The following is a 105,575-nucleotide window of genomic DNA, read 5'->3' on the forward strand; positions in this document are numbered from 1 at the left end:
CATATGGGTTTGCACAGGAGAGGCCGAGGATCGGCGTTCTGAGATTTACGAATCATACCCGTGCAGGTTGGTGGACCGGGAGCGTGGGTCAGGAACTTCAGGACATGCTCGCGGCGGAACTTGCGGCCACAAAGTCCTTTCAGGTTCTTGAGAGGCGGGAGATTGATGCGGTGCTCGGGGAACAGGATCTCGGAGCCTCTGGCAGGATAGACACACGGACGAGGGCGAAAATAGGGGCAATCAAGGGGGCGAAGTATCTCGTGGCTGCCACAGTGACCTCCTATGAGGAAGATGTGAGCGGAACAGGCGGCGGTTTCGGAGCTTTCGGGGTTCGCATCGGCGGAGAGACGAGAAAGGCTTACATCGCCATAGATTTGAAGGTAATCAATACCACCACTTCAGAGATCGTGGATGCGCGGTCCGTGGAGGCGTCTTCATCGTCAAGCGCCGTGGGGCTTAGCGGGTACCACCATGGTTTTTCCGGAAGTCTGAGTAGCCAGAACAAGACTCCCACGGGAAAAGCCATCAGAGGATGTATTATTGAGGCGGCCGAATATCTCCAATGCTCATTGACAATGCCGAGAGATGATTCTTGCTGGCAGGAGTATGCCGCAAAAGATTCGAGGAGAAAGGAACGGACCAAGGGGTCCATTGACCTGGAGTAGAAGGGCCATTGTAGGGACGGACAAATAAAAATGCCCGGCCACCGTTCATGGTTGAGCCGGGCATTTTTATTTGATATGGACTATTTCGCGCACTCCTCGTTTAAGGAGTCCCTGCATCAATTACCATATCACCTTATAATATTTCCCTCTTTGTCCTTGCTGAAGGTGCCGACTAAGATCAGTACCCCTTCTATGAATCCCCACAGGGCTCCAAACCCTAATGTGCAGATGGTGACGATGATCTGCACAATTCCAATCACTGTGTAGCCGAGATAGAACCGATGGATGCCTAAACCCCCGACCAATACCCCCAGCAATCCGGCTACAATCTTAGTCCTCTCTCCCGGCGCTCCGAGGCTTGAGGCGCTGGCAAGCCTTGCCCCGCATTTTATGCAGATCTCCTGCTTCGCGTCCGTTGCGACCCCGCAGTTATGACAGAACTCGTTTCCGTTTTTAGGCCTTACTCCGCAAGACATACAAAATTCCGCACCGACAGGCACTTCCTTTCCGCAATTTCTACAATGCATTAGTAAGCCTCATGTTCTTATCAAAGGTTGGCTAAAAATTGAGCTTCTCGGCAAAGTCGCCCAGGATAGGAATCTTCCACTCTTTCCCCTGAATGGCCTGAACAATGCCGATAATTCCGATCACAAAACAGCCTAAGACTACCAAGCTCAGGACTACACTCATAATCGGTCCTATATAAGGGATAAACGAGACAAAGATCTTTAAAATCCACGCAATCATCCACGTAATAAAGAGCACCAGCCCCTGTTTGGCATGAAATATTATAAAACGGTTCTGTTTCTGGGTCAGGAGAGGAATAAAACAGAGTATCCCCAGGTACGCAAGGATGCACCAGAGTTTTCCTTCGTCCACCGAGGTCCCGCTGTGTGCAAGGCGGACGCCGCATCTTATGCATACCTCCTGGTTGGGATTTGTCTCTACCCCGCAATTGTTGCAGAACTTGTTGCCGTTTGATGGCCTGAACCCACATGAAAGACATACGTCTGCATTTTGTGCCATTTCCTTTCCACAGTTCCTGCAAAACATGCTTTCACCTCTTTAAAATTGGAATTTACAAATTTACCCTATCACTGACCAGAAATTGAAGTCAACATAAAATGTGAAGTGTTTTTGCTAACTACTCACGGCTGCTATACTTAGCGCGTCGAACACATCTCCCTCCACGGCCCGGCCTTCAAGCTCTATGACGAATGTGCCTTGTGTGATCTCCCTTGTCTCCCACTCGATGGAAAACCCCTCCTTCCCGTATTCGGCCATATTCTTCCGCTTGTAGCCCAGAAGGTGAGGGATATCGCGATGATTGAGGAGGATTTTTGTCGGGCCGCCACTAACTGATAAGCTTCGCAGTTTCGCCACCAGGGCGAGGCGGAAGGCCCACGATTTGACTATGTATCCGAAAGATGGGTGAAAATGACCGGCGATTATCCTGTCACTTATCACTTCGTTATCCGTAAGACCCATCTTTACCACTTTTATGCCTTTTTTCAAAAGATGGAGATAGATATAAAGCGTCCTTTCGACCGCTTTCTCAAAAGGAATCGGGACAAATGTACCCTCCCGGTACATGGTCTCCAAGGGAGTCCCCTTGAGGACTGCCAGGGGATAAATTCTCACGTAATCCGGTGCAAGGGTAGCCAAATGCTCGGTCGTCTCCGCGATGTCCGTCATAGTCTCGCCGGGAAGGCCGACCATGGTCTGAAGCGCCATGGTGAAACCTTCTTCCCTGAGCCTCAGGAAGCTTCTCCTTAAGTCTTCCGCCGTATGCCGCCGGTTGATCACGCGGAGAATCCCATCGTTAAAGGACGGTATACCGAGCTCTATAACTCTCACTCCATTTTCTTTCAAGATACGGATGATTTCATTGCCGAGAGGAACGGGTTTTGTCGAGATCCTAAAACCGACGATCCTGTCTCTATGAGGCTCAAAAAAAGCGAAAAGCCGCCTCAGATTGTCCGCCTTAAGCCCAAATATGTTTCCGCCGAAAAGACCGACCTCAATAGGTTGCCGGACGGACCCGAGATGGGCCGCAACTGTGGCCTCCATATTGTTGGTCCGTAAATCAGTAATGCTCATTTGATCACAGTAGATGCACCTGTCTCCGCATCCGAGGTGGGGCAGGAATACAGGAACGATCATTCGCCTTGCCTGATCTCGTTCAAGAGCAGCCTCGCCGCCTGCCGTTCCGCTTCCTTCTTGCTCTTGCCCGTACCCTTTGCCTTTAAGGCGTCGCCGACACAGACGATGACGGTGAAGCCTTCTTTCGTTTTTCGTGCCAATTTGTACTGGGGTAGTATACCCCATCTCTTCTGGGAGTACTCCTGGAGTATGTTCTTAGGATTCTTCTCGTTCAGTTTTTGTTCGTCGAAATAAGGAGAAAAGAGCGCCTTGATCATCTTGGTTAATTTTCTGATGCCCCCGTCAAGGTAGACCGCGCCGATAAGCGCTTCAAGCGTGTTGGAAAGCACCTTCGATTCTTCGGGAACATCCCTGTCTCCGCTGCCGTAACGCATGTGAGTATTGAGCGATATGCTTTTTGCCACTTCCGTGAGAGTCCCTTTCTTGACCAGGTATGACCTGGCGTTGCTCAGAAACCCTTCATGCCTGTCTTTGTATTTTTTGTAAAGGAGTATGCTGATGACTGTATTCAGAAGCGCATCGCCAAGATACTCAAGCTTCTCGTTTTTCGATCGCCGTGACGCCTTTTTTTCGTTGAAGCATGAGGTGTGCGTGATGGCCTGGTCGAAAAGTTCCCTATCCTTGAACGTGTACTTTATGATCTCTTCTAAAGGAGTAGGATAATCCACTATATGCTGCGCCTAAAATGGGGCAGGGGGGGAACCCTGCCCCATTGCGTTCTATATCTTGAATGCTTCTTCCATTCCCGAGTAGTGTTTTCTAAGTTTCGGCTTTTCAATTTTGCCGGTCGGATTTCTCGGGACTTCGCCGAAGAATACCTTGCGGGGTCTCTTGTACTTGGGAAGAGCCTCCGAGAACTTCATTACCTCTTCCGTGGTGAGTGTCTTGCCCGGCACCAGCTCAATGATCACTGCCACGATCTCGCCCAGGCGCTCATCTGGCAGGCCAATGGCCGCCGCATCTTTCACGTTCGGATTTGTATGGAAGAAATCTTCCACCTCCACCGGGAAGACGTTCTCGCCGCCCGTAATGATTATGTCTTTCTTGCGGTCCACGAGCCATATAAAACCGTCCTCGTCCATTCTCGCCATATCGCCCGTATATAGCCAGCCGTCCACGAGGGACTTCGCAGTTGCCTCGGGGTTATTGTAGTACTCTCTCATTACGCCGTTACCTCGCACCAGAAGTTCTCCCGGCGTTCCTGCGGGCACTGTCTTTCCGTCTTCGTCAATGATCTTCACTTCCCAATTGAAGCCTGGGATACCGATCGCGCCTATCTTGTGCTCATTGCCCATGCCGAGGTGTACACAACCCGGCCCCGTGGATTCACTGAGACCGAAATTCGTGTCATAATCCATTTTCGGAAAATAAGTCTTCCAATGCTTGATGAGCGCCGGCGGAACAGGCTGGGCGCCTATATGCATGAGCCGCCACTGTCCGAGCTTGTAATTCGAAGATTTCAGCTCCCCGCTGTCGAGTTTTAAGAGGATATCCTGGGCCCATGGAACGAGGAGCCATACGATGGTTCCCCCTTCCTCGCTCACTGCCTCAAGAGTATATTCTGGAGAGACGCCTTTGAGGATTACGGCCTTCCCTCCCACAATAAAGCTGCCGAACCAGTGCATTTTCGCTCCGGTATGATAAAGGGGCGGAATAAGAATGAACACATCGTCTTTTGTCTGGCGATGGTGCACATTCTCCGTGATGCAGGCGCAGGCCATGTTGTTGTGAGTAAGGAGTATGGGTTTTGGTTGTCCTGTGGTGCCTGAGGTAAAGTACAATCCGCAAGGATCGTCGAAACGGATCTCCGTGTCGAGGGGTGACGCATCCGCCCCCGTCATGAGCGCATCGTATGATTCAGCAAAGGCCGGCGTGTTTTTGCCCACGCATATGTATCCCTTTACTGTGGGAAGTTTGTCTTTTATCGAGTCGATTCTGCCCGCGAACTCCTCGTCAAAAACCACGTAAACAGGCAGGGCTACATCGGCGCAGTACTTCACATCGTCTGCGGTAAAGCGGAAATTGAGCGGCACAACCCATGCTCCCGTCCTTACCACGCCGAAATAGGCGACAAGCCAGTCTATCGAGTTCTGCATAAAATGGAGGACTTTATCACCTTTTTTGACGCCTTTCTTTTTTAGCAGATTGGCAAACTTGTTTGCTCTGTCGTCAAACTCCTTCCACGTGATTTCAACCCTTTTCTTTTCCGCCGGGATACGCTCCACAAGCGCCACGTCTTGTGGGTACATCCTGGCATTTCGCGCAAGAATTTCTCCAATGTGTACTTGCAAATCTTTCATCTCGGCCACCCCGAATCGTTTTTTGATATTGACAAAACCCTCAGCTAAATCTATCATGGGATATACACATGAAGCAACACAAAATAAAGAGGGAGGGTTATATGAATTTTGCGAGTTTTTCCGGGCTAAATGCATCGAAATTTCCAAAGAGGGAGTTTATCATTGAATCCTACCCTTCGAAGGGCTTGAGGAGGAGCCTGACGTGGGAGCAGTTTGATGACCAGGCGAACAAGTTGGCGAACTACCTGACCAAAGAGTGCGGCGTAAAAAAGGGCGACATTGTACTCCATCTCATGATGAACTCCATGGAGTGGTACGCCAGCTACATTGCCGTGCTGAAGACGGGCGCCACAGTGACACCGCTCAATTTCCGGTTCGCGAGCGCCGACATCAAGTATGCGGCGGACGTGACGAAGTGTAAGGCCTTTCTTTTTGGCGAACAGTTCATCGGCAGGGTCGAGCCGATTATGAAGGAGATGGATTACTGCAAAAATTTCATCTGCTTAGGCGAGAATGTACCGTCTCAATTCAAGTCCTATAAAGAGATAATGGAAAAGGGCGATCCTGCCCCCGTTCTTGCGGACATGAAGGGCGATGACATGGCGGAACTTATGTTCACATCTGGCACCACGGGAGCGCCGAAACCGGTCTCCCATACCCACGAGACGCTCTTTTTCATCGGCATCGGAAACGCCCTCACGTATAACGAGGGCTATAGCAGCATCTATCTCTCACCCCACCCCTTCTATCACAGCGGCACCCTTTTCCTCTCTTTCCCCTGTTACATTGCCGCAGGCAAGATACTCATGCCCATGGAGACACAGCCCGAACTCTACCTGAAAGCGATAGCCGACGAGAAATGTACGGGCGGCTGGAACACGGTCCCCACATGGTCTGACGTAATAGATGCCATCAAAACGGGGAAGGTCGACCTTTCGAAGTATGATCTGACGGCGCTTCGTCACATCGAGATCGGCGCCCAGCCGGTCCCTTACGTGCTGCTTGAGGACTCAAAGAAGATATTCCCCGATCTCCCCGTCTCCAACATCTATGGCATCACGGAGGGCGGCGGCGGCGGCACTCTTAACTGCTATGGCGAAGATATTATGAGAAAACCGGGTTCCATCGGCAAAGCCACTGCTTTTATGGAAGCAAAGGTTGTGGACAGCGCGGGCAACAAGCTGACAGGCGGCAAAGTGGGCGAGTTGCTACTTAAAGGACCGCGCCTCATGAAAGAATACGCCTTTAATCCCGAGATGACCGCCAAGACGATAAAGGACGGCTGGCTCTATACCGGCGACCTCGCCTATGAGGATGAAGAAGGCTTCATCTTCTTCGCCGACAGGTCCAAAGATCTTATCATCAGGGGTGGCGAGAATATCTTCCCGGCTGAGATTGAGGACGCTCTAAGGAAACACCCCAAGATCGCCGACGTGGCCGTTTTCGGATATCCTCATCCGAGACTCGTCGAGATCGTCATGGCTGTCATACAGCCGAAAGACAACCAGACCATTACCGATCAGGAAGTCTTGGACTTCGTGAAAGAAATAGGCTTCGCAAAATACAAATGGCCTGAGAAGATAGTATACACCACCATTCCTCGCAACCCTGCAGGCAAGATTGAAAAGCCGAAGCTCCGGGAAATTTACGTGAACCCTGCAAAAGAAGCGATGGAAAAAGAGTTCAAGAAACAGTAAGGACAAACGGAGAAGAATAGACAAAATCCCCGCCCCCTCTTGGGGGCCGGGGATTTCTATTGATCATTGACGTTGCCCGCAATACTCCTCACCTTCCTCGTGAATATCAATGGCCGTATCGAAAAAGATGGCCCTCTGGAAAAAATTTCCTTCCAAAGAGATTGAGGTAATCCGTGGTGATGGGTATCGGACAGGGAAATAAGTTTTTTGACTTGACTCCTCATGCGGAACGTAATATCTTGACTCTGACACGGCTTGAGCGCCGACAAATAGATATAAAGAGTTATAAAAGATGGAAGACAAGATCCGTCAGATAGCGGAATTGATTGTGAATTCCAAGACTGTAGTCGTCTTCGTGGGAGCGGGCCTCAGCACGGAATCGGGAATCCCCGACTTCAGGAGTCCGGGAGGCGTCTGGGATAAGTACGACCCTGAAGATTTCGATTTCCAGAACTTTATCTCAAAGCAGACATCAAGGGAAAAATACTGGCAGATGGCTACCGAGATGTACGAGGCCATGAAGGACGCCAAACCAAACACAGGCCACCTTGCCATCGCCGAGATGGAACGGCTCGGTAAACTCGACTGCCTCATTACCCAAAACATAGACGGCCTTCACTGCAAGGCGGGCAATTCCAGCGAAAAAGTGCTGGAGCTCCACGGCACTGCCATGCACGTCTCTTGCCTGAAGTGTTATAAGAGATACAAAAGGGATGAGGTTCAGACCCGGATTGAGAAAGGTGACAAAGCCCCCTGCTGTGATTCCTGCGGAGGATTTTTGAAACCTGCAACCATCTCCTTCGGCCAATCCATGCCCGAGTGGGAGACAGCGGAAGCGTCCAGACGCTCCGAGAATTGTGACCTCTTTATCGTAATCGGATCCTCTCTTTTGGTGCATCCCGCAGCGTACATGCCGGTCATTGCAAAGCGTGGAGGAGCCAGACTTGTGATCATAAACCGCGACGGAACGCCGCACGACGCCATGGCCGACATCGTGGTGAACGGACCGGCAGGCGCCACCATGGCCGGTATTCTGGAACATGTAAAAAGGATCATGGGGCAAAGCAAGCTCTCATAGAGATCGAATAATCACCGTTGCATCGTTTAATCCTGATATGAGAATCATTGGACATATTGATATGGACGCATTTTTTGCCGCCGTTGAAGAACGGGGCAATCCGCAGTGGGCGGACAAACCTATTGTGGTGGGCGCCGACCCCATGAGAGGGAAGGGCAGGGGGGTTGTTTCCACAGCCAATTACAAAGCCCGCAGATATGGGATTCATTCCGCCTTGCCCATCGCACAGGCTTGGCGGTTTTCCGAGGAAGCCAATATAAAAGGTCTTCCGCCTGTCATTTTCCTGCCCCCTGATTTTAAGCATTACAATGCAGCGTCCCAAAAAATCATGACTGTTCTTAGAGATCATGCCGGCTTGATCGAACAGGCAAGCATTGATGAGGCATATTTCGACCTGTCCTTTGCCGGATCATATGACAAGGCAGTGGAAATCTGTCGCCTCATAAAGAAGGATATCAGGGATAAGGAGCGTCTGACCGCTTCCGTCGGCATTGGCCCCAATAGACTGATTGCTAAAATTGCATCGGACCGGCAAAAACCGGACGGCCTGACCGTGGTGACTGCGGAAGAAGCAGAACAATTCCTTGAGCCGTTGCCCATCAGGAAGATACCGGGAATCGGCCCTAAAAGCGAGCGGAAGTTTGCCGGCCTTGGAGTGAAGACCGTGCGCGACCTGAAAAACCTTACCGCTCGGCAACTGGAAGACCTGTTTGGCAAGTGGGGCGCGGATATTTACCGGCGGGTAAGAGCTCTCGACGATACGCCCGTTCAAGAATACTATGAAACGAAATCGATAGGGGTACAGGATACCTTCCTCCACGATACCCTGGATGTGACCTTCATTTTTGACCGGCTGAAATCCTTGTGCGACAAGGTACTCTCAAATCACGACAAAAGTGGTTTTCATGGGTTCCGTACCGTGGTCGCCACCGTTCGTTTTTCGGACTTTGAAACAAAGACTAGGTCCCGCACCCTTCATAGGCGCCTAAGCCGACTTAACCAACTCGAATTTGAAGCCATGAAGCTTCTCATGCCATTCGTGGACGGAAGGCTCAACCCCAAACGCAAACTCATCCGGCTTATCGGCGTGAGGGTAGAAAAACTCGTTGAAGAGCAGTGAAAGGCCGTGAGTTAATAGTCCAAAAGTCCAATTATTAAGCCGCTTGCCTCATTCCCTAATACGCGCTGTCCCGTCTGCCTTGCGCGGGTAAAACCCAATCGTCATCCCTTGGCCGACTCACATAACGCCATTATCGGCCAAAGGCATGTCCCATTCTGGCCGGATCAGAGCCGCCCCTTTACCTCACTTTTCATGGCTAACCTGTCGTCAATGTCAACTTTGTAATATACCGCATCACCGCAGAACCAAAAACCCTCTTCGCCCAGCACATGTATGGGGATAAGACTTCTTTATTGGTCCCGTCGTCTAACTGCCAGATTGACCCTCGTGGATTTCCGTCGAAAGGGATGTCCTCCTGAAGAGCCTGGTGAAATAGTAGGTTGAAATGAGCAGTACATAATAAGTAAGCATAGACAATGCGGCGATGGTGAAGAGCTGAAGGAAATAGGACTTTGGGGCGGGCACTATGAGCCAGCAAAGGAAAAGCGCCAGCACGGTGCCCGCATATCCGACGAAATAAGATATAAAGACCTCTTTGATCCCCCGGAGGATTCTCTCAAATTCCAAGGCCTTTCTGAAATCCATCTGTTCCGAAAAGGTTATGAACGCGAAGGGCAGAAAAAAAGAGGATATAAGCAGGGCCACATATGAAAGCTTGATCATGATGGTGCCGAATAAGCCTGTAACGCTGGAGAGGGCCGTGAGAAAGAACCCGCAAGAGAACATGAAAAAGGGGATGGAACCGTAAAGAATGAAAACGAGCAGCATCTTGGCGCCTTCAAGCCATATCTCGGCTCTTTGCTCCCACGTGGGGAGTCCGATGCTTCCGATCATAAGAAGCCGGGAAGCCTTGGACAGGTACCCGAGCGAAAAGAAGTTAAGGACAGGAATGTAGAGCAGCAATCCCCCGTATATCCATCGCGTAATATAATGGCTGTTCAAACTGAACCGGACAAAAGGGATTACCTCCATGATTATTTGCCTTTTACCGCCCGGGCCATGAAATCAAGGAGCGATTCAGGGGTGTACCCCGTCATTCCTCCGTCCATAGTAATCGTCTCGCCATTGATGTATGCCGCTTCTTTGGAAGCCAGAAACAGTATGAGCGACACGTATTCCTCCACATTTGCCATTCTGCCGATGGGCGTCCGGGAGGAGAGGTAATCCACGAATGCCTGTTTTCTTATAAGTCCTTCATTCATCCCTCCACCAATGAAGCCGGGAGCCACCACGCATGTGGTCACCCCGAATTGAGACCATTCGTAAGCGAGGGTTCTTGCCATCACCATCAAGCCCGACTTGCTTACCGCATAGGGAAGAAATCCCTTTTCTCCGAACATCGCCACTTGGGACGCGATATTTATGATCCGTCCGTATTTCATTTGAATCATCCGTTTTCCGAATATTTGACTCGCGTAGAACGCACCTTTCAGATTGATGTCGATTGACTTGTCGAATTCTTCCTTCTTCATTTTTTCCGCGGGCATAAGGGCGTTTACCACACCTGCGTTATTTATGAGGACATCGACCTTGCCCCATTTTTCGACGGTCTTTACCGCTGCATTTTCCATCTCTTCGTAATTGGTGACATCGGCATTGAACGCAAGGACAGGCTCCTCCTTAAACTCCTCCTCAAACAGGGTTACAGCTTCCCCTGGAATCCCGTTTACCCCGACAAAAGCCCCTTCCGCCAGGAATTTTTTTGCCATGGCCTTGCCTAAGCCCCTCGTTCCTCCCGTGATGAAGACAACCTGTTCCTTAAACCTCATAGAGCACCTCCGTACAATGTTTTTATTCTTTCGTCGAAAAGGGCGATCAAATCTTCATTTCCGTTCACTTCCCTGCCGGTGACCTCTTTCCACACATCAGGCCGCTCCATGCAGAGATACACAAAAAGGTCAGCCTCTTTATTTGTAAGCATCCTGTATAGCATCCGGTAGACTTTCACCCTCTCCTTCTTGAGGTACCGGTATTTCCCGTCTTCCCCCATTATGAACTCTCCTGAGAGCAGGGTCTTCCTTTCGTTCTCAATAAAATGGTCCATAAGCTTTGGTGGGAATCTCAGAAGTCCCAAGCTTATCCAGATAATCTTGTCCTGGTCAAGGATTTGGCCTATGTCCTCAATGAGACGCTCGTAATCCTTTTCGAAACCATCGTAAATGATGATCGGATCGAAGTGGAGTCCCACGAACAAACCGAGATCCTGAGCCTTTTTCGCTGCTCTGAGCCTCTTGTACAGGGGGCTTGTCCGCTTCTCTTCCCGCATGATCGCCCTTTCGGGAGCAAGGGAAAAAGATATGACCGTGTATGGATTCAGGCAGTCAGTGAGATGGCCAATGGAAGCCCACTTCGATTTCAGCTCAAGGATGGCCTTTCGTTTTTTGCCGAAAAACTCTATTAGGGGCGCGTTGAGCCCTAATCTCCTGTCCAGGGCAAGGCTGTCGGAGAGCTCTCCTGTGCCGAATCTTGGGATATGCCCGCTGGAATTTTCGTCGATTGCCGCTTCAATCTGGGAGAGAATGTACGGTATGTCGGTATGGACGTTCACCCCTTCGGAATTTATATAATACTTCAGGATGCAGTATGAGCATGAGAGGATACACCCCTCAATGAGATCAATCGTTTTGTATCCACAGCAGATATGGTTTTTCGTCCCCGGGCAGTTTCGAACAATGTTGCCTTTTGTCTCGGCAAAATTAACCTTTTGTAAGCTCAAGCATACTCCTGAGTGATCCATCTTCCATGACCTTGCCGAGTTTTTCCAAGGCCTGTTCCACATCGTTGATATTCTTGACTCGTATATCTATATCAATATACTCCTTTTCAAAAGAAGGGTCTACCTTTATATCCATGTTCGGGGGCAGAGCGCACCTCCGACGCAGGGTCTCCAATTGTTCCTGAAGTGAAGAGAGCATGGGGAATGTCCGATGTTTCAGTTTCGTCCTCAAATCCTCCGCATTTTCCGAGCCGGATAAGCCCTGAAAATCAATACGGCCATCCTTCAATCTCATTAGAGCCGCCATCTTGAGTATCTCCCGCAGATAGCCTTCCGTGGTGTGAATCTGGGTAAAGAGAGACAGGAGCTGCTCCATCTCGCCATTATCGAATCTCATGAGCCCTTCTATGTTCGTCACAGAGAGATTTCTGGAGACGACGAATGATTTGAGCGATTCCTTTGAATCCGCCAGGGCAATGAAAGTTCGGAGAATCTTTTCGTGGGTCTTGAGTCCGAGGAGTGTCATGGTTTCCTTTACTTCTTCCAAGGGAAAACCCATCCGGACCATTTTCGAAAGGGCGAGCGCTTTTTCCACGGCGTTAAACCCCCGGCTCAGATTATCGTGAATCGCGCAGAGAAGGGCGTCCTTCCCACTTAGGCGGTCGGTCACAATAGCAGGGACTGAGATGGAGCCAAGTTTCATGGCGGCCTCTATTCGCCTGCAACCAGTCACAACAGTGAAGGTGGGACCGTCTATTATTAAGAGCACAGGCTGAATCACACCGGCCTTGGCGATTGATTCTAAAAGAAGAGGAGACTCCATGGGATAGGAGACAGAGAATCTCCGATCATCTCTGTTGATCCTGTCGAGTCGTATGATGTGAAGAGAATCCATAATCAGAAAGTTTAAACAATAGCAGAACCGAAGATAAAGTGTCAAATGTGAATATGAAGAAAGGGGCGGGACCGCTCGCCTGGCCATATGCTCACGCCAGACTCCACGGAAACGCTTAAAATTATACAGGAGGAAAGGTCCACATGGATTTTAGCGCAGTGGATCGCCGGTATCTTGCCCCCAAAGAAGCGGCATGTCCTTCTTTATCATGGTTTCCTGCTATTCTCCGTATTCTTCGAGATAGCGCTCTATGTACTCCGTCACTTTCCTGTTCGGCTGATAAACACCGAAATGGCCTTCGCAGAGCACGTCCGCCTTGAGGGCGAGGAGTGTCTTCATTGATTTCGTCCAGGCCTTCATGTCAGAGCCGAAATCTTTGAGAAAAGGGCCGTGGATATCCTGGCCGAAAAGAACCCTTTTCTTTTCCAGGTCGAAATAGACCGACATAGAACCAGGGGTGTGGCCCGGCGTGTGGAGACAGACCACATCGTGGTCGCCCACGGAGATCCGCCTCTCCTCTCCGCTGAATGTGATATCAATGGGCAAAGGCTTAAAATCTATATTGTAATAGAATGCGGCGGTCATCCGATTGTCGCCTTTTTCGACCGCCTGCGCATCCAGTTGGTGCATAATGATTTTTGGGCCGTACTTTTCTTTGAACAGGTAGGCGCCTCCCACGTGATCAATGTGACAGTGGGTAAGGATAAGGGTGGATATATTTGCCGGATCAAGGCCGAGCCCTTTGATATTAGACACGATGCTGTTGAAGCCGGGCCCTGCCCCCGCATCAACGAGAACCAGGTCTCCCATGTCCACGAGGTAGACGGAACAGTCTCTCGAATCGGAAATATCAGAACTTCCCACGAGGTATACGCCTTTGCAGACTTCCCTTGCTTTCATACTTTCCCCTCCATTTTTGAGGATAATAGCATTTTTCTTTGTCATAGCCAACGGGAAAAGTTATTGCAAACGACCAGTGTAAGGCCGGATCCAAAATGTTGCGGGAGCGCCAGGACGGACGGGAAAGGGCGGCGGCAGACCCCTGCACATCTCACCCTTCGTTGCCATTCAGCGCCACCTGGTGTATGCTTTTAAATATTGACGCAATTTTCTCCCTCAATGGCCTGTGTAATGGCGAACAATAGATTTGACAAACTGCAAAACAGGACATATCTATTTAAGGAAGAGGCAATGCCCGTTTATAATTACATATTCTGCGTATAGAGAGAAAATACAAGGAGGCTTTTTATGAGTAAAGCGAACCCGGTAAATGACGGGGAATTTGCAAAAGAAGTAATCGAATCCGAAATACCCGTTGTGGTAGATTTCTGGGCAACATGGTGCGGGCCTTGTCAGGTTATGGGTCCTGTCATCGACGCGATAGCTGGCGAGTATGAAGGAAAAATAAAAGTACTGAAACTCAATGTGGACGAGAATCCAGTTACGCCTTCCAAGTATGGCGTCAGAGGGATACCGACCCTCATTCTCTTTAACAAGGGAGAGGTTGTGGACAGAATCATTGGCGCACAGCCGAAAAACGCGGTAGATAATCTTCTGAAAAAGGCTGTGGTCTGAAAAAATAAATAGGCTAAAGGCTGAGTCCTGGACCCGCGGCCTTTAGCCGCACATTGTTTCTTGTTTAATGAGTTTTTACTTGTTGGGAGTCAGAATGACGTGAGCCCTTTTGCCTACTTCCGCTTCAATGACAGCCCTGTCCTCGTTAACATAGTAGGTGACTACCTCTCCGGAGAGCCTGTCATGGCCTTGGTAGACCACTACGTTCCCCTTGAGTATGATCTCCCCTTTCTTATTGTCGAAGATTGCTTCACTTGACGTGGCGGTACGCTCCTTCTTCACGATTTTCACATTTTGCCTGGCATACGCCCTTTCGATCTCGTTTGACGTATCGTTCAGGTGGGCCTCAATAATATCGGCAAAAATATAAAGATCTTCCTGTTTTGCAATCACATTTCCCCTAAATACCACATATTTCTCTTTATCGAAGCCTTCCATGCTGTCCGATACTATATCGACAGGCTTGCTCTTGTCGAAGAAGTCAAGATCCTTCTTCTTGTCTTTTTCATCAGATTTTGGTTTTTCAGCCTCTTTCGTTTCTTCCGGGCTGACCTTTTTCTTGTCTGTCACAGGTTTAGGTATCTCCTCCTGGTACATCTTTGGGGTCAGCAATATGGTATCCCCAGGTTTTTTATCTTGGACCTCTTCGGCCGGTCGTGTACGGTCGAGTTTTGCCATTTGCGGCCCCGGTTGAGGTGGCTCGACATGATCGGATCCAGAAGGGTCATGCCGTATAAGCTCGGCGTCAAAGGCCCCAGGCTCTGCTATTGCAGGTGTTGGGGGCTGAGAGGCGATGACAGGCTCGTCGGTCCTAGATGATCCGGATGCAGTCTGTGAATCGGGTTGTTGAGCCGTTGGCTCTCCCGGTTGGGTGGGTCTGTCGATCTCCTCCGGTTTGGCTGTCTGCGCAGGTTCGTCTGTCTTTGCCGACTCAGGCTCAGCCACGGGATTCAACCGCTTTCTCTTTATCCCCTGCGAACCGGCTGGTTGAGCGTTGGCAAGTTTCAAGGTCTTTTTCTCTCTGATTGTAGCCCGGGCATATACGCTCCTCGGAAACTGGGCCTTCAGCTTCTCCATGTAATAGTCGGCTTTTTCCGGATTTGCCAGTTCCTTGTAAGAACTGCTGATATAAAAGTATGCCTTGTCCGTCCCGGATGCATTGGGATATTTTTTGAGGAAATATTCGAGGCGCACGATGGCTGCATTATACTGGCTCGTTCTGTAATAGAACTCACCCACGTACAGCTCTCTGTCGGCCAGCTTCTGTTCAAGATGTTTCAATTTCTCGTCCACCTGGCCCGCGTAATTGGTTCTGGGATAGCGATTCTTGAGGAAGGTATATTTTTCCATGGCTTTCAACGTGTTTGCCTGATCCCGGTCTACAGACAGTGAGAGCTTTTCATAACATTCCCCCAATCTGAACAGGACATACGGGGCATTCTCATCCTCCGGATGGGCGCCCACAAAACTGTCGTACACGCTCGCAGCTATGACATGGTCTTTTTTCTCGAAGTGTGCGTCACCGAGTTTGACCGCTGCTACGAGGGCAAGGGGATCAAAGGGATAATCTTCTATTACCCCGTTGAATTTTTGGACTGCCTTGTCGTACTGTTTTGCCTTCATGAGGTTGACGCCTTCCACATATAGCTCGCCGGGACCTTGTTTCTTTGTCGGGGCGCTGGCACAGGCGGTCAGAAGAAAACACAGGGCAGCAATAACCAATAGTCTTTTCATCACGTAATTATAACAGAATGAAACATTTTATGCTACGCTTTATGGGTGAGATCCGAGGAAATGATAGCGGAAGGATTGGCTTTTTTCCACATTCCTTATGACGAAAAAGCCGTCGGAGACATTACTTTTTACGTAACCGAGCTTTCGAAATGGAACGACCGGGTCAACTTGGTGGGCTACAAGGACATAAGGAATGTGGTCCGGGATCTTTTGTATGACGCCTTTTTTCTGTGGGGCCATACATGTGATAGCCTTAGGACCCTTGACCTTGGGTCGGGGTCGGGGATCATAGCCATCCCGCTCAAGATACTCTCTCCTGGAATGGAAGTGTATCCGGTGGATCGAAGTCTCAGGAAGATTCAGTTTCAGCGGCATATAAAGAGAAGTCTGCAGTTGGAGGGGTTCTTCCCGATACACGGGAGAATCGAAGAGGTGGAACCGCTTATGGTGGACAGCGTAGTGGTAAAGGCTTTCGGGGCGATTCCTGCCATACTGGAAATGAGCGAAAGGCATCTTAATGAGGCGGGAAGGGTATTTATAGTGAAGGGCATGGCCGAGGAGGCTGTGAGGGCCGGAGGGTTTGCCCTGGAAAGTGTTGTCCCGTATACGCTCCCTGGAAGCGGCAGGAGATACCGAATGTTTGTGTACAGGAAAGATGGTTGTTAGTAGGTCCAGCAGGGAAGCATATACGGGGAAGAGAGAGGGACAGGACAAGGAGGAAATGAAGCTTTATTTCACTGATATCCCGCCTGCTTGCGTGCGGCCTGACGTTTCATGCAGGTTCCTTCCACTACTATGACATGGCAGCTTTCCGGGACAGTGAGACAGCAATACTCCGGCCATGTTCTCCCGAAGGTTGACTTCAAGGCAGGGTCTTTGATGAATCCGCCCAGAACATGACGGCAACCTTTTGGTCCGCTTTCAAGAAGTACGGGTATTTATTGACATTACGGGATATTCTATGTTTAAGTAGTAACTTCTAAAATATACTGGAGTGAAGATACCATGAAGAGAACATACCAGCCTCACACAAAAAGCAGAAAAAGAACTCACGGTTTTCTCGTAAGAATGAGAACTGCTTCGGGACGGGACATTATCAGGAGAAGGCGGGCAAAAGGGAGAAAACAACTCTCTGCCTGATGAGCCATTGGTGGACTTGCCGCTTTCCTGTTACGGGCGTATCCACCGTCTGTAATCCATCACCACGACCACCCGAGCATGGCTTACACTCTCACGAAAAACGAGTTATTGAAAAAGGGGGACTTTCGAGGTATAAGATGGGTGAAACGTGGTGAAACAACCCATTTTCTTATCCTGTGCAACAAGAATCGGCCTTTGACAAGAAGGATCGCTATCGGTATACGTAAGAAAACAGGGGGAGCGGTCGTCAGGAACAAAATGAAACGACATATAAAAGAGTTCTTCAGGCTCCATAAGGAGCTTTTTCCAGGCCACCGCGACACGCTTATAAAAGTGAAGAAGATACCATACAAAATAGAATGGAAAAATACGAGCGAAGAGCTTCGCCAACTATTATTGAATGTAAAAATTAGATAGTGAAAAAACTTTTCTTGTACCTGCTTAATGTCTACACTTTACTTATCTCGCCCTACGTCCCCACCGAGTGCAGGTTTTATCCGACCTGTTCTTGCTATATGAAAGAGGCTATAGAAAAGAGAGGCGCTTTAAAGGGCGTCCTGCTGGGCCTTAAGCGGATTCTGAAGTGCAATCCTTTTTACCCGGGTGGATATGATCCGGTCAAATAACGGAGGTATTGGATGGAAAAGAGAAACATAATATTGCTCGGCCTGACCATAATATTGCTATTTTTCTTTCAGATGTATTTCAGTCCGAAGGAACCCCAGAAGCAACCTGCTCAGTCTTCTGGACAGGTTGAGCAGGCACCAGGCAAAAGCGAAGAGGCAAAAGCAACGGTTCCGTCCACTTCCGGCGGCATACCCCAACCCTCTGTTAAAGGACTGTCGGTACAGAAACCGACAAGAACAATTACTGCGGAGACCGACCTTCTGCAAGTCACCTTTACCGACCTTGGCGGCGGGATAAGCAGCGTGAAACTCAAGAAGTATAGACAGACCGTGAAGAGACCCGATGATAAGGAAATAATTGAGGATGTAAAGCCTTACATTTATTTGCCCAGGACTTTTGCAACAGTTGCGAGCGGTTTAGCCACGGACGAGACCATCTTCAAGCCGGACAAGGATGCGGTAAGAACACAAGACAAACCGGAAACCATCGTCTTTTCCGGTACTTTGACTGACGGGCGGTCCGTCAGAAAGACTTACACCTTTCATCCGGGAATCTACACGATTGATATGAAAGTTGAAGTGGCAGGGGTGGATGCGGCGAGGACCGATATGGATTTTGCTGCCATTACAGCCAAGCGTGAGTCTTCCTACACGTTCAAAGGCCCTTTCTATTATGCAGGCAATAAGTTTGAGCAGGTGGACAAGCTCGACAATAATGTGATCCTCGGCAAAGCATACAAGTATGCGGGCCTGGACGACGGTTTCTTCACCTTCATCTGGATTCCCAACACCGATTCGTTGCCTGCCGCTACCATAATGAAGGGTGATAATGATATCCCCGTGATCAGGCTTGCCCTGGCGGGCGGAACGACTTCAGGTAAAATGTATTTCGGTCCCAAGAAGACGGACATCCTCAAAACTCTCAACGTGGGGGCGGAAAAGATTGTCGATTTCGGTTGGTTCGACATTATCGCAAAGCCCATGATTCTGGGGATGAATTATTGCAACAAAATCACCCACAACTACGGCATTGATATTATACTTCTTACCATCCTGATCAAGTTCATTTTTTATCCTTTAAGCGTGAAGAGCTACAAGTCGATGAAAGAGATGCAGAAGATACAGCCCATGATCGCCAAGCTCAGGGAAAAGTATAAAGACGACAAGCAGAAACTTAACCAGGAAATGATGGAGATCTACAAGACGAAGGGAATAAACCCCATGGGTGGATGCCTTCCAATGATCATTCAGATCCCTGTTTTCTTTGCCCTCTACAAGGCTCTCTCAGCTGCGATTGAACTCAGACACGCGCCTTTCATGCTATGGATCAACGACCTTTCCTCTCCGGAGGACCTCTATACTATCCATGTTGCGGGCTACGAACTGCCCGTCAGGCTTCTGCCTATTGTAATGGGTGCCACCCAGGTGATCCAGCAAAAAATGACCCCCTCCGGCGGTGATCCCATGCAACAAAAATTGATGCTCGCCATGCCCATAGTCTTCACTTTCATTTTCTGGGGTTTCCCGTCGGGGCTTGTTTTGTACTGGCTCGTAAACAACGTCATATCCATCGCCCAGCAATACTACATCAACAAGAAAGTCTCATGAGGAGGTATCATGGATTTTGTGGAAGTCGAGGGAAAAACATACGAAGAAGCTATCAGAAAAGCCTCCCTGGAGCTTAACGCAGAAGAGAAAGATCTCGATGTAGACGTAAGAGAGGTTGACACGAAAGGTATTCTTGGCCTGCTGGGAAGCAAGAAGGTGCGCATTACCGCACGTCTGAGGGCCAAAGAGGTGACACCAGAAGAGTACGGCCAGACCTTCCTCAAAGAATTAGGCGCCCTTGTGGGCCTTACCTTCTACACGAAGGTGTCCCAGTACGAAAACCGGGTCATATTTCTTATCCAGGCCAACGATGGTGATGTGCTGATAGGTAAAGACGGGGACACCTTGGAAGCGCTGCAGCATGTCCTGAGGCTCGCAATCGCAAAGAGATACAAACAAGGCCTCAAGGTCCTTGTGGATATCAACGGCTACCGCGAGAAAAGAAAGAAAGCGCTTACCACAATGGCAAAAAAAACGGCGGACAAGGCCAAGCGAACGGGTAAGCGGCTCAAGACGGACCCCTTGAACCCTTATGAGAGGAGAATCGTTCACTCCATATTGAAACATAATAAGAGCATCACGACGAAGAGCGAAGGAGAAGGGCACACAAAGAAGGTGGTAATCTCGCCTGTTGGCGCTTCCAATGGAAAACATTGAGACGATTTGTGCTGTTTCGACCCCTTCCGGAGAGGGGGGAATTGGCATTGTAAGGTTGAGCGGGCCGGATGCCCACAAGGTCCTCAAGGCCATCTTCAGAAAAGCGAAAGGCGGCGGCGACATCACGTCCCGCCGCATGTATCTCGGTCACATCGTTGACCCCGAACATTCGGAACAGATTGATGAGGTATTTGCCGTCTTCATGAATGCCCCTCTCACGTATACGAGAGAAGATATAGGGGAGGTCTACTCACATGGAGGGCTTGCCGTTCAGAGAAGGATTCTCTCCGTTATGATCCGATGCGGCGCGAGACTTGCAGAGCCGGGAGAATTCACGAAGCGGGCATTCTTGAACGGAAGAATTGATCTCGCACAAGCCGAGGCAGTCCTTGACATTATCGAGAGTGAAACCGACGAAGAGCTGGGTCACGCGATAAAATCCCTGGAAGGCGTGTTGTCGAAAAAGATTAATGGCATCAGGAACCAACTCAGGCGCGCCCTTGTGGAAGTGGAGGCGCTCATAGATTTTCCCGAAGAAGAGATTGATGTGGACGAAAAGGAGGTTCTCGCCGGTGTAGAGTGTGCGGAAAAAGAAATAGCGGCGCTTGCCGACTCATACTACGAAGGCAACGCGGTGAAACACGGACTTGAGGTTCTCATCGTGGGGCGGACGAACGTGGGGAAATCGAGCCTTCTTAACGCGCTTCTGGCCAGGGAAAGGGCCATTGTGACACCCTTGCCAGGGACTACCAGGGATATGATAGAGGATACGATCCATATCATGGGTATCAAGGTAAGGATCGTGGATACAGCGGGTTTTGGGCTGCCCCGGGATATTGTGGAGCGGGAAGGACTAGCGCGGGTGAAACGGAAGATCCCTGAAGCCGACCTTATCCTCTGGGTTGTGGACGGCTCCCGCCCGTATTCTGATGAAGACCGTGAGGTCTGTGAGGAGATAGGAAAGAGAAGGAAGATCGTCGTAATTAATAAGACCGACCTGCCCCGTTTGCTTGAAATTGATATCCCGCCGGAATCTCCCATCTCCGGGATCGAGGTATCGGCCCTGAGGGAAGAGGGTATTGAAGCCCTGAAGACCGCCATCTACGAAGCGCTCATGAGTAAAGAGCGGCGCGCCAATGCGATTCTTGTCACGAATCTCCGGCATAAGGACGCCCTTTCCCGAGCCCTCACCGCGGCGCGTAACGCCGTCTCCGGTCTTAAGCGGCAGGAACCTGCCGAATTCATCGCCTTTGATCTCCGTGATGCCGGCCAGTGCCTGGGAGAGATCACAGGAGAAGCATGGACCGACGATATTCTCCATGACATATTCAGCCGGTTCTGTATAGGAAAATAGACGATGGTACTCCTCAAGTTTTCAACAAATTTTGTTGAAAAACTGTGGAAAACTTGTCGAACGCTGCTGTTAACTATCAGACATAATTGAGGTAAGTTCTATTGGATCGACTCGGATGTAATATGAAAAACGTAATTAATACAGCAACTTCCAACATGAGATGCGAATCGGTAGTCTCCTTTCCGGCCCAAGGTCTGACGCAATCAATACCCTTTAATATGAATATATTACAGGTGGGGTTCATTATGAGAAATATTTTCGCCCTTTATCTGCAAGGAGTTATGGGAGAGAGAGAAAAGAACTTCCTGTTATGATTCTTATTTCAATCGCGGCATCTTTATGCGGCCGCCATATGTCATCCAAAAATTGAAGAAACTTCAGTCAAAAACGGCTATTGAAACGGTTATTAAACTTGACAAAAGGTCTATTTTTTCATATCCTAATACCCTCCGGGCCGTTAACTCAGGTTGGTAGAGTATCTGCCTTTTAAGCAGAGAGTCGCAAGTTCAAGTCTTGCACGGCCCAAAACGTCCCTATCGTCTAGCCCGGCCTAGGACATCGGCCTTTCACGCCGACAACGGGGGTTCGAATCCCCCTGGGGACGCTTCTTTTTATTTGTACAATATTTTCTATTCCCTGGCCAAAGATCGAAGGAACTGTTTCTGGTTCTTATTTGGGTTTCCAAAGAAACGCTCATAGGTAGTATTTTTGAGCAATAGCCCCCACGCCTTGGATCCGTTCGGCGCAAAGAGGACAAAAAAGATATTATCTCTGCAGTCATGTTTTTTGCAGACGCTGCTTGCTTCATACGTGATGCCGCCTGACTTGATGAGCCTTCTTGGCATCGCAAGGCCGTTCTCTGTCTTTGCATACAGAACGAGCCATCCGTCAATATTTTTTTCTCTTTTGAACAGTTCGTTCCATGATTTCTGATACGAAGGTTTTTCCAGGAGGTCAAATAAATAGGGTTGTGAAGCATCTATAGAGACCTTTTTATCTTGTCCAGGACCAATTTTGTGGTTCTGGTCTGACTCCTGTACAGATTCAGCAACATGTTCGTTTTGGGGGCTGTCAGGGGGGATCAAAAACATGATGCGGCTGAGTTTCCATGATACTATGCCATCCCGCCTGAAAATAAACTCCACGCCATCATCGTCCGTTTCCTTTTCCCTGATCCTCATGGTGAAGCGGTTAAAACTTTTATACGACATTGAAATATCCGGACCCATGTCCTTACGACTCTTCTCTGGTCTTTTCAGGGATCCTCTTCTGTGGTTGCCGAGATCTGGTTTTTCTCCTTTCATAAGTACAGCCAAATTTTCAGGAGTTATAAAGATGTCGACCATGGGCCCGACCATGACGGAGGCGAAAGCGGTCCCCAGGAATCCTAATGGATTACGGTCTCCAGTCTTTGTCGCTTTGTCAATCAGGAGAGTGTTGATGCTGGCTTTAAGATTTTCCCGAAGCGCCGGGTAATCAATGTAACCCGAAAAGGTATCAAAATCTTTGACTTCGATGGCTCTTTTCATATTGTGAATTGCCAGATGCGGTGTAAAGTAAAAACCTGCGCCCATAATAATCACAATTATCCCGATAAGCCACACCTTCAAGGCATTACCCATACGTGCCCCCTCTTATTACACATAACGCACTATTTGAACAGCCGGTTCTTTTGGTGATCTAGAGTTTTTCACCGTACTTGATTGTAACACCGCTACATATGAAATCAACCTCAAAAAAGAGACAGGAAGAGACTTGGCAATATCTCAACGAACTTTTTCGTCATTCTCTTTCTCGTGGCCTGCCTCTTCCGGTCCGGTCGTCACTTTACCACAGTTAAGTGTTTCGGTCTCTTTGGGTTGCGGCCTGCATATCGCAGTCTTTGATCCAATCCCCTTTAGCAAAACAATAATAGTTCCCGGCGAAATACCAGGAGACGTCCGCGGCAGCATACGGTATTTCTCCTATCAAGCTGGACCTCCAGGTGATTGATAAAATTTACATCACTTGATAGCATGATATAGGGGTAAATGTGATCAATACGAACGATGCACCACCACCATATTATGGCGGAAATATGGCCTCCGTGGCCACTCCAGGCGGGCCTGTCCGCTATCCATTCGTATTCCTGGACGGAGACGAATACTTCCGTATTTGGATATTCAACATCTTCCTCATCATCGTAACCTGAGGCATCTACGCCGCCTGGCCACAGTGAGGACGTGCCGCTATTTCTATTCAAATTATCTCTACCTGTCCCGTAACATCCGAACGAGTGAAATTACCTTGAGGAACTGGAAAAAGCGGTCAGAGCAAATAATAAAGGAACAAACCCGGAACGGGTCGCAGAATAGAGACGCCTAAAAATTTCTTTTACCGGCCAGCGTGCCGCTTCAGCCAGTCAATAGTCTTTTTCACTATCCGGCCGAACACCTCCTCTTCAGTCAGTCCGAGCGACTTGGGCACGTGGAAAGAATGGTCTCCGCCTTCAATCGTGAATAGATCCCATGAGGTCTGAAGACTTTTCAATACAGGATCAAGCTTGCCGAGATCGCACAGCGGGTCTCTGGTTCCTTCAAAGAAGAGCATGGGGATTTTTACCCGGTAGAGATGGGCGTCGCGGAGTTTTTCCTTGTTATCCATGGGGTGAAGCGGGTAACCGAGGAAGATGAGGCTGTCGGCGGGCAGTATGCCATCCGCGGCCATAATTGCGGCCATCCGGCCTCCCAGGGATTTCCCTGCCGCCGTGATGGAGGTCGCCTTTGACCCCATGATCTCTTTAAACGACCTGCATGCGGCGAGCCACGCATCCATCAGGGCCTCGGGACGGTCGGGCGTTTTCCGGCCGTGCTCGCTGTAGAGAAAATTGAACCTCAGGACCGGGTATCCCGCCTTTGCAATGCCTTCCGCAAAAGCGACGAGAAGGGCGGTAGTCATGTCATTCCCTGCGCCGTGGGCCACGATGACCGCCCTGCTTTCAGTCGCCGCCGCTGGTCTTGTAAGGATACCGGAAGTACTTCCTTTGTCTCCGACCGGTATGGCAATCTTATCGCTGGTTATCTCATGACCCATGGGATTGTGCTTCCTCCTTTTATACATGTTTCTCTGCAGATGACTGGCTGGATGCGTTTTTATGTATAGACTATAGCATAATGGCATCCACTCACAAACTCAACAATTTTGGCGCAGCCACCGTTATCCGTATTTGATGAACGTTACGTCCAGGTATTCCTTGAACGCAATTTTCAACTCCCCTTATGGTGTTCTTGACGATAAGCCCATACTATGACGGGGCACTCCAATGGACTTCTCGGAGGCGGAAGAGGCGACCTCATAAGCCCCACATGAATCCATCTTTCCGTCCTTTCGGCATCTCCTGGTGGATGCTGCCTCCTCCCGCAGTCATCCAATGAATGTTCCCTGTCACGATAGGGTCTCGCCATTAAAACCCTATTGATTGTCTTTGTGATGCATCTATCTTTTTCATGGTTATGTCTCACATTCTTACGGAAGAACGTAAGTTGTGCTCCACGGTGATATAACCCTCTTCATCATTGCATAATAGGGGTCCGATTGAGTATTATTATATGGAGAGACCAGGTATAGCCGTCTCACGGTCTCTCCATAGCGTACCCGCAAAAGGGGCCTTAAGGAGCGCGCCATGATCTCACGGATAGACCACGTTGCAATCGCGGCAAGGGATTACAGAGAAGTAGCCGATTTTTTTCGCACGATCCTTGGGGCATCTCCCGGAACTTCATCGGTGGACCAGGACCAGAAGTACCTGGCTGAGACGTTTTCCTTGGGTGACTTGAGCAGAATCGAAATTATTACTCCCACGGAAGAAGGCAGTTTTCTCGACAAGTTCCTGGCTGAGAGGCAGGGAATCCATCACCTGTGTCTCCAAACTTTGGACATCAGGGAAGCCCGCCGTGCCCTGGATGAGCACGGCATACCCTATTTCGGGTATTACGAGTGCGAGGGTGACGGTTGGAAGGAGCTTTTCATCCATCCGAGAGATGCCTTTGGGGTTCTCATACAGATCGCCGAATTCACCCCTGACGATTTCATCGCTGATGAACTGAAGGTCCCTGGAGGCGCCCGATGGACCGTCGAGAAAACCTCAAACGGCGCAACCCTCACATTCACCCATCCTGGTGGTGGCACGGTGAGGTTCAATATGTCAAGAGATGAGCTAAAGGCCCTTGCAGAAGATCTTACGGAGGCAGGATAGAGACGGACACGGACTCTATTTCGCTTTTCATGCGCCCCATCTCTCTTCTTGCCTCTCTCAGGTCTTGATTTTTTACCGCCTCTTCTCTAAAATCTGACATACTGCGGACCGTTATTGTTATGGATGGCAGGTTCGTATACGTGGATTCTTTGAGGAGGCGTTATGAAAACCCTTGGCGGGATAAGACTGTCGGGAGATATTTACTCCCTTCCTGTTATGCTCGAATTCGTGACTCATCATGCTAGAAACTCCGGCCTTCAAAAAGAGAGAATCTCCGAGGTCCTGAGGGCGATAGAAGAGGCTATCTCAAACATATTGGAAGAGGCATACGGGAACGTCTATGGCGAGATTGACCTTACCTGCAGTGAAGACACCACGGGCAGGCTGATAATTACCATCACGGATTTCGCTCCGCCTTCAAATGTCCTTAATGTAACGGGAGCTGTCGCCGAGCAGGGCGGAATCACAGGAGGAGTTGCGGGGAGATTCTCAACCGTCTTAATGGGTAAACTTATTAATAATATTACCTATGAACGCATTGAGGACAGGAACGTTTTAACTTTCACCGTCGAAGAAGTGGCCTGACGCCGCTTTGAGCGGCTTCAGTGAATAGCCGTCAGCCCGACATAAGGTAATCAGATAGCCAGCAGTAAAAGCAAAAACTACATACAGGTCAAATCGTGGGATGCCGGGCAGACAATACTGTCCCGTCCAACTATGGTAAAATGAAGCGTTTGTGCAAAGAAAGCGCTTCATTTTTGCTGCTTATATATAGGTTGTCAATTGCGCTACCGAATAGACGGCAGACGGCATACTCGAAAGCGCGACGAGAAGTGCGTCGATGATCGTTTTGTTCCTTGAGGTTTTTGCCAGTTGAATATTGAGGGTCTCGGCGTCGCGGAGCATATCGGCACGGGTCACGTCGTCAATGGAAGTGTCGTCAAGAATTATTTTGATAATCTGCAGAATAAGATCCCTGATTCTGGGATCCATGGAGGATTTTTCAGTGGCCCCGAGTCCGTATTCTCCGGCCGGAGCTTCCATGGCCGGAGGGGTGAATTCCGCGAGCTCAATATTAGGCGCATTGAGCCAGGCCGGGACATCATTCTCTTTTACGAAGACCTCGGGGTTTTCCCGGTACTTGCCTATAATGCCGGTTTTCCCGCCGTCCTCGACATAGGAATTACCTTCCAGGTTGATAAGGGCGCTTATCTGTCCCAGCATGTCCTGAGAAAGCATGACGAGGCCCAGCTCTTCAAGGCCCTCGGCAATCTTCCTGAGCTCAACGTGATCGGTTATCCCTGCGGCTGTCGCGAAATCAACGAGAGGAAAGAAAAAAAAGTTATGTGCTTCGGCTTCCGCCTTGTCATAAAGGTATGCAAGCAAGAGTTCTGCTAACTCGTCTGTCGTCAATGATCTCTCCTGTGTCGGCATTTGTAGTGAGGAATTATTATACCAGATTTGTGTTCCAAAGCGGGAAAAAATGAGCGCTGCCTTATTTGTTGGGATACGGCAAGAAAATGAGTTATGGTATAAAGTAAGGATATCAAAAAGAAAGGGGATTCCTTATTTATGGCTTCTGGCACAGAAAATGCGGACGGTTTCCATTGTAAACGCTTTTACGTTACCTGAGGTAGGAGATGCAAAGGCGTGAGGTTCAAGTCGAGAGGGGTGTCTATTCGCACTTGAAAGGATGTTCTGGTCCTGCTCTTTTGAATTAATCAAGATTGGATGCGCTATCTGACGGTGGATCTTACAACATTATCGCTGTTGGAAAATAGGCATAAACGGAATTCCCGTCGGTTCCCGAGATTTTCACGAGTTAAGCGAGGCGTGCGAGGCAAAAGAGTAGTTTTGATCATGAAACGTTGAGACGGGCATGGCAGAGACGGCGAAGAGCGCAAGCCGGTCTTAACGTTTGGGAATATCTTGAATTCAACAGGAGGTAACATATGGAAGGACGTTTTGCGCCGACGATGAAAACAGAAGAGGAGATGTTTACCTTTCAGCTTGAAGGACTAAAATGGACTCTGGATCACGTATACTGCGGCTCGGAATTTTACAGGAAAAGGTTTGATGAGGCGGGAATTAAGCCGGCTGACATAAAGACGCTGCAGGATATAGAAAAACTACCGTTCACCACAAGTAAAGACCTTCAGGAGGGCTATCCTTTTCCCTTGCAAAGCGTTCCGTTCGAGAAGATTGTGCGCATACATGCCTCAAGCGGCACCACCGGCAAGAGAAAAGTACTCTGTTATACCAACAAGGATATAGAAGACTGGGCCGCCATGTTTGCCAGGTGCTATCAATACGCAGGATGTACCAGGGAAGACAGAATCCAGATTGCCGTGGGATACGGCGTTTGGACCGCCGGAGCAGGCTTCCAGAACGGATGTGAAAAGTTCGGGGCCATGGCCATACCCGTGGGGCCCGGGAATCTCGACATACACTGCCAGTTTTTAGAGGACCTCCAGACGACAGTTATGTGTTGCACCGCATCGATGGGCCTTCTCATGGCGGAAGAAATAGACAAACTGGGCCTGCGCGGAAAAATAGCGCTAAAGAAGATGATATTCGGCGCTGAACGTTCGAGTGACGCCATGCGGGCAAAGATTTCTGAACTTTCCGGCGTGGCCGTGGAAGATCTCTACGATATTCCCGGTCTTACCGAACTTTACGGCCCCGGGACCGGTCTTGACTGTATCTATCACAAAGGTATCCATTATTGGGCGGACTATTATATTGTTGAGATTCTCGATCCTGACACGTTGAAACCCGTGAAGCCGGGTGAAGTCGGCGAAATGGTCGTAACCACGCTTCGCAAGGAAGCCGCCCCGCTTGTCCGCTACAGGACCAGGGATCTTACCCGGATTATCACTGAGAAGTGTCCCTGCGGAAGCATCATGCCCATGCATGACAGGATTTTGGGCAGGTCTGACGATATGTTCATCTTCAGGGCGGTAAACATCTACCCGAGCCATATCGAACAGATCCTCTCGAACATTGAGAACATTGGAAGTGAGTACCAGGTGTTTCTCGACAGGAAGTCCGACGGCAAAGATTACATGGTGGTTAAAGTGGAGAGGGAGCAGGGGGTTCACCCTGAGGAGAATGACCTCATAAGTAAACGCATAAAGAAAGAGGTGAAGAAGCAGATTCTGGTGAGCTGTGACGTGGAGATATGCGATTACTACGAATTGCCGAGATCTGAAAGAAAGACCAAAAGGGTATTCGACAGGAGAGATGACTAAAAAAGCGGGGGTGACTTACCGCCGTCTCAAGTGCGACCCGCACGCGAAGGAATGTTTGACGGCCGGCCACTATGGGGTAAGGATATTAGGCCCTGCTGAGATAAGGAACATGGGGACTGCGGTGGGGGGTGCATCATACAAGCTCACGCACTTAAAAGAGGTCCAATCATCCTTATTCGCCGGAGCTAAACCTGATTGAACGTTTCCGGAGCCGACTCAAATCTCGGTTGCGTAGTATCCTGTTGCATCTGTTCGATTCATTTGATGTGCTCTTGCAGACTGTTTTTCAAGTGCGGCGACTATAACCGCTCACTGTCCCGCAAGCTCCCGCACCGGACCCGCTCTGTCTGGGCGCGCACTTCACGCTCATAGGCTTGGGGGGAGAGGACAGTGCGCCCCTCAAAACGGACATGGTCCGGTCTCTTCGCGGTAAGGCCGTGACTGTGAGCGGTGATCACGCCTGCTGATGTAGCGGCGGTAGCCCCACTTTGGCCTGTCGAAAAGTGGTCCATATGCGATAAACGAGGGGGACGACGGGGGGGCTTATCTCGCATGACCCCGCCGGTGCTTTCTGAACTGCTCTCTCACTGTGTCAAGCTTCTTTTTCTGGGCGTCATTAAGCTCATTTTTTATTTCAGAAAAACTCCCGTCGATAATCCGGTCTACTTCAGGTTTGCCCTTGAGGAAATGTTCATGTAACTTTTGCGACATCTGTTCAAGGATTCTCCCGACGGCAATTTTCTGTTCGGCGTTAAGATCCAGACTCTTTGAGAGCCGTTCCGTGGCCTCCATCGTTCTGTTTCTGAAATCCTTTGGTCCGTGCATATGATGGGCCGGTTTGACAAGGAGCCATGTACCCACCGAGCCAAAGAGAATACCTGCGAGGAGCAGGAGAGCCACTCCCGATACCAGTTTCCAAACATTCATACATTCCCCCTTAAGTTGAAAAAATTGCAGATAAAGTCATTTCTTCCTCGCCGTTCACGAGCATATAAAGGGCGTCATAGTTTGAACCGAGGTTGAGTCCGATGAAACAGGCGACCAATATCAGTATAAGTACCAGCGGGGATGTGAGAGGGGTGAGCCGCCACACCACACTTTCGAATGAGGGCAGGAAACCTGGTTCAGGCCGAATGGGGCCAATCTCACGGACTTGGGCCATAAGCCCGGTCCTCCATCTTTGGCCGACCTCGATATTCTCTTTGTCCCGATAGGCCTGCCCCAGCGCCTGTCTAAGCTTTTCCTTTTCCTGACCGGAAGTTTTCATACATCGTTCCTCCTGCTTTTTGCCGCCTCAGTGAGCATTTCGTGAAGCTTCTTGCGGGACCGGAATAACCGTACCTTCACGTTGGCGATACTCAGACCCAGAAGATGAGCCGCCTCCTTTACCGAATTGCCCTCAAAGTAAATGAGTTCCAAAACCATTCTTTCCGCCGCGGAGAGTTTGTTGAGAGCCCAGTCCAGGACCTCTCTCGCTTCATTTTGAACCTTCGTTTCATGGAACGACCGGCTTGACTGATCCGACAGTGTCGCCTCAATCCATGCCTGGTGTTGTTCCGTGAGAGAACTCATAGAGATTTCCCGTGTTTTGTAATGATCGCGCCAGAAGTCATGGCAAGTCCTTACTGCAATCACGGAAACCCATGGCTTGAAGCCATTGTCGTTCTTGAAGGTAGATAACGATCGGTACGTTCTAAGGAACACGTCTTGTACTGTATCTTCCACATGTTCAAAGGGCACGTGTTTCTTCACGATGGCCAGCACGAGATTCTGATACCTGTCCACAAGATGTTCGAAAGCATTGACATTTCCGGCAACAATCTGACGGACAATTTCTGCATCTCTCGGACTATCAGCATCATCTGTCACTGCAGACATTCTCTCCATTATGCCTCAATCAATATAATAACGCATATGTTCGACCCGTACCGCAAGTCATGGTGATCAGTCACTCTGACAAATAAGAGTCGCTTTCTTCTCCTGAAAGGTTACAAAGTTCGGGCAGTGTAACCTTTCGGCGGCGCCTGGCGACTAATTCTGTAAAGGCGGATATGAGGCAATGACTTCGCAGCCGGAAAGAAACAAAACGCTTGGTGTGAATATTGAAAAGGCAGCAAGAGGGGGCCGTATGAGACCCGAGACGGTAATTGTTCCGTCGCCTCTTTAATATACGCTGCAATATGTATCTCTGACATCTGCTTGGGGTCACGCAGGGCGCCCGGACAACAGCAGATAGAGGAGACAGATGATGCGGACGATAGTCTGCAAATATAATTCATGGAGGGTAATATGAAAAACCTGTTTGCAATTGTCATAGCATTTTCACTGGTCTTTTGCATCGCCACGAGTAAGGCCGTCGCGGCTGATCCGGGCGACGTGAAAGCGGCCGACGGCGTACGATTCCATAAGAAGATGGATGTACCTCATAAGTCTTCAGGCCTTAATCTCTCCGGAGAACAAAAGGAAAAGGCGAAGGACCTGCGAAATCGGTTCCGTGCCGATACCCGCGACCTGAGGTATGACCTTGAGATGAAAAGGCTTGAAATGAGAAAACTCTTTACTGATCCGAATGCCAGCGAGGCGGCCATAGTCGCAAAACAGCGGGAGATCGGAACGCTGTTCCAGAAGCTGTTCGAGAAGCGGGCGCAGATGAAGATTGAGTGGAGGAAAATCCTCACTGCCGAGCAGATCAGTAACCTTGACCAGACGCCATGGGGGCAGGGGCACGGTCACATGAAGGGCCGGCATATGGGTCAGCACATGAGACCCGACATGGGACATGGATCTCATGGGGGTCCGGCATGTCCGGTATGGGACGGAAACCACTGAGGTTTATCCCAAGAAACTGAAGACGGAAAGAAATTTCAGGGCTGCCTCTTTATATACGGGCAGCCCTCCTCTTTGCTCGGACGAATGGAGTCTGGAACCTGAAAATCCCCGTGTCAGATTTTTGTACCGTAGGCGGTGTAGTCACCGTACTTTAAAACAGTCTGCAATGGCATCGTCAAATGAATCGAATAGATGCAAGACGCCACGCAGCCAAGATTTGAGCCAGCCCCGGAAACGTTCAATCAAGTTTAGTTCCGGCGAATAAGGATGATTGGATCTCTTTCAAGTACGTTAGCTATAATCAGATGTATGCGCGCGATTCCGCCTCGCTTGAGGCTCTGCAAGAAACCGGTCTCTGGCCCCCCATCTGTAGCCAAGGATCAAAAAGCGAAGACTATTCCGAAAGAAAAGCTTACCGGCTTATCGGGTTGCAACCTTGAGCGAGGCCCCGTAATTACACGTAAACTTGTAGTTGGGGGTGGCGGATCCTCTGAAAAAAAAGACGAAGGAAAGGAACCCGAGAACCACGCACAGGATCACGATCCATTTCCTCCTTATGTCCATGTTTAAAAGAAAAAGCAGGAATAGTATGACGCCGAAGGCCAGACAGAAGGGACAATACACTTTGCTTCTCACCTGAAAGGCCACAAGGAATACTTCTACGCCGGCGCCTGCAGAAACGAGGATACTGAGAAGCGGGTCTTTTTTCAAAATACTCAGGACGATGAACGCTGCCATATATATAATGCCAACGTACTTGAGGTCGAGTCCGAGGATATCGCCTTTCAGGTAGGAGCAGGACGTTTCACAAACGGCATAGAAGGCCATGGTCCCTATCGCGGCCAAGGCAAGCAGTATGTTGATAAGATATTTTCTTGACATGAGTGCCTGTTTCAGCATGGAGAAGCCTTTCGCAAACCGTCTCAGGGCAGAAGAAGGTTGATGATCAGCACTATGGCGCTCTGAATGAAATTGATAAGCGGATTCAAAATACCTAACCAGAGGGCTGCAAGGATGATGAAAAACCCGTAAGGCTCGATCCGCGCCAGAGAATATTGGAACTTTCTCGACGCGAACCCCATGAGAATTTTCGACCCGTCGAGAGGCGGTATTGGAATAAGGTTGAATGCGGCAAGCATCACGTTGATCCGGGCCATGTAATAAAACAGATCATGGATGGCGCTCGTGCCGTAGACGCTTAAGAAACGCAGGAGAAAAATGGAAATGAAGGCAAGAATGATGTTGGTCACGATCCCCGCCGAAGCCACAAAAATCAACCCCTTGCGAAAAGGTTGAAGGTTGTTGAAGTTTACAGGGACCGGTTTGGCCCAGCCGAACCCGAAGATGAAAAGCATGGCCGTTCCTATGGGATCAAGGTGTTTCAGGGGATTGAGAGCCAACCTTCCGAGCCACCTCGCAGTGGGATCGCCCATTTTGTTCGCCACCCACCCATGGGCCAGTTCGTGGAGGATGATGGAATAGAGGAGCGGAATGGCCACAAGAATAAATGTAAAGGGGTCCTTGAATAAGAGGTTTAAAAGTCCCATATGTTCTATATCATAAGTATCACACAGGTTTACGGGATTTTCAATGTAAACTTGACCGCCTTACCTCTATCCTTTGCAGTTCACAAGTCGCTATGGAAAAGCCCTGGATTCCCCCAACAGTTGATCAATAAGGTCATCCATGGTCTTCAGCGTTCTATGACAGAATAGCGGGAACAACGGATGGTATAGAATGACGACCCTCACGCAGGCAACGTGCGTGCGAGGGTCGAGGCATGGGAGCGTGGATTGAAACATTTCCTTATGTAGGCGCGCAGGTAGCGCGTGCGAGATTGAGGCGGCCCTTAGGGAGCGGCGTCTCGCGCGCCATAAATATGAGCCGTTGTTACCTCTTTGACAATCTTTTCCGTGATCCTCCCGCATATACCCATCAATACCTCAATCCCTTCAGGCGAAAGCTGCTCCCGATGGACGCCTGCAACCACGACAACCTTCCCGTTGAGACGTTTCGCCAATTCCTCGGCCATGGGCTTGACGATCTCGTCTTCCTTGTGGCTCAGGAACGTAAAGACTGAACTGGTAGCGCCTGACTTCCGGGGATCGGCGAGGCTCGGTCGGGCCTCGGCCATTCCCACCGCCCCTATATGATTTGCCCCGCCGACGAGATTCACCTGAAGGTCGCGGCCCAATAAATTGACTTGGGCGTGTATTTCAAAATCGCCGGTTCCTTCCGAAATAAGAAATGTCTGTAAAGCTCTGTCAGTTGTCATAAAAACCCTCCTATAGAAACATTATAGCAGATCCGCTCACCCTTGAAAGGTGGGAGCGGGCTTTTTTGTTGATTTTCTATCAAAAAAACGTGATGGTATATGTTTGTAAATTAAGGCGTTCCGGCAAAACGGAGCCACAAAATCAAGAGGTGCGCTATGGATTTGAAGAGCCTCATGACCGCATGGGAAGACAGAGGCGTCCTCAAAAAGGTTTCCCATCCCGTGAGCAGGGACCTTGAAATCACGGAAATATATCAGAGGGTTTTTCGGGAGAACGGGCCAGCCCTTCTTTTTGAAAACGTGAAGGATACGGGATACCCGCTTCTTATCAATATATTTGGCACATGGGAGAGGGTGTGGGACGTGTTCGGCGTTGCCTCCGAAAAGGAATTGATCGGCAGAGTGGAGTCTTTGCTAAGCGTGGAGCAACCCGTCGGTCTTCTTGACAAGGTCAGGACATTGTGGAAGTTGAAAGACCTCGCGGGCATACTCCCCAGGAGCGCGAAGAAGGCCCCATGCCAACAGCATGTCATAGAGGGACCTGATATCAACCTTGACTCTTTCCCTGTTATGAAGTGCTGGCCGGAAGATGCGGGAAGGTTCATCACACTGCCGGCGGTGATTACGAAGGATGCTGTTACCGGCAGACAGAACATGGGCATGTATCGAATGCAGGTTATCGACAGGAATAGAACGGCAATGCACTGGCACCCTTCCAAGGGGGGCAATATTCATCTTCAACGCGCCAGAGAGAAAGGAAAGAGGCTGGAAGTCGCTGTGGCGATCGGCTGCGAACCTGCGGTGACCTACTGCGCTACCGCGCCTCTGCCGCCTGATGTGGGCGAGCTGCTTTTCGCGGGTCTGCTTATGGGGCGTCCTGTAGAGACGGTGAAGTGTAAGACTGTCGATCTTGAAGTACCCGCTGAGAGCCAGATAGTGCTTGAAGGTTATATTGACGAGGAAGACTCTTTCATGGAAGGACCTTTTGGCGATCACACCGGCTACTATACGCCAGAGCGGATTTTCCCCATATTCAACGTCCAGGCGGTTACCTTGAATGAAAACCCTGTGTATCCGTCCATTGCGGTAGGGTGGCCCCCTCTGGAAGACGTACTCCTGGGTAAGCTGACCGAACGCCTTTTCTTCCCTCTTATAAAGTTTGTAATCCCTGAGATACGGGACATAGAGATACCGGAGGCCGGGGTGTTCCACAACTTCGTCTTCGTCTCTATTGATAAGAGATACCCCGGGCAGGCGTACAAAGTGATGGACAGCCTCTGGGGACTCGGCCAGATGTCGGCCACGAAGGTGATTGCAGTGTTCGACTGCGACGTCAACGTTCATGACCTCCGGGAAGTGCTGTTCCACCTGGGGAACAATATAGACCCCCTCAGGGATGTGGTCCTGAAAAAAGGGCCTGTGGATATTCTTGATCATGCCTCCCTGGAGGAAGGGTTTGGTGGTAAAATGGGAATAGACGCAACGAAAAAGCTGAAAGAAGAAGGACTCGCGAGACCATGGCCCAAGCGCGCAGTAATGGACGAGGAGACTGTGAAAAGGATTGATGGGATATGGAGTCTGTTAGGGCTGTAGGCGGAAAAATAACAGGAATTATAGAGCTTATTAAATTCGAACATAGCATCTTCGCCTTGCCCTTCGCGATGATGACGCTTTTCATGGTCTACGGCGGCACGCCGGAGCTGACGAAGACATGCTGGATCGTTGTGGCAATGGTATCGGCCAGGAGTGCAAGCATGTGCTTCAACAGGATCGTCGATTACACCTATGACCTTAAAAACCCCAGGACCAGCGAAAGACCACTCCAGTCCGGTAAAGTGAGCGGTATAGAGGCGTGGATTTTCACGGTGGTCATGTCGGTGATCTTTTTAGCGTCTGCGTGGATGCTTAACGGGCTGGCCTTCGGTCTGGCCTTTGCGGTGCTTCCCGTCCTCTTGGGATATTCATTCCTGAAAAGATTTACGGTATTTTCTCATCTTATACTGGGCGTCAGCCTGGGCCTTAGTCCCATGGGGGTGTGGGTGGCGGTAACGGAGACAGTATCGTTGGTGAGCGTTCTCCTGTGCCTGGGGGTGACGTTCTGGGTGGCGGGCTTCGATGTTTTTTATGCCCTGCAGGATGTGGAATTTGATAAAAAGGAAGGGTTATCGTCGATTCCGGCAAGGTTCGGGGTGGAGAAGTCGCTTAGCATAGCGGTTGTGTTCCATATACTTACGATGGGGATGTTCGTCGCGGCAGGTGCGCTGGGAGGAATGGGAGCCGTTTATTATTTGGGGCTGGCGGTAATAGCGGCGTTTCTGGCGTACGAACACAGGACGGTGAGGGCGCGCGGTCTTGAAAAGATAAATATGGCGTTTTTCACGGTGAACGGTATAGTGAGTATCCTTTTCTTTATGTTCTCGGCGTTAGATATTTATGTGAGGAAATGAAGGCGTTACGGCAAAAAATGTTTCCGCAAACCTTTTGAACCCATTCAAAGCAGTTCAGACCCAATTCCGAGAATCGCTTTTGCTTCCGAAAAGAAATATAATCCACTTTCGTTCCTGTGATGATGCGAAAGCATTTGCCCACAAGTGCAATGTGCAGTGGGACTTCCGCGCTTCGGTCATGTGTGAAGCCCAGAACAAAGCCGCCGACACGGTGTGCGCACAGGCAAGCCGGGAATGCGGCGGAACATCAGAAAGGGTTGCCACTCCTGCTCAGAATAATAACCATTAGGAAGCAAGGCGAAGAAATAACGGTCCTGTGTAAGGAATCGGCGATCTCCCAAGATGAACCGTGATGCGGTTGTCTTTCCCCTACCTCACATTGAGGTACGCCCCATCCCACAGGGAACCGGAAAGCCCCATCTCATTGCCCCACTCATCATAAACCTTCTTCCCTTTTTCAACGTCCTTGAGAAGTCTTGTCTGAATAAGGGCATGTTTCACCTTCATTCCGTCGAGCAACCTTATTTCCTGACCAGCCACGCATACTACCATTACGGCAACTCTTTTATGCGCCCTTCTACAGACGGCGCGACTTTCTTTCCTGATTTTGTTAAATTTTTGATGTACTCGACGACCATGTCCCTCAAGTATGTTCCCGCATCATTATAAACGAGATTCTCACCTTTCATGGAGCCTCCTACATCGGAAAAATCCTTGGATGATTTTACCGCCTCGCTGAAAGATACATATCCATCGCCTCCTGCGGCCAGGAAGTCCTGGGTGGCCACTGTATACGCCTTGTCCGGCTCCAACGGATTCCCAGCGATCATCACATCTCTTACCCGCTTGCCTTTCAGCGCACTGCGAGAATAGGTGAACGAAAACCCAGAGATCTGAGGGAATGCCCCCTTTTTGTTCTCCACGCCGGCCACTCCATGCTCCACTGCGTCTCTTATCTGTCTTCCCGTCATCTTGACGGCGACTATATAGTTGTCGAAGGGAAGGGTAGAGTAGATGTTTCCCACCTCAATTTTTCCTTTACTGATACTTGTTCTTATGCTCCCCCCATTGATCAGGGCCGCATCAGCTCCCGTCTTTTGCCGTATGACGTCTGTCGCCAGATTGCCCAGATTGGTCTCCCCGAGCCGTACGTTCTTTCCGTCAAGATCGACGTCCGCTTCCCCGATTTTCTCCCCCAGCACGGTGTCTATTTTCTTCCTGTATTTGTCGACAATTGCGGCGACGGGAGCCGACTTCTTCATTGTCCCGGGCACTATCTCTTCAAGTCGGCTCTTGACCTGCACAATTTCTCCATCCCTCAGTGTCAGGTCAACCACGCCTAGCGACAGCCCATGTTCCCATGCCTGCACTATGGCTGTCTTTCCCACAGGCATGTAAGTGGCGAGTTTTGTGTGGGTATGGCCGCCCACGATGACATCGATGCCTTCGATACTTTTAGCGAGACGTATATCCTCGTTTAAACCGATATGGGAAAGGACGACTATAATATCGACTTCCTTTCTCAATTCTCCTACGTATTTTTGCACCGTATCGACAAGGGGGAGTATTTGCAGGCCAACCATATTCTTCGGATGGGTAGCCACAGGCGTGTCCTCTGTCACCACGCCGATCACGGCTATTTTTATCCCGTCAACTTCCTTTATCACATAAGGCTCAAGCCCAGCCATGCCTTTTACGTTTGCCCCAAGGATAGGAAATATGGCTTGGGAAATTCTATCCTTAAGAACGGACTGACCGAAGTCGAACTCGTGATTCCCTACTGTCATGGCATCGAAGCGCATTTTGTTCATCACGTCGATCACCGACTTGCCATGGAAGATGTTCGCCCAGTTATTACCCTGAATCATGTCTCCCGCAGCAAGGAATACAGTCGGCTTTTCGTTTCTCAAAACGTCGGCTTTCCATGCAAGATATGAGATACCTCCGAGCATTTTATCAGAGCCCAGGGGCTTGTACCCAATTGCATAGCCATGGAAGTCGTTGACGTGGAGTATCCTTATCTCTTTCGTCTCCATAGGCTCGCAACGGACGTGAGAGATGGAAAAGAGGAGAACTGCTATACCGACTAACAGCAGACATAAAATCTTTTTCGCCTTCCTCACGATCTGACCTCCATGATCCGGCGCAAGGCACGCATAAAAAACGCATTGGATTTGTGCCGTTTCACCGGAACCCTCAAGTATGCGGTACCGTGTGGGCCAATGAAACCATCCGCAAGTATATTACGTTTCCTGAAGGAATGGAGGATGGACTCCAAATCATCACGCAGCGCAAGGAGAACGAAATTACAGGGTGTATCAATGAGACGGATGTCCCTGATGTCGCCAAGTTTTTCCCGTAGGTATCTTTTTTCCTCTTCGATAAATTTCAAGGTCCTTGCTCTGAATCCCTTGTCCTTGAGCGAGACGATAGCCCCCTGAGGCGCAAGTCCGTTCACCAGGGACGAGGGCACGGTTATATTCAACTCATCGACAAGCCGCAAGGAGCCGACACCGTATCCGAGGCGAAGACCGGCAAGGGCGTGATAGAGAGAAAACGTGCGGAGGATAATCGTAGACCGGGACGTGACCGCACGCCTGAGCGGGGAGGCGACCGGCGTATAATCCCTGTAGGCTTCGTCTACTACGAGAACTTTTCCGAGCCGGTCAGACTCCTCTATAAGAAGGTCAAGCTTCTCATCGGGAATTATCGCACCCGTCACATCATGGGGATGGGGAAGGATCATCATGTCCACATCACCCATTAATTCGCACAGTTTTTCCGCATCTGCAGTAAAGCCATCTCCTTCGTCCATGATGGGAATCGGTCTGATCTCCGTCTTATGCAGGCGCAAACTATTTTCCAGCCTTGTAGAGCAAGGAGAGAGTACGCCGACAACCCCTGGTTTTACAATCTGCAGCAACAGAGCGAGAAGGTGTGTCGATCCGGCGCCGAAAACAAGCCGGTTCTCCGCCACACCTTCGAGTTTGCTGAGATATGCCTTCAGATACCTCATGCTCTCGTCAGGAAAGATATCGAGACTCCTGGCTTTCTTCCGAACTACATATCTGACTTTATTTGAAGGTCCAAGCGGGTTGACCCCTGTGGTGAAATCCTCGACACGGCGAAGAGACATCTTTCCAATATAGGCATGATCATGGATATCCACTCGTCTAGACCCCCAAGTAGGCTTCAATTACATTTTTATCGCACTTTATATCGGCGGAAATCCCCTCCATTGCTATCCTCCCGTTTTCGAGGACATATGTTCTTCGGGAATGTTCAAGGGCTATATGGGCATTCTGTTCTACTAGTATTATAGAAATACCCTTCTCCGAATTGATGAAACGTATGAGAGAGAAAATCTCCCTCGTGATGATGGGCGAGAGTCCCATGGAAGGTTCGTCGAGGAGTAGCAGTCTGGGATTGCCCATTAAAGCGCGGCCCATGGCAAGCATCTGTTGTTCTCCCCCAGACAGTGTACCCGCGTGCTGCTTGAGCCTCTCCTTCAGGCGCGGAAAAGTGGAGAGGGCAAGTTCGAAGATCTCCCGTTTCAACGCCCCGGTACGGAGTGTATAACCCCCCAGTTCAAGGTTTTCTCTTACGGTTAGATCTGGAAAGATCCTTCGGCCTTCAGGTACCATGGTGATGCCAAGCTTCACGATTCTGTCTGGCCTCATCCCCTGAATCGGCGCGCCTTCCACCTCTATTACCCCTGATACAGGCTTTACTAAGCCTGTCAGGGTCTTGAGCAAGGTAGATTTACCAGCCCCATTTGCTCCTATTACCGAGATGATTTCGCCAGCATCTATATGAATACCGATGTCGTCAAGGGCATTTATGGTACCGTAATTTACCCTGAGGTTCCTGGTCTCCATCAACATGTGGAATCCTCGCCAAGATACGCCTCTATTACTTTCTTATCCTTTCTCACCTCTTCAGGGAGACCTTCCATGATCTTTTCACCGAAATCCATCACCACGACACGGTCCGAGAGGCTCATTACCAAACCCATCTGGTGTTCAATTATGAGCAATGTCAGAGAGAACTTCTTTTTCACATCTCTCAAAGTCTCCACGAGGTCCATGACTTCTCTCGGATTCATTCCCGCCCCAGGCTCGTCAATAAGAAGGAGCCGCGGCTCAATGGAGAGGGCCCTGGCAAGTTCCAGCCGTCTTTGTTCGCCATAGGGAAGGTTTTTCGCCAGATAATCTTCCTTGCCCGAGAGCTTAAAAAAGTCGATCAGTGACCTTGCCTTTGCCTCAGCTTTTCCTTCTGCATCATAGTAGCGGTTGGTTCTGAAAATCGTTGAATAAATGCTGTAGCCTTTTTTCCTCAGCACCCCCGACAGCAGATTTTCAAAAACCGTCAGATTACCGAAAAGCCTCATGTTTTGGAATGTCCTCCCCAGACCCATCCGGGGCAGCTTATAGGGCGGCACTCCCAGGATCTCTTTTCCGAAGAGCTTAATTGACCCGCCGTCAGCCTTGTAGAATCCCGTTATAAGATTAAAAACCGTTGTCTTGCCCGCCCCGTTGGGGCCAATTATGCTGACGGTCTCACCTTCTTCAATGCGAAAGGAGATGTTGTCGACCGCCTGCACCCCGCCGAAACTCTTCCCGAGACCCACTACTTCCAGCGCGTTCATGACCCGAGCTGCCTTGATCTCTTGGTGATAAGTCCATAAGGCTTCCACATCATCAGAAGGATGAGCATGAGCGGAATAAATACCCAGCGCAAATCAAGCATTTCAACGGGCAGGAGTATTCTCAGACCCTCTATGACCCCCACCCATATAAGCCCCGCACATATGGTACCCGTGATACTCCCCATTCCTCCTATTATCACGATGATCAGAAAGTCGATGGATTTCAGGATATCAAAACTTGATGGATGAAGAAAGGTGTAGAGATGGGCGTAGAGTGCCCCTCCTATGCCGGCAAGAAAACATCCGTAGGAGAACGCCATAAGCTTCATCCTTGTGGTGTCCACCCCGATGGAAACGGAAGCAAGCTCGTCTTCTTTGATGCATCGCCAAAAAAGACCATACCTGGAAAAAATGATATTTCTCGTAACGAGTATGATAAAGACCGTAACGGAGATGGTAACTTCAAGATTGGTAATTCGCGGTATACCAACAAAGCCCCTTGATCCGCCAAGGATCTCTGCGAACCTGTCGGAATTGTCGAGCACCACCTTAAACATGGTACCAAGACCGAGAGTCGCTATGGCGAGAAAATCGTCACGAAGTTTGAGTATGGGTATACCGATCACATATCCCGCGAGACCCGTCATCATCCCGCTCAAGACCATGGCGGGAAGAAAACCCAGAACACCCTCTATCTCAAAAACCTTCGTGAGGTACGCCGATAAGTAGGCGCCCATACCGTAGAAAGCGGCATGGCCGAGGGAAAACTGTCCAGTGTAGCCATATATCACGTTGAGGCCCAGGGACGCAACGATCATTATGAACGCAAAAAGAGTGATCTGCTCTATGTACTGAGAGACGGCGCCAAGGGTAAACAAGGCCTTGAGTACGACGTAAACGGCAAGCCCCAGAAACAAGACCTTTCTCGACTCAATGAAAAACTTCATACTTTCTCGGTCCTCTTACCGAATATGCCGCTCGGTTTCAAGAGAAGGACAAGAAAGAGGACAATAAAGATAACGCCATCCCTGAACGTGGAAGAAAGGAATGCAGAGACGAACACCTCGGACATACCTATTATGAGTCCACCGAGCACCGCCCCGTGTATTATCCCGATACCTCCGAGCACAGCGGCGACAAAGGATTTTATGCCCGGCATGACACCCATGAAAACATTGATCTGCGGGTAGGCTATGCCGTACAGTATACCGCCTAGGCCTGCTAAGGCCGCTCCTACAATGAACGTCATGGATATGGTCCGGTCTATATCGATACCCATGAGGGACGCCGCTTCCTGATCATAAGATACTGCTCTCATGGCCCTCCCCTGCTTTGTTCTATACACGAGAACATAGAGGAGCCCGAGCGAGACACCCGTAATCGTAAAAATGAGAATCTGGACATTGGTTACGCTGAGTATGGAGAAATTGTAGCTTACGACTTCGAAAGGTCTGGGGAAACCGATGTAATTAGGCGTAAATATCATCTTGAGACTCAGGAAGTACTCCAGAAATAAAGAGACGCCGACAGCTGTGATGAGGAGAGATATCTTTGGCGCTCCCCTCAGAGGCTTGTATGCCACCTTCTCTATTATGTATCCTGCGCAACCCGTGAGGGCCATTGTGATAATGAACACGAAATAGATCGGAATGGTAAACTTGGTGATGAGGTAATAGCCTGTGAAAGCGCCAAGCATGAAGATGTCACCGTGAGCGAAGTTGATGAGGCGGAGCACTCCGTAGACCATCGTGTAACCCAGTGCTATAAGAGCATAGACCGCACCGAGTTGAAGGCCATTGATACACTGCTCAAGAATATAACCTAATACTTCCATGGTTCACATCCGGGTCGGTCCGCTACAAACAATATACGCTCAATCTCAGGGCTCTATGGTGGTTACGTACTGCGACTTTTCATTTCCCACCTTCAGAATGACGACCGACTTCACCACGTCGCCGCTCTTGTCGAAACTGATATTGCCAGTAACGCCTTTGTAGTTCTTTAAGCCCGCGAGTCCTTTCACTATTTCCTCAGGGTTGGGGCTTTTTGCTGCGTCTAAGGTCTTGAAGAGAATTCCTGTGGCATCGTATGCAAGGGCGCCGAGCGCATCTGGCACCATACCGTGCTTTTCCTTATATTTCTTAATGAAAGCCTGGGTCACCGAGTCTTTCCTATCGGCTGAATAATGGTTTGTGTAATAACTCCCGATTATGGAGTTTCCCGCGATTTTCGCCAACTCAGGCGAATCCCATCCGTCACCGCCCAGAAGGGTCCCCTTGAGACCTTTTTCCCTGATCTGTTTTGAAATCAACCCTACTTTATTGTAGTAATCGGGCAGGTAGATCACCTCCGGCTTCTTCATCGCCAGTTTGGTTATGAGGGCGGAGAAATCGACATCGTCTTTCTGATAGGACTCATAGGCGGTGACCGTACCGCCACCTTTTATAAAAGTGGACCTGAAAAATTCGGCAAGGCCCTTGGAATAATCATTGCTCACATCGTAAAGCACTGCGGCGGACCTGGCTTTCAGATCCTTGAGTGCAAAATTCGCTGCTATCGAACCCTGGAAATTATCGGTATAGCAGGTCCTGAAAACAAAAGGCTTCCTCTTGCCGTCGCTTATTGTTACCTTGAGATTTGTCGCCGTACCGGTGATCATGGGGATCTTATATTTGTTCGCCGTCTCACTTACAGGTATGGCAACTTTCGACGTAAGGGGCCCTATGATTGCGACTACCTTATCCTGGGTGATTAGTTTAAGCGCCGCATTGGTACCTTCAGTTGGATCATTCCTGTCGTCGGCTATAACGGGGACGATGGTATACCTGCCGTTTTTCGAATATTGTTCAAGGGCCATAAGAAAACAGTTCTTGGTCGATTCGCCGTAGGTCTTCACGTCGCCCATGAGAGGCGTGATCACGCCTACCTTGACCGTTTCCTTGGCAAAACTGACTGGAGGCGCCGAAAAAAGAGCGCTGATTAATAGTAATGCCACAATCAATGCCTTTTTCATGGTCCCGGTCCTCCTAGAATATGGTCTTCGTATATAAATAGAAACACAGTCCGGTACTTGAAAGCAACGATTTTTGTGAATTCCGGAGCCGGCATTTAGAGCCGGAACTGTATGTAGGATATTAGAGAGAAGGACCGCAGTGAACTTCTGATCGCCTGCTGTCCCTATCGGTTGCCTGAATGCCCGAAAACCGGGAATCTGCGATTGTTTAGACAGATGAAATGTTGTATAGTACAAATAGCGATGAAAAGAATAGTCGTCGGAACCGCCGGCCATATTGATCATGGAAAGACCGCACTTATCAGGGCCCTCACAGGTATTGACTGCGACAGGTTAAAAGAAGAAAAAGAAAGAGGCATTACGACAGAACTTGGTTTTGCCCACTATAGGTCAGGTGAAGACCTTGTCATCGGCATAGTCGATGTACCCGGACATGAAAAATTCGTTCGCCACATGGTGGCTGGAGCGTGGGGAATAGACATGGTCCTCCTTGTTGTGGCGGCGGACGAGGGTGTAATGCCCCAGACAAGAGAGCACGTTCAGATATGTGAGCTGCTCGGGTTGAAAAGGGGCATCGTCGCTATTACCAAGACGGACCTTGCCGACGACGACATGGTCGAGCTTGTCAGAGAGGATACCGTTGATTTTCTGAAGGGAGGGCCGCTCGAAGGGTCGCCCATTATAGCCGTCTCCGCAGTCACTGGGCAGAATATTGATGTATTGAAACAATCCATTCGCTCCATAGCGATGGAATTACAGGAAAGGTCCGCAGAAGGCATCTTCAGGCTCCCTGTCGACAGAGTATTCACCATCAGGGGCTTGGGGACCATCATTACGGGGACATGTATCTCCGGCTCCATAAGAGTCGGCGAGGAAGTCGAGATGTACCCCCTCCGCCGGCGGGTAAAAGTAAGGAGTATCCAGACCTATCACGAAGACGCTTCAGAAGCCAGTGCTGGCGAGCGCGTGGCTCTTAACCTGCAGGGCGTTGAAAAGCAGGAAGTGGGGCGGGGAATAATTATCGGAAGGCCCGACACGCTTGTTCTTTCCACCAGGGTTGACGCTACCCTGAAGTATCTGAAACTACCCCTTAAGCCGATCAAGAATGACGCAATTCTGAGATTCCATATCGCCACCACACTGACAGAAACAAGACTTGTGCTTCTCGACAAGGACAAGATAGAACCAGGGGAGGAGGCTTTCACCCAGTTCGTGTTTCCGCAACCCATCGTGACCCTGCCCGGAGATAGGTACGTCCTGAGAGGTCCGTACCTGATACAGACCATTGGTGGAGGCGCGGTTCTTGACATGATGCCCGGAAAGCATAAGCGAAAGGCTGCAGACTTAGGTCCTACCTGCAATCTCCTCACCGGAGACGATATAATCGGCAAGGCTGAATTCTTTATAAGGAAAGGGGGGCATGGCGGGATTGCCGGAAGTATGCTTGCCATATTCCTCGGTCTCGACCAGGATTCGGCGGAGCCCATCACGGCAAAACTGGAAGAACTGAAGAAGATAAGGTCCATCGGCAGGTTGATCGTTCACAAGGATAACTTTTCCGCATATAAGGAGACGCTAAGGAAACTTGTCCGTGAATTCCATGAAAAGAACCCGGTTAAGATCGGGATTTCAAAAGAAGAGCTTCGATCGCGCCTTCCAAAGGTTACACCGCAGGTGTTTCAATCAGCCCTTGACGAGTGCATCCTTGAGGGCGGTATCGAGACTGACAGAGATAAAGTGAAAGAGTCTGGTGCACTCTCAGTCGTAGACAGGGAGCGGGAGGGCTTGGAAACGGAAATCCTTCAAAGACTGAAAGGTTACGGCCTCACCCCTCCAGGGATAAAAGATTTTGCCGCAGAATTGAAAAAGCCGGAAAAGAATCTCAGGGACATACTTGGGAGACTCGCGTTCGAGAGGAAAATCACGAAAATAAAAGGAGAAATGTATTTCCACATCGATGCCATGGAGATGCTGAAAGAACGTATTACCGATTTCCTTCGTGCACAAAAGGAGATGACCCCATCCGACTTCAAGTCCATGTTTGACCTGTCAAGAAAATATATGATCCCAATTCTCGAACACCTCGACGAAATAAAACTGACCATCAGGGTGGGAGATAAACGGGTACTGAGGGGGTAAGATGCTCGGTATAATACCAGCGCCTCACCGTGTCCGGACCTTCCTGTCGGCCGTTCCTGGTGTTCAACCCCACATTGAGCGGTTTGGGTCACCTGCAAATCTTTCAGGCTCAAGTGTCCATATATTTGATGAAATCATAAGGAGATTTTCTTTATAAGCTTTTTAAACGATTGCCAGATTGTACGCCATGAGAAACGCATGGAGGTTTCTTAAGTTCTATGGCTGCCATAATGGTAACCAGTAGCTTCCTTGATACATCCGCTCTGCTTGGCCGTTAGTCCAAGGATGTTTTGCGGTCAAATGAAGCGACGGTTGGTAAACTGGATGCCGTTATCCGTCATCTTGGCTGTGGCTCTCATTGTATGCACACTTTGATGTTCTAAATAACTTCCGTTTGCACCTCGGCGAGAGAGAAAATATCTTCGGACAATCCAGGCCGTAGACAACGATGTAGAGGTTGATTCCTGCAGCGAATACAGACAAATCCTGTATGTCCTTCTTCAACCTGGCTTAGGATGACCTTTGGCCCCATAGGTGCATCATGGACAAAGCCTCTTTTTCACCATTTTTCAATAGTTTTTAGTTTTTGGGTTCACCGCCATAATGTGCTGCAATGTTTATCAGACTTTCTTGACTATTTTGTATTTCTCTACGCACTGCCGGAGTCGTCTTGGGGCGAGCATGGAGTACATGTCTCATGTGAGGTATAGCATACACCATTAATTTAAAGGGGCTATAAACAATATCGACATACTCGTCAATCATGGTTTACAATCCTTGTCTGGCACATAACCGATCTTAATTGCATCCATCCGGTTTCTGAAAACAATCCGGCTCTTTTCTGGTATCTTGGATACCAGTTTGCAAAACGGCCTGTGGAAGGCGTACGTCCTCTTGTTTCCCATATAGAAACTTTCCGTGTCTTTCTTTTTCTCCTGCCAAAGTCCTCTCTCTTCCTCCATTGCCTTTTTCTGAAGATTGAGCAATATATTCCCGTACTTTGTATTAGGCTGTTTTATGACTGCCCGGGCATACCCGTTCTTGACAAGTTCTCCGTTCACGAAGGTATTCTTGACGAACACATACGCAAGAATCCTGCCGGAATGATCTTTCTTTTCCACATCGTATTCCAAGCGAATCTTTTTGAGAAGCACCAGCTTCTTGTTGTATCGCATAGCCTCCTTTGCAAAAAACTCGCTCCCTCCTTCCTTCAAGAAGAGCTTGGGAGCGTCAGACCCGATGTACCTTACCACTTCGCCGGTATCCAACTGAATCGTGTCACCGTCCAACACCTTACTGACCACATAATTTTTGCCTTGAGAGTCACCAATCCAACAAAGAGAAAAAAGGCAAACAAGGAACAGGGCTGCTGTAATCCGTCTCATAAGGAAAGAGTTTACAATATTTTACCCTCGGAATAAATACTTACTCATCTTCATTTCTCTATCTTTTCTTTATGAGGCCTGAGAATGCTCCAAGCCGGTTGTACAGTATCTGCCATCCAATTTTTATACGGAAGGTCATTTATATCCTTTCCGGCGCATGAAGCGGGGGGGGTTCTGCCTATGTCGCGTTCCCGGAGTTTCTCTGGTACACACAAAAAGGGCCGCCCCCGTACGGGAGCGGCCCTGACAGACCACTTAAGAAAGCTCTTTCTTACTTGCCGACCTTCAAAATTAGGGAGGCGCCGGTATCGCCAGCAGCGCAACCGGTGAAAAGGCAGTATCCGCCGCCCAGCAACACGGTTTCTTCGATCATCTCGGCAATAATTCTGCCGGCTGTGGGAGCCTGAGGATGACCGTAGATCAGGGAGCTTCCATAGTTGTTCATCATATTGACATCAATATTGAACTTCTTTGCAAAGTTGAGGTCGTTCGTCGAGAACGGGTTGTGGCTCTTTATGGTCTTCATATCCGTGATCTTCAAACCCGCATTGGCGAGAGCCATCTCGGAAGCAGGTACGGGAGCCGCAGCCATAAAGCCAGGATTGACCCTTGAAAAACCGTAAGATATGATCTGGATTTCGATGCTCGGATCGGCGCTCAGTTGTTTCGCTTTTTCTTTTGTAGCGATTATGAATCCGCAGTTGCCGTCTGCAGGGAATGTCTGTGCCGCAAAGCTATGTACTCCTCCCTTTTCCGCAGGACCCAGTTTGGCCAGACCTTCGGCTGTCGTCGGTGTTGCGCCTTCATCCAACTCCACGAGACGGGTTTTCTTCTTGGAGAGCTTTACTTCCGCAGGGAACATATATTTCTTCTGGAACTCGCGGTCGTTGGCCAACGCCATCTGATACTGCTCGTAGCGTCTCAAAACGACGGCATCACATTGTTCTTTCGTAAACCCTTCCAGCTTGGCCACGCCCTCAGCGGTCTCTACCATCTTTAGGGGCGGTACGACATTGGGATCGGAATTGAAATTATCCATCAGCCAGTTCTCGTGGATTACTTCTCCACCGGGGCCCATGGGGTTCGGCCATACAGTATGAGCGCCGTTCGAAGTGCGGTCGGCCATAAGACCGAAGCCTACCTCATACGCGCCCTGCTCAATGGACAGAGCGGCGAGGTTGAGAATCGTCGTAGAGGTGCTGCACGCCTGGTTAATCATGAGGCCGGGCAGGTTCTTCTTGTTGTCCGTCAGTATGCCTGCTGCCCAGTTATGGCTGTAGAAGAGGTGGAGCTGATGAATGGTGATGCCGAAATACAGGTAATCAAGAACCGCTGGATCTATTTTCTTTTTCTCCAGAAACCATCTTCTTGCTGTCTTTCCGCCCAATTCGATCGCGTTCTCATTCTGCATGCTCCCCTGCCAGCGGGTAAAGGGGGTAGAGTAATATCCACCATAAGGGATATAGGCTTTTGAAAAAGTGTTCATATTATAACCTCCTCGTAAATTTTGTTTTATTCGGATCTTGATGCATGTTTCGAAGATCCATTAATTATCTTTCTTTGCACCGTCCAGCCTCGAAACTGCCGTCCCGTACCTCTCTCCAACCAGGGACTCTCAGACAGGTGGTGTATTTAGCTACTTACCCTTGTAAACAGGCTTTCTTTTCTCGGCAAAAGCGTTCACTCCTTCCCGGCCGTCCTCGGAAGTAAACGCGATAGAAAAGCAATCCATCTCCATAGTCAATCCTGATCCGAGATCCATATTGAGTCCGCTGTCAATACATTTTTTTATGAGCCCAAGGCTGACTTTCGGTTTTGCCGCCAGTTTCTTGCCTAAGGCTTTCGCTTCATCCATCAGCTTGTCTTTCGGAACCACTTTGCTTACGAGACCGAAACGATAGGCCTCCTCCGCGTTTATGTTGTCGCCCGTGAGCAGCATATCCTTTGCGCGGGCCACCCCGATGAGTCTGGGAAGCCTTTGTGTGGCTCCTGACCCAGGCATTATTCCAAGATTGATCTCCGGTAAACCAAAGATAGCGTCATCGGAGGCAATCCTGAAATCACAACAGATTGCCACTTCACAACCACCGCCTAAGGCAAGGCCGAAAACGGCAGCTATTGTCGGTTTCTCAATACTCGTCAGCTTATCAAACGTTTTTCTTGGGCCTGTCCAGAGAAAATCAAGGGTCTCCACCGCTGACTTCCCCATGACGTCTTTTACATCAAGTCCTGCGGCAAAAGCCTTGTCGCCATTGCCCGTTATGATGATCGCCCCCACTCCTGCATCATTATCAAGTTCACAGACCGCATCATAGAGCTCTAGGTAAGACTTGACGCTCAGGGGATTTACAGGCGGTCTGTTTAATTTGATGATCGCAAGATTGTCTTCTTTTTCAACTATCAGCGTCTCATAGCCCATCTTGTGTTCCTCCCTCAATCACTCTTATTTTATTTCTTCGAGTAATCGTACCATCCTTTACCGGTTTTTCTTCCGAGCAGACCGGCCCTTACTTGGTTCTTGATGGCAAGAGGGGCATCCCATTTATTCTCTTTCGGAAGCTCTTTATAGAAATAATCCAAGACATGGAGATTGATGTCAATGCCGGTTAGGTCCATAAGCTCAAACGGGCCCATCGGGTAGTTGAGGCCGAGTTTCGCTGCCTTATCGATATCTTCTTTGGTGGCAATGCCCTGCTCAAACAGTTTGATTGCTTCTACCGCGTTTGCCATCATGAGTCTATTGGCGAGAAAACCCGGAACATCCACTTTAACTTCAACGGGTTCTTTGCCGACTTTCTTCGAAAGCGCGATTGTCGTGGCTGTTGTTTCGTCGCTCGTTCTTACACCCCTGATAACCTCCACAAGTTTCATGAGAGGAACCGGGTTAAAAAAGTGCATACCTACGATTTTGTCGGGTCTCTTCGTGGCGGCTGCGATCTCGGTGATCGACATGGAAGAGGTGTTAGAAGAAAGAATGACCTCTGGTTTCACTATCTCGTCAAGTTCTGCAAATACTTTCTTTTTGACATCCATGACTTCAATAATAACTTCAATGATGAAATCCGCATCCTTCATGTCACCAATATTTGTAGTGCCCTTGATCTTGCCCATGACGGCGGCTTTCTGCTCGGCGGTCATTTTCCCTTTTTCGACTGTCTTTGAAAGAAACTTGTCGATATTCTTGATGCCGCCCTCTACAAACCTGTCCTCAATGTCTCTCATTATGACATTGAAGCCGGCCTGAGCGGCAACCTGGGCGATTCCATTCCCCATAACGCCTGCGCCTAACACTCCAATAGTTTTAATCTCCATGCAGTCCTCCCGGTTTGATTTATTTTGTGTTAATTAAAAAATTCACATAACGCATCAAAAAGAAACTATGAGCTTTTATTTTATACACCAAGCCTTCTGGAATAATCAAGTACATTCAGGAGAAAAATTAATGCTCAGCCTCGGCTCTACCTCCCTTGCCGGGCCTTTCCAAACGAAGATCTTGACCGCTTCACCTGCGTAGAAGTTCGCCGATTCTGCAGCATAGCATTCCGCCAAGGGCATGACTCCGCTCAATACAAAATTACGGACCGATAAACTCATAACGCCGGTCATGTCCAGACCGCCGCCGTTTTGGCCCTCCGTCCCTACGTCGGTAAGGCTTTCTGGCACGACCGCCGCCGTTCGTACGGTATGAAACGGGGTCCAATTTCCCTGACCGACGCGACGAAAACCTTCCCGAAGAGACAGAAATTACTTGACACGGAAAAATCGCTTTGATAAGATTCTTTGTTAATAGTTTCACATTCTTAATTAAACTTGGAGGAATATTATGGATTTTAAATGGTCCGACGAATTGGAATCAATGCGCAAAATGGCATATGATTTTGCAGTAAAGAATATTAAGCCAACTGTGGAAGAGGACGAAAAAGAGCACAAATATCGTCCTGAAATGTTGAAAAAGATGGGCAGCCAGGGTATGTTCGCGTGCATCGCCCCCGAGCAGTACGGCGGACTTGGACTTGAAGAAGGGAACATGGCAGCTACTCTGATGGCTTCCGAATTCGCAAGAGTAAGTCCGTCATGGGGACTTCCTTTCAATCTTCAGATGAATGGACCCCAGAACGTCCTTCTCCAGTTTGGAAGCGAAGAGCTGAAGGAAAGATATCTTCCTGGATTGATCTCCGGTGAGGTTGGCGGTTGCTTCGGTATTACCGAGCCTAACTCCGGCTCCGATGTCGCCAGCATGAAGACCACGGCAACGGAAGTTGATGACGGGTATATCCTGAACGGCTCCAAGACGTGGATTTCAGGTGTTCCTTATTGCGGTTGTGGCGTGATCTATGCGATGACTGACAAGGCTGCAAAGCACAAAGGCATGTCCGCTTTCTTTATTGATTTCAATACCCCCGGTGTTGTCCAGAGAGCTATTACCACGAAACTTGGGCTTCATTGCGCACCTACAGGTGAAATCTTTTTCGAGGAAGCGAAGATTCCCAAGAGCGCTCTCGTAGGCAAACTCGGACAAGGCTTTAACATCTGTATGACTATGCTCAATTTTACGAGATTGAGTTCTGCTGCAAGGGCTGTAGGCGTGGCACAGGCCTGTATTGATGAAGCCTGCAAGTATGCAAACGAAAGAGAGCAGTTCGGCCAGCCTATCGGACAGTTCCAGATGATCCAGGAGCAGATCGGTAGGATGTCAGTGGAACACGACGCTGCAAAATTGCTTGTTTACAGAGCTGCATGGCAGAAAGATCAGGGCATCAGCAACACCCTTGAGACATCCATGGCGAAATACTATGCTGCGGAATCGGCGAACTTCTGCGCAGGCGAAGCGGTCAAGATATTCGGCTCCTATGGATTCTCTTCAGAGTACCCGGTAGAGAGATACTTGAGAGACGCGAAGTCTTACCAGATTGTTGAAGGTACATCGAATGTTCAGAAGATGATCATCGCCCAGTTCGCACTGGGTTACAGAAAGGCATAAAACGCAAACAATTCTAAGGAGGTTCATATGGCAGCAGACGTAACAGTCCCAATGGTTGGAAAGATAATGAATGTTCTTGTGAAAGTCGGTGACAAAGTCCAGGAAGACGATCCCGTAGCAACCCTCGAGGCAATGAAGATGGAGATGCCTATTGTGGCGCCTGCAGCAGGAACAGTAAAAGAGATATTGGTTTCGGCAGGTCAGGAAGTCGAGGCTGACACGGTAATTATTACCTTAGCTTAGAGGTAGGTAGGGTAGTATAAGGAATTGCAACATGCTAGTCGCAGGCATTGATATAGGCTCCATTACAACGGAGGCGCTCCTCTTTGATCGGGAGAAAGGTATCGTTGGATACAACATACTTCAGACCGGAGCAGATTCTAAAAAAACGGCTGAGAGTGCCCTCCAGGGAGTCCTTACTGAACCTGGCAAGACCATGTCCGAGTTGTCTTATATTGTGTCAACGGGATGTGGAAGGAAACGGGCGATTTTTGCCCAACAGGCGGTAACCGAAATCACGTGCATTGCGAAAGGCGTTAATTTTCTGTTCCCCGATGCGAAGACAATTATAGATATTGGCGGACAGGATACGAAAGTGATAAAGGTTGATCAAAGCGGCCGTGTGGTTGAGTTTGAAATGAATGACAAATGTGCCGCAGGCACAGGAAGATTTATTGAGGTCATGGCGAAGGCCCTCAATGTGGATTTGAACAAAGTTGGTCCGCTCTCGTTGAGCCACAGGAAGAAACTGACCATCAGCAGTATATGTACCGTTTTTGCAGAATCGGAAGTCATTTCCCTGGTGAGTGAAGGCGAGGAACTGGAGGATATTCTCTACGGAATCCATAAGGCTATCGCAGACAGAACAATGGGGTTGATCAACAGGGCAGGCGGCATCGAAAAAGAAGTTGTTATGGCAGGCGGTGTAGCCAAAAATTCCGGGGTGGCGAAGGCCCTTGAAAACGCACTTGGTGCACCCCTCAATATTTATGCGGAACCTCAGATAGTAGGTGCTCTGGGTGCGGCTGTTCTTGCCCTTGAAAAGATCGCCTGACGAATATTGGTCTCACAAAGGGCCGGGCTTGTTGTCCCGGCCCTTTTTTTATTGTCTTTAACGTCACCGATGTAAAATTTTCAGGGCGATTTTTTATTTTTTCTGACAACCGGCCTCAAGAGGTTCTCCGTACAATTTTGGTGCAATTACTCAGATTCATAACGGTTATATTCCGCTCCGCCTCAATCGTCAGCGATGGTAAGTCAATTATATCGCCCACTGAGACCTCCCTCTCTGACTGATATCAGGAAAAGAATCCTGGATAGTCTTCCCCATTCCTTTTATCTCGGCCTTACCAGTTAAAAGCGCGTAAATAGTACGGAGTCTCATCGGTGGAGTCCCGGAAGGGTTTCACGGGACTCATCTCTCAAGAAGAGGCGTGGCCTTTTACGGAGAAATTTTCGTAGAATAAGGAGGGTTCCCACAAAAACCTCAGTCTCTGGAAGCTTCTCTAAAAGAGGCCTGCCGCTAGCTATGGCGTTTAAAGATAAGGGAAATTATCAGCCTCGAAGAAAGAAGGCAATTCGGAACTTCTTATCCATAACGTCATGTGGGCTTTCGGGGGATATATAAGCGGCAAGAGACCCTACCCTTTAGAGGGGCGCATGACATGCCATATATAGACGAAATGAGAGAGAGTCTCCTTGCGGTCTGCTGTAAAAGGGATATTTGGAATAGGCGGTCAGGGAGAGGTGATGGAAGGAAAAAAGAGTAGGGGAGGGGAAAGTCTTGATAATTTGCGAAGTTGAGGTTATATTAAAAGAAATTAGCACCCATAAGGATGGACGCAGAACGGTCCGCTCGTATAGTTTTCTGGAGGAATGTTTATGAAAGTCGAAGTCACGAATATTGATCAGGTAAGGAAGAAAGTAGAGGTTATTCTTCCAGAAGAAATGGTAAAGGAATTGGAGAACGAGATCTATGACGAACTTAAAAAGCAGGCAAAGATAAGGGGCTTCAGACCGGGGAAGACCCCGAAATCAATCATTGCCGCTTATTACAAGGATTACGTCGATGAGGAGTTGAAGAAGAGGATGGTCCAAACGACCATGCCCGAGGCTCTTTCCACGGCGGCGATATCGCCGGTTACAGAACCTTTCGCGGATTTCATTGAGAGCGACGGGCAGCGGGGATACACTCTTGAATGCGAGGTGCAACCCGAGTTTGAGGTTCCCGAGTACAAGGGCATTGAGATTGAGGTCGCGAAGATTGCTGTGACCGATGAAGAGTTGAATGGACGGCTGGACGGCATCAGGAACATGCATGCGGAAATGCATATGAGAGAAGAGGATTCTGCGGCTGCAAAAGGAGACTTTCTCATTATAAAATATCAGGGATATGTGGACGGCAAACCGGAGAAGGACATCGCGACCGAGGGATATCCTCTTGAACTGGGGACCACCACTTTGCTTGCCGATTTTGAGACAGCGCTTATTGGAATGAAGGCTGGCGAGGAAAAAGACGTAACGATCGACTTCCCGGACGACTATCCAGACACCAGCATCGCATCGAAAACAGTAGTATTCCATGTTACGGTAAAGGAAATAAGAGAGAAGAGACTGCCTGATCTGAACGATGAGTTCGCAAAGGACCTTTCTTTCGACAGCATGGAAGCGATGAGAGTGGCCATCACGAAAGAGATGGAGAAGGAAAAGGAAGTCGGAGAAAACCGGAACGTTCACCAGCAAATCACCAGAGCGCTCGTCTCGCGTGTAGATATACCCGTACCAGAGAGATATCTTGAGAAGCGAACGACGGCCATGGTGGAAGAAGCAAAATCACGCTTCAGGGGCCAGGGGCAGACCAGTGCGGAAGAAGACAGGGCGCTCGACGAAAACTTGAGAAAGGAGTTCGGCCCGAGAACGGAGGAACGGATCAAAGCGGAGATGATATTCGTGAAGATCGCCGAAAAAGAGGAGATAACGGTAAGCGAGGACGAGGTTACCGAGAAGATAAAAAAATTTGCGGAGGACGCGAAGCGTCCATATTCCGAGGTCTATGATTTTTACAGGCAATACGATCTCATGGGAGGCCTGAGGCAGGGCATTATGGAAGAAAAGACCGTGGAACTGATTCGAAGCCACGCGGTGGTAAAGGAGAAGCAATGAACCTCGTGCCAATAGTAATCGAGAAAGACGGCAGAGGAGAGCGTGCTTACGATATTTACTCAAAACTGCTGAAAGAAAGGATAGTATTTCTTGGCTCAACCATTGATGACAACGTGGCCAACATCGTAATCGCTCAGATGCTCTTTCTTGAGTCCGAAGATCCCGCAAGAGAGATCTCGTTGTATATAAATAGTCCTGGCGGTTACATTACCAGTGGGTTGGCCATTTATGATACAATGCAATATATAAAGTCCCCCGTAATCACCATGTGCATAGGCCAGGCAGCAAGCATGGCGGCAGTGCTCCTAGGAGCTGGAGAAAAAGGAAAGCGCTACGCGTTGCCTCATTCAAAGATACTTATACACCAGCCTTTAGGGGGCGCCCAGGGGCAGGCGACGGACATAGGTATCCAGGCAAAAGAGATACTTCGGACGCGGGAAGAGTTAAACAGCATCCTTTCGCATCACACCGGACAGCCCAACGACAGGATCGTGCTTGATACCGAGAGAGATTTCTACATGACCGCCATCCAAGCAGTAGAATATGGTATTATAGATGAGATCGTGGAGAAAAGAAAATGACAATGATCAAGAAAAATAACGGGAGGACGGTGAAATTGCATTGTTCTTTTTGCGGTAAAAGTCAGGACGAAGTTAAGAAATTGATTGCGGGCCCGATGGTTTATATTTGCAACGAGTGTATTGAACTCTGCAACGAGATCATACAGGATGAGGCAAAAAAAGAAAGGTTTGATTACATCAAGACATCCATACCTAAGCCCCATGAGATCAGAAAACTCCTTGATGAGTACGTAATAGGTCAGGACTACGCGAAAAAGATTCTCGCCGTCGCCGTCTATAATCACTACAAGCGGATTGAGGCAAAGGGCAACTTCGACGACATTGATATCCAGAAAAGTAACATTCTCATGATCGGACCCACCGGTTCAGGAAAGACACTCTTAGCCCAGACTCTGGCGAAGGTACTCCATGTACCCTTCACCATAGCAGATGCGACGACCCTCACCGAGGCCGGATATGTGGGCGAGGATGTTGAGAATATAATCCTTTACCTTCTCCAGGCGGCGGATTACAACATCGAAAAAGCGGAGAGAGGTATCGTATATATTGATGAGATCGACAAGATCTCGAAAAAAACGGACAGTCCCTCAATTACGAGAGATGTATCGGGCGAAGGCGTCCAGCAGGCCCTTCTCAAAATAATAGAGGGAACAGTCGCCAATGTGCCACCGAAGGGTGGGAGAAAACACCCCCAACAGGACTACATCAAGGTGGATACCACGAACATTCTCTTCATATGCGGAGGGGCTTTCAACAGTATGGACTCCATCGTTGCAGGGCGTATTGGCAAGAAGGGGTTGGGTTTCGGGGCCGAGATTGAGGGCGGAAGGGACAAGAAGTATTTTGAGCTGATGAGAGAAATCCAGCCCGAAGACCTTTTGAAATACGGGCTTATCCCGGAGTTTATCGGAAGGTTGCCCATCATCGCGACCCTTGACGAACTGAGCGAAGACAACCTCGTGGAGATATTGAAGAGGCCGAAAAACGCAATCTCGAAGCAGTACAAGAAACTCTTTGAGCTGGAAAACGTGAAGCTCACCTTTACCGAAGGCGCCCTCCGGGGCATTGCCAGAGAAGCTACGAAAAAGAAGACAGGCGCCAGGGGTTTACGATCCATCTTGGAGAAAATCATGCTCGACATCATGTACGAGATCCCGACGCTCTCCAACGTGAAGGAGTGCGTGGTAAACGAGGATGTCGTTGTGAGTCATGAAAGGCCGATAATGATTTACGAAGAGGAAGCTGAGATTGCGTGAAACGTTGACATTTAGTTCAGAAGTTGTTATATATAATTACCGAACAATGGGCGGGTAGCTCAGCGGGAGAGCATCGGCCTTACAAGCCGGGGGTCACAGGTTCAAAACCTGTTCCGCCTACCATTTTACGGGGTCGTAGTTAAGCTTGGTTATAACGCCGGCCTGTCACGCCGGAGGCCGCGAGTTCAATTCTCGTCGACCCCGCCATTTATGACTTGAACACAGGGGGTTAGGAAATCCTAACCCCCTGATTCTTTAATTATTGTAGCCTCCCCGTGAAGGAGCGGGTAAGACCGTTTACCCCGCGAACAATAGCCTCATAGGCAGCGGACGGAGAATGAATGGATCCGATAATATTCATCAAGGAATAGATGATGGCGTGGCGCTCGTTTCGATAATAGTCACTACTTACAACAGAAAATCCTATCTCAAACAAGCGGTTCTTTCCACTCTCTCTCAGGACTATCCCGAAAAGGAAATAATCGTGGTCGACGATGGCTCGACGGACGATTCCGCTGAGGAGGTCCAGGGGTTGCCGGTTTCTTATCTGTATAAAGAGAACGGGGGGATAAGCAGTGCGCGGAATGCAGGCATAAAGGCATCAAAGGGGGACTTCCTCGCTTTTCTCGACGTGGATGATTTGTGGCTCAAGGGCAAACTTTCCGTACAGATGAAGTTAATGGATATGGAGGGATTCAAGGTCTCGTACACCGATGAGATCTGGATCAGAAACGGGAAAAGAGTCAACCAGAAGTTGAGGCACAGAAAATATACGGGATGGATATTTGAGCAGTGCCTGCCGCTCTGCATCATAAGCCCCTCCTCGGTGGTGATAAAGAGGGATGTTCTTGATTCCTCAGGTCTTTTCGACGAAAACCTGGCCGTATGCGAGGATTATGACCTCTGGCTCAGAATATCGTGCCGATATCCGGTCCTTTTCATTGAAAAACCGCTTATCGTGAAGACGGGTGGTCACGCGGATCAGCTTTCCAGAAAATACGAGGCAATGGATCGATTCAGAATCGAAAGTCTTGTCAAGTTATTGAAGTCCGAAACCCTTTCTCGCGGGATGCGCGGCTTGGCCCTTCGGGAACTGTGCAATAAATGCCGTATTTACGCAATGGGAGCGAAAAAAAGAGATAAACGCGAAGAGGTGGCACACTACCTTTCGCTCCCGGATCAATTCATGTGACGGGAGGCTTGGGCGTCAGTCTCCACTTCCCGGAGACTATAGGTCACCAGTTGCTTGGGGGCAACTGACGCCGGCGCCCGTCAAAGTCTCTGTGCCTCGCCTGGTTCCACTGTCGGACCTATTCAAATAGCAATCCTACCTATGGCATTACATAAAGTTTACGCGAAAGATTCTCGACGATGAGCGTCTTCAGCACGTCACAGGTGTGAAGCCTGACTCCATCAGACCATCCGCGCAGGCGTGCAGGCCGCAGAATGAAGATATCGAAGACAACAAGGATGAATCGGCTCAATTGCCTTCCGCGTGTATATTCACCGCGTCAAATGAATCGAATAGATGCAAGATACTACGCAGCCGAGACTTGAGCCAGCCCCAGAAACGTTCAATCAAGTTTAGTTCCAGTGAGGGTTAAGACAGGCCCCCATTTTAACTTGTGACGGTCCTGCCCCTATAATATGGGAAATGACACACGATACGCCACGCACTCAATCAGGGCTGAAATTTGCAGCCCGCGCCTTCAGACTTAAGAATTATCGGCTTTTTTCGTTGGCCAGGACATCTCCCTGTTTGGCACCTGGATGCAACAAATCGCTATGAGCTGGCTCATCTATAGCCTCACCGGGTCTCCGTTTTACCTCGGTCTCATCGGTTTCACCGGCCATATCCCCATATTTCTTTTCTCATCTTTTGCAGGGTTCTTGCCGACAGATATGACCGTCGCCACCTCCTCATATTTATCCAAATGCTGTCCATGATACAGGCTTTTCTCTTTGCAGTCTTTACCTTTACTCATTACGTGTTCATTTGGCATATTGCACTGCTCAGCATATTTCTTGGGTGCATGAACGCTTTCGACATGCCGATCAGACAGTCCTTTGTGGTGGAAGTCGTGGGTAACAGAAAAAACCTCAAGAACGCCATTTCCCTCAACTCGTTCATGTTCAACGGCGCCAGGCTTGTGGGCCCTTCCATCGCCGGGGTTTTGATCGGGATTACGGGCGAAGGTACATGCTTTCTTCTGAACGGATTCAGTTTCCTTGCGGTCATCGCAGCTCTTCTTCGAATGAAAATGCCGCTAAAAAAGAAAGTGAAGCCCAAGGCGCAGTCCTTCACGGTTTCAGAGAGGGATACAGGTATGCGTCGGGGTTTCTTCCCATTCGGTATATCCTGCTTTTTCTCGTGCTCATGAGTTTGTCGTACCAGGTGCTTCTGCCTGTCTTCGCAAAAGACATACTTCATGGTGGATCGGGCACTTTAGGATGCCTCATGGGAGCTGCGCAGGCAGGAGGAGCTCTTACGGGAGCTCTCTATCTTGCATCCAGGCGAACAGTACGCGGTCTCGGCAGGGTTGGTCGTGATCGCAGCATTCATGTTTGGGATAAGCCTTATTGCTTTCTCCATGTTCCGCTATCTCGTTATGTCCGTCTTCCTCATATTCGCCGTGGGTTTCAGTGTGACGCTGCAGACCATCTCATGTAACACGATCCTCCAAACCATCGTTCATGAAGAGATGAGGGGTAGAGTCATGGGCTTTCTGGCGATGGCATTCATGGGAATGACACCTTTTGAAAATCTTCTCGCCGGGCTTATCGCAGGTAGGATCGGCGCTCCGAATACCCTTGTCATTAGCGGCGTGACATGCCTCGCCGCAGGGTTTTTCTTTTACGTCCGCCTCCCGGCGATACAGAAACTCGTCCGGCCCATCTATGCCAGGATGGGTATCATCCGGATACCTGATGACCTCCGGTGACGAGCGTTGCGAATGAGTTCATGATCGCTGCACCCATCCTTCCGCGAGATCGTCATCACGTACTTGATGTACCTTGAATTCCTTGTCTTGTAATCTGCGGCCAGAAACGTAATCCGCTGCTTCGGTTGGAGTGAGTTTATGATCTCTGAAAAGCTCTCCAAGCCTGCTACACTGACCGTTTATCTCAACAGCATATCGCCGAAAAGTTCTATGGTCAACCTACACCATGACTGCCCCCCCCAGCCCGTATTTTGCCCGCTTCTTTGGGCGTCCGAGCCTTACTTTAGCTCCCGCGCTGCTTGACCGACGATGTCAGTACATTTTTGACAGACCCCCCCCGCAGGGCGCGAAGTTGCCGCAGTTGCGGCGCAGAAATACGCCGAAAAGAGTTGCCCGTTGCAGATTGAATCTCCAAAGGTAAAATACAGCGAAGATTCAACAGCTTTCTTGACGGAAAAAACACGGCAGAATAGTATCTATTTCAAATACCGAAGTGTTGACATTTAGCAAGTTTTTGAGCCTGTACATCAGCATGGATGCTATGCTGTTATACCCCATTCGGGGAGGCTGAATGGTTTTATACACTACCGTCTTGAACGGGGTCTTGTGTATTCTAAGGGGAGTTTGTATGTCAGAAATGAAATACTCAAAAAACACTATCACAACCACGAAAGCCGGACAGACTGACCTTGTTGAAGTGTATCGACAAGGCCACATACGGGATTAAAGTCCATTTCCGCCTGACAAACAGGGAAACTATGATGATAAAGCCAAACATATGTTTCGGAATGAAGGTTGTCCAAATGTAAATATTTTGGAAATTTGATTAAAAAGTTGGTGACATTTTGTTTCAGGATTGACTATGCGATCTTTGTTGCCTGAGGATGTTATCCCTGCGATCTTTGAGGGCCATGTTCTACAATAAAAACCATTCTACACGTCTTTTTTCCCGCATGACCAGTGTCTTAACGCCCGTAAATGGAAAATTCAACCCTTTTCCGCACGGCACTGTATTTTCCCGTGAACTATAGAAAAGCTAATTTGCGGAGAGCCTCCGGCTCAGACGAAGCTCTCCACATTTTTACAAGATGTTTTATTTGTCGGACGCTACGTGGGGGAGGAACCGATGCTACTGGTTCTGCGGTACCCAGACCTTGTGCGAAGGAACCCACTTGCCATCGACCCATTGACCGTGGACCTCAATCCACTGCCCCGGAGGGGCTTTTTCATCATTATAGCCCTGGCTTTCTCCGAAAGGCTCTCCCGATGTGCCGAAGGATGGGTTCAACGTCTGGGATTGGTCCAAATAGGTACCAGAAGGAGCTACCAGATCGTAATCTGGTTCCGTGCTCCCCAAGGCTATTCCCCCCGAATAAGCCCAGTCTCCATAATAGCCGTACGGCGCCCAGTAAGGATAATACGCTGGTCCCCACCACAATGGGCTGCTCCACCAGGGATAATAAGGCCGTTTAGCGGGATATCCCCACCAAAAGGAATTATAGCCACGCCAATACGGCCGATAACCGTGCCCGTACCAATATCCATAACCTCGCCAATAACCCAAGTTATGCGAACGAGCGTTCCACCCGGGATTGTACGGACGGATGCTTGGATGATACGGGCGATAAGCGGTTCCCGGCGTGTGGAACCCTGGATTGACTGCGCCGCGGCTCAAGCCGAAAGACCGGTTCGGAACCATTGGCGCGTGACTGCCACCGAAAAAGCTTCCCCGTGATCCGCCGAATCCATGGGATCCGCTGAATCCTCCATGACCTCCACCGCCATGACCTCCGAATCCTCCACGGCCTCCACCGCCTCTCGCGTCGCTCACGTAAGGAAAAATGAGGCATAAAGCCGCCGCTAAAACCAATCCGACAAAAACGTATCTCTTCATTTATTTACCTCTAGGGCAGATGAACGCCGACTTCCATGTTTGATGCCCTAACAAAAAGTATAGCAAAATACGTGCCTTGCGGTCAAAAATGTGCAAAGATTTGGAATGGTTGAAGTTATCTTCCAAAACAGAGTGTCATCTTCTTGATTCTCGGACAATGAATGTCGAAACGGCAAGTTGGCGTCGACAGAATTGTCGACAGCTTCCATGCCGGGCTGTCTTGGTCTGTATCCCTCGCACTTGATCAGGCCGCACGGATATCCATTATTCATTCCTTTTTGATTATTGAGATGGGTCAGCCGGAGCAGGAGAGTTTCTTTGACTTGCCTGGCAAAGTCACCCATCGCCTAAAATTCGACAGGCCAGGCAAGTTTTCTTCCCTCTATGTTATCCATTCCATGCTTCTCACCAGCGACAAACGACTGTTTCTCAGGGATGCCTTTCGATTATTCGCTATTCACTTCAAAAAGAAACCCCCTCCACGAATTTTTCTGTTCAATTCGAATCAGTTCCAGAGGCTTGAAGAGGGAGATGAGCTTCATACGATCGCGGCCCAATATGCCAGAGACGACGATTTTTGAGGCGGGCCTTGTGAAGGCCGTGACTATGGGAACATGGGCGGTAAAGGTTCTTATGTCGAGGTTCGCAAGCACCACATCGTATGATCCCCTGACATGGGTCAGGTCGGCGCAGACGAGTTCTATATCGCGGGCTTCATTGAGGGTCACGTTCTTCCGGGCATTGAGCACCGTGTCGAGATCGTTGTCCACTGCTACGACGGTCTTTGCGCCCAGAAGCGCCGCATAGAGGGAAAGTATTCCCGAGCCGCATCCAAGATCAAGAACAGTAGCGCCCTTGAAATCAAGAGACCTCATTATTTTGATCATGAGCCTCGTAGATTCATGCCTTCCTGTGCCAAACGCCATTCCAGGCTCAATAACAAGCGACGGACCGATTGGTTTCCTCTTGCTCCAAGGAGGGAGAATGGTAAGACCTTCAATCCTAATGGGGCGGAAATACTGTTTCGTGAGGGCGTTGTAATCTTTCAGCTCTTCCTGTTCCGTGTGAACTTCCAATACGGGAAGGTCCGAGTCCTTTAGGGCTCGCAGGAAGGCATCGCTGTCTTCCGGATAGAACCGCATTGTGATGACCTCATTCTTCTCTTCCATCCATACTCCCGAGTCTGAAAGGTGATAGAATGAGTCAGGCAACAGTTCCTCGACGCCCTTCTCTACCAGTAATTCTATTCGTGTTCTGTACTGTGGGGTTCTATTTTTCACAAAACGAGGTACTCTCGAGAAGCAGATTTATTATTCAGGCTACAGAGGATACTTCTAACCACGGGGGAATACGACCTTCCCCATTTTGTCGAGGTCATATCCTGTAAAGTCCCTAACATTTGGCAGAAGCGCGGACTGTTCACAGAACGCCAGAAATGCCTTTACGTGAGAGCTGTAATAGCGTTCTTTCGGGATTACTACATCGAATCTTTCCTTGAAAAGAAATACGAAATCAAGACCGAGCATGTGGGCCACATGCCTGATTCCGAACCCCACATCCGCAAGCCCCTTCAATACGCTAAGACCTACCTGAATATGGGTGTCGACTTCGGTCCCATAACCCTTTAGGCTCATGGGCTCTATTTTGGCCTCCCTTAGAAGAAAATCAAGAAGGAGCCGTGTCCCCGAACCTTGGTTCCTGTTCACGAACCCTGCGCCTTTTATCGTGATATCCTGGAGGGATTTGATAACTTTGGGATTGCCCTTGGGGACCATCAAACCTTGCTCTCTAAGGAACAGTTGTATCACGAAATATTCGCTTCCGCCGAGATACTTTTCAAGATACGAGACGTCTTCTTCCTTTTTCGCGCTTTCCAGGATGTGCACGCACGACATAGTCGCCTTACTGTCCTGCAAAGCCTTAAGACCATTGATGCTGCCCACGGGGGCATAGAAAACGAGTCCTCCATGGAGACTATTATAGGCATCTATTATATTTCTTAGTAGAATGTCGTCACTTCCCGCGACAAAGAGCTGTTGTTCCCACTCAGTATTCCCAAGGATCCATTTGTCAATTAGCTCTCTAACAAATGCTATTTTCCCGCCTATTTTCATGGAAGGAACCTTGCCTTCCTGAACGAGCTTATAAATTTTCTTTTCGTTTATCTTGAGGTATCTCGAGAGGTCTCGAGCTGACATTATTTCCATAGAATGATTATAAAATACAAAAGTCGCAAATTGCAATACAGTACCGTACAAATGTTGAATAAAAAATAATAGATTTCGATAGGTTCTGAAAAACTTAAGTTTTCAGCCAAAGCAGCGTAAAAGCGCCGATAGGAGATTTAAACAAAGCTTGCAATTATCAGTATTTTGGGATATTTTAATAAAAAATGAGGAAATAACATCTATTAGGAGATAAATAAGGTTTATGATAAAAATATATAGAAAACAAGGTCTAATAAGTTTGATATGGGTCATATTTGTCAGTATTGGGCTTATGGTTCCCTTCGCTCTAAGGGCTCAAGACCTCAGTCCTATCCTCTGGGCATGCACCATCGGCCCCATTGACGCAGGCATTGTGGACCTCCTGGAAGACCGGTTCGAACAAGAGTCGGGGATCAGGGTGCGCCATGTCGGGGCGGGGACAGGCGCTGCCCTTGATCTCGCACGAAAGGGAAATATCGATCTTGTTATGGTCCATGCGAAGGCTCTTGAAGAGAAATTCGTAAGCGACGGGTTTGGAACCGAAAGGATCGATCTCATGTACAATGACTTTGTGATCGTTGGACCTTCCGATGACCCGGCGGGTATCCGGGGAGAGGGCAGGGCGGTTGACGCCCTAAGGAAGATATCGGAGAAAAGAGCTCTGTTCGTGACACGGGGAGACAGATCTGGAACCCATGTGGCTGAGATGGAATTATGGGCCAAAGCGGGAATAACCCCCTTGGGGTCCTGGTATGTGGTCTATGAAAATGGTTTTGAAGGAAACGTATCCACTCTTCGCTATGCGGACCGGAGGGGCGCATACACGGTAATGGACCGCGCAACATTTCTTTCGATAAAGAATGAAGTTAGTCTCATGGTTCTTGTAGAGAAGGATGAAGCCTTGCTCAATTATATAAGCGTAATTCCCGTGGACCCTAAAAGAGTTAAGGGTGTGAATCATAAAGGGGCAATAGTCTTCATAGAGTGGCTTGTGTCTCCCGATGGTGGGCAGAAAATCATCCGTGACTTTGGAAAAAATAAGTTCGGCAGTCCGCTTTTCTTCCCTAATTCGAAGCAGTGGCGGGAGCATCGGTGATCTTCACTTTCTTGGAGCGAAAAAAATTAGGAGGTTATACATGAAACGAATTTCTGTAATCGTGGGGGTCTTGTTTGCAGTATGTGTCTTGGCAGTGGTTTTTGGGCCTTATGCCCATTCCGCAGACAAAAATGTTATTCTTGCAACTACCACGAGCACGCAAGATTCCGGTCTTCTCGACGTCATCATCCCGGCGTTTGAAAAGAAGACCGGTTATTTTGTAAAGACCATTGCCGTAGGTTCCGGTCAGGCAATGGCTATGGGGCAAAAAGGGGAGGCTGATGTACTTCTTGTTCATTCTCCCGAAGCGGAGAAGAAGTTTGTGGCCGACGGCTACGGGATCAACCGGCGGCTCGTGATGCACAACGATTTCATAATTGTCGGACCCGTGGACGACCCCGCGAAGATCAGGGGCGTTAAATCGTCAGCGGAGGCAATGAAGAAAATAGCCGCGACAAAGAGCCTTTTCCTGTCAAGGGGTGACAACTCGGGGACCCATGCGAAAGAGCAGTCCTTATGGAAAGCAGCCTCTGTCAATTTTGAAGAGGAGAAATGGTATCAGCAGACAGGACTCGGCATGGGCCAGACCTTGAACGTAGCCTCCGAGAAACTTGGGTATTCTCTCGCGGACCGCGGTACCTTCCTGGCGCTGAAAAAGATCCTATCTCTTGACATACTGGTCCAGGGTGACCTTGGTCTTCTCAACATCTATCATGTGATTGAAATAAATCCGGCAAAATTCTCCAAGGTTAATGCCCCCGGTGGTAAAGCCTTTGCCGATTTTATGGTTTCCAACGAGGCTCAGGGCATGATCAAGAGTTTCGGGATTGAAAAGTTCGGATCCCCACTATTCTTCCCTGACGCGGGCAGGAATGTTGATGATTTGGGGAAATAAAATATAGTGGATCTGATATTTGAGGGCGCCCTCAAAGCGTTCTTACTGATCTTTACGCTCAACCCCGAGGTTCTGCGCATTACGCTTCTCTCTCTCAAGGTATCGGGGGTAGCCACGTTGATTAGTACGGTACTGGGCGTCTCGCTGGGGACGCTCATTGCCCTTTCCTCTTTCCCCGGAAAGCGCTTCGTGGTGAGCCTTATCAATACCGGTATGGGTCTGCCGCCTGTGGTGGTAGGACTCTTTGTGACCATATTTCTCTGGCGGAGCGGCCCTCTTGGATTCTTGGGGATGCTTTTTACTCCGTCTGCCATGATCCTTGCCCAATCGGTCATCGCCACACCTATTGTCACGGGTATCACGGTGGCTGCTATACAGCAGCTTCCGAAGGGACTGAGACTTCAAATTCTGGCCTTGGGGGCGAGCAGACTGCAGATGATCTGGACCCTCATAAAAGAGGCCAGACTTTCGTTGTTGGCTGCGGTGATGGCGGGTTTCGGAGGAGTCATTTCTGAGATCGGCGCGTCGATTATGGTAGGTGGCAATATCAAGGGTTATTCCAGAGTCCTCACCACCGCCACCGTCATGGAGACAAGCAAGGGCAACTTTGATGTGGCCATTGCGCTGAGCATCATACTTCTCATCCTGGTCTATGCGGTTAACCTCATATTGACCCATGTGCAGCAAAGGGAGAGGGCCAGATGAGAGCGTGCGGGATAACGGGATAAGATCCGGATTGATTAAGACACTGGATACGTAGAAAATGGGCAATAGGGAAATCATACTGGATGCGAGAGGCCTGCATGTGGAGAGAGCAGGCTTGACCGTACTTGACGTCCCGTCCCTTCAGGTATTCAGCGGAGAGGTTCTTACATTCATCGGGCCGAACGGTGCAGGGAAATCGACTTTACTCATGGCTCTTTGTGCCTTGCAGAGGCCCAGAGAAGGATCAATCTTCTTCAGAGGCGCCGAGGTAGACCGGGAACTCTCCTTTGCCGCATACAGGAAACAGGTGACCATGGTTTTTCAGGAACCGCTCCTCTTCAATACCACTGTGTTCAGAAACGTGGTGGCAGGGCTCAGGTTTCGCGGCGTGAAAGGACGGGAAGCCGATAAGGCAGCGACCGACGCCCTCGACCTCTTCGGCATCGGCCACCTAAAGGATCGGTCGGCAAAGAAGATATCCGGCGGAGAGGCCCAGAGGGTAAGTCTCGCAAGGGCTTTCGCCATAAGACCTGACATACTGGCCCTTGATGAGCCCTTTTCCGCTCTTGACCCTCCTACACGGGAGGCACTGGTGGAAGACCTCAAGGCTGTCCTTCGCCAGTCCGGAACCACGGCCCTCTGTGTCACCCATGACCGCACGGAAGCCCTTCAGCTCTCTCGCAGGATTGCTGTAATGAACAGGGGGCGTATCGTCCAGATAGACTCCCCGGAGAATGTGATGAACCACCCGGTGGACCCATTTGTAGCAACTTTTGTGGGGGTTGAGACGATTCTCCCGGGCACCGTGCTGACCAGAGAGGAAGGCGTATTCACGGCTGCGGTGGGAGACCGGCGCATTGAGGCCATCGGCGAAGTTACTACAGGGGAAAAAGTCTTCCTTTTCGTCCGGCCCGAGGATGTGACCATCAGAACCGATTCCTCCGGGGCGCCGACGAGTGCGCGCAACACTTTCCCCGGGACTATAGAAAAAATAATCGCCTTCGGACCTTACCAGAAGGTCTCCATGGACTGCGGATTTCCCGTTACCGCATATATAACCAAGAGTTCCATTGAGGGGCTGAAACTTAAGGAAGGCTCCTCCGTTCTGACATCGTTCAAGGCAACGGCGGTGCATGTGGTAAAAACCAGCAGATAGCGAAAGGCGGCGATCGCACCATACCCCTATCTTTGCATCTGAATGGAAGAGGGAGGCCTCTTCCCTCTTCCTTAAATCAGGTTTTACTTCCTCATTGATTTGTGGAACGCATTGTCAGCCCGCTTCGCCTTTTCGTCTGCGATCCTTTCTCTTTCCGCCGCCCTCTGTTCAGCTTCATCCGCCTTTTTCACAGCTTGGTCGGCCGCAAGTTTGGCATCCTGGGCATCCATCGCCGCCTGATCGGCTTTCGCACGATTCTGCATTTCCAGGGCTTCCAGTCTCTCAAGGTCGCCCCTTGTCGCGCAACCTACCATGGCAACAGCGAGAATCATCAGCATCATTATTAACCCTTTCTTCATTCAATAACCTCCTTATAATTCAGTTTGGCCGGATAGCCATATCACATCAAGCAATTCACGTGCCATGTTACGATACGTGTGAATATGGGAGGATACGAAGGCTGTTTTGAAGGAATTTTACTGCGATCAAGAAAGATGAGATGAAGGGAATTTACTGCTTACCGGCAGGCTCGACCACGATGCCGTCTATCTCCAGATCTATCTTCAGGCGCTTTTTCGCCTCTTTAGCCTCTGAGATATTAGTAAAAGGACCGGCTATGACGCGGTGTTTGTCGTGCGTCGACATCACAGTCGCCGGGATTTGCGGACCTTGGTGGTTGATTATGGCGGCAAGCCTCACGGCATCTGTCCTGTCATTGGCGTTTGCGGCGAGGATATACCATCCCCTTGTAAGCTCCGGTATCTCCGGGGCGCCGTACAGTTTTTCAGGATGGGTCACCTCTATCTCTTTGCACGTCCCGGATAAAGGGATGGGAATCCCCCTGGCTTCCGTAAGCGCTTCTTCTACTCTTTGCCAGTCGAGGGTGCGGCCATATCTCTTTTCCATATTCTGTAATTGCGCATATACCTTGCCGGAGTCTTCAGGGGGTGTATGGACTTCCAGGTAGATGACCTTGCCTCGACGGCCTATGAGGTATGGCTGGTGAACAATGGATACGGGCGTCCTCACCTGAGCGGTCGTATAGAGCTTCCCTATATGTTCCGGGTAGAGTCTTATACAGCCGTTGGTTGCATTAAGGCCGATGCTGGCTGGCTTATTGGTGCCATGGATCAGGTATGTTGGCTTGCTCAGATATAGCGCGTATTCTCCCAGGGGATTGAGCGGTCCGGGAGGGACTATGGTAGGCAGGGGGTCTCCTTTTTTCCTGTGATCCTCTGCAATAGAGGCGGGTACATGCCAGGTGGGCCTGACGATCTTGTGCGTCACATACATCTGGCCCATGGGGGTTGGCCGATCTTTGGCGCCAATGCCTACCGGGTAGGTTGATACCGAATTCCCTTTGAAATGAAAGAGCCTCATTGCATCCAGGTTGATCACTATACCTTTTTTGGTATCAGGCAGGATAAAACTCAGGGGCAGTATGATACGCGTTCCGGCTTTAGGCGCCCATATATCCACCCCAGGATTTGCCGCGCTGATGGCATTCACCCCCACGCCGAAGTGCCGTGCCATATCGGGTAGAGTATCACCGTCTTCAAGCCTGACTGTCGCCAGCCTGCCTATGACATTACCTCCTCTTGAGACTGAAAAATCATTCCGTTCTAAACGGTTTTCTGGATAGGCTGCAGGCCCCTTGCTGGCGATTCTTATGCTGGTACATCCGTAGAGTGACAGGATGATAAAGAATACGCAAAAAGACAACAGTCTTAAGATCCGGTTCACGCAAGGTCCTTTAATTTTTCTGTCCTGGGTGACACTTTATACGCCATCAGCCTGATAAAGAGGCGTCCATCCAAACCAGGTAAAGGTATATACCAGATATTGACAGTATTTTCAAAAGAATGAATGGTTACCTTGAGTGAGCGTAACGCACGATCGGGGTCTCTGGGGTGGGGGAGGCGAAACGTTAATGAATAAGGGCGGTTATATTCATGACCCTCCGGTTGCATTCTTATATGGTCATTGACTCCGGCCAATAATTCTGATATCCTATGATAATTATTATGATAACGGAATCAGGCTGGAAGAGAAAATCCAGAGCGCATATAAAAGAGATATACCAATTTGCCGAGGCCTACAAGGTGTTCCTCGACGAAGCGAAGACCGAACGGGAGGCGGTGAGATTCATCGACCGGTTCCTCTCGGAGATTGGCTTCGGCAAAGCCTCTTTCAAGGGGAGAGTGTTCTTAAACCATAAGGGCAAAGCTGTTCTCGCTTTCGTCCCCGGGAAGGAGGACATGACCTCTGGCCTTAATATCATAGCCGCCCACATTGATGCGCCCCGCCTTGACCTCAAACAGAACCCCCTTTACGAAGATGTGGATCTTGCGCTACTACGCACCCATTATTACGGGGGGATCAAGAAGTACCAGTGGGTAGCCATGCCTCTCGCACTCCACGGGGTCGTGGTGAAAACCGATGGTACGGCCGTTGACATTGTGATCGGCGAAAAGGAGAACGATCCCGTATTTGCCATTGATGACCTCCTGCCCCATCTTTCCCGGAAGACACAGGATGAGAAGAGCCTCTCCGCGGGCATTGAGGGAGAGAAAATGACAGTCCTTTTTGGCAGTATCCCTCTTGTTGGCGAGGGGAAGGCAGGGATCAAGAGGGCCATACTCAAGATGCTGAGAGATATTTACGGCATCGTGGAAGAAGATTTCATCAGCGCGGAACTTGAAGTCGTGCCCGCTTTCAAGGCTAGGGATGTGGGCCTCGACAGAAGCCTGATCGGCGCCTACGGCCAGGATGACAGGTCGGCTGCATACGCCCTTCTACGGGCGGTTGCCGATGTTTCAAAGCCTGAGAAGGCCTGCCTCGCCCTGTTTGCAGACAAGGAAGAGATCGGCTCCGAAGGCAACACGGGCATGAAATCGAAAGTGCTTGAGGTGTTCCTTTATGATGTGCTTGAAGGAATGGGGATCAAAGCCGATGCGGCCACAACCGCGAGGATGCTCTTTTCATCAAGGGCCCTTTCCGCAGACGTAAATGCTGCCCTTAACCCCATGTACCAAGATGTCCACGAGAAACAGAACGCATGTTATCTCGGCCGGGGCATATGTATCTCAAAGTATACGGGCCATGGAGGCAAAGTAGGCGCAAGTGACGCCAATGCCGAATATATCGGCCATATAAGGAGAATATTTTCTCTTGAAGGCATCATCTGGCAGGCCGGAGAGCTTGGTAAAATTGATGAGGGGGGAGGTGGAACAGTGGCGAAGTACCTTGCCGAATACGGCATGGATACAATAGATTGTGGTCCTTCCCTCCTTGCGATGCATTCCCCTTTTGAAATATCAAGTAAACTCGATATACATGAAACATATAAAGCTTTCCTGGCTTTCTTTAAATCGTAATCATGGAGGCACACTATAATATGACGGAATTTGAAAATTTTGATATGCCTTTGATGCTACCCTTGCTTCCCGTCAGGGATATGGTGATGTATCCATCAGTAATTCTTCCGCTTTTTGTCGGAAGAGATATGTCCATAAATGCAGTCGAGAAATCTCTGTCCACGGACAGGCTGATCATCGTTACCGCACAGAAGGATCTGACCGACGAAGACCCTTTGCCGGAACGTATCTATTCGGTGGGCGTCGTTTCTCAAATCATGAGGATGCTTAGGTTGCCGGACGGCAGGGTGAAGGTGCTCATTCAAGGGATCAAGAAAGCCCGGATACTGGAGTACGTCCAGGAGACCCCTACGTTCCTCGTAAAAATCGAGTCCATTGAAGAACCCTTGATCACGGAGATTACCCTTGAGATTGAGGCGCTCATGCGATACGTGAAAGAAGAGATGGAAAAAGTGGTCTCCATGGGGAGGATGGTCCCACCAGATATTCTGATGGTCTTAGACACGATCGACGAGCCGGGAAAACTGGCCGATATCGCGGCGGCGAACCTTGGCCTCGCCGTGGACAAAGCCCAGGAAGTGCTCGAAATCGTCGATCCTGTGGAGCGGCTTAAGACGCTATCGGAAATACTGGGGAAAGAGATAGAGCTCCTCAATATGCAGGCCAAGATACTCTCCCAGGCCAAGGAGGAGATGTCCAAAACGCAGCGGGAATACTTCCTGAGGGAGCAGATGAAGGCGATCAGGACCGAGCTTGGAGAAGTAGACGAGCGAACCGAGGAGATTGAGGACCTGAGGAAAAAGATAAAAAAAGCCAAGATGCCCAAGGATGTGGAAAAGGAGGCGCGCAAGCAGCTTGAACGCCTCGACATGATGCATCCCGACGCCATTGAGTCCGCCATGCTCAGGACTTACATGGAATGGCTCGTGGACCTGCCCTGGAGCAAATCCACAAAAGATAACATTGATATCAAAAGGGCGAAGGAGGTACTAGATGAAGACCACTACGACCTTGAGAAAGTCAAAGAGCGGATTCTCGAATTCCTTAGTGTCATAAAACTGAAAGGCGAACTGAAGGGACCCATCCTCTGTCTCGTGGGACCTCCCGGAGTGGGCAAGACGTCTCTCGGCAAATCCATCGCAAAGGCGCTAGACAGGAAGTTCTCCCGTATATCCCTTGGGGGTATGAAGGATGAGGCGGAGATAAGGGGCCACAGGAGAACCTATGTGGGTTCCATGCCCGGGAGGATCATTCAGAGCCTTAAACAGGCAGGGACGAACAACCCTGTCTTTATGATGGATGAGATTGATAAGATCGGGTCCGATTTTCGAGGGGACCCTGCAAGCGCACTCCTTGAAGTCCTAGATCCCGAACAGAACTACGCCTTCAGCGACCGCTACCTCAATATCCCTTTCGATCTTTCGAAAGTGATGTTCATTACCACAGCCAACAGGACCGACACCATTCCTTCCGCGCTTTACGACAGAATGGAGACCATATACCTGCCCGGTTATACGGAAAGAGAGAAAGTTGCCATTGCCAAAAAATACCTCATTCCCAAGCAGATTCAGGAGAACGGCCTGAAAGAGAGGAGGCTCCGCATAGTGGACCACGCGGTAGAGAAAATTGTTGAGGAGTACACGAAAGAGGCTGGGTTACGGAACCTGGAACGGGAAGTGGCCGCTATAGCGCGGAAGGTGGCGAGGAAGATAGCCGAAGGAGACGAAAGAGACGTGGTGATAACGGTGAAGAATCTCCACTCCTACCTTGGTGTATCCAAATACCCGCCTGAATCTGGTATGGAATACGATACAGTCGGCGTTGCATGCGGCCTCGCATGGACGGAATCAGGGGGAGACTTGCTCTACATTGAGGCATCATGCAGAAAAGGGAAGAAGGATCTTACCCTTACGGGCAGCATGGGCGACGTAATGAAGGAGTCGGCCCAGGCAGCGCTCACCTATATCAAGTCAAAGGCGGAAGCGCTCGGTATCAGCAAAGAGATATTCGATACCTTGGAGGCGCACATTCACGTGCCCCAGGGGGCTATTCCGAAAGACGGTCCCTCTGCGGGGATCACCATGGCCGTCGCCCTCATAAGCGCCATGACGAACAGACCGCTCGACAGGAAGATTGCCATGACAGGCGAGATCACCCTGACAGGAAGAGTCCTGCCCATCGGGGGACTCAAGGAGAAGACCCTCGCGGCGCTCCGGGCGAACATGGAAAAAGTAATCATCCCTAAGGAAAACAAGCGGGATCTTTCCGAAATCCCGCACTATGTCAAAAAGAAATTGAAATTCCTTCCCGTGAAGGATATGGACGACGTGATCAAAATACTATTCGACCGCAACCAAAAGTAGGCCCCCTTCAAGACGGTGCCCCGGTCAGTTCGGAAGAAGACAATGTCGCTTATGCGGGAAGCTTCTTTTTACGACAAACTGGATGGCAAAAAAGTCCATTGCAGGCTTTGCAGACGCCATTGCAGATTGAGTGTAGGACAACAGGGGGTCTGCGGAGTCAGGGTCAACAGGCACGGCACTCTCTGCACCCTCGTCTACGCCAGGCCCTGTTCCACCCATGTGGACCCCATAGAGAAAAAACCCTTTTTCCATTTTTTCCCCGGTTCGAAAACATTCTCCATCGCAACAGTGGGCTGTAACTTCCGGTGCAGACATTGCCAGAATCACGAGATATCACAGATGCCCACCGATGCCAGGCGTATCATGGGGGAGAGAGTAGAGCCAGCCGAAGTGGTGGATATGGCGATACAGGCCGGCTGTAAAAGTATTTCGTACACCTACACCGAGCCCACCATTTTTTACGAATATGCTTTCCATATCGCGCGGTTGGCAAAAGAAAAGGGGCTATTCAATACCTTTGTCACAAACGGGTACACGGAGGAGGAACCGCTTAGAGCCATACGCCCTTATCTAGACGCCGCTAATATCGACCTGAAAGGATACGATAAAGAATTTTACAGGAAGGTCTGCAGGGCTGACCTGTCAAAGGTTATCAAAACGATTAGACTTTACAGGGCGCTGGGTATCTGGATGGAACTTACCACCCTTATTATCCCCGGATATAACGACAGTGAAGACGGATTGAGGGCGATCGCGCGGTTTATAGCAGGTGATCTGGGGCCCGATGTGCCCTGGCATGTGAGCGCCTTTTATCCCGCGTACAAACTTCCAGGTGTGCCGCGTACACCGCCCGAGACGCTTGTCTTGGCGCGTCAGATAGGTATTGACGAGGGCTTGAGATATGTCTATGTGTCTATGTGGGGAATGTGCCCGGTCTTGAAGGGGAGCACACATGCTGCCGCCAATGTAAAAAAGCGGTAATAAAGAGGCATGGGTATACCATGAGCGATTATCAAGTCCATGATGGCCTCTGCGCCTTCTGCGGAACGTCCTTAGACGGAGTAGGTCTCATTCACAAGCCGCAGGGAACCGGTTAATTCGAAATATTCCGCCCCAAACAACCTTCGCCGGCAGATCGTGAATTTTTTAATTTGACATAAGGTAAAAATAAGGGTAAGGTTTAGCCAAATTTATAATGGCATCAAGTGTTAATTGCGATAAAAAACCGTGATAACATGGAGTGAATAACAGAGTTTAGGCAATTCCTAACCTTGATGGTTGTGTTCAAAAATTTTAGCCAGGAGGTATAAATGAGCTTTCTGAAGAAGTACAATGTTGTCTCGATTCTGTTCAGCTTTGGCATCATGATGTTCATGCTCGCGACAAGAGCGTTCGCGGGCGAGGCGGACATCATCCTGCCGGATCTGACCAAGGTCTCCTTTGACGCGTTCGGCGGATTAAGCGGGATCTCAATCATGCATTTCGGTTTAATTATCTGTCTCGTAGGACTCGTCTTCGCTTGGGTCCAGGCCAAACAGACAAAAAACATGCCGGCCCACAAAGCCATGCTGGATGTCTCTGACATCATCTGGGAGACCTGTAAGTCCTATCTAGCACAACAAGGCAAGTTTCTGGTCATCCTGTGGGTCCTTATCGCAGCCTGTATGGTCTACTATTTCATGGGTCTCTCCCATGCGCCTATCGGTAACATGGTCATCATCCTCTTCTGCTCCATTCTGGGTATCCTGGGTTCTTATGGCGTAGCGTGGTTCGGCATGAGGATCAACACTTGGGCCAATGCACGCACCGCTTTTGCCGCCCTTAAGGGTAAACCGGTGGAAGTCGTCAATATTCCTCTTACCTCTGGCATGAGCGTCGGTCTCCTTCTGGTTTCCGTTGAGCTTTTCTTCATGATCCTGATTCTTGTATACTTAAAGGAACTGGCCGGCCCCTGCTTCATCGGGTTTGCCATCGGTGAGTCCTTGGGTGCCAGCGCACTCAGAATCGCCGGCGGTATCTTCACCAAGATTGCCGACATCGGTTCCGATCTCATGAAGATTGTATTCCACCTTCCTGAAGACGACCCGAAGAACCCCGGCGTTATCGCCGACTGTACGGGTGACAACGCAGGCGACAGCGTTGGTCCTACTGCTGATGGCTTCGAGACTTACGGCGTTACCGGTGTGGCCCTTATCGCCTTCCTTGCGCTCGCTCTCGCAGACAATCACGAAATGTCAGGCACACTGATCATCTGGATTTTCGCAATGCGTATCCTTATGATCCTCACATCCCTTGTTTCCTACTTTATCAACAGTTGCATCACTAAGGCCGTCTACGGCAACAAGAAAAAATTCGATTTCGAGCAGCCGCTTACGAACTTGGTATGGATTACTTCAGCAGTGTCTATTATCATTACCTTCTGGGCAAGCCATACGCTCCTCGGTGGTTTGACCCAGTACCCCGGACTCTGGTGGGCTTTGGCCGTCATCATTAGCTGCGGAACCATCGCAGGCGCCCTTATTCCTGAGTTCACGAAGGTCTTTACAAGCACAAAATCGCGGCACGTACAGGAAGTTACCGCTGCGGCACGCCACGGCGGCGCTTCTCTCAATATTCTCTCAGGGTTTGTGGCGGGCAACTTCTCAGCTTTCTGGGAAGGTCTCACGATCCTCGTTCTTATGCTCATTGCCTATCTGGTTTCGCAGCAGCCCGACGTTATCGCCATCATGCCGGCCAAGTTCTCCTTTGCGGCGCCGGTGTTTGCTTTCGGCCTCGTGGCATTCGGTTTCCTCGGCATGGGACCTGTGACGATTGCAGTCGACAGTTACGGCCCCGTCTCTGACAACGCCCAGTCCGTTTATGAGCTTTCACGGATCGAATCAATACCCAACGTAAAAGCGCAGATAAAGAAAGAATTTGGATTCGAGCCTGATTTCGAGAACGGGAAAGACTATCTCGAAGAGGCTGACGGTGCGGGCAATACGTTTAAAGCTACGGCAAAACCAGTGCTTATCGGTACTGCGGTCGTGGGAGCCACCACCATGGTGTTCGGTATCATCATCCTTCTTGAAAACATGTACGGTAGCGTCGTCGAGCATCTGAGTCTCGTCGACCCGAAGATAGTACTCGGCCTTCTCATGGGCGGTGCCACCATTTACTGGTTCACCGGCGCAGCCACACAGGCTGTTACCACGGGCGCGTATCGTGCGGTCGTCTTCATCAAGAAAAATATCAACCTCGACAAAGCAGAGGCTTCTATTGAGGACAGCAAAGAAGTTGTGAAGATCTGTACTCAGTATGCGCAGAAAGGTATGATCAACATCTTCATCGTTATCTTCTTCCTCGCCTTGGCCCTGGCATTTTTTAACCCGTATTTTTTCATCGGGTATCTTGTAGCCATCGCATTCTTCGGACTCTACCAGGCCATTTTCATGGCTAATGCCGGTGGAGCGTGGGATAATGCGAAGAAAATCGTCGAAGTCGACCTGAAAGAAAAGGGTACGCCGCTCCACGAAGCAACCGTCGTGGGTGACACGGTAGGCGATCCGTTTAAGGATACTTCTTCGGTTTCCATGAACCCTGTTATCAAGTTCACCACCCTGTTCGGACTGCTCGCCACGGAAATAGCGGTCACCATGCAGTCTCAGGGAGTAAAGACGGCCATAGGCGTAGTATTCCTCTTCATCGCCCTTATCTTTGTGTACCGTTCTTTCTACAGCATGAGAATCGGCGAAGAACAGCTTTAGTTTATAATCTGTATCAAGCGTAAGACATTGTGGCGGGCGCCCTTCGGGGCGCCCTGTTTTTTTCACAGGGTATCGTGCCGGATATATTTCTGCCGGCTTCGGTCCTAACTAGCCGAGACCCAGCGAAATTTCCAATCTGGGGAAATTGACAGGAAATGGAGGGCGGTTGCGGAGCAGTTCCACCGGACAGAAGAGTGAGTAAGAAAAGACAGATAGTTTGTCATAAGCACGGCAAGCGGGCAGCTCTCACTATTGACGTAAAAAAACGTACAAAGTGGCAATATAAAGGGTGATTCTAAGTTTCCATGCTAAGCGTTACTGTGTAATGTGAAAATAGCAGGCTCTTACATTAGGAAAGTATCATGGGACGGATTCTTATACCCCTTGGAGAACATTTGGCCGATGAGTTGTATGGCTCTCAATATGAGCGTGAACTCATACGCAAAGGAATTGTGGGTGTACCGACAAGACTGACCCAACTCATTGCAAAAGACGCGGAATTTTGAGAGGTACCATATTACGCCTCGGCAAGTGTTTTTGGAACGGGACCTGATACCGGATATTTGGATGAACCTGCAGAAGAACTATGGACTCAAACTCGCGGAAAGTAAAATATGGTACGATTAAGCTTGGAAGATTTACAGGTGACCCAAACCACTTCAATGTGGGACTAAACTCAGGCTCATGTGTTCTGGCTCAGGATGGCGGTATACGCGTGAAGTCTTTTCAGGAGCATCTCCTTACCCGCACCCCCATGTATGAAATCCCAGGGAAAGGTCTCATTTTCCGCCCTTTCCCGGAGTACATAGAAATTCAGGTTTAACGGACTCTCCCGAAGCTCTTTGGCGAAGCTCTCGCATGAGGCGAGTCTCCGGATCATCCATGAGAGCCTTCTGTCTCCTCTGGCGAGTATTCCTTGCAGGATGCTGAATTTTACTGACTCGTGAGTATAGAAGGTATTGTCCACTTTTCCTAAAATTTTCTTTAGTCTTGCGAGTTTTGATTTGAGCGTGGCCAAATCGTCCATGGGGAGCCACTGAAAAGGGGTGGAGGGTTTGGGCACAAAGGGACTTGCATGTACCGTGATACTTCCCACAACTCCTTTTTTTGCTCCCGCCCTGATCATAATATGCTTCAGTTGTTTTGTCAGGCTTCCGATGGCGTCCACGTCCTCCATGGACTCACCGTAAAGACCTACCATGAAATAGAGCTTCAGGTTGAAAGGCTTTATGGAGAGAATAGCCTCTATTTTGTCGAAGATTTGCTCATCAGACAGAGGCTTTCCGATTGAGCGGCGCAGTCTCTCCGTTGCAGCCTCGATTCCGAAGGTGAGGGTCTTGATATCATCCTTGATGAGTTCTATGACAGAAAGGGGCACTGCGTCCATCCGGAGGGATGGGAGATGGGGGGTCATGCCTCTTTCCTTGAGGTCTTTGAGCAGGGAGACAAGATGAGGATGGAAGGAGACGCCGCCCCCGATGAGACCTACATCCTTAACCGGTGCCTTAAAGTCAGACAGGTCATCGTGGGTGAAGTTATACGAGTGCCCGAGAAGACAGAACGGACAACGGGAAGGACAACCCCGCGTTCCCTCGACGAGGAACATGTCGGAAAATTCCGTGGCGTTGCTGATGACCGCTGAAGCGCCGAGAGTTTTGCCTTTGAATCTTCTTATTTTTACGTTGAAACCGGAGGGCGCGAAGGATTCTACTGTCCCGTGTTCTCCATAGGATACGCTGAGCTTCCTGGGGTCGTATACGAAATCGAAGGAGCCGATCTGATCCAGCACATCAGCCCTCTTCCCGCCTCTTTGCTCCCGGTAGACCTCCATGAAGGAGGGAAGGGTAGCCTCCGCGTCGCCCATGATGAAGAGGTCTATGAACTGGTGAAGCGGTTCCGGGTTGGACGTAACGCACAAGCCCCCTGCCACAACGACGGGTTCTCCATCCTTTCGTTCTTCCGACAGGACGGAGATAGACGACCCGGCGAGCATCCGTGGCACGCTGATATAATCAAGTTCAAAGGAAAGGGTGATGAAGATGATTTCGAAGGCCGAAAGAGGCCTGCTGCTTTCCACGGAGAGAAACCGGCCATCCTCTCCGGTAAAACACCTCTCACATACCACATCGGGCATGTCATTTAAGATTTTATAAAGGATATGGATGGCGAGGTTCGACATCCCGATATAGTAGGAGTTGGGAAACACCACACATACCGGGATCTTCCCATGCCATTTTTTTATTGTTACACCCCGCTCCCGGGACGCTTCTTTTTTCTTTATCAACCTCTTCTCTGTATATTATAGTGCATGGGCTTTATATTTTCAGTCCGCCTGTTTCCTTAAAAAGGTCGGTACATCGTACCTGTCATCGTCGATATCTATACGCTCGTTCTTTCCTTTTATATCCTTATATTCCACTGCCACTTTCTTCTTCATGAAGGGCGGCATATCCTCGTCGTCAAAGAGTCTGCTCCCCAGTTTCAGCGACTCAACCTTCCCGTCTTGATCCCGCCCCGCTATCTGTTCTTCAAAGCCTGTGGCAATAACGGTAATCCGGATATTATCGTTCATATTATCGTCAAATACGAGACCCCAAATAACCTTTGCATCCTCGTGAGCCTGTTCCTGGATCAGGGTAGAGGCCTCATGGACTTCGTGTAGCTTCATGTCCGTATTGCCTGTCACGTTTATCAATACCCCGCGGGCGCCGTGAATTGATATATCCTCAAGCAGAGGACTCGATATGGCTTTTTGCGCTGCTTCCTTGGCCCGGTTTTCTCCTGATGCCATGCCTACTCCCATGATTGCCATACCCCTTTCGCTCATTATGGTCTTTACATCCGCAAAATCGACCACGACATGCCCTGAGCCGACGATGAGATCGGAGATGCTTCTCACTGCGTTTAAGAGGACTTCATCCGCTTTGAGAAAGGCTTCCATGATGGTCATATGCTTACCGCCTATGGAGAGGAGTCTCTGGTTAGGGATGGTGATCAGAGAGTCAACCCTGGTCTTGAGCTGTCCCACGCCGTATTCCGCCTGTTTCATCCTGTCCCTTGCCTCAAAGGCAAACGGTTTTGTTGCAATTGCCACGGTGAGTGCGCCCAGTTCTTTTGAAATCTCGGCAATGACGGAGGATGCCCCGGTGCCGGTGCCCCCTCCCAGACCGCAGGTAATAAATACCATGTCCGCGCCCTGCAAGTGGTCCCTTATCTTATCCACGTCCTCAAGGGCCGCTTTCTTGCCTATCTCCGGGTCGGCACCTGCACCTAGGCCCCGGGTGAGTTTCTGTCCTATCTGGATTTTGAGGGGCGCTTTGCACATGGCCAACGATTTCACGTCTGTGTTGACGGCGATAAACTCCACCCCCTGCACGTTCGTTTCGACCATGTTGTTTAGAGCGTTGCAGCCGCCTCCGCCCACGCCGACAACTTTCAGTTTTGCTGAAAAACCGTTTGTTTCATCCATATAAAACGCTGTGTTCACCGCGTACCTCCTCAAAAGATTTCTTTAAACCAACCTCTCATCTTGTCAAGTAATTGTCTGCTGTTTATCATCTTCCCAAACTCTCTGACGGGATAGAATCCCTGTTTTTTCACCTTCCCTGCCTTGAATCCGTGTAGGAGAAGACCGACTCCTGTGGCATATATGGGGTTATTCACCACATCGACAAGCCCCCCGACGCCAATGGGATAGCCTCTGCGTGCCGGAAGATTGAAGATGCCTTCCACATACTCTGGCAGTCCCTCCAGGTTTGAACATCCCCCGGTGAGCACCACGCCCGATGCGAGAAGTTTCTCGGAACCCGATTTCCGTATCTCTTCGTAAATAACGGATGCTATTTCCTCTACCCGGGGCTCTATGATGTCCGCAAGAGTCTTGCGCATGAGGGTCCGGGGTTTCCTCCCCCCCACGCTCGGCACGTCGATCGTTTCATTTGCCCCGATCACATCCGAGGATGCGCACCCGTATTTTTTCTTTATTTTTTCCGCCTCCTCAAGTGGAGTGCGAAGGCCGATCGCGATGTCGTTGGTAATATTGTTTCCCCCGAAGGGCAGAACGGATGTGTATTTTATGCTCCCATTCGAGAAGACGGCGATGTCGCTTGTGCCGCCGCCCATATCCACCAGGGCTACTCCGATCTCCTTTTCTTCCGCCGTGAGCGTTGCCTCGGAGGAAGCAATCTGGGCAAGGACGATTTCCTGGACGGTGAGTCCTGCGAGCTTGCAGCACCGCATTATATTCTGGGCCGACGAGACGCTCCCGGTAATAATGTGAACCTTGACCTCAAGCCTCACGCCCGATATGCCTGTTGGATCCCATATCCCGTCCTGGTCATCTACAATAAACTCTTGAGGAATTACGTGAATAAGCTCCCGGTCCGCAGGTATGGCGACTGCCTTGGCCGCATCAATCGCCCTGGTTATATCGTCCGCTTTGACTTCCTTATCCTTGATCGCCACGACCCCGTTGCTGTTGAAACTCTTTATATGGGGTCCGGCAATGCCGGCGAGACAACCTTCGATCTTTACCCCCGCCATAAGCTCGGCTTCCTCGACAGCCTTTTTGATGGAATTGACGGTGCTGTCCATGTTGACGACCACGCCTTTTCGGAGGCCGGTGGAAGGGTAGGATCCGATCCCGATGACATTGATCTTGTCTTCTATGACCCGGGCCACGACAACGCAGATCTTCGTGGTTCCAACGTCAAGGCCTACAAGGAGCCCTCCTTCCTCTTTCAGCATATCAACCCTTCCTTTCCTGGATTATGGCACCCTTCTCAAACCGCGCATCTATGCATTTTATCAGGAGCCCTCTTTTTTTGGCATCCTCAAAAACCGTGACCGCCCTTTTCAGCCTCTTGTCCTGATCCTCTTTTCCAAGGATGATCTCCACGCCGCTTTCAAGGCCAAAAAGAGTGATGCTTCCTTCATTGTAGTAAATCTCGGAAAGACTCTCTTTCTTTAGCAATCCCCCTTTAATCCAAGAGCTTACCTCACGGTAGACGCTTTTCACATCGCCTTTGTCACGGGCATTTATAATAAAGAGGCCCTTCCCATCTCCTTTTATGAGTCCTCTGTAAGGTTCTCCGTCCTCATCAAGTACGTGTATATTCCCTCCGCCGTCCACCCACAGGGCACAGGGCTTCTTTTCCTTCACGTCGATAAGGATGGAAAAGGGGTACATGCGTTTGACACTCACCTTTTTCACGAAAGGATGGGACGCGATCATCTCTTTCATTTTCGCCGCATCTATTTTGAGAAGACTTTCCCTGAGTAAAGGAGATATTTTGTTCATTATATCCGCTTCTCCTAATTGTTGCACACCGCTTATCCTGACGTTCTTGAGAAAAAATATAGGTTCATCCTTCGAAAAAAGATAGATGAGGGTCAGAACCGACAAAGCGCATACTGGTATAAGGAAAAGCATGGAGAGTATCTTTTTCATATCTTCAGTGCGGCCCCCAGCAAAATTTCCTCCACGAGACCGTCAAAGGTTCCTCCGAGATTGATCCATGCCTTCGGTACGAGGGAGTTTTCCGTCATGCCCGGCGACGTGTTTATATCAATTACCATGGGCACTTCGTTTTCGATAAGCATGTCAATCCTCACAGAACCTGCTAGATCAAAGACTCCGCATACTTTAAGAGCCGTATCAACAGACCTCTTTTCCGCCGTCTCACTGACGGGTGCTGGGACGATGTATTCCGTCATACCCTTCGTATATTTCGCCTTGAAATCATAGAACCCGCTCGCCGGCCTCACCTCTATCGTCGGAAGGGCCTGGCCGTTCACCACCGCCACAGTGATCTCCGGGCCTTTCACAAACTTTTCCACCAACACCTTTTTGTCATATCGAAATGCGGTCTCCAGGGCATCATTCTTTTGAGAGTCCTCCCGGACAACGGAGATGCCTATGGTCGAGCCTTCGTTTGCGGGCTTCACCACAAAGGGGAGCGGGAAATCCACCGCATCTCCACGGGTTGCCACCGCATAGTCCGGTGTGGGAAGCCCAATACCTGAAAGAATGAGTTTCATAGCGATCTTGTCCATGGCGGTCGAGGATCCGAGAACGCCAGGACCTGTGTAGGGAATGCCCATAATCTCGAGAAGTCCCTGGACCGTGCCGTCTTCGCCCCACTTCCCATGAAGGGCAATATAGGCCACCTCGATTTTCTCATCCGTCAGCCTTTCAATCAAGCCTGAGGCCGGATCGATTGCCGATACGTGATAGCCCTTTCTTCGGAGCGCCTCCATGACGGCGTTGCCGCTCTGCAATGAAATCTCGCGCTCGGATGACCTGCCTCCCATGAGGACGCCTATTTTTTTCTGTTTCATGTGAACTTTATCCATCAAACCCCCAGAGTTCCACCTCTTCTTCAAGAGAGACGCCCTGTTTTTCGTAAACCTCAATCTTTACCTTATCTATAAGCGTCTTTATATCAGCCGCTGTCGCATTGCCGAGATTGATGATAAAATTAGCATGTTTCTCTGAAACCTGGGCGTCGCCGGCTCTCACGCCCTTCAACCCTGCCTGTTCAATGAACTTCCAGGCAGGCTCTCCTTCCACACTCTTGAACACGGAACCGGAGGAAGGGTACTCCATAGGGTGCTTCCTCCTCCTCTCTTCGTACACGTAGTCCATATCCTTTATGATTTCGGCCCTGTCCTTCGCCGTGAGAAAAAACCGGGCACCAAGCACGCACTGGGAAGACTTTATCGGAGAGTTCCTGTATCCGAACCCGTCTCCCGTATCCGCCGTGGATTCCTTTACATCCGTCCGGTCCACCAGCCTTACTTCCTTCAATGTATCCGATACGACGGACCCGAAACTGCCCGCGTTCATTTTTACGGCGCCTCCTACAGTACCTGGTATACCGAATAGTTTTTCGAGGCCTGAGAGTCCGCGCTTCGTGTTCTCCTGTATGAACTGCGTAAGAGAAAGTCCGCCTGAGACTTCAGCCATTACGCCATCCCCGGCTTTCAGGTATCTCATATGCTTCATTTCCGTTGTCCTGATGAGGGCTTCGTCCAGGCCCTTGTCATGGACTATAATATTCGTCCCATTCCCCATGAACCTCGATTTGATCCCCTCACTATTCAGTCTATTCAATATGGTAATCAGATCTTCCTCGTCAGAAGGATACACGAGGAATCTCGCCGATCCCCCAACCTTCATGGAGGTATACCGTTTCATGGGGATGTCCGTCATTATGGTCCCCTTCACTCCTTTCCAGTCCATACGGATTTGAGCCTTTCATCGATTTTGTTCACATCGCCGGCGCCAAGGGTGATTACCACATCGCCTGGCTTCGCATTCTGTAATACCAGCTCGGCTGCGTCCTCTTTTGATGGAGCGAACATTACATTTTTGTGTCCGCTGGCCTTAATTTTCTCTGCAAGGATATATCCAGAGACCCCTTCTATCTTCTCTTCCGATGCGGCGTATATCTCCGTGACGATAAGAAGGTCGGCTTCGTTGAAGGAGGTGACGAACTCGTCCATAAGGGCACTGGTCCTGGTATATCTGTGAGGCTGGAAGATCACCACTACCCTGCCTTTCCACATGCTCCTCACGGCGGAGAGCGTGGCCCTTATCTCTGTCGGGTGATGACCGTAATCGTCTATGAGTTTGATGCTACCGTCCCACTTTACTTCGAGTCTTCTCTGTATGCCGGAGAAATCTTTCAGGGCGTCCCTGATGGCTTCGAAAGGAATATCAAGCTCAATGGCCACGCCGATTGCGGCCAGCGTGTTCCTCACATTATGGATACCTGGCAGGGTAAGGCTGATGTCTCCGAGTCCATACTCCCTGTAAATGACTTTGAACGTGGTCTGAAAGCCGTTATAAGTAATGTTTTCAGCCCTGAGATCGGCCTGTTTCGAGAGTCCGTAGGTCATATATCGCCTCTTTAAGGACGGGATCAGGCTCTGGAGATTGGCGTTGTCGATACAGATGATGTCGAGGCCGTAGAAGGGCACCTTGTTCAGGAATGTCAGGAACGCTGACTTTATCTCGGTTATATCTTTGTAGAAATCAAGATGTTCCAGATCAATGTTGGTTACCACCGCAATAGTGGGGAAAAGGAGAAGGAATGTGCCGTCGCTCTCATCGGCCTCCGCCACGAGATATTTACTATCGCCGAGTTTCGCGTTGCTGCCAAGGCTTTTCAGTTTCCCTCCGATTACGCATGTGGGATCTATTCCCGCATAGCCGAGAATGGAAGAGACAAGGGATGTGGTCGTGGTCTTGCCGTGAGCGCCTGCTACCGCGATACTGTATTTCATCCTCATGAGTTCCGCGAGCATCTCGGCCCTCTGTATCACCGGCACGAACTGTTCTCTCGCCTTCAGGACCTCCGGGTTATCGGTCTTTACCGCCGACGAGACTACCACTACGTCCGCGTCTTCGACATTTTCTACCCTGTGACCCTGAAATATCCGTGCTCCCATGCGTTCCAGTCTTTCCGTTGTATCCGTTTTCCTGAGATCCGAACCCGTCACCTTGAAGCCGAGATTAAGGAGCACCTCTGCGATGCCGCTCATCCCTATTCCGCCTATACCGACAAAATGTATCTTATCTATCTTATGAAATACCATGAAACATCCCCCTGATGATCCTTTCTGCCGAATCTTCTATATAAATTTTTCCTATGTTTTCTCCCATCTTTGCGATCAGCCCCGGTTCGCGCATCAGATGGAGCGCCACCTCGTAGAGCCGCTCCCCTGTCGCCTCATCGTCTGCGATTACATATCCTCCCCCCTCATTCTCCACACACTGGGCGTTTTTCCATTGGTGGCCCCCTGCGGAATAGGGATAGGGGATCATGATCGCCGCTTTTTTGAAGAAGGCCAGCTCGAATATGGTGCTTGCCCCGGCCCGTGATATCACTACGTCGGACAGGCCATAATACTTTTCCATCGTGTCTGTAAAAGGGAAGATCTCGTGACGAACGCTGCTCTTGCCGTATGCTTCCCTGATACGCTCAAAGTCTTGGGGTCCTGTCTGATGATACAGGATTACGTTATGGTGATTTTCCATGTAAGGGAGCATGGCGATGATCGCTTCATTGATGCTTCTTGCGCCTCTGCTACCTCCGAAGACGAATATACCGAACGTCTTTTCATCCTTTGCCATGCCGGACTTTGTGAGTCCTTTTCTCATGGGATTTCCTGTATGGGATACCCTTTTTGTTTTGAGATAGCTCTTAGTCTCGTCGAAACTTATGAACGTCCATTTTACGAACCAGGAGAGTATCTTATTCGCAAGTCCCGGCTGCACGTTCTGCTCATGGATGAAACTTGGCACCCCAAGGATGACTGCAGCGAGAACGACGGGCACGGAAGTAAATCCTCCCATTCCCAGGACCGCATCCGGTTTCTCTCTTTTTATCATTGCCATGGCGACAAATACACCCGTGATCACGCTTATAAGGGTCGAAAACTTCTTCAAAGCCGACTGCCCGAGGAACTGTTTCGCTTTTATATAGAGAATTCTGAATCCACGCTTCGGGATGATGCTGCTCTCCATACCGTAAGGGGTGCCAATAAATACCGCTTCATTCCCCCGGTCCAGACCTGTAAAAGCTTCCGCCACCGCAATGCCAGGAAATATGTGACCACCTGTACCTCCCGCTGAAATGAAAAGTTTCATATCCGGCCTCCCCCTCCCTTCAACATGATCCCCATGAGGGGCGCAAGGATAATGAGGGTGATTACGGGCTGGTAAAGGAGTCCTGCCGACATCCTGAACCCGAGGACGAAAAGGATGTCTACTGCCACGTAAATAAATCCGAAAAAAGCCAGCATTTTTAATGCTCCGGGTTTTTTCAGGAACCCCATGAAACTGAAGGCAAGCATGGTGAATGTGACCGCCAGTAGGAGGTATTTATCCATACTGCCCATGGGTAACCCGGCGCAGGTAATGGCCGTCTTCTTTATGAGAAGGTAGACGAGAATACCCAAGGCATAACAGCCCATGAGAATGGAAAGACGCCCCCTCTCCATGATGAAGAGGAAAAGGATAATAGCGGCGGACATGGCGATGAGTAAGAGAGGTCTTCCCAGAAGGAAAAGATTGAAGCATACGGAAAGAAAGAGTATCGACAGGGCAGTTGCTTCTTTGTGCAGCCCATTGTCCTTTTCCCACATAGAGACAAGGTAAAATGCGATCCCGTAAAAGGAGAGAAGCATAGTCACCGGCTCAACGACGGGCTGTTTGCGGATCGACGGATAGAAGAAGAATGTTGCTGTCGCGAGAAGGGAGAGGGCGATCACGGGGTACTTCATGGCAAGTATATAAGGCCCTGGAATACGCCCGATAAGATAGCAGGAAGCAAGACCGGCAAATATGAGAAGGGTCTTGACAAGGGTAAACTCTCGGAAAATGCCATAAAGGAGCAAAGCAGCAAGTATGTAAATCGTCACCTTCTTCATAGCGATTCCACAATCCTCTTGAAAATATTGCCTCGTTCTTTGTAATCACGGAACATGTCAAAACTTGAGCACATGGGGGAGAAGAGAACGCTGTCACCTCTGTCCGCCACGGCGAGAGCCCGTTCCACCGCACCAGTAAGGTCTTCTTCCATATACGTCACGGTAAACCCGCTCAATTCTTCCGCGATTTTCTCTTTTGCCTCTCCTATCAGGATCATGGCCTTTATCTTACCCATAAGACCGGCAACAGTCTGGTAACTCCCCCCTTTGTCTTTGCCCCCCGCGATGAGGATTACATTTGAATCCATGCTCTCAATTGCTCTTTTTGCGGCATCAACGTTCGTGGCTTTCGAGTCATTATAGAACGTGATCCCCTTGAGCGTCCTCACGGGTTCTACCCTATGGGCCAGTCCTGTAAAACCGCTCACTACTTCCTCTACGGCGTCCTGTTCTATATTGTGCGCGTGGGCAACGATAAGGGCAGCCAGGATATTCTCCGTATTATGAATGCCTACAAGGCGCGATAAAGCCCTTTTGTAGAGAAATTCCTCTCCTTTTATGCGCACATGCATGGTGTCCCCTTCCAGGAAGGCACCTTCTTCCAAGGGCTCTTTGGCGGAGAAAAAGTACGTCCGGGCCTTCACCAGGTCCTTGACAGGGAGACCTTTTCCTATGATCGCATAGTCCGATTCGGTGCTGTTCTCGAAAATCCTGTATTTCGCCCTGATGTATTCATCATAACTTCGGTATCTGTCGAGATGGTCTTCCGTGATATTGAGGAGGACCGCCGTCCCCGGATGAAACGTATTGATTGTCTCGAGTTGAAAACTGCTCACTTCCAGGATAATATATGGCGCCTTTTTCCCTTCCCTCACGTAATTTATGAAGGGATTTCCGATATTTCCTCCCACGAAGACGCCGGGATAGACCTTCTCGAAAATTTCCCCTATGAGGGTCGTGGTAGTGGTCTTTCCGTTAGTGCCAGTTATGGTGATGATCGGTTCATCCACGAAGCGAGCCGCAAGCTCCAACTCTCCTATCACCGGTATACCTTTCCCCCTTGCCTCTCTGAGAAATGGTTCCTCACTGTCGATGCCGGGACTTATGACGATCATGGGAAAGGACAGAAAGAGATCCCTGTCGTGGCCGCCGAAAATACCCTTGAATTTGACCCCATTCAATGCCGCGAGGGACTCATTCAGGTCTTCTTCACGCTTCGCGTCGGTGACGGCAACCCGTTTTCCCATCCCGGCTAGGAATCTGGTAAGGGCAATGCCCGTCTTGCCGAGGCCTGCAATCAATATATCATCAGGCAAGTCCATTTCCTTCTCTTTAATCTTAAACATCTTTTTCCCTGCCGTTGTCTCCATATCGGCTGCCATCTATCTCAGTTTCAGTGTGCTTAACGCAATGAGTGCGAGGATTATGGATATAATCCAGAACCGAACCACGATTTTTCCTTCGTTCCAGCCCTTCAATTCGAAATGATGGTGTATTGGTGCCATCATGAAAACCCTCTTCCCTCGCCACTTGTAAGACAGGACCTGAATGATTACCGAAAAAGTCTCCATCACGAAAATTCCTCCTACGATGGCAAGGAGTACCTCCTGTTTTATGATGATTGCAATCACCGCAAGCGACGCGCCTAAGGACAGAGAACCCGTATCTCCCATGAACAGTTCTGCAGGGTACGTGTTATACCAGAGAAAGCCAATGCCCGCTCCAAGCATGGCTCCGCAGAGTATAGTCAATTCCCCAGCCCCCCTCACATAGAATACCTGCAGGTACTGGGCGAAAATTACGTTGCCCACTAGGTACGCGAAGAAAAGGAATGTGGAGCAGACGGTAAGTACCGGACCGATGGCGAGCCCGTCGAGGCCGTCCGTAAGGTTCACCGCATTAGACGATGCAACGATAATGAATACGCAAAGAGGGATATAAAACAAGCCTATATTGAGAATGACATTTTTGAAAAAAGGTATGGTGAGATGGGTATTGAAGTCTTTCATGGAATAGAGGAAGCCGCTGACCAGGAGGGCGAAGAATATCTGAAAAAGAAGCTTTGTCTTTCCCGAAATACCCTTACCTTTTATGTTTCTCAATTTCCTTGAGTCGTCCATGAAGCCTATGGCCCCGAAGGCGAGCATTGCGAAAGTCACGAGCCATATGTACTCATTCTTCAGGTCCGCCCAGACGAGAGTGGGAATGATGGTAGAAACGAGGATCACGAAGCCGCCCATGGTGGGTGTTTCCGATTTCTCGGCGTGCCTTTCCGGCACATCCTCTCTTTTCCTGTTCTTTATCTTCCATTCCGTGAATTTCCTTATGACGTAAGGAGTAAGAAAAAAACTTATTAGGAGGGCAGAGAGAATGGCAAGGACAGTCCTGAATGTGATGTACCGAAAGACGTTGAAGCCAGAAAATTTCACATGAAGTGGATAGAGGAGATGGTATAGCATTAGGCCAGCGCTCCCACGATTTCCTCCATACGCGCCGCCCGTGAGCCTTTCACGAGAACTACATCCCCTTCCTCCATAATGTCGTTCACATAATTCACAAGGCGTTCCTTATCTTCAAAGAGTATTGCCCGTTCGTTGCCCAACTCGTCGAAGGTCTCTTTTACGTACTCTCCCACCAAGGCAATGAGGCGGATCGACGTAGTTTTCAGGAATCTCCCCAACTCCCTGTGATAGAAGGCTGTTTTCTCTCCCAGTTCCCTCATGTCCCCGAGGATCGCCACCCTTTTACCTCGACAGGGCAGGTCTTCGATGGTGCGGACCGCCCACTCCACGGAAGCAGGATTGGCATTGTATGTGTCGTCGATCACCATGAATCCCCTTTCGGACTGCTTGGCAGTGAACCGCATGGAGAAGGCGCCGAAAGTCTCGACGGTCTCTTTTATCTCTTTTGCACCGAGACCAGCGCTGTATGCGAGGGCTGAGGCGGCAAGGATATTGTAAAGGTTGTGCCTACCGAGGAGACGTGTACGTGCTGTAAGGCTTTCCCCAGGGAATGTGATGGTGATCTCGGAGCCTTCCCAGCCAAGGTCTTTATCGATATTCAACCGGAAGTCCGCTTCATTCGTAATGCCGTACAGTAGAGCTTCCCGGCCTGCATCACGGTACCGGCGCATGATGTGAGGGTCATCGGCATTGACAAGCACTTTCCCCCTACTCTTCGTAAAACGGAAAAGATCAAGTTTTTCCTCAAGAACACCTTCAAGATCTGAAAGCCCTTCCAGGTGGGAGGCATTTATGTTGGTAATAAGAGAAAGGTCGGGCTGCGTTGTCGTCGCGAGGGCCTGTATCTCACCCTTATTGTTCGTTCCCAGTTCGTATATAAGGACTTCCGGTTCTCCTGCAATGGCGAGGATGTTTTTTGACACGCCTATGAGGTTGTTGAAATTCTTTTCGTTATAGGCAACAACGAAAGACCTCTTCATCATATCGACGAGTATTTCCTTGGTTGTCGTCTTCCCATTGCTCCCCGTAAGGGCGATACATCTCCCGGCCATGCGTTCTTTTTTCCACCGGGCGAGATCCAGAAGCGCTTGCGTCGTGTCATCCACGAGAATCACCGTTCCTCTCCCGCCTCTGCATATGTCCACGCGCCTCTTTTCGCAGATCGAGCCGCCCAGGGATGTCTCGTACGCATCATTAATATAGAGATGGCCGTCGAAATTGGCGCCAGGGAGAGGTACGAAGAGATCCCCCACGCCGATGGTCCTTGAATCCGTAGACACGGCAACAAACATATCCTTTTCTATTCGGAGCGGTACACCGCATACCGCCTCTACCACGTCATCTACGCGCCACATCAAGGCACTCCTTTGCAATTTCCATGTCGCTGAAGTGAAACTTCCGGTCCCCGACGATCTGGTAATCCTCATGGCCTTTGCCCGCGATCAGCACCACGTCGTTCTCCCGGGCCATTTTGATACCCTGGTAAATGGCCTCTCTTCTGTCCTCAATCACCGCAAAAGGACCCCCGTTGAATCCTGCTGTGATATCGTCAATGATTATTCCCGGCTTTTCGCCCCTCGGATTGTCCGAAGTAACGATGGAATAATCGGCCAAATGGGATGCAATGCTCCCCATTATGGGCCTCTTCGTAGTATCTCTGTCTCCGCCGCACCCGAACACGACGATGAGCCGCCCCTTTTTCAGGCGGGTAAGAAGTTCGAGCGCTTTCTTCAGGGCGTCAGGGGTATGGGCGTAGTCGATAAAGACCGGTATTTCTTTGGAGTTCATAACCCTTTCCAACCTGCCGGGCACCCCATGAAGTGATTCCACCCCCTTCTTTACTGCTTCGGCGGAAAACCCCGCTCCGTACCCGAAAAGGCACGCGGCCAGGATATTCGACGTATTGAAGCGGCCGACAAGGGAGGACGAAATGGACATCCTTTCTCCCATGACGGAGACCTCAAGAGAAAGTCCGTCAATACATTCCCGGCCCCGTAAAAGGTATGCGTTGGCTTCCTTTCTCGTCGAGTAATAGATGGTTTCGACTGACGTGTCCGGCGTGAATCCCGGGGCAGCCGGATCGTCCATGTTGAGTATCGCCCATTTCATCTCCTTGCTACTGTCCTTGAGATGATGAGAAAAGAGAAGCTCCTTGGCTTTCGCATATTTTTCAAATGTTTCATGATAATCAAGATGGTCATGGGTCAGGTTTGTGAAAATTCCCATGTTGAACTCCACACCTTCGACCCTCTTTTGGTCAAGGGCGTGGGAGGAGACTTCCATGGCCACTAATTCTGTACCGGAGGTACGCATTTCATTCAGGAGACTGTGCATTTCCACAGCGCCCGGAGTTGTATTCGGCGCAGGGAAAACCCTGCCTCCATATCGATACGAAATGGTGCCTATGATCCCTGCCTGCTTTCCAGCTCCAACTGCAATGGATTCCATGAGGTAAGTGGTAGTTGTCTTGCCGTTCGTTCCTGTAACGCCCGCGATGAAGAGGTCTCTTGAGGGCATGCCGTAGAACCGTGACGACACGGTTCCAAGAAGCCCCTCCACATTGGAGGCAATAATCAGGCAATCCACCGGGACAGAGGGGATCTCAGATTCTGACACTACGACCCGCGCACCTCTTTTCACCGCCTGAACGATGAAAGATGCGCTTTTTTTTGTGCAGAAAAACATGTAGCCTTCCGCTGCCATCCTGGAATCCTTCGTAATGCCCTTGATCTCAATATCCGTATCGCCGTGTATGCCCTCAATCGCCAGTCCGTCCAAAAGCCAGGAGAGCTTCGTCATCTGCTTACCCTCCCGTATATTATGCATTCCGTCTCCCCGCTTACCCTCTGGAAAGGCTTAGGCTCCTGGTTTGTCACGTTTCCGCCCCCATAAACTTTTATCTTCGAGGTCTTTGCCGATAATTTTTCGATGGCGTCTTTGATCGTAAGATTGGAAAGGTTGGGCATCAGCCACTCGTTACTTTCCCTGTCGCGCTGCTCTTTGGCCACGCCTGCGGTTTTGACGAACGCGAATCCGCTCTTACCATACACAACGCTTACTCCGCCCACGCAAAAAGGGAAAAGCTTTTCATAATCCGCTGGGACGTGTCTGTCATAAAGGCCGAGCAGCATCTTTTTCTCGACCCCGTAGCCTTTCCCGAGGATCACATCGTCAATTCCGTCATCTTGTACGTGAATTATTCCCTCTTTTCCGAGAAAACCGTATATCTGTTTTTTACCGATGGTTTTAGAGACGCTTCTTAGGCCTTCCTGGTCTTTATCCTTTAGTATGTCGAGGGGTTTCTTCCAACTGGAGCCATTATATCCATCTTTTTTTATGAAAATCAAACCATCCTTGTCGAGCCAACCCTCTTTTATCGCGTAGGTTACAATAGGAACAGCGATAAAGAGAGACGGCTCTATGGTTCCTTCGCTGTGAAGCGATCCTTCAAGGACCTCGGCCGATGGCTTCTGTAGTGGGTTTTTAGGCAAGATGGCGACGTTGGCCTCTTTCTGGTCCGGTACTCCTTGTGCGGGCTCCGTCACAACCGGAGCGGAAGGGACGGCGGATGCCTTCAAAGTTGACCGCTCGTAGCCGTAACGGGTCGCCGGTATGACCATGGCCATACTGTTCGGCGTTATCTTCTTGCCCGCCGCGATTCTCTTCATACTCATTCTTTCAGTAAAACCCAGACCTGCCATTACGTACATGACAAATATGGCTGTGCAGACGAAAAAGGCTCTTTTTTTGGCCTTCTTATTCATTTCTTAATACCAAAACCTCTTCCTCTCTCGGCTTCTTCAGGCCGAGCCTCTCTTTCGCCTTCAACTCAATATATCTCCCACGTGTGATGCCCGCGAGCTCGACTTTCAGCTTTTCATTCATCTCGCAGACTGTCCGTTCCTTCCCCAGTTTCTCGATCAGATCCTCTCTTTGTCTGTTGTAACTGTTTCTCGTAAAGATCGAGACGAACACAAAGGCGGTAATGCCGATAACTACTAACAAGGTGGAGTGAATGCTCCTCCGATAGCAGGTCTCTTTTTTAAACGAAACATATATCTTCTGCATAATCCACCCCTTGCTACAGTTTCTCTGCGACTCTGAGTTTTGCGCTCCTTGCTCTTGGGTTCAAAAGCACTTCCGGTCTCTCCGGCCGGATTGGCTTTTTCGTAACCAATCTCAGCAAAGGTGAACCCCTGAAAGTTTCCTTTACGATCCGGTCTTCAAGAGAATGGAAGGATATGACACCGATCCGCCCCTTCGGGGCGAGCATGGCGATGGCATCACTTAGTCCTGACCGCATATTGTTAAGCTCCTGATTCACCTCTATTCTCAGGGCCTGAAACGTCTTCGTGGCAGGGTGGATCTTTCCCTGCCTTTTTTTCGCTTTAAGTATGACGGCGCTCAGTTCTCTCGCCGTAGAAATGGGCTTCTTTTTCCTTTCCTCCACGATCATTCTTGCGATCTTAGGAGCTCTGTACTCTTCTCCAAATTCCTCAATCACGCTTTTAAGAGCTTCATATCCGTACCCATTTACCACGTCATAGGCGGTCACTGGATCCCTGTTATCCATCCTCATGTCGAGAAAAAATTCATCGTTGAAACTGAACCCGCGGTTCCCCATCATCTGGTATGTGGACAACCCCAAGTCGAAAAGGATACCTTCCATGGACTCAATGTCAAGAGAGCGCAAAATGCGCCCCAAGTCTCTGAAGTTCCCTCTCACCAATGTTACTCTTTTCTCGAATGCGCACAGCTTCTCTTCCGCGGTCCTCAGATTGTCCTCGTCCACATCAAGACCTACAAGCCTTAGATATTTTTGCCTCTCTAATATGGCATACGAGTGGCCTGCGCCACCGACCGTCGCGTCGACAAAAAGACCTGTGCCGATTCCAACCAGATTGTCCAATACCTCTTCAAGGAGAACAGGTATGTGGGTAACGCCCATCAGAGACCGAAATCAGAAATAATCTGGCCCATTTGCAGTGGATTGGACATTACTTTTTCCATCTGCTCCTCAAATTTCTCGTGGGCCCATATCTCTATTTTGCTAGTCATTCCGGCGATTGTGACATCTTTCCTGATGCCCGCGTAGCTTTTCAACGATTGTGGTATGAGGATCCTCCCGAGCTTGTCTATTGGGCACTCAAAGACTCCGGAAAAGAAGAATCTCAGGAAATTCCTATGCTCCTGGCTGGGAGATGGATTGTTCGATATCCGCTGCTGTACAGACTCCCACTCCCTGTAAGGGTAGGCGACGATACATGTCTCAAGGTTGGTGAGCACGAGCCTCATGTCGTAATTCGAGGAAAGGATTTCTCGGAATTTAGAGGGTATACTCACTCTGCTCTTGTCGTCTATGGAGTAGTCATACCTTCCCGAAAACATTTTTATCCCACCTTATAACACACTTTACCACTCTAAACATATATACCTCCACGCAATAGTTTGTCAAGGTTTTTTTGGGAAATATCTGCCATTTAAAGCGCCTGAAACAGGCCAGTATGCAGGTAAAATTACCGGCGGTGGGAAGAGGCTTCGCAGTCGTTTCCGGCAAGGATGTCTCTTTCAGAACTGTATTACGGCTTATCATCTGTGTCTACCCTCTAAATCACATTGTATGTGGCGGCGCATAGCGCGGCCCAAGCGCCCTCGCCGGCTATGCCTTAAGCGATTGTCGCCTTCACAGTGGGTGGGATCGACGGCCCGGAGAGAAGAGGGGGTGAGCGGTGAGAGAAAGGGAGGGGAGAGTCAAACAGTTTGACAAGAAGGGGGCAAATGGGCTACTCTTACATGCTTTAATTTCTATTCAAACGGACTTGCGATGAGCGCCAGGGGAACCATAAAAATTGATACCGAACGATGCAAGGGGTGTTCGTTCTGCATCGAATTCTGTCCGAAAAATACCATCACTCTTTCCAACAAGCTGAACATCAAGGGTTACTTTACTGCTCAGCTTCAAGAGAATGACCAGTGCACAGGCTGCGCCACATGCGCCCTTATGTGTCCTGAAGTGGCGATAGAGGTTTACAAGACATGAAGCGGCTCATGAGCGGAAATGCAGCCTTGGGAGAGGCGGCAGTCCTTGCAGGGTGCACATGCTATTTCGGGTACCCCATCACGCCCCAGAACGAACTTACCGAATACATGGCAAAGAGAATGGCTGAAGTGCCGGGCGGTGTCTTCATTCAGTCCGAAAGCGAGATCGCGGCAATCAACATGGTCTTAGGCGCAAGCGTCGCAGGGGCAAGGGCCATGACTTCATCAAGCAGTCCGGGTATAAGTCTGAAGCAAGAGGGTATATCGTACCTTGCGGCTGACGAGCTGCCCGCAGTCATTGCCGACATGGTGCGTGGCGGACCCGGCATGGGAAACATCTCTCCGGCCCAGTCGGATTATCTCCAGGCCACAAGGGGTGGTGGACACGGCGATTACAAGACCATCGTCCTTGCGCCCGCGTCCGTCCAGGAGTTGGCCGATCTTGTGCCTGTTGCTTTCGATCTTGCTGACGAATACCGGAATCCTGTAATCATCTTAGGTGACGGCATGCTGGGTCAGCTTATGGAACCCGTTAGTTTTGACCATATAAAACCACCCGCTGAATTTCCAAAAGACTATATTTTGAACGGAGCAAAAGGGAGACCTTCCCGCATGATCCACTCCCTTCTTTTCGATACGAAACTTGAGGAAGAACACAACTGGAAGCTTTACAGGAAATTCCAGAGGATAGAACAGAACGAGGTCCGCTTTGAAACATTCATGCTTGAAGACGCAGAAATGGTTGTCATCGCATACGGTACCTCCGCAAGAATTGCGAAAGGAGCCATCAAAAGGCTCCGGCAGGAGAACCTGAAAGTAGGTCTTATACGGCCAATCACCGTCTGGCCGTTTCCGACAGAGATCATCCAGGAAACCGCGAACCGTGTGGAGAATTTCTTTGTCTTTGAGATGAGCACCGGTCAGTTGATAGAAGACGTGAAACTCGCCCTCGGCGGAAAGAGACACATCCACTTCTACGGGCGGCCGGGTGGAGTGATCCCCACCCCGATTGAGCTTTACCGGGTAACATCCCGCCATTACTATCAGGCAGTGCGGGAGAAGAGCCAATGAAACAGATATACGGGCGTCCCAAGATTTTAAAAGAGGCGCATTTCCATTATTGCCCTGGATGTGGGCACAGCATCGTAAATCGGCTCATCGCGGAAGTGGTGGAAGAGATGAAGCTCCGGGACAAGATCATCTGTGTGGCCCCCGCAGGTTGCGGGATGCTTCTCTATAACTATTTCGATATAGACACCCTTGAGTCAGCCCATGGCAGGGGTGCTGCCGTATCTACGGGTATCAAGCGCGTGCTCACCGACAGTCTCGTCTTTTCGTACCAGGGTGACGGTGACCTCGCCGCCATAGGCACCGCCGAAGGTTTCCATGCGGCTAACCGAGGAGAGTTGATCACCGTAATCTTCGTGAATAACGGGGTCTATGGGATGACGGGTGGGCAGATGGCGCCCACCACGATTCTGCGGCAGGTGACCACCACTTGTCCGGCGGGCAGGAATCCTGATTCCGCAGGACATCCCGTAAAGATATGCGAAGTTTTCTCCATGCTTGACGGCACGTCATACCTCGAAAGAGTTGCCGTTAATAAACCGGCTGCGGTCATACAGGCAAAAAAAGCGATCGCAAAGGCTTTTCAGCATCAGATAAACAAGACAGGCTTCTCTCTTGTGGAGATCCTCTCCCCGTGCCCCACAAACTGGAAAATGGATCCGATCCGATCGTGCAAGTGGATTGATGAGGTAATGGTAAAAGAGTTTCCTCTGGGGGTAATAAAAGAAGTCACATGCTGATAAAAACTATATTTTCAGGTTTCGGCGGTCAGGGTGTCCTTTCCATGGGGTATACAGTGGCGAATACCGCCATGCTTGAAGGGAAATATGTAACTTACTTCCCCTCTTACGGCGTGGAAGTACGCGGCGGGACTGCAAACTGCACAGTGGTTGTCTCCGATGAGGAGATCGCTTCCCCCGTGGCCTCGGAACCTGACTTCATCGTTGCCATGAACCAGCCGTCTTTCGCCAGATTTCAGAGTATTCTCCAGTCGGGCGGTCTCATATGTGTCAATTCATCAATTGTAGATACCTCGTCCGCGCGGCACGACATTGAAGTCTTTTCTGTTCCCACAACGGAGCTTGCGGAGCAGATCGGGTCAGTAAAAGTGGCCAACATGATACTCCTCGGGGCATTCATCCGGGCGAGCAGTATCATCTCCTTCGATTTTATGATAGAGAACCTTGTCCAGATTTTAGGGGAAGGGAAAGCCAACCTCGTTAAGCTCAACAAACAGGCCCTTGAACTGGGCTTCAATTTTGCAAAGGAGTAGACCGGTTATGTCTATTACACAGATCTCCATTGTTCTGGATAACATCCCAGGGGCAATGTCTCACGTGAGTGAATTGCTGGGCAGGGAAGGGGTAAACATAAGAGCTATCTCCGTAGCAGATACGTCAGATATAAGCGCTGTCCGCTTCGTGGTCGATGATCACGTGAAAGCCCTGCACATTCTTAAAGCCAACGGCATCTCCACCAAGGAGACGGATGTCCTGGCTGTTGAGACACCGGACCATCCCGGAGGACTGAACGCAGTGCTGAAACCTCTCAAAGAGGCGGATATCAATGTCCACTACCTCTATCCCCACCTGGGCAGAATAGGAGGGCACGCCATTGTAATCCTGGGCATCGATAAAATCGAGAGGGCGCAGGAATTACTCAGAACCAACTGGATTAGAACTCTCGGCACGGAAGTCTACAACATCTAAAGGCACCTTCTTTGGCTAAACCTGCATCCTTCTGCCCTTAACGCCAATAGTATGTTGGGATTCAACGAATAATTTGGGTAATAATGGCTGATGTTCAATTTCGCCTGATCTTCTCGTGACTGCGGGAGAAGTGACGGTAACCGCTGGAATGATATACTCTTCTCTTTAAAGATGCCAGTTCATTTGATGTTCGTGGGTGGCCTTTATCAGTGACGGGATTATTCTGTGAACCGGCAAATTTTGTGCTGACCGGTGATTTGGCAGCCGGTCTGCCGGACACGAACGGTCATTCCTCCAACAACCTTTCCATTTCCGCGCAGGTGATCTCCCGAGGGCGGGCTGTTGATTTCGGTCTCATTATGTAATGGAGTAATATCTTATACGTGTTGTAATCGAAAGTATTGTCGGACCGGAATGTCTGTCTTCTGCCATGTTCGTCGAACCGGAACGAGGCAAGGAGGCACCATTGGTCGGCCAGAAAAGCCTCCCCTAATCCGTCTCCCCTTTTTTCTTCAATAAGTATCGGTCCTGTAAAAGGCCATGTTCTTATGCTCCGTCCCGTTATGGCGAGGGCGAACCTCAGATTGTATCGCGAAGGAGACTCCGTGACCGTGTACGGGTCCGAACAAATACCGGAATGACAACAGATGCAGTTCCTCTTCTCGTTCTCCAGCCCCAGTTTTCTCGGGCAGAGTCGGTGCTCTTTTGCCGCCTGCCAGAGGAATTTTTTGGCCTGTTTCACCGACCTGAAAATATTGATCCCATCCTTGAGTTCCTCGACACAGATAATGCCCTGATTCTCGATCAGGACCGTACTGTACCCCCATTCGTCAACTGTTTTTTTCACCACCGCAAGGCTCTCGCTGGTCCTGCGGTTGCAAAGAGGCAGCAGTTCTTTTATCAACCTCAGCTCAAGCAGGAGTGCTCCGAGCTCACCCGCCGTCTCGACTGTCCTTATTTCGGCGGTCTGCCTGAAAATAGCGGCCTCTTTTACGAAACTGCTCTCGTTCGAGAAGTGTGAGTAAACTTTGCTTTTGATATTCTTCCCTTTTCCCACGTAAAGCGGCTTACCGGTCTGGTCATAGAACACATAGACACCGGGGTATTCAGGAAGATTCCTGACGACCGATTCTTCAATAAGGGGCGGCAGCGCGGGGGTCTTTGATATCTTCCTGAAAGCCTCTGTCAGGTATGTTTCCCGAAAACTTGCCGAAAGGATCTTCATAAAATCCCAGATAACCGTTGCGTCACCTAATGCGCGGTGGCGGTCCGTGCACGTCAGACCGAAGCGCTTGATGATGCTGTCGAGACTGTGCTTCCTGTGTTCTGGGAACAGGCGGCGGGAGAGGCGCATGGTGCACAGGCATCTGGCGCTGAAACTGAGTCCTTCGCGGCGGAACTCTTCCCTTACAAACCCGTAGTCAAATTGGGCGTTGTGGGCGACAAAGACTGCCCCGCCCAAGAGCCGGAAGACGTCATTCCGTATCGACGTGAAGGTTGGAGCCTCCCGCAATCCCCTGTTTGTAATACCTGTCAGGCCTTCAACGTAAGGAGAGATAGGGAACTCGGGATCGACGAGGGTAGAGTAAGTTTCGGTAATCTCCCCGTTTTGGACTCTCAAGATTGCAATTTCGATAATACGGTCGAAGGAGGTCATGAGGCCCGTCGTCTCCAAGTCAACAATAGCTAAATCAGAGTTACACATATCGACAAAACCAGCGGTTATTTAATCAGGTTTGGAAAGATAAGTAAAGGAAGGAAAAATTAGTTGCAAAACCCCTTCTGCCCGAAGATCAATCTGCTCCCGTCATGCTCTGAACATGATATGGGAACGACATTACAGGGGTAAAGACCTGAGATAATACCTGATGACCGCGGGGGCTTACTGGCCAAGCAATGCGACAGCCTCCGTTCTGCTGCAATGGGCGTACTCAATCCGCACGTCAAAATCCTCATTTTTTGTCATGTTATGTAAAGTCTCGTTTCCCAATGAGTCCAAAGCGCCGCTTACCACATCGGAAATATCTATTGCGCAACGCTGACAAACCTCAAAAACAGTAAATCCCTGCTCGGTCTCCACCCCGGCCATAGCGTTTGTCATATTGAGATACCGTACTAAACCTTTCATGGAACCTCGTCAGGAGATTGCTGCCTTGCGGTCGGGCTGCGAGCCGCTGTTTTTGTGATCTGTCAAAGTTATTGTGTTATGTGACTCGCTGTTTCTCGCCATCTTCTTATCTATTTTCAAAGCCGGCCCTCCGCCGGCCATATTCGGTGATAAACGAACTGTCACGATCATCTATCGCCCCTTTAAAAGGATCTACAGGAGATAGTCTTTATCCATCTTTTGACGATTTTTCCAGATAATCCGCTTTTACGATACGAATGGCCGCAATCCTTTTTGAAGTAATATAGTCCGTTAGACTTGCCATCAGAATAAGGAGCGCTATCACGGCAATGAGCAATCTCTTCACTCTTTTTACCTGCTAAGTAGTTAATGAAAACTTCGCTTGCCGAGTCTATTATCCATAAATCCTCATTTGATTGCAAGTTGAAAGCCTTGCAAACCTGAGTCTTTCCCGTTAGAATAGATCATGGACGATCTACTGGAGTTTGCCGTCAACTGCGCTTATGAATCAGGGCGCATCCAACGCAAGTACTACGGGAAGAGGTTCGAGATACACCATAAAGGGGAGATTAATCTCGTCACCGATGTGGACTTTGAGTGCCAGAACCGGATCATTGAGCTAATCAAAGCCAGTTTCCCTGACGACGAAGTCATTGCCGAGGAAAAGACAAACTATTACGGTGGGACGAAGAACCGCTGGATTGTCGACCCTCTCGACGGTACCACCAACTACGCTCACGGCTATCCCTTCTTCTGTACCTCCATCGCTTACGAAGAGGAGGGCATGATCACCTTAGGCGTGGTTTATAACCCCATCTTCAAGGAGCTTTTTTTCACGAGAAAAGGCGGGGGTGCATACCTGAACGGAAACAAGATAAGGGTTTCCGGGACCTATGACCTGAAGAAATCATTGGTCAGTACGGGATTCCCTTACGACCTTGCCACCAATCCGAACAACAATGTTGACCACTTCACACGGTTCCTCTTTGAGGCTCAGGCGATTCGAAGGGACGGCTCAGCGGCCCTCAACCTGAGCTACCTCGCGTGCGGAAGATTCGACGGCTTCTGGGAACTGAACCTCAATCCATGGGACGTGGCCGCAGGCGCCCTCATGGTCCTTGAAGCCGACGGAATGATCACCACCTTCAGCGGAGGGGAATATAACATCTATTCTGGTGAGATTCTTGCCTCCAATGGGCTTATCCACCAGAAAATGAGCCATGTTCTGGGAAGAAATTTATAGAAGAAGTTTATAAGGGAATATGCGATTGATGAGATCAGGAATATCGTACAGTTCGGGGCCTGGTGTCCATATTTCCCTCGTTTTTTAGCGGTCCCGGAGGATTATGGTGATGCGCGAGGTTTTGGCGAAACATCCGAACGCTACCTTGGGAATTGGAGTTAGAACTCAAAGAGACGAAGAGTCCCCCAAGTCAGGAACAGACGCCAGAGGGGGGCACATACTTTCAGGCGGCAACGACGAGTTGAGGAAAAGACGAGCGGGTCAGAAGGAAGATTTCATACCGTCATATGCCGCCACTACCTCCACTCCCGTCTCCTTTTTTAACTGCTCAGCAAGGAGCCACGGCTTTTCTTTTATCATGCTGAAGCCGAAGTGGGTCATAATGGCCATTTTAGGTTTGGCTTTCGATATGATGGAGGCGAAGTCATAGAAGGAGAGGTGATCAAGAGGGAGATTCTTATCTATGGGTTCGACCCGAAGTACATTCACTATCAGGTAATCGGTATGGTAAATATCGGGTAGCTCATCAAAAAACTTTGTGTCCGAAATGAGTCCTATGGTCACGCCGAGATTGAATATTAGCCCATATGTTTCTACCCCGTGGATATGTCTTACCGGGGTTTCGAAGGTCACGTCCTTTACGGTGTAGCTCTTCTTTTCCTTCATGACCTCAATTCTGTCGATATACTGCGTAGCATACTTCAGCACAACAGGGTCACCGGATACGGCATCATTCGGACAAAAAAGAACGCCCTTCTTCGTGAAGCCTCCGTTGGTCATGGCCTCAATCATAATGTTCACATCATTTGCGTGATCAAGGTGCTTGTGGGTCAATATTATGCCGTCCAGGCGGCTCGGATCGAAATGATCCTTTGATCCGCGAATTCTCACCACCGCTCCGGGTCCGGGATCAATGTACAGGTTAGTATCTTTGTAGTTAAGCCACAGACCGCCTGTTGCCCTTATCTGATTCGCGGCAACAAACCGAGCCCCACCCGTCCCGAAGAACTTTATAAACCCTTCCATTCAAAACCTCCTTCATGGTATTCCTATTGTAGGTGTTCATGGGACCAAATGTCAATTCAGATGCGCCGGAGTTCTCAATCCGTGAATCCTCTCTGGGAAACATGGCGTTTGTGGCTCGGGCGGGGCGGCTTATAGAGTTCGACATCTCACGCAAGACGGAATATGAGATCAGAAAGCAGCTTGTGGCGCGGTACCCGGATGCAACAATGTCCGACAAGAATTTCAGAATGATATACCTCCTTCTCGACCGCTATTTGAGGGGCCAAAAAGTCGAGTTTCACATTGATGTGGACCTCTCCGGACAAAGAGAATTCACGAGAAACATACTTACAGAACTACGGAAAGTCCCTTATGGCCAAGTTATCAGTTACGGCGGGCTTGCCAGAAACGCCGGGTACAGAAACTCGGCCCGCGCGGCAGGACAGGCTTGCGGGAAAAACCCAATTCCCATAATCATTCCCTGTCACAGGGTAATCAACAAAGACGGCTCCATCGGAGGCTTTGGGATGGGATCGAATTTCAAGAAAAGGCTCCTGGCAATTGAGGGAATTGTCTTTAATAAGGCAGCCGTCAGGTCTTTCACTGGCAGTAGATGATCAATCACTAACGACAACTACTGGAATATAGCCTTTATGGTGCCATATTCATACTGCCCGTGCGGTATGCTTCCAGATCCAGCGCTGTGTATATAAAGCCGTACTTTTTCAACTGCCGGGAGATTTTTTCCCTCTCGGCGATCACTGCATGGAAGTCGTTCCTCGTCACCTCTATCCGTGCCATATCGCCATGATATCTGACCCTCACCTGGGTAAGCCCCAGGCTCTTCAGGAATTCCTCGGAAAGTTCAATCTTCTTTAGAAGGGGCGCAGTTATGGCGGTGCCATATGGAATCCTTGACGCAAGGCAGGCGAGGGAAGGTTTGTCATGGGTCGGAAGCCCGTGGGTCTTTGAAAGCTCCCTGACCTCCGCCTTGGTAAGTTTCGCCATGAGAATAGGACTCACGATATTTCTCTCGGCGCATGCCCTTCTTCCTGGCCTGAAATCATCCATGTCATCAAGGTTTGAACCTTCAAGTATGTGTTTCAGGCCTCGCTCCTTAGCCGTCTTTCCGGCCATCTCAAAGAGGTTGAGTTTGCAGTAGTAACAACGCTCCCGAGGATTGCGGATATAATCCTTGTCATTCATCTCTGAGGTCTCGACGCATACATATTCCGCCCCCATGTGATCGGCGTACTTCTTCGCCTCCCGGACTTCCTGAGCAGGGTATGAAGGAGATATTCCGATGAAAGCCAGGACGTTCTCTCTTCCAAGAACATCGACACAGCACTTCAGAAGAAAGGTGCTGTCTACACCACCGGAATATGCCACCAGAACCTTCTCGAGACCTTTTATGATCTCTTTTATGCGCTCAAATTTCAAGATTGTACTACTACTCATCACCAATACTATATCAATTATTAATACCCATGCGCAAGAGATAGGCATGTGAACATATAGGCAGTGCGCCTATCTCTTATGTTGCACGCTGCCTATATCCTTCTCTCACCTGAGAC

105 protein-coding genes, 4 tRNA genes and 2 pseudogenes are annotated in these 105,575 nt (G+C 49.7%); 48 read left to right on the forward strand and 63 right to left on the reverse strand.

Annotated features, from left to right (window positions below; genetic code table 11):
* Positions 1 to 665 (forward strand): CsgG/HfaB family protein (locus tag LBQ00_09245; GenBank protein MDR2019026.1); only part of this gene is annotated, 665 nt, incomplete at its 5' end.
* Positions 666 to 793: 128 nt separating this feature from the next.
* Here LBQ00_09245 and LBQ00_09250 read toward each other — a convergent pair.
* From LBQ00_09250 to LBQ00_09270, 5 genes are all read right to left on the reverse strand, one after another.
* The gene (locus LBQ00_09250) at positions 794 to 1,192 is read right to left on the reverse strand and encodes a TM2 domain-containing protein (GenBank protein MDR2019027.1); all 399 of its coding nucleotides are present in this window, start codon (positions 1,190 to 1,192) and stop codon (positions 794 to 796) included.
* Positions 1,193 to 1,223: 31 nt separating this feature from the next.
* Positions 1,224 to 1,718: a DUF4870 domain-containing protein gene (locus LBQ00_09255; GenBank protein ID MDR2019028.1), complete on the reverse strand. Its 495-nt coding sequence runs from the start codon at positions 1,716 to 1,718 to the stop codon at positions 1,224 to 1,226.
* A gap of 87 nt (positions 1,719 to 1,805) precedes the next feature.
* Positions 1,806 to 2,828 carry a radical SAM protein gene (locus LBQ00_09260; protein ID MDR2019029.1) on the reverse strand — a complete coding sequence of 341 codons (1,023 nt, stop codon included), beginning with the start codon at positions 2,826 to 2,828 and terminating at the stop codon, positions 1,806 to 1,808.
* Positions 2,825 to 3,496 carry a ribonuclease III gene (rnc, locus tag LBQ00_09265; protein MDR2019030.1) on the reverse strand — a complete coding sequence of 224 codons (672 nt, stop codon included), beginning with the start codon at positions 3,494 to 3,496 and terminating at the stop codon, positions 2,825 to 2,827. Before rnc ends, LBQ00_09260 begins: the two co-directional genes overlap by 4 nt.
* A 51-nt stretch (positions 3,497 to 3,547) precedes the next feature.
* Entirely contained in the window at positions 3,548 to 5,185 is a 1,638-nt protein-coding gene (locus LBQ00_09270; protein ID MDR2019031.1) for an acyl--CoA ligase, read from the reverse strand.
* A gap of 44 nt (positions 5,186 to 5,229) precedes the next feature.
* On the opposite strand from LBQ00_09270, the gene LBQ00_09275 reads away from it, so the two are divergent.
* The 3 genes from LBQ00_09275 (at position 5,230) to dinB (ending at position 9,023) form a co-directional block, all read left to right on the forward strand.
* Entirely contained in the window at positions 5,230 to 6,825 is a 1,596-nt protein-coding gene (locus tag LBQ00_09275) for an acyl--CoA ligase (protein ID MDR2019032.1), read from the forward strand.
* A 292-nt stretch (positions 6,826 to 7,117) separates the two neighbouring features.
* The gene (locus LBQ00_09280; GenBank protein ID MDR2019033.1) at positions 7,118 to 7,903 is read left to right on the forward strand and encodes a Sir2 family NAD-dependent protein deacetylase; all 786 of its coding nucleotides are present in this window, start codon (positions 7,118 to 7,120) and stop codon (positions 7,901 to 7,903) included.
* 37 nt (positions 7,904 to 7,940) lie between these two features.
* Complete coding sequence (gene dinB, locus LBQ00_09285) at positions 7,941 to 9,023, forward strand: DNA polymerase IV (GenBank protein ID MDR2019034.1); 1,083 nt, start codon at positions 7,941 to 7,943, stop codon at positions 9,021 to 9,023.
* 306 nt (positions 9,024 to 9,329) lie between these two features.
* On the opposite strand, the gene LBQ00_09290 is transcribed toward dinB, so the two are convergent.
* The 5 genes from LBQ00_09290 to LBQ00_09310 all read right to left on the reverse strand — a co-directional run bounded on the left by LBQ00_09290 (position 9,330) and on the right by LBQ00_09310 (position 13,534).
* Positions 9,330 to 9,995 carry a DUF4013 domain-containing protein gene (locus LBQ00_09290; GenBank protein MDR2019035.1) on the reverse strand — a complete coding sequence of 222 codons (666 nt, stop codon included), beginning with the start codon at positions 9,993 to 9,995 and terminating at the stop codon, positions 9,330 to 9,332.
* Between the two features lie 2 nt (positions 9,996 to 9,997).
* Positions 9,998 to 10,792 carry an SDR family oxidoreductase gene (locus tag LBQ00_09295; GenBank protein ID MDR2019036.1) on the reverse strand — a complete coding sequence of 265 codons (795 nt, stop codon included), beginning with the start codon at positions 10,790 to 10,792 and terminating at the stop codon, positions 9,998 to 10,000.
* Positions 10,789 to 11,739, reverse strand: a complete 951-nt coding sequence (locus LBQ00_09300; protein ID MDR2019037.1) for a hypothetical protein — start codon at positions 11,737 to 11,739, stop codon at positions 10,789 to 10,791. The genes LBQ00_09295 and LBQ00_09300 overlap by 4 nt, the downstream gene beginning before the upstream one ends.
* Entirely contained in the window at positions 11,720 to 12,634 is a 915-nt protein-coding gene (locus LBQ00_09305; GenBank protein ID MDR2019038.1) for a ParB/RepB/Spo0J family partition protein, read from the reverse strand. Before LBQ00_09305 ends, LBQ00_09300 begins: the two co-directional genes overlap by 20 nt.
* A 219-nt stretch (positions 12,635 to 12,853) precedes the next feature.
* Positions 12,854 to 13,534 (reverse strand): MBL fold metallo-hydrolase, encoded by a 681-nt coding sequence (locus tag LBQ00_09310; protein ID MDR2019039.1) that lies wholly within the window; start codon positions 13,532 to 13,534, stop codon positions 12,854 to 12,856.
* Between the two features lie 348 nt (positions 13,535 to 13,882).
* On the opposite strand from LBQ00_09310, the gene trxA reads away from it, so the two are divergent.
* Positions 13,883 to 14,209 carry a thioredoxin gene (gene trxA / locus LBQ00_09315; GenBank protein ID MDR2019040.1) on the forward strand — a complete coding sequence of 109 codons (327 nt, stop codon included), beginning with the start codon at positions 13,883 to 13,885 and terminating at the stop codon, positions 14,207 to 14,209.
* A 75-nt stretch (positions 14,210 to 14,284) separates the two neighbouring features.
* Here the strand turns inward: trxA and bamD are convergent, their stop codons facing one another.
* Entirely contained in the window at positions 14,285 to 15,943 is a 1,659-nt protein-coding gene (bamD, locus tag LBQ00_09320; GenBank protein MDR2019041.1) for an outer membrane protein assembly factor BamD, read from the reverse strand.
* A gap of 60 nt (positions 15,944 to 16,003) precedes the next feature.
* On the opposite strand from bamD, the gene LBQ00_09325 reads away from it, so the two are divergent.
* The 9 genes from LBQ00_09325 to LBQ00_09365 all read left to right on the forward strand — a co-directional run bounded on the left by LBQ00_09325 (position 16,004) and on the right by LBQ00_09365 (position 21,932).
* Positions 16,004 to 16,609 carry a class I SAM-dependent methyltransferase gene (locus LBQ00_09325; protein MDR2019042.1) on the forward strand — a complete coding sequence of 202 codons (606 nt, stop codon included), beginning with the start codon at positions 16,004 to 16,006 and terminating at the stop codon, positions 16,607 to 16,609.
* Between the two features lie 339 nt (positions 16,610 to 16,948).
* Positions 16,949 to 17,083: a 50S ribosomal protein L34 gene (rpmH, locus tag LBQ00_09330; GenBank protein MDR2019043.1), complete on the forward strand. Its 135-nt coding sequence runs from the start codon at positions 16,949 to 16,951 to the stop codon at positions 17,081 to 17,083.
* 78 nt (positions 17,084 to 17,161) lie between these two features.
* Positions 17,162 to 17,500 (forward strand): ribonuclease P protein component, encoded by a 339-nt coding sequence (gene rnpA, locus LBQ00_09335; GenBank protein MDR2019044.1) that lies wholly within the window; start codon positions 17,162 to 17,164, stop codon positions 17,498 to 17,500.
* Positions 17,497 to 17,709, forward strand: coding sequence for a membrane protein insertion efficiency factor YidD (yidD, locus tag LBQ00_09340; protein ID MDR2019045.1), 213 nt, complete (start codon positions 17,497 to 17,499; stop codon positions 17,707 to 17,709). The genes rnpA and yidD overlap by 4 nt, the downstream gene beginning before the upstream one ends.
* Positions 17,710 to 17,721: 12 nt before the next feature.
* Positions 17,722 to 19,317 carry a membrane protein insertase YidC gene (gene yidC, locus LBQ00_09345; protein MDR2019046.1) on the forward strand — a complete coding sequence of 532 codons (1,596 nt, stop codon included), beginning with the start codon at positions 17,722 to 17,724 and terminating at the stop codon, positions 19,315 to 19,317.
* A gap of 9 nt (positions 19,318 to 19,326) precedes the next feature.
* Positions 19,327 to 19,974, forward strand: a complete 648-nt coding sequence (locus LBQ00_09350) for a Jag N-terminal domain-containing protein (protein ID MDR2019047.1) — start codon at positions 19,327 to 19,329, stop codon at positions 19,972 to 19,974.
* Positions 19,961 to 21,328 (forward strand): tRNA uridine-5-carboxymethylaminomethyl(34) synthesis GTPase MnmE, encoded by a 1,368-nt coding sequence (gene mnmE, locus LBQ00_09355; GenBank protein ID MDR2019048.1) that lies wholly within the window; start codon positions 19,961 to 19,963, stop codon positions 21,326 to 21,328. Before LBQ00_09350 ends, mnmE begins: the two co-directional genes overlap by 14 nt.
* Before the next feature lie 451 nt (positions 21,329 to 21,779).
* Positions 21,780 to 21,853: transfer RNA gene (locus LBQ00_09360), tRNA-Lys, on the forward strand.
* 4 nt (positions 21,854 to 21,857) lie between these two features.
* Positions 21,858 to 21,932, forward strand: a tRNA-Glu gene (locus LBQ00_09365).
* 25 nt (positions 21,933 to 21,957) lie between these two features.
* Here LBQ00_09365 and LBQ00_09370 read toward each other — a convergent pair.
* The 3 genes from LBQ00_09370 to LBQ00_09380 all read right to left on the reverse strand — a co-directional run bounded on the left by LBQ00_09370 (position 21,958) and on the right by LBQ00_09380 (position 24,400).
* Positions 21,958 to 22,950 carry a DUF2939 domain-containing protein gene (locus LBQ00_09370; GenBank protein MDR2019049.1) on the reverse strand — a complete coding sequence of 331 codons (993 nt, stop codon included), beginning with the start codon at positions 22,948 to 22,950 and terminating at the stop codon, positions 21,958 to 21,960.
* 144 nt (positions 22,951 to 23,094) lie between these two features.
* Positions 23,095 to 23,280: a hypothetical protein gene (locus tag LBQ00_09375; protein ID MDR2019050.1), complete on the reverse strand. Its 186-nt coding sequence runs from the start codon at positions 23,278 to 23,280 to the stop codon at positions 23,095 to 23,097.
* A 421-nt stretch (positions 23,281 to 23,701) separates the two neighbouring features.
* Entirely contained in the window at positions 23,702 to 24,400 is a 699-nt protein-coding gene (locus tag LBQ00_09380) for a dienelactone hydrolase family protein (protein ID MDR2019051.1), read from the reverse strand.
* Positions 24,401 to 24,989: 589 nt separating this feature from the next.
* On the opposite strand from LBQ00_09380, the gene LBQ00_09385 reads away from it, so the two are divergent.
* Positions 24,990 to 25,562, forward strand: a complete 573-nt coding sequence (locus LBQ00_09385) for a VOC family protein (GenBank protein MDR2019052.1) — start codon at positions 24,990 to 24,992, stop codon at positions 25,560 to 25,562.
* Positions 25,563 to 25,724: 162 nt separating this feature from the next.
* The gene (locus LBQ00_09390; protein ID MDR2019053.1) at positions 25,725 to 26,147 is read left to right on the forward strand and encodes an ATP-binding protein; all 423 of its coding nucleotides are present in this window, start codon (positions 25,725 to 25,727) and stop codon (positions 26,145 to 26,147) included.
* A gap of 180 nt (positions 26,148 to 26,327) precedes the next feature.
* Here the strand turns inward: LBQ00_09390 and LBQ00_09395 are convergent, their stop codons facing one another.
* Positions 26,328 to 26,975: a hypothetical protein gene (locus LBQ00_09395; GenBank protein MDR2019054.1), complete on the reverse strand. Its 648-nt coding sequence runs from the start codon at positions 26,973 to 26,975 to the stop codon at positions 26,328 to 26,330.
* A gap of 539 nt (positions 26,976 to 27,514) precedes the next feature.
* Here LBQ00_09395 and LBQ00_09400 point away from each other — a divergent pair.
* Both LBQ00_09400 and LBQ00_09405 read left to right on the forward strand, forming a co-directional pair.
* Positions 27,515 to 28,813 (forward strand): phenylacetate--CoA ligase, encoded by a 1,299-nt coding sequence (locus tag LBQ00_09400; protein ID MDR2019055.1) that lies wholly within the window; start codon positions 27,515 to 27,517, stop codon positions 28,811 to 28,813.
* A complete protein-coding gene (locus LBQ00_09405; protein ID MDR2019056.1) occupies positions 28,806 to 29,012 on the forward strand; it encodes a hypothetical protein in 207 nt (68 codons plus the stop codon). Before LBQ00_09400 ends, LBQ00_09405 begins: the two co-directional genes overlap by 8 nt.
* 100 nt (positions 29,013 to 29,112) lie before the next feature.
* On the opposite strand, the gene LBQ00_09410 is transcribed toward LBQ00_09405, so the two are convergent.
* The 4 genes from LBQ00_09410 to LBQ00_09425 are packed head-to-tail and all read right to left on the reverse strand — an operon-like array spanning position 29,113 to position 30,691.
* Positions 29,113 to 29,367: a hypothetical protein gene (locus LBQ00_09410; GenBank protein MDR2019057.1), complete on the reverse strand. Its 255-nt coding sequence runs from the start codon at positions 29,365 to 29,367 to the stop codon at positions 29,113 to 29,115.
* A complete protein-coding gene (locus LBQ00_09415) occupies positions 29,357 to 29,740 on the reverse strand; it encodes a hypothetical protein (GenBank protein ID MDR2019058.1) in 384 nt (127 codons plus the stop codon). The genes LBQ00_09410 and LBQ00_09415 overlap by 11 nt, the downstream gene beginning before the upstream one ends.
* A gap of 10 nt (positions 29,741 to 29,750) precedes the next feature.
* A complete protein-coding gene (locus tag LBQ00_09420) occupies positions 29,751 to 30,080 on the reverse strand; it encodes a hypothetical protein (GenBank protein MDR2019059.1) in 330 nt (109 codons plus the stop codon).
* Entirely contained in the window at positions 30,077 to 30,691 is a 615-nt protein-coding gene (locus LBQ00_09425; GenBank protein MDR2019060.1) for a sigma-70 family RNA polymerase sigma factor, read from the reverse strand. The genes LBQ00_09420 and LBQ00_09425 overlap by 4 nt, the downstream gene beginning before the upstream one ends.
* A gap of 411 nt (positions 30,692 to 31,102) precedes the next feature.
* Between LBQ00_09425 and LBQ00_09430 the strand changes: the two genes are divergently transcribed.
* Positions 31,103 to 31,642, forward strand: a complete 540-nt coding sequence (locus LBQ00_09430; GenBank protein MDR2019061.1) for a Spy/CpxP family protein refolding chaperone — start codon at positions 31,103 to 31,105, stop codon at positions 31,640 to 31,642.
* Between the two features lie 141 nt (positions 31,643 to 31,783).
* Here the strand turns inward: LBQ00_09430 and LBQ00_09435 are convergent.
* The 4 genes and pseudogenes from LBQ00_09435 to LBQ00_09450 form a co-directional block, all read right to left on the reverse strand.
* Positions 31,784 to 31,909 (reverse strand): annotated as a pseudogene (locus LBQ00_09435) (IS630 family transposase).
* Between the two features lie 153 nt (positions 31,910 to 32,062).
* A complete protein-coding gene (locus tag LBQ00_09440) occupies positions 32,063 to 32,524 on the reverse strand; it encodes a hypothetical protein (GenBank protein ID MDR2019062.1) in 462 nt (153 codons plus the stop codon).
* A gap of 41 nt (positions 32,525 to 32,565) precedes the next feature.
* Positions 32,566 to 33,189: a site-2 protease family protein gene (locus LBQ00_09445; GenBank protein MDR2019063.1), complete on the reverse strand. Its 624-nt coding sequence runs from the start codon at positions 33,187 to 33,189 to the stop codon at positions 32,566 to 32,568.
* Between the two features lie 302 nt (positions 33,190 to 33,491).
* Positions 33,492 to 33,917 (reverse strand): hypothetical protein, encoded by a 426-nt coding sequence (locus tag LBQ00_09450; GenBank protein MDR2019064.1) that lies wholly within the window; start codon positions 33,915 to 33,917, stop codon positions 33,492 to 33,494.
* Between the two features lie 156 nt (positions 33,918 to 34,073).
* Here LBQ00_09450 and LBQ00_09455 point away from each other — a divergent pair, with 156 nt between their 5' ends.
* Both LBQ00_09455 and ubiA read left to right on the forward strand, forming a co-directional pair.
* Positions 34,074 to 35,510: a menaquinone biosynthesis decarboxylase gene (locus LBQ00_09455; protein MDR2019065.1), complete on the forward strand. Its 1,437-nt coding sequence runs from the start codon at positions 34,074 to 34,076 to the stop codon at positions 35,508 to 35,510.
* Entirely contained in the window at positions 35,489 to 36,364 is an 876-nt protein-coding gene (ubiA, locus tag LBQ00_09460; protein ID MDR2019066.1) for a putative 4-hydroxybenzoate polyprenyltransferase, read from the forward strand. Before LBQ00_09455 ends, ubiA begins: the two co-directional genes overlap by 22 nt.
* A gap of 369 nt (positions 36,365 to 36,733) precedes the next feature.
* On the opposite strand, the gene LBQ00_09465 is transcribed toward ubiA, so the two are convergent.
* Genes LBQ00_09465 through LBQ00_09500 form a run of 8 tightly spaced genes read right to left on the reverse strand, consistent with a single transcriptional unit; the run spans position 36,734 to position 44,025 of the window.
* A complete protein-coding gene (locus LBQ00_09465) occupies positions 36,734 to 36,916 on the reverse strand; it encodes a hypothetical protein (protein ID MDR2019067.1) in 183 nt (60 codons plus the stop codon).
* Complete coding sequence (locus tag LBQ00_09470) at positions 36,916 to 38,487, reverse strand: 5'-nucleotidase C-terminal domain-containing protein (protein ID MDR2019068.1); 1,572 nt, start codon at positions 38,485 to 38,487, stop codon at positions 36,916 to 36,918. The genes LBQ00_09465 and LBQ00_09470 overlap by 1 nt, the downstream gene beginning before the upstream one ends.
* The gene (locus LBQ00_09475; GenBank protein MDR2019069.1) at positions 38,484 to 39,533 is read right to left on the reverse strand and encodes an aminotransferase class I/II-fold pyridoxal phosphate-dependent enzyme; all 1,050 of its coding nucleotides are present in this window, start codon (positions 39,531 to 39,533) and stop codon (positions 38,484 to 38,486) included. Before LBQ00_09475 ends, LBQ00_09470 begins: the two co-directional genes overlap by 4 nt.
* Before the next feature lie 4 nt (positions 39,534 to 39,537).
* Positions 39,538 to 40,245, reverse strand: coding sequence for an ABC transporter ATP-binding protein (locus LBQ00_09480; GenBank protein ID MDR2019070.1), 708 nt, complete (start codon positions 40,243 to 40,245; stop codon positions 39,538 to 39,540).
* Entirely contained in the window at positions 40,242 to 41,012 is a 771-nt protein-coding gene (locus LBQ00_09485) for an ABC transporter ATP-binding protein (protein MDR2019071.1), read from the reverse strand. Before LBQ00_09485 ends, LBQ00_09480 begins: the two co-directional genes overlap by 4 nt.
* A complete protein-coding gene (locus LBQ00_09490) occupies positions 41,009 to 41,959 on the reverse strand; it encodes a branched-chain amino acid ABC transporter permease (GenBank protein ID MDR2019072.1) in 951 nt (316 codons plus the stop codon). The genes LBQ00_09485 and LBQ00_09490 overlap by 4 nt, the downstream gene beginning before the upstream one ends.
* Positions 41,956 to 42,846 (reverse strand): branched-chain amino acid ABC transporter permease, encoded by an 891-nt coding sequence (locus LBQ00_09495; protein ID MDR2019073.1) that lies wholly within the window; start codon positions 42,844 to 42,846, stop codon positions 41,956 to 41,958. The genes LBQ00_09490 and LBQ00_09495 overlap by 4 nt, the downstream gene beginning before the upstream one ends.
* A 45-nt stretch (positions 42,847 to 42,891) precedes the next feature.
* Positions 42,892 to 44,025 (reverse strand): ABC transporter substrate-binding protein, encoded by a 1,134-nt coding sequence (locus tag LBQ00_09500; protein ID MDR2019074.1) that lies wholly within the window; start codon positions 44,023 to 44,025, stop codon positions 42,892 to 42,894.
* Positions 44,026 to 44,268: 243 nt separating this feature from the next.
* Here LBQ00_09500 and selB point away from each other — a divergent pair, with 243 nt between their 5' ends.
* On the forward strand, positions 44,269 to 46,164 hold the full coding sequence (selB, locus tag LBQ00_09505) for a selenocysteine-specific translation elongation factor (GenBank protein ID MDR2019075.1): 1,896 nt from the start codon (positions 44,269 to 44,271) through the stop codon (positions 46,162 to 46,164).
* 761 nt (positions 46,165 to 46,925) lie between these two features.
* Here the strand turns inward: selB and LBQ00_09510 are convergent.
* From LBQ00_09510 to LBQ00_09530, 5 genes are all read right to left on the reverse strand, one after another.
* Positions 46,926 to 47,456: a thermonuclease family protein gene (locus LBQ00_09510; protein MDR2019076.1), complete on the reverse strand. Its 531-nt coding sequence runs from the start codon at positions 47,454 to 47,456 to the stop codon at positions 46,926 to 46,928.
* A 364-nt stretch (positions 47,457 to 47,820) separates the two neighbouring features.
* Positions 47,821 to 49,035 carry a thiolase family protein gene (locus tag LBQ00_09515; GenBank protein MDR2019077.1) on the reverse strand — a complete coding sequence of 405 codons (1,215 nt, stop codon included), beginning with the start codon at positions 49,033 to 49,035 and terminating at the stop codon, positions 47,821 to 47,823.
* Positions 49,036 to 49,185: 150 nt separating this feature from the next.
* Positions 49,186 to 49,968 carry an enoyl-CoA hydratase/isomerase family protein gene (locus LBQ00_09520; protein MDR2019078.1) on the reverse strand — a complete coding sequence of 261 codons (783 nt, stop codon included), beginning with the start codon at positions 49,966 to 49,968 and terminating at the stop codon, positions 49,186 to 49,188.
* A 29-nt stretch (positions 49,969 to 49,997) separates the two neighbouring features.
* Positions 49,998 to 50,861, reverse strand: coding sequence for a 3-hydroxybutyryl-CoA dehydrogenase (locus tag LBQ00_09525; GenBank protein ID MDR2019079.1), 864 nt, complete (start codon positions 50,859 to 50,861; stop codon positions 49,998 to 50,000).
* 105 nt (positions 50,862 to 50,966) lie between these two features.
* The gene (locus tag LBQ00_09530; GenBank protein ID MDR2019080.1) at positions 50,967 to 51,212 is read right to left on the reverse strand and encodes a hypothetical protein; all 246 of its coding nucleotides are present in this window, start codon (positions 51,210 to 51,212) and stop codon (positions 50,967 to 50,969) included.
* A 160-nt stretch (positions 51,213 to 51,372) separates the two neighbouring features.
* Between LBQ00_09530 and LBQ00_09535 the strand changes: the two genes are divergently transcribed.
* The 10 genes and pseudogenes from LBQ00_09535 (at position 51,373) to LBQ00_09580 (ending at position 60,471) form a co-directional block, all read left to right on the forward strand.
* Positions 51,373 to 52,530, forward strand: coding sequence for an acyl-CoA dehydrogenase family protein (locus LBQ00_09535; GenBank protein ID MDR2019081.1), 1,158 nt, complete (start codon positions 51,373 to 51,375; stop codon positions 52,528 to 52,530).
* A gap of 27 nt (positions 52,531 to 52,557) precedes the next feature.
* Positions 52,558 to 52,773, forward strand: a complete 216-nt coding sequence (locus LBQ00_09540; protein MDR2019082.1) for a biotin/lipoyl-binding protein — start codon at positions 52,558 to 52,560, stop codon at positions 52,771 to 52,773.
* 31 nt (positions 52,774 to 52,804) lie between these two features.
* Positions 52,805 to 53,584: an acyl-CoA dehydratase activase gene (locus LBQ00_09545; GenBank protein ID MDR2019083.1), complete on the forward strand. Its 780-nt coding sequence runs from the start codon at positions 52,805 to 52,807 to the stop codon at positions 53,582 to 53,584.
* Between the two features lie 827 nt (positions 53,585 to 54,411).
* Entirely contained in the window at positions 54,412 to 55,692 is a 1,281-nt protein-coding gene (gene tig, locus LBQ00_09550; GenBank protein ID MDR2019084.1) for a trigger factor, read from the forward strand.
* Positions 55,689 to 56,273, forward strand: a complete 585-nt coding sequence (gene clpP / locus LBQ00_09555) for an ATP-dependent Clp endopeptidase proteolytic subunit ClpP (protein MDR2019085.1) — start codon at positions 55,689 to 55,691, stop codon at positions 56,271 to 56,273. The genes tig and clpP overlap by 4 nt, the downstream gene beginning before the upstream one ends.
* A 2-nt stretch (positions 56,274 to 56,275) precedes the next feature.
* The gene (clpX, locus tag LBQ00_09560; protein ID MDR2019086.1) at positions 56,276 to 57,529 is read left to right on the forward strand and encodes an ATP-dependent Clp protease ATP-binding subunit ClpX; all 1,254 of its coding nucleotides are present in this window, start codon (positions 56,276 to 56,278) and stop codon (positions 57,527 to 57,529) included.
* Positions 57,530 to 57,577: 48 nt separating this feature from the next.
* A tRNA-Val gene (locus tag LBQ00_09565) sits at positions 57,578 to 57,652 on the forward strand.
* Positions 57,653 to 57,658: 6 nt separating this feature from the next.
* Positions 57,659 to 57,736, forward strand: a tRNA-Asp gene (locus LBQ00_09570).
* Positions 57,737 to 57,866: 130 nt separating this feature from the next.
* On the forward strand, positions 57,867 to 58,721 hold the full coding sequence (locus LBQ00_09575) for a glycosyltransferase family 2 protein (protein MDR2019087.1): 855 nt from the start codon (positions 57,867 to 57,869) through the stop codon (positions 58,719 to 58,721).
* Positions 58,722 to 59,284: 563 nt separating this feature from the next.
* A pseudogene (locus LBQ00_09580) lies at positions 59,285 to 60,471 on the forward strand (MFS transporter).
* A 1,129-nt stretch (positions 60,472 to 61,600) separates the two neighbouring features.
* Here LBQ00_09580 and LBQ00_09585 read toward each other — a convergent pair.
* The 3 genes from LBQ00_09585 to LBQ00_09595 form a co-directional block, all read right to left on the reverse strand.
* The gene (locus LBQ00_09585) at positions 61,601 to 62,365 is read right to left on the reverse strand and encodes a hypothetical protein (protein MDR2019088.1); all 765 of its coding nucleotides are present in this window, start codon (positions 62,363 to 62,365) and stop codon (positions 61,601 to 61,603) included.
* Between the two features lie 446 nt (positions 62,366 to 62,811).
* Positions 62,812 to 63,645: a 50S ribosomal protein L11 methyltransferase gene (locus LBQ00_09590; GenBank protein MDR2019089.1), complete on the reverse strand. Its 834-nt coding sequence runs from the start codon at positions 63,643 to 63,645 to the stop codon at positions 62,812 to 62,814.
* Between the two features lie 54 nt (positions 63,646 to 63,699).
* The gene (locus LBQ00_09595) at positions 63,700 to 64,563 is read right to left on the reverse strand and encodes a helix-turn-helix transcriptional regulator (protein MDR2019090.1); all 864 of its coding nucleotides are present in this window, start codon (positions 64,561 to 64,563) and stop codon (positions 63,700 to 63,702) included.
* A gap of 232 nt (positions 64,564 to 64,795) precedes the next feature.
* Between LBQ00_09595 and LBQ00_09600 the strand changes: the two genes are divergently transcribed.
* From LBQ00_09600 to LBQ00_09615, 4 genes are read left to right on the forward strand one after another with little or no spacing between them, the layout of a single operon-like run.
* Positions 64,796 to 65,668 carry a substrate-binding domain-containing protein gene (locus LBQ00_09600; GenBank protein MDR2019091.1) on the forward strand — a complete coding sequence of 291 codons (873 nt, stop codon included), beginning with the start codon at positions 64,796 to 64,798 and terminating at the stop codon, positions 65,666 to 65,668.
* A 40-nt stretch (positions 65,669 to 65,708) separates the two neighbouring features.
* Entirely contained in the window at positions 65,709 to 66,563 is an 855-nt protein-coding gene (locus LBQ00_09605) for a substrate-binding domain-containing protein (protein MDR2019092.1), read from the forward strand.
* Between the two features lie 6 nt (positions 66,564 to 66,569).
* Complete coding sequence (locus LBQ00_09610) at positions 66,570 to 67,268, forward strand: ABC transporter permease (protein MDR2019093.1); 699 nt, start codon at positions 66,570 to 66,572, stop codon at positions 67,266 to 67,268.
* Between the two features lie 58 nt (positions 67,269 to 67,326).
* The gene (locus LBQ00_09615; GenBank protein MDR2019094.1) at positions 67,327 to 68,424 is read left to right on the forward strand and encodes an ABC transporter ATP-binding protein; all 1,098 of its coding nucleotides are present in this window, start codon (positions 67,327 to 67,329) and stop codon (positions 68,422 to 68,424) included.
* Positions 68,425 to 68,507: 83 nt separating this feature from the next.
* On the opposite strand, the gene LBQ00_09620 is transcribed toward LBQ00_09615, so the two are convergent.
* A complete protein-coding gene (locus tag LBQ00_09620; GenBank protein ID MDR2019095.1) occupies positions 68,508 to 68,783 on the reverse strand; it encodes a hypothetical protein in 276 nt (91 codons plus the stop codon).
* Between the two features lie 151 nt (positions 68,784 to 68,934).
* On the reverse strand, positions 68,935 to 70,167 hold the full coding sequence (locus LBQ00_09625) for a L,D-transpeptidase family protein (protein ID MDR2019096.1): 1,233 nt from the start codon (positions 70,165 to 70,167) through the stop codon (positions 68,935 to 68,937).
* A gap of 269 nt (positions 70,168 to 70,436) precedes the next feature.
* Here LBQ00_09625 and LBQ00_09630 point away from each other — a divergent pair, with 269 nt between their 5' ends.
* From LBQ00_09630 to LBQ00_09650, 5 genes are all read left to right on the forward strand, one after another.
* Positions 70,437 to 71,801 (forward strand): aminopeptidase, encoded by a 1,365-nt coding sequence (locus LBQ00_09630; protein ID MDR2019097.1) that lies wholly within the window; start codon positions 70,437 to 70,439, stop codon positions 71,799 to 71,801.
* 20 nt (positions 71,802 to 71,821) lie between these two features.
* The gene (gene lon / locus LBQ00_09635; GenBank protein ID MDR2019098.1) at positions 71,822 to 74,164 is read left to right on the forward strand and encodes an endopeptidase La; all 2,343 of its coding nucleotides are present in this window, start codon (positions 71,822 to 71,824) and stop codon (positions 74,162 to 74,164) included.
* 42 nt (positions 74,165 to 74,206) lie between these two features.
* On the forward strand, positions 74,207 to 75,145 hold the full coding sequence (gene amrS, locus LBQ00_09640) for an AmmeMemoRadiSam system radical SAM enzyme (protein MDR2019099.1): 939 nt from the start codon (positions 74,207 to 74,209) through the stop codon (positions 75,143 to 75,145).
* 329 nt (positions 75,146 to 75,474) lie between these two features.
* Entirely contained in the window at positions 75,475 to 77,910 is a 2,436-nt protein-coding gene (locus tag LBQ00_09645; protein MDR2019100.1) for a sodium-translocating pyrophosphatase, read from the forward strand.
* A 362-nt stretch (positions 77,911 to 78,272) separates the two neighbouring features.
* The gene (locus LBQ00_09650) at positions 78,273 to 78,416 is read left to right on the forward strand and encodes a hypothetical protein (protein MDR2019101.1); all 144 of its coding nucleotides are present in this window, start codon (positions 78,273 to 78,275) and stop codon (positions 78,414 to 78,416) included.
* A 176-nt stretch (positions 78,417 to 78,592) separates the two neighbouring features.
* On the opposite strand, the gene LBQ00_09655 is transcribed toward LBQ00_09650, so the two are convergent.
* The 17 genes from LBQ00_09655 to mraZ are packed head-to-tail and all read right to left on the reverse strand — an operon-like array spanning position 78,593 to position 96,197.
* Entirely contained in the window at positions 78,593 to 80,194 is a 1,602-nt protein-coding gene (locus LBQ00_09655) for a B12-binding domain-containing radical SAM protein (protein MDR2019102.1), read from the reverse strand.
* A 39-nt stretch (positions 80,195 to 80,233) separates the two neighbouring features.
* A complete protein-coding gene (gene ftsZ / locus LBQ00_09660) occupies positions 80,234 to 81,397 on the reverse strand; it encodes a cell division protein FtsZ (protein MDR2019103.1) in 1,164 nt (387 codons plus the stop codon).
* A gap of 11 nt (positions 81,398 to 81,408) precedes the next feature.
* Positions 81,409 to 82,656 carry a cell division protein FtsA gene (gene ftsA, locus LBQ00_09665; protein ID MDR2019104.1) on the reverse strand — a complete coding sequence of 416 codons (1,248 nt, stop codon included), beginning with the start codon at positions 82,654 to 82,656 and terminating at the stop codon, positions 81,409 to 81,411.
* 1 nt (position 82,657) lies between these two features.
* Positions 82,658 to 83,359 (reverse strand): FtsQ-type POTRA domain-containing protein, encoded by a 702-nt coding sequence (locus LBQ00_09670; protein MDR2019105.1) that lies wholly within the window; start codon positions 83,357 to 83,359, stop codon positions 82,658 to 82,660.
* Positions 83,356 to 84,264 carry a D-alanine--D-alanine ligase gene (locus LBQ00_09675; GenBank protein MDR2019106.1) on the reverse strand — a complete coding sequence of 303 codons (909 nt, stop codon included), beginning with the start codon at positions 84,262 to 84,264 and terminating at the stop codon, positions 83,356 to 83,358. The genes LBQ00_09670 and LBQ00_09675 overlap by 4 nt, the downstream gene beginning before the upstream one ends.
* The gene (murB, locus tag LBQ00_09680; GenBank protein ID MDR2019107.1) at positions 84,257 to 85,153 is read right to left on the reverse strand and encodes a UDP-N-acetylmuramate dehydrogenase; all 897 of its coding nucleotides are present in this window, start codon (positions 85,151 to 85,153) and stop codon (positions 84,257 to 84,259) included. Before murB ends, LBQ00_09675 begins: the two co-directional genes overlap by 8 nt.
* Entirely contained in the window at positions 85,135 to 86,511 is a 1,377-nt protein-coding gene (gene murC, locus LBQ00_09685; GenBank protein MDR2019108.1) for a UDP-N-acetylmuramate--L-alanine ligase, read from the reverse strand. The genes murB and murC overlap by 19 nt, the downstream gene beginning before the upstream one ends.
* Positions 86,498 to 87,565, reverse strand: a complete 1,068-nt coding sequence (gene murG, locus LBQ00_09690; GenBank protein MDR2019109.1) for an undecaprenyldiphospho-muramoylpentapeptide beta-N-acetylglucosaminyltransferase — start codon at positions 87,563 to 87,565, stop codon at positions 86,498 to 86,500. Before murG ends, murC begins: the two co-directional genes overlap by 14 nt.
* Positions 87,562 to 88,347, reverse strand: a complete 786-nt coding sequence (locus tag LBQ00_09695) for a hypothetical protein (protein MDR2019110.1) — start codon at positions 88,345 to 88,347, stop codon at positions 87,562 to 87,564. The genes murG and LBQ00_09695 overlap by 4 nt, the downstream gene beginning before the upstream one ends.
* On the reverse strand, positions 88,344 to 89,717 hold the full coding sequence (gene murD, locus LBQ00_09700; protein MDR2019111.1) for a UDP-N-acetylmuramoyl-L-alanine--D-glutamate ligase: 1,374 nt from the start codon (positions 89,715 to 89,717) through the stop codon (positions 88,344 to 88,346). The genes LBQ00_09695 and murD overlap by 4 nt, the downstream gene beginning before the upstream one ends.
* A gap of 12 nt (positions 89,718 to 89,729) precedes the next feature.
* Positions 89,730 to 90,806: a phospho-N-acetylmuramoyl-pentapeptide-transferase gene (gene mraY / locus LBQ00_09705; protein ID MDR2019112.1), complete on the reverse strand. Its 1,077-nt coding sequence runs from the start codon at positions 90,804 to 90,806 to the stop codon at positions 89,730 to 89,732.
* Positions 90,806 to 92,164, reverse strand: a complete 1,359-nt coding sequence (locus tag LBQ00_09710) for a UDP-N-acetylmuramoyl-tripeptide--D-alanyl-D-alanine ligase (protein ID MDR2019113.1) — start codon at positions 92,162 to 92,164, stop codon at positions 90,806 to 90,808. Before LBQ00_09710 ends, mraY begins: the two co-directional genes overlap by 1 nt.
* A complete protein-coding gene (locus LBQ00_09715) occupies positions 92,148 to 93,635 on the reverse strand; it encodes a UDP-N-acetylmuramoyl-L-alanyl-D-glutamate--2,6-diaminopimelate ligase (protein MDR2019114.1) in 1,488 nt (495 codons plus the stop codon). Before LBQ00_09715 ends, LBQ00_09710 begins: the two co-directional genes overlap by 17 nt.
* Entirely contained in the window at positions 93,605 to 94,573 is a 969-nt protein-coding gene (locus tag LBQ00_09720) for a hypothetical protein (GenBank protein MDR2019115.1), read from the reverse strand. Before LBQ00_09720 ends, LBQ00_09715 begins: the two co-directional genes overlap by 31 nt.
* The gene (locus LBQ00_09725; protein MDR2019116.1) at positions 94,566 to 94,877 is read right to left on the reverse strand and encodes a hypothetical protein; all 312 of its coding nucleotides are present in this window, start codon (positions 94,875 to 94,877) and stop codon (positions 94,566 to 94,568) included. The genes LBQ00_09720 and LBQ00_09725 overlap by 8 nt, the downstream gene beginning before the upstream one ends.
* Before the next feature lie 13 nt (positions 94,878 to 94,890).
* Complete coding sequence (gene rsmH / locus LBQ00_09730; GenBank protein ID MDR2019117.1) at positions 94,891 to 95,757, reverse strand: 16S rRNA (cytosine(1402)-N(4))-methyltransferase RsmH; 867 nt, start codon at positions 95,755 to 95,757, stop codon at positions 94,891 to 94,893.
* Positions 95,757 to 96,197, reverse strand: a complete 441-nt coding sequence (gene mraZ / locus LBQ00_09735; GenBank protein ID MDR2019118.1) for a division/cell wall cluster transcriptional repressor MraZ — start codon at positions 96,195 to 96,197, stop codon at positions 95,757 to 95,759. The genes rsmH and mraZ overlap by 1 nt, the downstream gene beginning before the upstream one ends.
* Positions 96,198 to 96,633: 436 nt before the next feature.
* On the opposite strand from mraZ, the gene LBQ00_09740 reads away from it, so the two are divergent.
* Genes LBQ00_09740 through LBQ00_09760 form a run of 5 tightly spaced genes read left to right on the forward strand, consistent with a single transcriptional unit; the run spans position 96,634 to position 99,625 of the window.
* Complete coding sequence (locus LBQ00_09740; GenBank protein MDR2019119.1) at positions 96,634 to 96,849, forward strand: ferredoxin family protein; 216 nt, start codon at positions 96,634 to 96,636, stop codon at positions 96,847 to 96,849.
* 8 nt (positions 96,850 to 96,857) lie between these two features.
* On the forward strand, positions 96,858 to 97,919 hold the full coding sequence (gene vorB / locus LBQ00_09745; protein ID MDR2019120.1) for a 3-methyl-2-oxobutanoate dehydrogenase subunit VorB: 1,062 nt from the start codon (positions 96,858 to 96,860) through the stop codon (positions 97,917 to 97,919).
* Entirely contained in the window at positions 97,916 to 98,656 is a 741-nt protein-coding gene (locus LBQ00_09750) for a 2-oxoglutarate oxidoreductase (protein ID MDR2019121.1), read from the forward strand. Before vorB ends, LBQ00_09750 begins: the two co-directional genes overlap by 4 nt.
* Positions 98,650 to 99,189: a 2-oxoacid:acceptor oxidoreductase family protein gene (locus LBQ00_09755; protein ID MDR2019122.1), complete on the forward strand. Its 540-nt coding sequence runs from the start codon at positions 98,650 to 98,652 to the stop codon at positions 99,187 to 99,189. The genes LBQ00_09750 and LBQ00_09755 overlap by 7 nt, the downstream gene beginning before the upstream one ends.
* 7 nt (positions 99,190 to 99,196) lie before the next feature.
* On the forward strand, positions 99,197 to 99,625 hold the full coding sequence (locus tag LBQ00_09760; GenBank protein ID MDR2019123.1) for an ACT domain-containing protein: 429 nt from the start codon (positions 99,197 to 99,199) through the stop codon (positions 99,623 to 99,625).
* A 286-nt stretch (positions 99,626 to 99,911) separates the two neighbouring features.
* On the opposite strand, the gene LBQ00_09765 is transcribed toward LBQ00_09760, so the two are convergent.
* The 3 genes from LBQ00_09765 to LBQ00_09775 form a co-directional block, all read right to left on the reverse strand.
* Positions 99,912 to 101,330, reverse strand: coding sequence for a hypothetical protein (locus tag LBQ00_09765; protein MDR2019124.1), 1,419 nt, complete (start codon positions 101,328 to 101,330; stop codon positions 99,912 to 99,914).
* A 177-nt stretch (positions 101,331 to 101,507) separates the two neighbouring features.
* Complete coding sequence (locus LBQ00_09770) at positions 101,508 to 101,753, reverse strand: hypothetical protein (GenBank protein ID MDR2019125.1); 246 nt, start codon at positions 101,751 to 101,753, stop codon at positions 101,508 to 101,510.
* Between the two features lie 208 nt (positions 101,754 to 101,961).
* Positions 101,962 to 102,099 carry a hypothetical protein gene (locus tag LBQ00_09775; GenBank protein ID MDR2019126.1) on the reverse strand — a complete coding sequence of 46 codons (138 nt, stop codon included), beginning with the start codon at positions 102,097 to 102,099 and terminating at the stop codon, positions 101,962 to 101,964.
* Between the two features lie 120 nt (positions 102,100 to 102,219).
* Here LBQ00_09775 and LBQ00_09780 point away from each other — a divergent pair, with 120 nt between their 5' ends.
* Complete coding sequence (locus LBQ00_09780; GenBank protein MDR2019127.1) at positions 102,220 to 102,996, forward strand: inositol monophosphatase; 777 nt, start codon at positions 102,220 to 102,222, stop codon at positions 102,994 to 102,996.
* 261 nt (positions 102,997 to 103,257) lie between these two features.
* Here LBQ00_09780 and LBQ00_09785 read toward each other — a convergent pair whose 3' ends face one another.
* The gene (locus LBQ00_09785; protein ID MDR2019128.1) at positions 103,258 to 104,022 is read right to left on the reverse strand and encodes an MBL fold metallo-hydrolase; all 765 of its coding nucleotides are present in this window, start codon (positions 104,020 to 104,022) and stop codon (positions 103,258 to 103,260) included.
* A 38-nt stretch (positions 104,023 to 104,060) separates the two neighbouring features.
* On the opposite strand from LBQ00_09785, the gene LBQ00_09790 reads away from it, so the two are divergent.
* Positions 104,061 to 104,618 carry a methylated-DNA--[protein]-cysteine S-methyltransferase gene (locus tag LBQ00_09790; protein ID MDR2019129.1) on the forward strand — a complete coding sequence of 186 codons (558 nt, stop codon included), beginning with the start codon at positions 104,061 to 104,063 and terminating at the stop codon, positions 104,616 to 104,618.
* Positions 104,619 to 104,652: 34 nt separating this feature from the next.
* On the opposite strand, the gene larE is transcribed toward LBQ00_09790, so the two are convergent.
* Positions 104,653 to 105,441, reverse strand: coding sequence for an ATP-dependent sacrificial sulfur transferase LarE (gene larE / locus LBQ00_09795; GenBank protein MDR2019130.1), 789 nt, complete (start codon positions 105,439 to 105,441; stop codon positions 104,653 to 104,655).
* Positions 105,442 to 105,575 lie beyond the last annotated feature (134 nt).

The organism is Syntrophobacterales bacterium (assembly GCA_031274925.1).
Classification (GTDB): Bacteria; Desulfobacterota; Syntrophorhabdia; order Syntrophorhabdales; family Syntrophorhabdaceae; genus PNOM01.

Bases quoted from the DNA above. Each gene is read 5' to 3' on its own strand.
- LBQ00_09425 (MDR2019060.1), bottom strand. From the start codon at position 30,691: ATGTCTGCAGTGACAGATGATGCTGATAGTCCGAGAGATGCAGAAATT.
- bamD (MDR2019041.1), bottom strand. From the start codon at position 15,943: ATGAAAAGACTATTGGTTATTGCTGCCCTGTGTTTTCTTCTGACCGCC.
- mraY (MDR2019112.1), bottom strand. From the start codon at position 90,806: ATGCTATACCATCTCCTCTATCCACTTCATGTGAAATTTTCTGGCTTC.
- LBQ00_09765 (MDR2019124.1), bottom strand. From the start codon at position 101,330: ATGTGTAACTCTGATTTAGCTATTGTTGACTTGGAGACGACGGGCCTC.
- yidC (MDR2019046.1), top strand. From the start codon at position 17,722: ATGGAAAAGAGAAACATAATATTGCTCGGCCTGACCATAATATTGCTA.
- LBQ00_09630 (MDR2019097.1), top strand. From the start codon at position 70,437: ATGATAATTATTATGATAACGGAATCAGGCTGGAAGAGAAAATCCAGA.
- mraZ (MDR2019118.1), bottom strand. From the start codon at position 96,197: ATGTTTTCGGGAAGGTATGACTACTCCATAGACGACAAGAGCAGAGTG.
- LBQ00_09275 (MDR2019032.1), top strand. From the start codon at position 5,230: ATGAATTTTGCGAGTTTTTCCGGGCTAAATGCATCGAAATTTCCAAAG.
- LBQ00_09595 (MDR2019090.1), bottom strand. From the start codon at position 64,563: ATGTCAGCTCGAGACCTCTCGAGATACCTCAAGATAAACGAAAAGAAA.
- murG (MDR2019109.1), bottom strand. From the start codon at position 87,565: ATGAAACTTTTCATTTCAGCGGGAGGTACAGGTGGTCACATATTTCCT.
- LBQ00_09325 (MDR2019042.1), top strand. From the start codon at position 16,004: ATGATAGCGGAAGGATTGGCTTTTTTCCACATTCCTTATGACGAAAAA.
- LBQ00_09255 (MDR2019028.1), bottom strand. From the start codon at position 1,718: ATGTTTTGCAGGAACTGTGGAAAGGAAATGGCACAAAATGCAGACGTA.
- LBQ00_09375 (MDR2019050.1), bottom strand. From the start codon at position 23,280: ATGCTGCCGCGGACGTCTCCTGGTATTTCGCCGGGAACTATTATTGTT.
- LBQ00_09380 (MDR2019051.1), bottom strand. From the start codon at position 24,400: ATGGGTCATGAGATAACCAGCGATAAGATTGCCATACCGGTCGGAGAC.
- selB (MDR2019075.1), top strand. From the start codon at position 44,269: ATGAAAAGAATAGTCGTCGGAACCGCCGGCCATATTGATCATGGAAAG.
- LBQ00_09250 (MDR2019027.1), bottom strand. From the start codon at position 1,192: ATGCATTGTAGAAATTGCGGAAAGGAAGTGCCTGTCGGTGCGGAATTT.
- LBQ00_09670 (MDR2019105.1), bottom strand. From the start codon at position 83,359: ATGAAAAAGATACTCTCCATGCTTTTCCTTATACCAGTATGCGCTTTG.
- LBQ00_09540 (MDR2019082.1), top strand. From the start codon at position 52,558: ATGGCAGCAGACGTAACAGTCCCAATGGTTGGAAAGATAATGAATGTT.
- LBQ00_09615 (MDR2019094.1), top strand. From the start codon at position 67,327: ATGGGCAATAGGGAAATCATACTGGATGCGAGAGGCCTGCATGTGGAG.
- LBQ00_09600 (MDR2019091.1), top strand. From the start codon at position 64,796: ATGATAAAAATATATAGAAAACAAGGTCTAATAAGTTTGATATGGGTC.
- rnpA (MDR2019044.1), top strand. From the start codon at position 17,162: ATGGCTTACACTCTCACGAAAAACGAGTTATTGAAAAAGGGGGACTTT.
- LBQ00_09310 (MDR2019039.1), bottom strand. From the start codon at position 13,534: ATGAAAGCAAGGGAAGTCTGCAAAGGCGTATACCTCGTGGGAAGTTCT.
- LBQ00_09280 (MDR2019033.1), top strand. From the start codon at position 7,118: ATGGAAGACAAGATCCGTCAGATAGCGGAATTGATTGTGAATTCCAAG.
- tig (MDR2019084.1), top strand. From the start codon at position 54,412: ATGAAAGTCGAAGTCACGAATATTGATCAGGTAAGGAAGAAAGTAGAG.
- LBQ00_09760 (MDR2019123.1), top strand. From the start codon at position 99,197: ATGTCTATTACACAGATCTCCATTGTTCTGGATAACATCCCAGGGGCA.
- dinB (MDR2019034.1), top strand. From the start codon at position 7,941: ATGAGAATCATTGGACATATTGATATGGACGCATTTTTTGCCGCCGTT.
- LBQ00_09515 (MDR2019077.1), bottom strand. From the start codon at position 49,035: ATGAACACTTTTTCAAAAGCCTATATCCCTTATGGTGGATATTACTCT.
- LBQ00_09295 (MDR2019036.1), bottom strand. From the start codon at position 10,792: ATGAGGTTTAAGGAACAGGTTGTCTTCATCACGGGAGGAACGAGGGGC.
- LBQ00_09785 (MDR2019128.1), bottom strand. From the start codon at position 104,022: ATGGAAGGGTTTATAAAGTTCTTCGGGACGGGTGGGGCTCGGTTTGTT.
- LBQ00_09430 (MDR2019061.1), top strand. From the start codon at position 31,103: ATGAAAAACCTGTTTGCAATTGTCATAGCATTTTCACTGGTCTTTTGC.
- ubiA (MDR2019066.1), top strand. From the start codon at position 35,489: ATGGAGTCTGTTAGGGCTGTAGGCGGAAAAATAACAGGAATTATAGAG.
- LBQ00_09495 (MDR2019073.1), bottom strand. From the start codon at position 42,846: ATGGAAGTATTAGGTTATATTCTTGAGCAGTGTATCAATGGCCTTCAA.
- LBQ00_09695 (MDR2019110.1), bottom strand. From the start codon at position 88,347: ATGAAGAAGGTGACGATTTACATACTTGCTGCTTTGCTCCTTTATGGC.
- LBQ00_09620 (MDR2019095.1), bottom strand. From the start codon at position 68,783: ATGAAGAAAGGGTTAATAATGATGCTGATGATTCTCGCTGTTGCCATG.
- LBQ00_09440 (MDR2019062.1), bottom strand. From the start codon at position 32,524: ATGTCAAGAAAATATCTTATCAACATACTGCTTGCCTTGGCCGCGATA.
- clpP (MDR2019085.1), top strand. From the start codon at position 55,689: ATGAACCTCGTGCCAATAGTAATCGAGAAAGACGGCAGAGGAGAGCGT.
- murB (MDR2019107.1), bottom strand. From the start codon at position 85,153: ATGGACTGGAAAGGAGTGAAGGGGACCATAATGACGGACATCCCCATG.
- LBQ00_09490 (MDR2019072.1), bottom strand. From the start codon at position 41,959: ATGAAGTTTTTCATTGAGTCGAGAAAGGTCTTGTTTCTGGGGCTTGCC.
- LBQ00_09400 (MDR2019055.1), top strand. From the start codon at position 27,515: ATGGAAGGACGTTTTGCGCCGACGATGAAAACAGAAGAGGAGATGTTT.
- LBQ00_09520 (MDR2019078.1), bottom strand. From the start codon at position 49,968: ATGGGCTATGAGACGCTGATAGTTGAAAAAGAAGACAATCTTGCGATC.
- LBQ00_09450 (MDR2019064.1), bottom strand. From the start codon at position 33,917: ATGACAACTGACAGAGCTTTACAGACATTTCTTATTTCGGAAGGAACC.
- LBQ00_09605 (MDR2019092.1), top strand. From the start codon at position 65,709: ATGAAACGAATTTCTGTAATCGTGGGGGTCTTGTTTGCAGTATGTGTC.
- lon (MDR2019098.1), top strand. From the start codon at position 71,822: ATGACGGAATTTGAAAATTTTGATATGCCTTTGATGCTACCCTTGCTT.
- LBQ00_09585 (MDR2019088.1), bottom strand. From the start codon at position 62,365: ATGAAGAGATACGTTTTTGTCGGATTGGTTTTAGCGGCGGCTTTATGC.
- LBQ00_09500 (MDR2019074.1), bottom strand. From the start codon at position 44,025: ATGAAAAAGGCATTGATTGTGGCATTACTATTAATCAGCGCTCTTTTT.
- LBQ00_09790 (MDR2019129.1), top strand. From the start codon at position 104,061: ATGGGACCAAATGTCAATTCAGATGCGCCGGAGTTCTCAATCCGTGAA.
- LBQ00_09740 (MDR2019119.1), top strand. From the start codon at position 96,634: ATGAGCGCCAGGGGAACCATAAAAATTGATACCGAACGATGCAAGGGG.
- LBQ00_09720 (MDR2019115.1), bottom strand. From the start codon at position 94,573: ATGAATAAGAAGGCCAAAAAAAGAGCCTTTTTCGTCTGCACAGCCATA.
- murD (MDR2019111.1), bottom strand. From the start codon at position 89,717: ATGGAGACAACGGCAGGGAAAAAGATGTTTAAGATTAAAGAGAAGGAA.
- LBQ00_09545 (MDR2019083.1), top strand. From the start codon at position 52,805: ATGCTAGTCGCAGGCATTGATATAGGCTCCATTACAACGGAGGCGCTC.
- LBQ00_09410 (MDR2019057.1), bottom strand. From the start codon at position 29,367: ATGCGAGATAAGCCCCCCCGTCGTCCCCCTCGTTTATCGCATATGGAC.
- amrS (MDR2019099.1), top strand. From the start codon at position 74,207: ATGTCGCTTATGCGGGAAGCTTCTTTTTACGACAAACTGGATGGCAAA.
- LBQ00_09675 (MDR2019106.1), bottom strand. From the start codon at position 84,264: ATGGATAAAGTTCACATGAAACAGAAAAAAATAGGCGTCCTCATGGGA.
- trxA (MDR2019040.1), top strand. From the start codon at position 13,883: ATGAGTAAAGCGAACCCGGTAAATGACGGGGAATTTGCAAAAGAAGTA.
- LBQ00_09420 (MDR2019059.1), bottom strand. From the start codon at position 30,080: ATGAAAACTTCCGGTCAGGAAAAGGAAAAGCTTAGACAGGCGCTGGGG.
- LBQ00_09645 (MDR2019100.1), top strand. From the start codon at position 75,475: ATGAGCTTTCTGAAGAAGTACAATGTTGTCTCGATTCTGTTCAGCTTT.
- LBQ00_09405 (MDR2019056.1), top strand. From the start codon at position 28,806: ATGACTAAAAAAGCGGGGGTGACTTACCGCCGTCTCAAGTGCGACCCG.
- LBQ00_09390 (MDR2019053.1), top strand. From the start codon at position 25,725: ATGAAAACCCTTGGCGGGATAAGACTGTCGGGAGATATTTACTCCCTT.
- LBQ00_09725 (MDR2019116.1), bottom strand. From the start codon at position 94,877: ATGCAGAAGATATATGTTTCGTTTAAAAAAGAGACCTGCTATCGGAGG.
- LBQ00_09445 (MDR2019063.1), bottom strand. From the start codon at position 33,189: ATGGGACTTTTAAACCTCTTATTCAAGGACCCCTTTACATTTATTCTT.
- LBQ00_09755 (MDR2019122.1), top strand. From the start codon at position 98,650: ATGCTGATAAAAACTATATTTTCAGGTTTCGGCGGTCAGGGTGTCCTT.
- LBQ00_09715 (MDR2019114.1), bottom strand. From the start codon at position 93,635: ATGCATAATATACGGGAGGGTAAGCAGATGACGAAGCTCTCCTGGCTT.
- mnmE (MDR2019048.1), top strand. From the start codon at position 19,961: ATGGAAAACATTGAGACGATTTGTGCTGTTTCGACCCCTTCCGGAGAG.
- LBQ00_09305 (MDR2019038.1), bottom strand. From the start codon at position 12,634: ATGGATTCTCTTCACATCATACGACTCGACAGGATCAACAGAGATGAT.
- murC (MDR2019108.1), bottom strand. From the start codon at position 86,511: ATGGTATTTCATAAGATAGATAAGATACATTTTGTCGGTATAGGCGGA.
- rpmH (MDR2019043.1), top strand. From the start codon at position 16,949: ATGAAGAGAACATACCAGCCTCACACAAAAAGCAGAAAAAGAACTCAC.
- LBQ00_09270 (MDR2019031.1), bottom strand. From the start codon at position 5,185: ATGATAGATTTAGCTGAGGGTTTTGTCAATATCAAAAAACGATTCGGG.
- LBQ00_09650 (MDR2019101.1), top strand. From the start codon at position 78,273: ATGGGACGGATTCTTATACCCCTTGGAGAACATTTGGCCGATGAGTTG.
- LBQ00_09770 (MDR2019125.1), bottom strand. From the start codon at position 101,753: ATGAAAGGTTTAGTACGGTATCTCAATATGACAAACGCTATGGCCGGG.
- LBQ00_09750 (MDR2019121.1), top strand. From the start codon at position 97,916: ATGAAACAGATATACGGGCGTCCCAAGATTTTAAAAGAGGCGCATTTC.
- LBQ00_09575 (MDR2019087.1), top strand. From the start codon at position 57,867: ATGAATGGATCCGATAATATTCATCAAGGAATAGATGATGGCGTGGCG.
- LBQ00_09465 (MDR2019067.1), bottom strand. From the start codon at position 36,916: ATGGTAGTATGCGTGGCTGGTCAGGAAATAAGGTTGCTCGACGGAATG.
- LBQ00_09455 (MDR2019065.1), top strand. From the start codon at position 34,074: ATGGATTTGAAGAGCCTCATGACCGCATGGGAAGACAGAGGCGTCCTC.
- LBQ00_09260 (MDR2019029.1), bottom strand. From the start codon at position 2,828: ATGATCGTTCCTGTATTCCTGCCCCACCTCGGATGCGGAGACAGGTGC.
- LBQ00_09415 (MDR2019058.1), bottom strand. From the start codon at position 29,740: ATGAATGTTTGGAAACTGGTATCGGGAGTGGCTCTCCTGCTCCTCGCA.
- LBQ00_09710 (MDR2019113.1), bottom strand. From the start codon at position 92,164: ATGTGGCGCGTAGATGACGTGGTAGAGGCGGTATGCGGTGTACCGCTC.
- LBQ00_09385 (MDR2019052.1), top strand. From the start codon at position 24,990: ATGATCTCACGGATAGACCACGTTGCAATCGCGGCAAGGGATTACAGA.
- vorB (MDR2019120.1), top strand. From the start codon at position 96,858: ATGAGCGGAAATGCAGCCTTGGGAGAGGCGGCAGTCCTTGCAGGGTGC.
- LBQ00_09485 (MDR2019071.1), bottom strand. From the start codon at position 41,012: ATGAACGCGCTGGAAGTAGTGGGTCTCGGGAAGAGTTTCGGCGGGGTG.
- ftsA (MDR2019104.1), bottom strand. From the start codon at position 82,656: ATGCTGAAAGAGGAAGGAGGGCTCCTTGTAGGCCTTGACGTTGGAACC.
- LBQ00_09780 (MDR2019127.1), top strand. From the start codon at position 102,220: ATGGACGATCTACTGGAGTTTGCCGTCAACTGCGCTTATGAATCAGGG.
- rsmH (MDR2019117.1), bottom strand. From the start codon at position 95,757: ATGGGCGTTACCCACATACCTGTTCTCCTTGAAGAGGTATTGGACAAT.
- LBQ00_09290 (MDR2019035.1), bottom strand. From the start codon at position 9,995: ATGGAGGTAATCCCTTTTGTCCGGTTCAGTTTGAACAGCCATTATATT.
- LBQ00_09535 (MDR2019081.1), top strand. From the start codon at position 51,373: ATGGATTTTAAATGGTCCGACGAATTGGAATCAATGCGCAAAATGGCA.
- LBQ00_09370 (MDR2019049.1), bottom strand. From the start codon at position 22,950: ATGGGTAATGCCTTGAAGGTGTGGCTTATCGGGATAATTGTGATTATT.
- LBQ00_09350 (MDR2019047.1), top strand. From the start codon at position 19,327: ATGGATTTTGTGGAAGTCGAGGGAAAAACATACGAAGAAGCTATCAGA.
- LBQ00_09525 (MDR2019079.1), bottom strand. From the start codon at position 50,861: ATGGAGATTAAAACTATTGGAGTGTTAGGCGCAGGCGTTATGGGGAAT.
- clpX (MDR2019086.1), top strand. From the start codon at position 56,276: ATGATCAAGAAAAATAACGGGAGGACGGTGAAATTGCATTGTTCTTTT.